108 protein-coding genes and 1 pseudogene (2 of these 109 running past the window's edge) are annotated in these 115,343 nt (G+C 65.9%); 25 read left to right on the forward strand and 84 right to left on the reverse strand.

Annotated elements, in window-relative coordinates:
- The 6 genes from ASF79_RS07680 to ASF79_RS07705 all read right to left on the reverse strand — a co-directional run.
- A protein-coding gene (locus tag ASF79_RS07680; RefSeq protein WP_055853541.1) for an aldo/keto reductase crosses the window boundary here: on the reverse strand, positions 1 to 834 show its 5' portion. It extends 99 nt beyond the left edge of the window; the window shows 834 of its 933 coding nt (coding positions 1–834); its start codon is at positions 832 to 834; the stop codon falls past the left edge of the window.
- Between the two features lie 80 nt (positions 835 to 914).
- A complete protein-coding gene (locus tag ASF79_RS07685) occupies positions 915 to 3,188 on the reverse strand; it encodes a polyribonucleotide nucleotidyltransferase (RefSeq protein ID WP_055853543.1) in 2,274 nt (757 codons plus the stop codon).
- A gap of 356 nt (positions 3,189 to 3,544) precedes the next feature.
- A complete protein-coding gene (locus tag ASF79_RS07690; protein WP_055853544.1) occupies positions 3,545 to 4,186 on the reverse strand; it encodes a hypothetical protein in 642 nt (213 codons plus the stop codon).
- Positions 4,187 to 4,225: 39 nt separating this feature from the next.
- Complete coding sequence (locus tag ASF79_RS07695) at positions 4,226 to 4,651, reverse strand: hypothetical protein (protein WP_055853546.1); 426 nt, start codon at positions 4,649 to 4,651, stop codon at positions 4,226 to 4,228.
- A gap of 54 nt (positions 4,652 to 4,705) precedes the next feature.
- On the reverse strand, positions 4,706 to 5,137 hold the full coding sequence (locus ASF79_RS07700) for a hypothetical protein (protein WP_055853548.1): 432 nt from the start codon (positions 5,135 to 5,137) through the stop codon (positions 4,706 to 4,708).
- 4 nt (positions 5,138 to 5,141) lie between these two features.
- Positions 5,142 to 5,609: a VanZ family protein gene (locus ASF79_RS07705; RefSeq protein ID WP_055853549.1), complete on the reverse strand. Its 468-nt coding sequence runs from the start codon at positions 5,607 to 5,609 to the stop codon at positions 5,142 to 5,144.
- A gap of 62 nt (positions 5,610 to 5,671) precedes the next feature.
- Between ASF79_RS07705 and ASF79_RS07710 the strand changes: the two genes are divergently transcribed.
- Positions 5,672 to 5,971, forward strand: coding sequence for a hypothetical protein (locus ASF79_RS07710; RefSeq protein WP_055780980.1), 300 nt, complete (start codon positions 5,672 to 5,674; stop codon positions 5,969 to 5,971).
- Positions 5,972 to 6,049: 78 nt separating this feature from the next.
- Here the strand turns inward: ASF79_RS07710 and rpsO are convergent, their stop codons facing one another.
- Both rpsO and ASF79_RS07720 read right to left on the reverse strand, forming a co-directional pair.
- Entirely contained in the window at positions 6,050 to 6,319 is a 270-nt protein-coding gene (rpsO, locus tag ASF79_RS07715) for a 30S ribosomal protein S15 (protein WP_055780977.1), read from the reverse strand.
- Between the two features lie 121 nt (positions 6,320 to 6,440).
- Positions 6,441 to 7,757, reverse strand: coding sequence for an MFS transporter (locus ASF79_RS07720; protein ID WP_235500685.1), 1,317 nt, complete (start codon positions 7,755 to 7,757; stop codon positions 6,441 to 6,443).
- Positions 7,758 to 7,901: 144 nt separating this feature from the next.
- Here ASF79_RS07720 and ASF79_RS07725 point away from each other — a divergent pair, with 144 nt between their 5' ends.
- The gene (locus ASF79_RS07725; protein ID WP_055780970.1) at positions 7,902 to 8,756 is read left to right on the forward strand and encodes a LysR substrate-binding domain-containing protein; all 855 of its coding nucleotides are present in this window, start codon (positions 7,902 to 7,904) and stop codon (positions 8,754 to 8,756) included.
- A 54-nt stretch (positions 8,757 to 8,810) separates the two neighbouring features.
- Positions 8,811 to 10,136, forward strand: a complete 1,326-nt coding sequence (locus ASF79_RS07730; RefSeq protein ID WP_082495754.1) for an MFS transporter — start codon at positions 8,811 to 8,813, stop codon at positions 10,134 to 10,136.
- Positions 10,137 to 10,246: 110 nt separating this feature from the next.
- Here ASF79_RS07730 and ASF79_RS07735 read toward each other — a convergent pair whose 3' ends face one another.
- The 4 genes from ASF79_RS07735 to ASF79_RS07750 form a co-directional block, all read right to left on the reverse strand.
- Complete coding sequence (locus ASF79_RS07735) at positions 10,247 to 10,618, reverse strand: FKBP-type peptidyl-prolyl cis-trans isomerase (RefSeq protein ID WP_200920223.1); 372 nt, start codon at positions 10,616 to 10,618, stop codon at positions 10,247 to 10,249.
- 66 nt (positions 10,619 to 10,684) lie between these two features.
- Positions 10,685 to 12,949: a HelD family protein gene (locus ASF79_RS07740; RefSeq protein WP_442853856.1), complete on the reverse strand. Its 2,265-nt coding sequence runs from the start codon at positions 12,947 to 12,949 to the stop codon at positions 10,685 to 10,687.
- A gap of 63 nt (positions 12,950 to 13,012) precedes the next feature.
- A complete protein-coding gene (locus tag ASF79_RS07745) occupies positions 13,013 to 14,350 on the reverse strand; it encodes a PrsW family intramembrane metalloprotease (RefSeq protein WP_235500686.1) in 1,338 nt (445 codons plus the stop codon).
- 67 nt (positions 14,351 to 14,417) lie between these two features.
- Positions 14,418 to 15,839, reverse strand: a complete 1,422-nt coding sequence (locus ASF79_RS07750; RefSeq protein ID WP_055853554.1) for an FAD-binding oxidoreductase — start codon at positions 15,837 to 15,839, stop codon at positions 14,418 to 14,420.
- A 56-nt stretch (positions 15,840 to 15,895) separates the two neighbouring features.
- Between ASF79_RS07750 and ASF79_RS07755 the strand changes: the two genes are divergently transcribed.
- On the forward strand, positions 15,896 to 16,942 hold the full coding sequence (locus tag ASF79_RS07755) for a YihY/virulence factor BrkB family protein (RefSeq protein WP_055853556.1): 1,047 nt from the start codon (positions 15,896 to 15,898) through the stop codon (positions 16,940 to 16,942).
- Here ASF79_RS07755 and ASF79_RS07760 read toward each other — a convergent pair.
- The 4 genes from ASF79_RS07760 to ASF79_RS07775 are packed head-to-tail and all read right to left on the reverse strand — an operon-like array spanning position 16,923 to position 21,434.
- Entirely contained in the window at positions 16,923 to 18,473 is a 1,551-nt protein-coding gene (locus tag ASF79_RS07760) for an aspartate ammonia-lyase (protein ID WP_082466261.1), read from the reverse strand. The two genes, ASF79_RS07755 and ASF79_RS07760, sit on opposite strands and share 20 nt — an antisense overlap.
- Before the next feature lie 54 nt (positions 18,474 to 18,527).
- Entirely contained in the window at positions 18,528 to 19,922 is a 1,395-nt protein-coding gene (locus ASF79_RS07765) for an aldehyde dehydrogenase family protein (RefSeq protein WP_055853558.1), read from the reverse strand.
- Positions 19,923 to 19,947: 25 nt separating this feature from the next.
- On the reverse strand, positions 19,948 to 20,244 hold the full coding sequence (locus ASF79_RS07770) for a hypothetical protein (protein WP_055780955.1): 297 nt from the start codon (positions 20,242 to 20,244) through the stop codon (positions 19,948 to 19,950).
- Entirely contained in the window at positions 20,241 to 21,434 is a 1,194-nt protein-coding gene (locus ASF79_RS07775) for an inorganic phosphate transporter (protein ID WP_055780952.1), read from the reverse strand. Before ASF79_RS07775 ends, ASF79_RS07770 begins: the two co-directional genes overlap by 4 nt.
- Before the next feature lie 187 nt (positions 21,435 to 21,621).
- Between ASF79_RS07775 and ASF79_RS07780 the strand changes: the two genes are divergently transcribed.
- Complete coding sequence (locus ASF79_RS07780; RefSeq protein ID WP_055853560.1) at positions 21,622 to 22,488, forward strand: alpha/beta hydrolase; 867 nt, start codon at positions 21,622 to 21,624, stop codon at positions 22,486 to 22,488.
- 37 nt (positions 22,489 to 22,525) lie between these two features.
- Here ASF79_RS07780 and ASF79_RS07785 read toward each other — a convergent pair whose 3' ends face one another.
- A complete protein-coding gene (locus ASF79_RS07785) occupies positions 22,526 to 23,365 on the reverse strand; it encodes an aldo/keto reductase (protein WP_055853562.1) in 840 nt (279 codons plus the stop codon).
- A gap of 68 nt (positions 23,366 to 23,433) precedes the next feature.
- Here ASF79_RS07785 and ASF79_RS07790 point away from each other — a divergent pair, with 68 nt between their 5' ends.
- The 3 genes from ASF79_RS07790 (at position 23,434) to ASF79_RS07800 (ending at position 28,047) form a co-directional block, all read left to right on the forward strand.
- A complete protein-coding gene (locus tag ASF79_RS07790; protein ID WP_082495810.1) occupies positions 23,434 to 24,858 on the forward strand; it encodes a maltokinase N-terminal cap-like domain-containing protein in 1,425 nt (474 codons plus the stop codon).
- Positions 24,807 to 26,990 (forward strand): S9 family peptidase, encoded by a 2,184-nt coding sequence (locus ASF79_RS07795; RefSeq protein ID WP_082495755.1) that lies wholly within the window; start codon positions 24,807 to 24,809, stop codon positions 26,988 to 26,990. The genes ASF79_RS07790 and ASF79_RS07795 overlap by 52 nt, the downstream gene beginning before the upstream one ends.
- A gap of 100 nt (positions 26,991 to 27,090) precedes the next feature.
- Entirely contained in the window at positions 27,091 to 28,047 is a 957-nt protein-coding gene (locus ASF79_RS07800) for a phosphodiesterase (protein ID WP_055853566.1), read from the forward strand.
- A gap of 76 nt (positions 28,048 to 28,123) precedes the next feature.
- Here ASF79_RS07800 and ASF79_RS07805 read toward each other — a convergent pair whose 3' ends face one another.
- Together ASF79_RS07805 and ASF79_RS07810 are read right to left on the reverse strand one after the other, a co-directional pair.
- Positions 28,124 to 29,746, reverse strand: coding sequence for a stealth family protein (locus ASF79_RS07805; protein WP_055853568.1), 1,623 nt, complete (start codon positions 29,744 to 29,746; stop codon positions 28,124 to 28,126).
- Positions 29,747 to 29,840: 94 nt separating this feature from the next.
- Positions 29,841 to 30,974 carry a magnesium and cobalt transport protein CorA gene (locus ASF79_RS07810; protein ID WP_055780932.1) on the reverse strand — a complete coding sequence of 378 codons (1,134 nt, stop codon included), beginning with the start codon at positions 30,972 to 30,974 and terminating at the stop codon, positions 29,841 to 29,843.
- Between the two features lie 66 nt (positions 30,975 to 31,040).
- On the opposite strand from ASF79_RS07810, the gene ASF79_RS07815 reads away from it, so the two are divergent.
- Complete coding sequence (locus ASF79_RS07815) at positions 31,041 to 32,087, forward strand: glutathione S-transferase family protein (protein ID WP_055853570.1); 1,047 nt, start codon at positions 31,041 to 31,043, stop codon at positions 32,085 to 32,087.
- Between the two features lie 42 nt (positions 32,088 to 32,129).
- Here ASF79_RS07815 and ASF79_RS07820 read toward each other — a convergent pair whose 3' ends face one another.
- The 3 genes from ASF79_RS07820 to ASF79_RS07830 form a co-directional block, all read right to left on the reverse strand.
- On the reverse strand, positions 32,130 to 34,250 hold the full coding sequence (locus ASF79_RS07820) for a DEAD/DEAH box helicase (RefSeq protein WP_055853572.1): 2,121 nt from the start codon (positions 34,248 to 34,250) through the stop codon (positions 32,130 to 32,132).
- A 210-nt stretch (positions 34,251 to 34,460) separates the two neighbouring features.
- Positions 34,461 to 34,817, reverse strand: coding sequence for a DUF6804 family protein (locus tag ASF79_RS07825; protein ID WP_055853573.1), 357 nt, complete (start codon positions 34,815 to 34,817; stop codon positions 34,461 to 34,463).
- A 12-nt stretch (positions 34,818 to 34,829) separates the two neighbouring features.
- Positions 34,830 to 35,840: an epimerase gene (locus ASF79_RS07830; protein WP_055853575.1), complete on the reverse strand. Its 1,011-nt coding sequence runs from the start codon at positions 35,838 to 35,840 to the stop codon at positions 34,830 to 34,832.
- Positions 35,841 to 35,919: 79 nt separating this feature from the next.
- On the opposite strand from ASF79_RS07830, the gene ASF79_RS07835 reads away from it, so the two are divergent.
- From ASF79_RS07835 to ASF79_RS07855, 5 genes are all read left to right on the forward strand, one after another.
- The gene (locus ASF79_RS07835; protein WP_055780923.1) at positions 35,920 to 36,327 is read left to right on the forward strand and encodes a hypothetical protein; all 408 of its coding nucleotides are present in this window, start codon (positions 35,920 to 35,922) and stop codon (positions 36,325 to 36,327) included.
- A gap of 8 nt (positions 36,328 to 36,335) precedes the next feature.
- Entirely contained in the window at positions 36,336 to 37,247 is a 912-nt protein-coding gene (locus ASF79_RS07840; protein ID WP_055853577.1) for a pseudouridine-5'-phosphate glycosidase, read from the forward strand.
- Entirely contained in the window at positions 37,240 to 38,193 is a 954-nt protein-coding gene (locus tag ASF79_RS07845; protein ID WP_162239073.1) for a carbohydrate kinase family protein, read from the forward strand. The genes ASF79_RS07840 and ASF79_RS07845 overlap by 8 nt, the downstream gene beginning before the upstream one ends.
- A gap of 9 nt (positions 38,194 to 38,202) precedes the next feature.
- Positions 38,203 to 39,561: a M20/M25/M40 family metallo-hydrolase gene (locus ASF79_RS07850; RefSeq protein ID WP_235500687.1), complete on the forward strand. Its 1,359-nt coding sequence runs from the start codon at positions 38,203 to 38,205 to the stop codon at positions 39,559 to 39,561.
- A gap of 62 nt (positions 39,562 to 39,623) precedes the next feature.
- Positions 39,624 to 40,241, forward strand: a complete 618-nt coding sequence (locus ASF79_RS07855) for a Pr6Pr family membrane protein (protein ID WP_055853580.1) — start codon at positions 39,624 to 39,626, stop codon at positions 40,239 to 40,241.
- Here ASF79_RS07855 and ASF79_RS07860 read toward each other — a convergent pair.
- The 4 genes from ASF79_RS07860 to ASF79_RS07875 all read right to left on the reverse strand — a co-directional run bounded on the left by ASF79_RS07860 (position 40,217) and on the right by ASF79_RS07875 (position 44,438).
- Positions 40,217 to 41,698: a flavin monoamine oxidase family protein gene (locus ASF79_RS07860; RefSeq protein ID WP_082495757.1), complete on the reverse strand. Its 1,482-nt coding sequence runs from the start codon at positions 41,696 to 41,698 to the stop codon at positions 40,217 to 40,219. The two genes, ASF79_RS07855 and ASF79_RS07860, sit on opposite strands and share 25 nt — an antisense overlap.
- 27 nt (positions 41,699 to 41,725) lie before the next feature.
- Positions 41,726 to 42,301 carry a GDSL-type esterase/lipase family protein gene (locus ASF79_RS07865; protein WP_055854594.1) on the reverse strand — a complete coding sequence of 192 codons (576 nt, stop codon included), beginning with the start codon at positions 42,299 to 42,301 and terminating at the stop codon, positions 41,726 to 41,728.
- 45 nt (positions 42,302 to 42,346) lie between these two features.
- The gene (locus ASF79_RS07870; RefSeq protein ID WP_055853584.1) at positions 42,347 to 43,858 is read right to left on the reverse strand and encodes an SDR family oxidoreductase; all 1,512 of its coding nucleotides are present in this window, start codon (positions 43,856 to 43,858) and stop codon (positions 42,347 to 42,349) included.
- A gap of 115 nt (positions 43,859 to 43,973) precedes the next feature.
- Entirely contained in the window at positions 43,974 to 44,438 is a 465-nt protein-coding gene (locus ASF79_RS07875) for an SRPBCC domain-containing protein (RefSeq protein WP_055853586.1), read from the reverse strand.
- 80 nt (positions 44,439 to 44,518) lie between these two features.
- Between ASF79_RS07875 and ASF79_RS07880 the strand changes: the two genes are divergently transcribed.
- The gene (locus tag ASF79_RS07880; protein ID WP_235500688.1) at positions 44,519 to 45,493 is read left to right on the forward strand and encodes an ROK family protein; all 975 of its coding nucleotides are present in this window, start codon (positions 44,519 to 44,521) and stop codon (positions 45,491 to 45,493) included.
- On the opposite strand, the gene ASF79_RS07885 is transcribed toward ASF79_RS07880, so the two are convergent.
- From ASF79_RS07885 to ASF79_RS07910, 6 genes are all read right to left on the reverse strand, one after another.
- The gene (locus ASF79_RS07885; protein WP_055853587.1) at positions 45,478 to 46,419 is read right to left on the reverse strand and encodes a bifunctional riboflavin kinase/FAD synthetase; all 942 of its coding nucleotides are present in this window, start codon (positions 46,417 to 46,419) and stop codon (positions 45,478 to 45,480) included. The genes ASF79_RS07880 and ASF79_RS07885 overlap by 16 nt on opposite strands.
- Entirely contained in the window at positions 46,416 to 46,880 is a 465-nt protein-coding gene (locus ASF79_RS07890) for a hypothetical protein (RefSeq protein ID WP_055853589.1), read from the reverse strand. The genes ASF79_RS07885 and ASF79_RS07890 overlap by 4 nt, the downstream gene beginning before the upstream one ends.
- Before the next feature lie 39 nt (positions 46,881 to 46,919).
- The gene (locus tag ASF79_RS07895) at positions 46,920 to 47,288 is read right to left on the reverse strand and encodes a hypothetical protein (RefSeq protein WP_055853590.1); all 369 of its coding nucleotides are present in this window, start codon (positions 47,286 to 47,288) and stop codon (positions 46,920 to 46,922) included.
- The gene (gene truB / locus ASF79_RS07900) at positions 47,285 to 48,259 is read right to left on the reverse strand and encodes a tRNA pseudouridine(55) synthase TruB (protein ID WP_055853592.1); all 975 of its coding nucleotides are present in this window, start codon (positions 48,257 to 48,259) and stop codon (positions 47,285 to 47,287) included. Before truB ends, ASF79_RS07895 begins: the two co-directional genes overlap by 4 nt.
- A 56-nt stretch (positions 48,260 to 48,315) precedes the next feature.
- Entirely contained in the window at positions 48,316 to 48,939 is a 624-nt protein-coding gene (locus tag ASF79_RS07905; RefSeq protein WP_156366184.1) for a uridine kinase, read from the reverse strand.
- Positions 48,940 to 49,022: 83 nt separating this feature from the next.
- Positions 49,023 to 49,670 carry a GNAT family N-acetyltransferase gene (locus ASF79_RS07910; RefSeq protein WP_055853596.1) on the reverse strand — a complete coding sequence of 216 codons (648 nt, stop codon included), beginning with the start codon at positions 49,668 to 49,670 and terminating at the stop codon, positions 49,023 to 49,025.
- 69 nt (positions 49,671 to 49,739) lie between these two features.
- On the opposite strand from ASF79_RS07910, the gene ASF79_RS07915 reads away from it, so the two are divergent.
- The 3 genes from ASF79_RS07915 to ASF79_RS07925 are packed head-to-tail and all read left to right on the forward strand — an operon-like array spanning position 49,740 to position 52,394.
- A complete protein-coding gene (locus ASF79_RS07915; RefSeq protein ID WP_442853857.1) occupies positions 49,740 to 50,660 on the forward strand; it encodes an A/G-specific adenine glycosylase in 921 nt (306 codons plus the stop codon).
- 47 nt (positions 50,661 to 50,707) lie between these two features.
- Entirely contained in the window at positions 50,708 to 51,370 is a 663-nt protein-coding gene (locus ASF79_RS07920) for a hypothetical protein (protein WP_055853598.1), read from the forward strand.
- Positions 51,371 to 51,401: 31 nt separating this feature from the next.
- Positions 51,402 to 52,394 carry a ketopantoate reductase family protein gene (locus tag ASF79_RS07925; protein ID WP_055853600.1) on the forward strand — a complete coding sequence of 331 codons (993 nt, stop codon included), beginning with the start codon at positions 51,402 to 51,404 and terminating at the stop codon, positions 52,392 to 52,394.
- A 13-nt stretch (positions 52,395 to 52,407) separates the two neighbouring features.
- On the opposite strand, the gene rbfA is transcribed toward ASF79_RS07925, so the two are convergent.
- The 20 genes from rbfA to ASF79_RS08030 form a co-directional block, all read right to left on the reverse strand.
- Positions 52,408 to 52,902 (reverse strand): 30S ribosome-binding factor RbfA, encoded by a 495-nt coding sequence (gene rbfA / locus ASF79_RS07930; protein WP_055853601.1) that lies wholly within the window; start codon positions 52,900 to 52,902, stop codon positions 52,408 to 52,410.
- A gap of 46 nt (positions 52,903 to 52,948) precedes the next feature.
- Entirely contained in the window at positions 52,949 to 55,762 is a 2,814-nt protein-coding gene (infB, locus tag ASF79_RS07935) for a translation initiation factor IF-2 (protein ID WP_055853603.1), read from the reverse strand.
- A gap of 90 nt (positions 55,763 to 55,852) precedes the next feature.
- The gene (locus tag ASF79_RS07940; RefSeq protein ID WP_055780870.1) at positions 55,853 to 56,170 is read right to left on the reverse strand and encodes a YlxR family protein; all 318 of its coding nucleotides are present in this window, start codon (positions 56,168 to 56,170) and stop codon (positions 55,853 to 55,855) included.
- A gap of 40 nt (positions 56,171 to 56,210) precedes the next feature.
- Positions 56,211 to 57,230, reverse strand: a complete 1,020-nt coding sequence (gene nusA / locus ASF79_RS07945; protein WP_055780868.1) for a transcription termination factor NusA — start codon at positions 57,228 to 57,230, stop codon at positions 56,211 to 56,213.
- A gap of 111 nt (positions 57,231 to 57,341) precedes the next feature.
- Entirely contained in the window at positions 57,342 to 59,105 is a 1,764-nt protein-coding gene (locus ASF79_RS07950; RefSeq protein WP_055854602.1) for a proline--tRNA ligase, read from the reverse strand.
- Positions 59,106 to 59,150: 45 nt separating this feature from the next.
- Positions 59,151 to 60,452 carry an LCP family protein gene (locus ASF79_RS07955; RefSeq protein ID WP_235500689.1) on the reverse strand — a complete coding sequence of 434 codons (1,302 nt, stop codon included), beginning with the start codon at positions 60,450 to 60,452 and terminating at the stop codon, positions 59,151 to 59,153.
- 70 nt (positions 60,453 to 60,522) lie between these two features.
- Positions 60,523 to 61,233, reverse strand: a complete 711-nt coding sequence (locus ASF79_RS07965) for a hypothetical protein (RefSeq protein ID WP_156366185.1) — start codon at positions 61,231 to 61,233, stop codon at positions 60,523 to 60,525.
- Positions 61,230 to 62,237, reverse strand: a complete 1,008-nt coding sequence (locus ASF79_RS07970; protein WP_055853611.1) for a vWA domain-containing protein — start codon at positions 62,235 to 62,237, stop codon at positions 61,230 to 61,232. The genes ASF79_RS07965 and ASF79_RS07970 overlap by 4 nt, the downstream gene beginning before the upstream one ends.
- Positions 62,234 to 63,214 (reverse strand): vWA domain-containing protein, encoded by a 981-nt coding sequence (locus tag ASF79_RS07975; protein WP_055853612.1) that lies wholly within the window; start codon positions 63,212 to 63,214, stop codon positions 62,234 to 62,236. Before ASF79_RS07975 ends, ASF79_RS07970 begins: the two co-directional genes overlap by 4 nt.
- Entirely contained in the window at positions 63,205 to 63,663 is a 459-nt protein-coding gene (locus ASF79_RS17470; protein ID WP_055853614.1) for a hypothetical protein, read from the reverse strand. Before ASF79_RS17470 ends, ASF79_RS07975 begins: the two co-directional genes overlap by 10 nt.
- Entirely contained in the window at positions 63,656 to 64,525 is an 870-nt protein-coding gene (locus ASF79_RS07985; protein ID WP_055853616.1) for a DUF58 domain-containing protein, read from the reverse strand. The genes ASF79_RS17470 and ASF79_RS07985 overlap by 8 nt, the downstream gene beginning before the upstream one ends.
- Before the next feature lie 5 nt (positions 64,526 to 64,530).
- Positions 64,531 to 65,526 carry an AAA family ATPase gene (locus tag ASF79_RS07990; RefSeq protein WP_055780843.1) on the reverse strand — a complete coding sequence of 332 codons (996 nt, stop codon included), beginning with the start codon at positions 65,524 to 65,526 and terminating at the stop codon, positions 64,531 to 64,533.
- The gene (gene ispG, locus ASF79_RS07995) at positions 65,526 to 66,683 is read right to left on the reverse strand and encodes a flavodoxin-dependent (E)-4-hydroxy-3-methylbut-2-enyl-diphosphate synthase (RefSeq protein WP_181035766.1); all 1,158 of its coding nucleotides are present in this window, start codon (positions 66,681 to 66,683) and stop codon (positions 65,526 to 65,528) included. Before ispG ends, ASF79_RS07990 begins: the two co-directional genes overlap by 1 nt.
- A 46-nt stretch (positions 66,684 to 66,729) precedes the next feature.
- Positions 66,730 to 67,398: a response regulator transcription factor gene (locus tag ASF79_RS08000; RefSeq protein ID WP_055780837.1), complete on the reverse strand. Its 669-nt coding sequence runs from the start codon at positions 67,396 to 67,398 to the stop codon at positions 66,730 to 66,732.
- A 1-nt stretch (position 67,399) separates the two neighbouring features.
- Positions 67,400 to 68,713 (reverse strand): sensor histidine kinase, encoded by a 1,314-nt coding sequence (locus ASF79_RS08005; protein WP_082495759.1) that lies wholly within the window; start codon positions 68,711 to 68,713, stop codon positions 67,400 to 67,402.
- Between the two features lie 92 nt (positions 68,714 to 68,805).
- Positions 68,806 to 70,128: a M50 family metallopeptidase gene (locus tag ASF79_RS08010; protein ID WP_055853620.1), complete on the reverse strand. Its 1,323-nt coding sequence runs from the start codon at positions 70,126 to 70,128 to the stop codon at positions 68,806 to 68,808.
- Between the two features lie 86 nt (positions 70,129 to 70,214).
- A complete protein-coding gene (dxr, locus tag ASF79_RS08015) occupies positions 70,215 to 71,294 on the reverse strand; it encodes a 1-deoxy-D-xylulose-5-phosphate reductoisomerase (protein ID WP_055853622.1) in 1,080 nt (359 codons plus the stop codon).
- Between the two features lie 55 nt (positions 71,295 to 71,349).
- The gene (locus ASF79_RS08020; RefSeq protein WP_055853624.1) at positions 71,350 to 72,357 is read right to left on the reverse strand and encodes an FKBP-type peptidyl-prolyl cis-trans isomerase; all 1,008 of its coding nucleotides are present in this window, start codon (positions 72,355 to 72,357) and stop codon (positions 71,350 to 71,352) included.
- Between the two features lie 110 nt (positions 72,358 to 72,467).
- Positions 72,468 to 73,004 (reverse strand): GNAT family N-acetyltransferase, encoded by a 537-nt coding sequence (locus tag ASF79_RS08025; RefSeq protein ID WP_156366186.1) that lies wholly within the window; start codon positions 73,002 to 73,004, stop codon positions 72,468 to 72,470.
- Positions 73,001 to 74,392 carry a DHA2 family efflux MFS transporter permease subunit gene (locus ASF79_RS08030; RefSeq protein WP_055853626.1) on the reverse strand — a complete coding sequence of 464 codons (1,392 nt, stop codon included), beginning with the start codon at positions 74,390 to 74,392 and terminating at the stop codon, positions 73,001 to 73,003. The genes ASF79_RS08025 and ASF79_RS08030 overlap by 4 nt, the downstream gene beginning before the upstream one ends.
- Positions 74,393 to 74,522: 130 nt before the next feature.
- Here ASF79_RS08030 and ASF79_RS08035 point away from each other — a divergent pair, with 130 nt between their 5' ends.
- Together ASF79_RS08035 and ASF79_RS08040 are read left to right on the forward strand one after the other, a co-directional pair.
- On the forward strand, positions 74,523 to 78,464 hold the full coding sequence (locus ASF79_RS08035) for a Pls/PosA family non-ribosomal peptide synthetase (RefSeq protein ID WP_055854610.1): 3,942 nt from the start codon (positions 74,523 to 74,525) through the stop codon (positions 78,462 to 78,464).
- A gap of 7 nt (positions 78,465 to 78,471) precedes the next feature.
- Entirely contained in the window at positions 78,472 to 79,806 is a 1,335-nt protein-coding gene (locus tag ASF79_RS08040; protein ID WP_055853628.1) for a M1 family metallopeptidase, read from the forward strand.
- A gap of 15 nt (positions 79,807 to 79,821) precedes the next feature.
- Here ASF79_RS08040 and ASF79_RS08045 read toward each other — a convergent pair whose 3' ends face one another.
- A complete protein-coding gene (locus tag ASF79_RS08045) occupies positions 79,822 to 80,415 on the reverse strand; it encodes a 4'-phosphopantetheinyl transferase family protein (protein WP_055853630.1) in 594 nt (197 codons plus the stop codon).
- Positions 80,412 to 80,876 carry an OsmC family protein gene (locus tag ASF79_RS08050; RefSeq protein WP_055780818.1) on the reverse strand — a complete coding sequence of 155 codons (465 nt, stop codon included), beginning with the start codon at positions 80,874 to 80,876 and terminating at the stop codon, positions 80,412 to 80,414. Before ASF79_RS08050 ends, ASF79_RS08045 begins: the two co-directional genes overlap by 4 nt.
- 52 nt (positions 80,877 to 80,928) lie before the next feature.
- Between ASF79_RS08050 and gabT the strand changes: the two genes are divergently transcribed.
- Positions 80,929 to 82,284 (forward strand): 4-aminobutyrate--2-oxoglutarate transaminase, encoded by a 1,356-nt coding sequence (gene gabT / locus ASF79_RS08055; protein WP_082495760.1) that lies wholly within the window; start codon positions 80,929 to 80,931, stop codon positions 82,282 to 82,284.
- A complete protein-coding gene (locus tag ASF79_RS08060; RefSeq protein WP_055853634.1) occupies positions 82,281 to 83,285 on the forward strand; it encodes an asparaginase in 1,005 nt (334 codons plus the stop codon). Before gabT ends, ASF79_RS08060 begins: the two co-directional genes overlap by 4 nt.
- An 18-nt stretch (positions 83,286 to 83,303) precedes the next feature.
- Here the strand turns inward: ASF79_RS08060 and ASF79_RS08065 are convergent, their stop codons facing one another.
- The 10 genes and pseudogenes from ASF79_RS08065 to ASF79_RS08105 form a co-directional block, all read right to left on the reverse strand.
- A complete protein-coding gene (locus tag ASF79_RS08065; protein WP_181035772.1) occupies positions 83,304 to 84,083 on the reverse strand; it encodes an ABC transporter permease in 780 nt (259 codons plus the stop codon).
- Positions 84,084 to 84,160: 77 nt separating this feature from the next.
- A complete protein-coding gene (locus ASF79_RS08070) occupies positions 84,161 to 85,075 on the reverse strand; it encodes an ABC transporter permease (RefSeq protein WP_055853636.1) in 915 nt (304 codons plus the stop codon).
- Between the two features lie 3 nt (positions 85,076 to 85,078).
- A complete protein-coding gene (locus tag ASF79_RS08075) occupies positions 85,079 to 86,281 on the reverse strand; it encodes an ABC transporter ATP-binding protein (protein WP_082466249.1) in 1,203 nt (400 codons plus the stop codon).
- The gene (locus ASF79_RS08080) at positions 86,281 to 87,447 is read right to left on the reverse strand and encodes an ABC transporter substrate-binding protein (RefSeq protein WP_235500690.1); all 1,167 of its coding nucleotides are present in this window, start codon (positions 87,445 to 87,447) and stop codon (positions 86,281 to 86,283) included. The genes ASF79_RS08075 and ASF79_RS08080 overlap by 1 nt, the downstream gene beginning before the upstream one ends.
- Before the next feature lie 169 nt (positions 87,448 to 87,616).
- On the reverse strand, positions 87,617 to 90,559 hold the full coding sequence (locus ASF79_RS08085) for an FtsK/SpoIIIE domain-containing protein (protein WP_082495761.1): 2,943 nt from the start codon (positions 90,557 to 90,559) through the stop codon (positions 87,617 to 87,619).
- Between the two features lie 107 nt (positions 90,560 to 90,666).
- The gene (locus tag ASF79_RS08090) at positions 90,667 to 91,089 is read right to left on the reverse strand and encodes an FHA domain-containing protein (RefSeq protein WP_162234570.1); all 423 of its coding nucleotides are present in this window, start codon (positions 91,087 to 91,089) and stop codon (positions 90,667 to 90,669) included.
- 21 nt (positions 91,090 to 91,110) lie between these two features.
- Positions 91,111 to 91,185 (reverse strand): annotated as a pseudogene (locus ASF79_RS17855) (zinc-ribbon domain-containing protein); the annotation flags it as partial.
- Positions 91,182 to 92,006 (reverse strand): PP2C family protein-serine/threonine phosphatase, encoded by an 825-nt coding sequence (locus ASF79_RS08095; RefSeq protein ID WP_055780804.1) that lies wholly within the window; start codon positions 92,004 to 92,006, stop codon positions 91,182 to 91,184. The gene ASF79_RS08095 and the pseudogene ASF79_RS17855, both read right to left, overlap by 4 nt.
- Before the next feature lie 75 nt (positions 92,007 to 92,081).
- On the reverse strand, positions 92,082 to 93,095 hold the full coding sequence (locus ASF79_RS08100) for an FHA domain-containing protein (protein ID WP_156366187.1): 1,014 nt from the start codon (positions 93,093 to 93,095) through the stop codon (positions 92,082 to 92,084).
- Positions 93,096 to 93,104: 9 nt separating this feature from the next.
- Positions 93,105 to 94,541 carry a gamma-aminobutyraldehyde dehydrogenase gene (locus tag ASF79_RS08105; protein ID WP_055853642.1) on the reverse strand — a complete coding sequence of 479 codons (1,437 nt, stop codon included), beginning with the start codon at positions 94,539 to 94,541 and terminating at the stop codon, positions 93,105 to 93,107.
- Positions 94,542 to 94,651: 110 nt separating this feature from the next.
- Here ASF79_RS08105 and ASF79_RS08110 point away from each other — a divergent pair, with 110 nt between their 5' ends.
- Both ASF79_RS08110 and ASF79_RS08115 read left to right on the forward strand, forming a co-directional pair.
- Positions 94,652 to 95,119, forward strand: coding sequence for an Lrp/AsnC family transcriptional regulator (locus ASF79_RS08110; protein WP_055780794.1), 468 nt, complete (start codon positions 94,652 to 94,654; stop codon positions 95,117 to 95,119).
- A gap of 5 nt (positions 95,120 to 95,124) precedes the next feature.
- Positions 95,125 to 96,507, forward strand: coding sequence for an aspartate aminotransferase family protein (locus ASF79_RS08115; RefSeq protein ID WP_055854616.1), 1,383 nt, complete (start codon positions 95,125 to 95,127; stop codon positions 96,505 to 96,507).
- Positions 96,508 to 96,514: 7 nt separating this feature from the next.
- Here the strand turns inward: ASF79_RS08115 and ASF79_RS08120 are convergent, their stop codons facing one another.
- On the reverse strand, positions 96,515 to 97,600 hold the full coding sequence (locus tag ASF79_RS08120; protein WP_162239074.1) for a DUF4192 domain-containing protein: 1,086 nt from the start codon (positions 97,598 to 97,600) through the stop codon (positions 96,515 to 96,517).
- Positions 97,601 to 97,790: 190 nt separating this feature from the next.
- Here ASF79_RS08120 and ASF79_RS08125 point away from each other — a divergent pair, with 190 nt between their 5' ends.
- Positions 97,791 to 98,408, forward strand: coding sequence for a DNA-3-methyladenine glycosylase I (locus tag ASF79_RS08125; protein ID WP_055853645.1), 618 nt, complete (start codon positions 97,791 to 97,793; stop codon positions 98,406 to 98,408).
- On the opposite strand, the gene ASF79_RS08130 is transcribed toward ASF79_RS08125, so the two are convergent.
- The 19 genes from ASF79_RS08130 to thrB all read right to left on the reverse strand — a co-directional run.
- A complete protein-coding gene (locus ASF79_RS08130; RefSeq protein WP_055853648.1) occupies positions 98,398 to 98,934 on the reverse strand; it encodes a DUF5684 domain-containing protein in 537 nt (178 codons plus the stop codon). The genes ASF79_RS08125 and ASF79_RS08130 overlap by 11 nt on opposite strands.
- Positions 98,935 to 99,003: 69 nt before the next feature.
- Positions 99,004 to 99,756, reverse strand: coding sequence for a YaaA family protein (locus tag ASF79_RS08135; RefSeq protein WP_055853650.1), 753 nt, complete (start codon positions 99,754 to 99,756; stop codon positions 99,004 to 99,006).
- Positions 99,757 to 99,777: 21 nt separating this feature from the next.
- The gene (locus ASF79_RS08140; RefSeq protein WP_055853652.1) at positions 99,778 to 100,041 is read right to left on the reverse strand and encodes a F0F1 ATP synthase subunit epsilon; all 264 of its coding nucleotides are present in this window, start codon (positions 100,039 to 100,041) and stop codon (positions 99,778 to 99,780) included.
- 2 nt (positions 100,042 to 100,043) lie between these two features.
- Complete coding sequence (gene atpD, locus ASF79_RS08145) at positions 100,044 to 101,507, reverse strand: F0F1 ATP synthase subunit beta (RefSeq protein ID WP_055780775.1); 1,464 nt, start codon at positions 101,505 to 101,507, stop codon at positions 100,044 to 100,046.
- A gap of 20 nt (positions 101,508 to 101,527) precedes the next feature.
- Positions 101,528 to 102,427, reverse strand: a complete 900-nt coding sequence (locus ASF79_RS08150; protein WP_055853653.1) for a F0F1 ATP synthase subunit gamma — start codon at positions 102,425 to 102,427, stop codon at positions 101,528 to 101,530.
- A gap of 3 nt (positions 102,428 to 102,430) precedes the next feature.
- The gene (gene atpA / locus ASF79_RS08155) at positions 102,431 to 104,068 is read right to left on the reverse strand and encodes a F0F1 ATP synthase subunit alpha (protein ID WP_055780769.1); all 1,638 of its coding nucleotides are present in this window, start codon (positions 104,066 to 104,068) and stop codon (positions 102,431 to 102,433) included.
- A gap of 60 nt (positions 104,069 to 104,128) precedes the next feature.
- Entirely contained in the window at positions 104,129 to 104,926 is a 798-nt protein-coding gene (locus tag ASF79_RS08160; RefSeq protein ID WP_055853655.1) for a F0F1 ATP synthase subunit delta, read from the reverse strand.
- A 4-nt stretch (positions 104,927 to 104,930) separates the two neighbouring features.
- Complete coding sequence (locus tag ASF79_RS08165) at positions 104,931 to 105,500, reverse strand: F0F1 ATP synthase subunit B (protein ID WP_055780763.1); 570 nt, start codon at positions 105,498 to 105,500, stop codon at positions 104,931 to 104,933.
- A gap of 31 nt (positions 105,501 to 105,531) precedes the next feature.
- A complete protein-coding gene (gene atpE / locus ASF79_RS08170; RefSeq protein ID WP_035837596.1) occupies positions 105,532 to 105,765 on the reverse strand; it encodes an ATP synthase F0 subunit C in 234 nt (77 codons plus the stop codon).
- A gap of 46 nt (positions 105,766 to 105,811) precedes the next feature.
- Complete coding sequence (atpB, locus tag ASF79_RS08175; RefSeq protein ID WP_055780761.1) at positions 105,812 to 106,609, reverse strand: F0F1 ATP synthase subunit A; 798 nt, start codon at positions 106,607 to 106,609, stop codon at positions 105,812 to 105,814.
- A gap of 201 nt (positions 106,610 to 106,810) precedes the next feature.
- Entirely contained in the window at positions 106,811 to 107,284 is a 474-nt protein-coding gene (locus ASF79_RS08180; protein ID WP_055780758.1) for a hypothetical protein, read from the reverse strand.
- Position 107,285: 1 nt separating this feature from the next.
- Positions 107,286 to 108,500 carry an MraY family glycosyltransferase gene (locus ASF79_RS08185; RefSeq protein ID WP_055780756.1) on the reverse strand — a complete coding sequence of 405 codons (1,215 nt, stop codon included), beginning with the start codon at positions 108,498 to 108,500 and terminating at the stop codon, positions 107,286 to 107,288.
- A gap of 3 nt (positions 108,501 to 108,503) precedes the next feature.
- Complete coding sequence (locus ASF79_RS08190) at positions 108,504 to 109,178, reverse strand: L-threonylcarbamoyladenylate synthase (RefSeq protein WP_055780753.1); 675 nt, start codon at positions 109,176 to 109,178, stop codon at positions 108,504 to 108,506.
- A 35-nt stretch (positions 109,179 to 109,213) separates the two neighbouring features.
- Positions 109,214 to 110,476 (reverse strand): acyltransferase family protein, encoded by a 1,263-nt coding sequence (locus ASF79_RS08195; RefSeq protein WP_055853657.1) that lies wholly within the window; start codon positions 110,474 to 110,476, stop codon positions 109,214 to 109,216.
- 22 nt (positions 110,477 to 110,498) lie between these two features.
- A complete protein-coding gene (locus tag ASF79_RS08200) occupies positions 110,499 to 110,690 on the reverse strand; it encodes a PLDc N-terminal domain-containing protein (protein ID WP_055781968.1) in 192 nt (63 codons plus the stop codon).
- A gap of 65 nt (positions 110,691 to 110,755) precedes the next feature.
- Entirely contained in the window at positions 110,756 to 111,667 is a 912-nt protein-coding gene (gene prmC / locus ASF79_RS08205) for a peptide chain release factor N(5)-glutamine methyltransferase (protein WP_055780747.1), read from the reverse strand.
- Complete coding sequence (gene prfA, locus ASF79_RS08210; protein ID WP_055780745.1) at positions 111,667 to 112,749, reverse strand: peptide chain release factor 1; 1,083 nt, start codon at positions 112,747 to 112,749, stop codon at positions 111,667 to 111,669. Before prfA ends, prmC begins: the two co-directional genes overlap by 1 nt.
- Before the next feature lie 3 nt (positions 112,750 to 112,752).
- Positions 112,753 to 114,999: a transcription termination factor Rho gene (gene rho, locus ASF79_RS08215; protein WP_055780742.1), complete on the reverse strand. Its 2,247-nt coding sequence runs from the start codon at positions 114,997 to 114,999 to the stop codon at positions 112,753 to 112,755.
- 167 nt (positions 115,000 to 115,166) lie between these two features.
- A protein-coding gene (gene thrB, locus ASF79_RS08220; protein ID WP_055780739.1) for a homoserine kinase crosses the window boundary here: on the reverse strand, positions 115,167 to 115,343 show its 3' portion. Its footprint extends 756 nt past the window's final position; only the last 177 of its 933 coding nucleotides appear in the window; its start codon lies beyond the right edge, outside the window — the gene reads right to left on this strand; its stop codon occupies positions 115,167 to 115,169.

The raw sequence follows: 115,343 nt of genomic DNA on the forward strand, positions 1-115,343 counted from the left end.
CACCACGGGAGCGATGACGTTTGGTTTCGATCGGACCCAGGCGAGAGCACACGCGGCGAGTGACGCGTTCTGTTCGGCGGCGACCCGCTCGAGCGCCTTCAGGACTCGGAATCCCTCGCGACCCACGTGAGCTGCCGCATCGGCGAACATGATCGACTCCGGAACGTCGCTCCGCACGCGGTAATCGCCGGTGAGGAAGCCGTTCGCCAGTGGCAGCCGGGCGAAGATACCGATGTTGAGTGACGTCACCGCGGGCAACAGGTCGTTCTCGACCGGCCGTCGGGTCATCAGGCTGTACGGGCTGAACACCGCTCGAAAACGGGGTAGTTCGTTCTCGTCTGCGAGTCTGCGCGCCTCGAGGAGACGGGCGCCGGAATACGACGACGCCGCCAATGCCCGGATCTTGCCGCTGTCGATGAGCGTGGCGGCGGCGGCCAGACTCTCCTCCAGCGGTGTGTGCGGGTGGTCGCTATCGAACGAGAGCAGATCGACGTGGTCGGTCTGGAGCCGCTCGAGGCTCGCCTCGGTCGCCGTCACGATGTCGCTGGCGGAGAGGCCGGGCGCATCCGGATGACGGCCGATCTTGGTGGCGAGGAACACCCGGGAGCGCGCCTTCCGGCTGCGCACCCAATTGCCGATCATGATCTCGCTGCGACCGCCCGCGTAGTGATCGGCCGTGGAGATGAGCCGGCCGCCGGCCCCATGAAACGCATCGAGGGCCTCGGCTGTCGCGGCGACGCCAGAAGCCCACCCGAAGACGTTTCCGTCGATGGCGAGTCGGAATCGGGCGGGTGGCAGGCCTTGGCTGGAGCTGGCGTCGTCGTTCGGCGTCATGAGGGCAGTGTAGTTGTGCGACCGGAGAAATGACGAAGGCCCGCCCCACCGGAGTGGGACGGGCCATCGATCAGAGGTGACTAGCCTTCGGCCGGGGCCTCGGGACCCTCGCTGGCTGCAGCGGATCCCTCGGTGTCGGATTCGTCGGCGACGACCGGAGCGAGCGACAGCTTTCCGCGGTCGTCGATCTTGGTGATCTCGACCAGGATCTTCTGGCCGACGCCGAGCACGTCTTCGACGTTCTCTACGCGCTTGCCACCGGCGAGCTTGCGCACCTCGGAGATGTGCAGCAGGCCGTCCTTGCCCGGAAGCAGCGACACGAACGCACCGAACGTCGCGATCTTGACGACGGTTCCGAGGAACTGCTCGCCGACCTCGGGGTTGGTCGGGTTGGCGATCGCGTTGACCTGGGCGCGAGCGGCCTCGGCGGAGGGACCGTCGACGGCGCCGATGTACACGGTTCCGTCTTCCTCGATCGAGATGTCGGCGCCGGTCTCGTCCTGGATGGAGTTGATCGTCTTGCCCTTCGGGCCGATCAGCTCGCCGATCTTGTCGACGGGGATCTGCACGCTGATCACGCGGGGCGCGGTCGGTGCCATCTCGTCGGGAGCGTCGATCGCGGAGTTGATGACGTTGAGGATCGCGGTGCGCGCGGCCTTCGCCTGCTTCAGGGCGCCGTCGAGCACGCTCGTGGGCAGACCGTCGAGCTTCGTGTCGAGCTGGATCGCGGTGATGAAATCACTCGTTCCGGCGACCTTGAAGTCCATGTCGCCGAGCGCGTCTTCTGCACCCAGGATGTCGGTGAGGGCCGCGTAACGGGTCTCTCCGTCGATGGTGTCGGAGACGAGGCCCATGGCGATACCGGCGACGGGTGCGCGCAGCGGCACACCGGCGTTCAGCAGCGACAGGGTCGAGGCGCAGACGGAACCCATCGACGTGGAGCCGTTGGAACCCAGAGCCTCGGAGACCTGGCGGATGGCGTAGGGGAACTCGTCGCGGCTGGGAAGCACGGGTGCGATGGCGCGCTCGGCCAGGAAGCCGTGCCCGATCTCGCGGCGCTTCGGCGAACCGACGCGACCCGTCTCACCGGTGGAGTAGGGCGGGAAGTTGTAGTGGTGCAGGTAGCGCTTCTTCTTGATCGGGCTCAGCGAGTCGATCTGCTGCTCCATCTTGAGCATGTTCAGCGTGGTGACGCCCAGGATCTGGGTCTCACCGCGCTGGAAGATGGCGGAACCGTGCACGCGCGGGATGACCTGGACCTCGGCATCGAGCGGACGGATGTCGGCGAGGCCACGACCATCGATGCGGACGCCCTCGGTGAGGATACGACCGCGGACGACGGTCTTGGTGACCGACTTGTATGCGGCCGAGACCATCGGCGGGATGTCGCCCGACAGTTCGCCTGCGGAGACCTTCTCGTTGATAGCGAGCTTGACGCGCTCTTTCAGTGCGTCGTCTGCATCCTGGCGCTCGGTCTTGTCGGCGATCTGGTAGATCGAGACGAGCTCGTCGTAGGCGAGTTCGGCGACCGCGTCGTATCCAGCCTGGCTGTAGGCGGGGAACACGGGGTATTCGCGGACGGGCTTGTTCACCTGCGCGGCGAGCGAGGCCTGGGCCTCGACGAGCTGCTTGAGGAACGGCTTGGCGGCCTCGAGGCCCTGGGCCACGATCTCCTCGTTCGGCTTCGTGGCGCCGGCCTGGATCAGGTTCCAGCTGTTCTCGGTGGCCTCGGCCTCGACCATCATGATCGCGACGTCCTGGTTGCCCTGGGCGTCGGTGACGACGCGGCCGGCGACGGTCAGGTCGAACACGGCCTCTTCGAGCTGCGAGTACTTGGGGAAGGCGACCCACTGGTCACCGATCAGTGCCAGGCGTACGCCGGCGATGGGGCCCGAGAACGGGATGCCCGAGATCTGGCTCGATGCGGAGGCCGCGTTGATCGCCAGGGTGTCGTAGAACTCATCGGGAGCGATGCTGAGCACCGTGATGACGACCTGGACCTCGTTGCGGAGACCGTTGACGAACGACGGGCGCAGGGGGCGGTCGATCAGGCGGCAGACCAGGATGGCCTCGGTCGACGGACGTCCCTCACGGCGGAAGAACGATCCGGGGATCTTTCCCGCGGCGTAGCTGCGCTCTTCGACGTCGATGGTGAGCGGGAAGAAGTCGAAGTTGTCCTTCGGGTGCTTTCCGATGCTGGTGGCACTCAGCAGCATGGTTTCATCGTCGAGGTAGGCCGCGACGGCGCCCTGTGCCTGCTGTGCCAGACGTCCCGCTTCGAAGCGGACCGTGCGGGTGCCGAACTTGCCGTTATCGATAACGGCTTCGGCGAATTTGATTTCTGGACCCTCCATATGGGGGTTTCTCCTTATGTGTTGTCTCCCGCCATGCAGGCGAAGAGAATTCGCGGCCCCGTGTGGGCTCTCGCGATGCGTACAGCGGAGTGGGGTGACAGAGCGACATGCGGGTGCTCGCCGATTGCGAGACCCGTGCACGTACGCGCCTTATCGAATCCGACGGATTCGTCAGATCCATCAGAGCATGGGGCGCATGTCTGGCCAACAGTAGAAAACCTCGGACCACTTCTCGCGTTCCGAAACCCACCACCGGTGACCAGCGTCCTGCCGGCCTGCTCCGCATTTGATGCTCGTGTATTTATTTGTTCGCATTGCCCGCGAGGGGCAACAGGCTGATCTTAGCAGGCGTGTGCTCAATGCAGCCGGATAGCGTCGATTACGCCCTCGGCGGGTCGGTCGACCTCGACCGTGAGCGGGCGAGACAGACGGGTGAACGGTCGAGACGGATCGGGCAGCTTGCCGTCGCCGAAGACTCGCGCGGGCACCGTCACGAGCACTCCCTCGTCTCGGAGAGCCTCGAGGGTCTCCCCGATGGATGCGCCGGTCCCCCGAGGAAGGAATCCCGCGCGAGCGGGCGTCGGCCCACCCGCGAAGTACGCCTCGACCCGGAGCTCGCGGCCGAGCCAGCGGGTCGCTCCGGGCCAGAGCACGACGGTCAAGGCGGGATCGGTCCAGCCGAGCGCGAGGTCGATGGAGTCCTGACGCCGGTTGCTCTCGTCGAGCATGAGCACGCCGTCGACAGCGATCTCCCGCAGGTCGAATCCGTCGAGCCTCACGAGTCGAGACGCGGAATTGCGATCTCGCCCGCTTCGAATCCCGAGGCGCACGATCTGCACGATGGCCGGCACGGCCACGACGACCGCGACGATTCCGATAACGGTGCCCACCACAGGCACACGCGACGTCATCGAAGCAGCCAGGGCGGCGACGACAACGATGCCCAGGAGAAACGGCTCCCACACGAGGAGGGAGAGCTTTCTGCGGGGGGCTGGCATTGCTCAATCCAAGCACGTCCGAGCACGCTGGCCCGACCGTCAGTAGGCGCGGCCCATCCGGAGTACGACACGGAGTCCGTGCCGAGTGACGACGATGTCACACGGGATGCGGGGCGCCTTGCCCCTGTCGGACAACCGCCCCAGGCAGGCGTCGACCGGTGCCTCGAGGCCACGAGGCACGAAGCCTACGACGCCGCTGAGGTCCGAGCCCGTCCAGAGGCGGACCGGCATCGGGGCGTCTACGCGATCCTCGGCCGGCGGACGGCGCTCGACGAATGCGTCCGTCGGAGAAACCAGCGCCTCCTGAAGCTCGGTCAACTCGTTCTGGAAGGGTGAGCTGCCGGCGACCCTCAGCGTGACGTTGGTGAACCGGGGGAAGAGATTGTAGGTGTAGTCGGCGAGGGAGCCCGCACCCGCATCGTGCTTGTCGGGCACGTCCGACTCTCTGCGATCGCCGATGACCATGGAGCCATTCAACTCCCCCGGCATTCGGGAAGGAAGAGCGAGATGCGGAATGGCTCAGCGAGTCAGGCCGATAGCCAGATCGACCCGCAGGCCGTTTTTGGTCTGTCGGATCGTGGCCTGCATGCGGGTCGACTTGCCCGAATCGACGAGCCGACCGAGTGCGGCTTCGACCGGAGCCTCGAGACCGCGGGGTATGAAGCCGACGACCGGGGTGGGCCGCTGGTTGACGAAGAGCCGCACGGGCGTCGGCGCATCCGTTCGTTCGTCGTCGACGCTGCGTCGCGAGATGAAGGCCTCGGTCTCGGTCACTCCCTGGTCGAGGACCGCGCGCAGCGCGTCCTGACAGGGATCGCTGTCGGCCAGCTGGATGCGCACCTTCTGATTGCGGGGTATCAGGTCGTAGAGGTAGTCGTCGAGCGATCCCGCACCCTGGTCGGTCTTCGCGAGCTCGGGGTTGTTGACACGGCCGAACGAAAGGAATCTCATTCGTCTATCCAAGCGCCTGCGCGGCTCGTGCGCGAACTCGTCCACGCCGGCCGCGCCGCGCGAGCGACACCGACATCAGCACGACGCCGAGCAGCACGCCGATGGTGCCGCCGGAGGTGTTCGCCAGCACATCGTCGAGATCGGCGACCCGTGTCGGGAGGAGTGCGCCCTGCCAGATCTCGATGGCGCACGAGATCGCCGCGCAGAGGAGGATCGCGAGCCACCAGCGCCGACGACCGAACAGCAGAACGAAGAAGACACCCAGGGGGATGAACATCGCGATATTCGCGACGAACTCGACCCTGTCGAAGGTGATCCAGTCGGTGGCCTCGTAGCGTTCGAAGAAGTCGAGGAAGCGCCAGAGAACGCTGCTCGTGCCCGCATCGTAGGGTTCCGGACCGAGTGTGACCCATGCGACGCCGGCCAGGTAGAGAACCGTGAGCAGAGAGAGCACGGGATGGCGTCGGAACATGACTCGATACTGCCGCACAAGTCTTGGTGGATCGTGTGCATGCTCTGTTCTAGAGTCGAGATATGACTGACAGAGAACTGGACGAGAGTAGCAACAACGACGGCAACGAGGACCTGCTCGAGGTATCGAGCGAACTCGACGACAGGGGCGACGCCGAATTCACGAACCCGGGCGATCCCTCGGTCGACGATGAGGAGTCCCTCGACGAGGATCTGCTCGACGGCACGGACACGGAGTTCAGTGTCGAGGAGAGTATCGACACCCTGCAGATCGACGATCCCGACGAGACGAACGACGATCTCGACGACGAGGACTACAAGGCCGAGAGTGCCGACGAGCTCGGCGACGACGACCGCGTCTGAGAACCAGACACCGCCACACATGCGAATGGGCCGTTCTCCCCTCGGGGAGAACGGCCCATCGTCAAGAAATGCGGCGAACTATCGACGCAGGCCCAGACGCTCGATCAGCGCGCGGTAGCGCCCGATCTCGACATCGGCCAGGTAACCCAGCAGGCGGCGACGCTGTCCGACCAGGAGCAGGAGTCCACGACGCGAGTGGTGGTCGTGCTTGTGCTCCTTGAGGTGCTCCGTGAGGTCCTTGATGCGACGCGTGAGCATCGCGACCTGGACCTCGGGGGATCCGGTGTCACCGGGGTGAGTTGCGTATTCTTCGATGATCGCCTTCTTGACATCAGCTTCAAGAGCCATAGTTGGTGATCCCCTTTCTCCTCATTGCGCGGTGCCCGTCACAGTATGTGCGGGCTCTCTTTATCCGCGGCCGTTAGACGGCAACCTGGTGATTCTAGCAGATCGATCGAGAGCCGGTCGGCTAGTGCTGAACGATCGCGAGGAGCGGCAGGCGACGGCGCAGCCGAAGGGTGAATCGACCGCTTCGAGCGAGCACGACGCCCACGACGAGCGCGGCGACAGCGGGCACCACCCCCGACACGAGCATGCCGAACGGGGCGCCGTAGCTCTCGACGAGCCACCCCATCAGCGGGCCACCTAGCGCCTGGCCACCGAGCAGCACCAGGACGTAGACCGACATGACGCGGCCGCGGATAGACACGTTGCTCGACAGCTGGATGAGCTGGTTCGCTCCCGTGAGGAACTGCAACGTGCAGAACCCCACCAGAACGAGAAGCACGCAGACCACGGGCTCGGTGGGAGCGCCGGAGACGATCGCCTGAACGGTTCCCCAGGCGAGGCCGGTGATGACCACGGCGCGAAGCCGGATGCTGGTCCGCCGGGTCGAGAGCACCGCGCCGGCCAGCGCACCGACGGCGACGAGCGAGTTGAACAGACCGTATCCCCCGGGTCCGCTGTCGAAGACATCCGAGGCGTAGGCCGCGAGCAGCACGGGCATGTTGAGGGCGAAGACCGCGACGAACGCCACCATGACGACAGTCCAGAGGATCGTGGGCTTGGCCAAGACGTACGACAGGCCCTCCTTGAGCTGACCCTTGGCCCGCGGGGCTACGGGAGCCGGGTACAGGGTGGCGGGATTCAGCATCAACACCGTGATCACCACACCCAGGCATGCAACGGCGTTGATCGCGAACGACCATCCGGCGCCGACCGAGACGAGCAGCACCCCGCCGATCGCCGGCCCGATCAATGCGCCGAGCTGGAAGACCGACGAGTTGAGGCTGATGGCGTTGCGCAGATACTTCGGCCCGACGAGTTCGTTCACGAAGACCTGGCGGGTGGGGTTGTCGATCACCGTGGCGAGACCCACGACGAGCGCGACGAGCATGATGTGCCATACCTCGACCACTCCGGTGAGCGCCAGCACCGCCAAGGCGACACTGGCGAGCAGCGAGACGCTCTGCGTGATCGCCAGCAGCATCCGCTTCGAGTAGCGGTCGACGAGCACGCCACCGTAGAGCCCGAGGAACAGCATCGGTGCGAACTGCAGAGCGACGGTCAGGCCGACGGCGGCGACGCTTCCGGAGAGTTCGAGAACCAGCCAGTCCTGGGCGATCCGCTGGATCCAGAGGGCCGTCATGGCGACGATATTGGCGGAGGTGAATAGTCGGAAGTTGGGGACTCTCAGTGAGGAGAAGGTGTCTTTCCATGGCGGTGCCGAGGTCAGCACGGGCATGGGGGCGGTTACGGGAAACGGGTCGGAGGGAGGGGGTGTCACGAATAATCCAAGTGCGAGATAACGAAAGCGGTTGCGTATGAAATGGGGATGCCGAGCATCCGATTCCTCAACGCTATTGCCACCCCCAGTCATTCCCCGAGTAAATTGACCCTATAACTCCCATTACTTTTCCGAATGAGACCCGTGTTCGACCCCACTCTCCTCCGCACCTTCCTCGCCGTCGCCGAGACCTCGAGCTTCACGGTTGCCGCCCAGCGTCTGGGCATCAGCCAACCCACCGTGAGCCAGCACGTCAGGCGACTCGAGCAGGCCTCTGGCCGCCTGCTCGTCGCCCGAGACACGCGCGACGTGTCGCTGACCGACAATGGGGATGCGATGGCCGGGTTCGCGCGCACGATCCTCGCGGCCCACAGCGCGGCCGATGACTACTTCAGCGGCTCGGCGATGAAGGGAAAGCTCCGGTTCGGTGCCGCCGACGACTTGGCGATCACGCAGCTCCCCCGCATACTCCGGCATTTCCGCCAGCTCTATCCGCAGATCAACCTCGAGCTCACCGTCGACCAGTCGGGGCCGCTCTTTCGCAAACTGCACGCCGGTTCGCTCGATCTCATCTTCATCAAACAGAAGCCCGAGACGACAGACGGGACGGTGGTGAGGCGGGACCAGCTCGTCTGGGTCGGACAAGAGAAGACGATCGTCGAGCTCGGTGCACCGGTGCCGCTCATCACCTACCAGGGAACGACTGTCAGCCGGACAAGTGCGATCGAGGCGCTGGAGCAGGCTGGTCGGCGCTGGCGCATCACCTGCAACACGCGGGAGGTGAACGGTCTTCTGGCCGCAGTGCGAGCGGGTCTCGGCGTCGCGGTCTTTCCCCGGTCGCTCATTCCCGACGATCTGGTCGTGGTCGGCAATCGCTTCGACCTGCCCGTGCTGGGCGAGGTCGATCTGACTCTCCTCCGCAACCCGGCGGCTCCGGCGGAGCCTGTCGATGCCCTCATCTCGGCGATCATGGGCCGCACACTCAACCGAACGGCGTAGCGAGAAATCGCCGTTCATCGACAATCAGCCCCCCACGATCGGATCCCCCGCGCAGTGAGCACGTCTCCGTCTGACACACCCACCCGGCGAACACACTTCGTCGATCTCGCCCCGTTCCGCCGCAGCCCGGCGTTCTTCCGTCTCTGGCTCGGCGGCCTCATCGCGGGAATCGGCGGCCAGATGACCGTCATCGCGGTCGGCCTGCACATCTACGACATCACCGGGTCGACGACGGCGGTCTCCCTCGTCGGCGTCTTCGCTCTCGTTCCGATGATCGTCGCTGGTGTGTACGGGGGCGTTCTCGCCGACAGTTTCGACCGTCGGACCGTGGTGCTCGTGGCCGAGTTCCTCGCCTGGGGGTCCACGGTCGGACTCGCTCTCCTGGCGTGGAACGGCATCGACGAACTATGGATGTTCTATGCGCTCACGACCATCACGGCGGTCGCGACGACCGTGATCGGTGCGACCCGCTCGGCGATCGTGCCCAGGCTGCTGTCGCCCGAGCTGCTTCCCGCCGCGTCAGCCCTCGGGGGCATCAGCTTCGGTGTGCAGGTGACCGTCGGCCCCGCTCTGGCGGGTGTGCTCGTGGCCACGGTGGGATTCCAGTGGACGTACACGGTCGATGTCATCCTCTTCGTCGCCGCATTCACCGGGGTCGTGACGCTTCCTCGCATCATTCCGGAGGGCGGAAGCCGCCGCGCCGGCTTCGCCGCCGTCTGGGAGGGCCTGGCGTTTCTGAAACGGGCGCCCAACATCCGCATGTCGTTCCTCATCGACATCGTGGCCATGACGTTCGGGATGCCGAGGGTCGTGTTCCCGGCCGTCGGCGCTCTGCTGATCGGCGGCGGCGCGATCACCGTGGGCATCCTCTCGGCCGCCTTCGCGGTCGGCGCCCTGCTCTCGTCGGTCTTCTCGGGAAGGTTGGGCCACGTACGCCTCCAGGGCCGAGCCATAGCTCGCGCTGTCGCCGTCTACGGTGCCTTCATCGGGGCATTCGGTCTGGTGCTTCTCGTGATGGATCACGGCCGCTCAGGCGGAATCACGTCGTCTTTCGACGACGCGAACCTGCCCGCGCTCGCCCTGGCGAGCCTGGCGCTGGCCGGTGCCGGTGCCTCGGACAACGTCAGCTCCATCTTCCGTCAGACCATGATGCAGTCCGCCGTTCCCGACGTCATGCGCGGTCGCATCCAGGGCGTCTTCACGGTGGTGGTCACCGGAGGGCCACGCCTCGGCGACGCTTATGTCGGTCTCGCCGCGGCGACCGCGCTGCTCTGGCTGCCCCCGCTTCTCGGCGGGGCCATCGTGGTGCTGTTCTCGCTCGCGGCGGTACGCCTTCACCGATCGCTGAGGGAATACGACTCACTCGCGCCCACACCCTGAGTCGGCCGCCGGCGAGGCGACCATCACTCACGCGGCCATCACCCACAACGACGGCGGGGCGTGGAGCCGAATGGCCCCACGCCCCGCCGTCGCGGTTGCCCGAGCGAACGCTACGGGACGCTGATCAGATCGATGACGAAGACGAGCGTCTTGCCGCCGAGGAAGTGCCCGCCCGCGGGACCGTATGCAAGGTGAGGAGGAATGGTGAGCTTGCGGCGCCCGCCCGCCTTCATTCCCGGAATGCCCTCCTGCCATCCGGCGATGAGGCCGTTGAGGGGGAAGCTGATGGTCTCGCCCCGACCCCACGACGAGTCGAACTCCTCGCCGGTCTCGTACTCGACACCCAGGTAGTGCACCTCGACGGTTGCTCCAGGCGTGGCTTCTGCGCCGTCACCGACGACGATGTCCTCGATGACCAGCTCGGTGGGAGCGGGCCCCTCGGGAAAGTCGATCTCGGGCTTGGTGTTCATGTTTTCGGTCATGGCACCATCCAACCGCTCTCGGGGTGCGCGGGTCAAAAGCGTTCTCTCAGGGGGTAATCGAGACGATCACACGGGTCGGACGAGATGAAGGCGCTGAGTCGGCCTGGTCATCGCCACGTAGAGCCCGGATGCCCCGCGGCTCGACTCGGCGAGAATGCCGTCGGGGTCGACGACGACGACCGAGTCGAACTCCAAGCCCTTCGCATCCTGTGCGGTCAGCACCGCGATCGCACGGTTGAGGCCCTGGGCTCCGAGCCCGATGTCACGGCCGAACGACTCGGACAGGGCCGGGTACAGCGCATCGACCGTGGCCTCGGGGGCGATGACCGCCACCGTTCCGCGGTCGTCGATGTCTCGATCGTCTTCGATCACCGTGATCACCGCGTCTCCGAGCGCATCGGGGTCGACGGACCGACCGGCGAGACGGAGTTCGACGGTCGTCGTCGTGACGGGCCACTCGCTCTCTCGAACGGCCGTGGCACGTGTTATCGGCAGACGGTTCTTCTCGGCCATCGCCTCGGCCTCGAGCGCGATCTGTGCGGGAGTGCGGTAGTTGACGGTGAGTTCCTCGAGCCGCCACCGCTCGCCGAGGGGCGACGATCCGACCAACGGCTGCACGGCATCCTGCCAGCTGCGCGCACTGGCCGCTGCGCTCGCCTGCGCCATGTCGCCGACGACGGTGAACGACCGCAGGGGGCAGCGACGCGCGAGGACGCGCCACTGCATGGGCGACAGCTCCTGTGCCTCGTCGACCACGATGTGACCGTAGGTCCACGTTCGGTCGGCGGCCGCCTGTTCGGCCGTGGTTCCCCGCACACTGCGCTCGGCGAAACCCGCGGCGAGGTCCTCCGCGTGCACCAGGCCCTCGACCTGCATGTTGCGGATCGCGTTCTCGGCGTTCTCGATATCTCGCTTCTTCTGCAGCTTCTCCTCGCGCTTCAGGGCGGCGTTCTGCGCGTTGTACTCGCCCAGGAGCTCAGCCGCCTCGTCGAGCAGGGGTACATCGGAGATGGTGAATGCCGCGTCACGGGCGCGGCGCAGGAGTGCACGCTTCTCGGCCGACCACGACGGAGTCAGCGATGCGAGCCACTGCGGCCGCGCGTAGAGATCCTGCAACAGCTTTTCCGGCGTGAGCGGCAACCAGGCTGTGTTCAGCGCCACCACCACATCGTGCGAGGTGCGGAGGTCTTCGCGCAGCACCGCCTGGTCGGCGTCGTCGACCGTGTTGCCATGGGAACGCAGCTGGTCGGCCAGCAGCCGACTCAACTGGTTGAGCGCGCTCTTGACGAAGACGACGCGCGCTTCGTTGTGCGGCTTGCGAGTCTCCCACGCGCGGTTCATGGCGGCGGAGATGAGCCCGGGCTCGAGCGTGAGTCGCTCGCCGTTGACGTCGAGGTCGATCGCCTCGAGTGGCACGCGCTGCCGGGAGCGCACGGCCCGTTTGATGACACCGGCCATCTCGGCGGCGCCCTTCACCCGCGCGGTCTCCGGCGCGTCGTCGTGGACGGCCTCGAGACCCGGATACAGGCCGCCGACACTCGAGACGACCACGCCGGTCTCGCCGAGGCTCGGCAGAACCGCCTCGATGTATTGCAAAAAGGCCCGCGACGGCCCGACGACGAGAACACCGGATGACGCGAGTCGCTCACGATGCGAGTAGAGCAGGTAGGCGGCCCGGTGCAGAGCGACGGCGGTCTTGCCCGTGCCCGGCCCGCCCTGGACGACGAGCACTCCCCCGAGCTCCGACCTGATGATCCTGTCCTGCTCGGCCTGGATCGTGGCCACGATGTCGCTCATGCGGCCGGTCCGCTGACTGGTGAGGGCGGCGAGGAGGGCAGCCTCGCCCTGCAGCGAGTCAGCCTGCTCGACGAGGAGTTCGGCATCGAAGATCTCGTCATCGATGCGCGTGACCGTGCGTCCCTCGGTGATGAGGTGACGCCTCGCCCGTGCGCCGAGAGGCGTCGCCGCAGTGGCCTGGTAGAACGCGGCAGCCTGGGGCACGCGCCAGTCGAGGAGGATGGGTTTCAGCTGTTCGTCGCGCAGCCCGATGCGACCGATGTACCGGAACGGAGAGCCATCGTCTGAGTCGGCGCCGTCGGTCAGCTCGAGCCTGCCGAACGCGAGCCGGTCGTCGACCTCGTCGAGCTGAGCGATGCGGTCCTCGTAGAGGCGCGCATAGGCGTCGCGCTCGGAACGGCTCTGGTGATTTCCGCCCACGTCGTCGCGTCGTACCCGCGCGAGAGCAGAGCGGGCTTCCACCCTCAGCGCGTCGAGACGCGCGTACAGCTCCTCGACATAGTGACGTTCCTGGGCGAGCTCGGTTGAAACCACGAATAGACACTCCTTGACAGCGGCCATCTAGTTTACTCGGGTCTCGGTCCCCGGTCCGTGCGCTCAGATGACGGGCGGCCCCTGCCGCGGCTCGTGGGGAGCGCCGTACTGCTCCGAGGGCTGCTGCTGCTGCTGGTAGGGCTGCTGTTGGGCGAGGGCACTAGACGATGGGCCCGACGCAAGCAGCGATGCCCTGTCCGCAGTCACAGCCTGCAGCAGATCTGCTTCGTCTCGCTGGCCGCCGATGCCATCGCGCCCGGTGACGACGCGCTGCCGCGCGAAGGCCAGGCGCGTCGCATCCTGCGTGAAGCGCCGCATCACGCGGCCCTTGTCGCCGCCCTGGGCCGCGGCCCACGCACGAGCCTGTCGCCTGCCCGCACCCGTCGAGAGCATCGAGACCTCTTCCGGCGTGAACCACCCGGCGGATGCATACTCCTCGAGACGAACCCGGGTGAGCGCCGCCTCGCGCTTGCGCAGGAAGACGACCGCGACGATGGCGAGGGCGAACAGCGGGACCTGCACGATCGCGTAGACGAGGAAGAAGCCGCCGAGTCCCTCGACGATGAAGGAGGAGCCGTTCCACAGCGCGTGCAACAAGACGGCCGGAACCAGGCCGATGAAGAAGAACCCGATGCCGGGCAGCCAGCCCTTCTTCTGCGACGCGAAGCCCAGGGCGACGCCGGTGCACGCCGTGAACATCACGTGGGCGAAGGGCGACATGATGCCGCGCAGGAAGAAGGTGAAGCCGAGGCCGATACCGCCGGACTCGATCAGCGACGAGCCGAAGTAGAGGATGTTCTCGGTGAAGGCGAACCCCGCGGCGACGGTGGCGCCGTAGACGAGCCCATCGATCGGGCCATCGAAGTGACGACGAAGCACGAAGAAAAGGATCAGCACGCCGAGGCCCTTCGCGCTCTCCTCGACCAGGGGTGCCTGGATGACGGCGGAGAAGAAGTCGCCCACGCCTCCCTGACCCTGCGTCGCGTAGTAGACAGCGAGCTGGATGCCGAGACCCACGAGCAGGGCGATGGCGACCGAGGCTGCCGCTCCCCAGAGGAAGGCGAACCACAGGGCGCCGCGCGGTTCCGGCTCCCAGCGGTCGATCCACGTGATCGTGAGGATCACCACGGCAAGAGGAATCAGCGCGACGAGTCCGCAGACGACGAGCGCGAACGGTCCGAGCCCGATCGCGACGTACGCGAGCACGGCCAGGAAGACGAATCCGAGCACGCTGATGCCGATGATCGAGAGCACCAGTCCGGTGGACTTCTGGGCGGGAGGGGTCGGCGCAGACCACACCGCGTGCTCGGCGTAGACCGGGTTCTCGGCCTGCTGGAGCTGAGGGGCGAATGCAGGCTCGGCCTGCTGGGGATAGTAGCCGGGCTGATAATGCTGGGACACAATGCTCCTCATCGGTGACAGGCCACCGATCCTAGCGGCACGGCACCTCTTCGGGGAGAACCGCGCGTCAGAAGACCGCTCCGGGATTCATGATCGACAGGGGGTCGAAGACGGCCTTGATGCCCCGCTGCAACTCCAGGCTCTGCGGCCCGAGCTCGTTCTCGAGCCACCGCTTCTTCAGCACGCCCACTCCGTGCTCTCCCGTGAGCGTTCCTCCGAGCTCCATCGCCGCGACGAAAAGCTCGTCGGCGGCGGCCCAGACGGATGCCGGCACCTCCTGCTCGCTCTGGCCTTCGGATCCCGAGATCGACGATGGGGCCCGTGGCGGCACGACGAAGTTGGGATGCAGATTGCCGTCACCCGCGTGAGCGATCGTGGGGATCGCGATACCGTGCCGACGCGAGATCTCGTCGATCGCGGCGAACATCTCGGCGAGGTGCGATCGGGGAACGCAGATGTCTTCGATGAGCACCTCGCCGACGGATGCCAGCGCGGGGTGGAAGTTCCGGCGAACGGCGAGGAGCGCCTCCCCCTCCTCGGCATCGCGCGCCAGGCGCACGTCGGCGCCCAGGCCCGTCAGGATGGTCGAGATCGCCGACGCCTCGTCTGCCGCGCCCCGCGCATCTGTCTGCACGAGCAGGTACGCGCCGCCCCCCTCTGAGAGGCGTGTGCCTGTGTACGCGTCGATGGCGACGAGCGACGCGTGGTCCATGAGCTCCATCACGGCGGGTCTGATGAGGGCGGCCGTGATGGCCGCGGCCGCGGCCGCGCCGGCACGGACGTCGGTGAAGAACGCCCCGAGGGTGACGATGTCGCCGGCCGGTATCGGTCTGAGTCGCACCGTCGCCTCGACGATGACACCGAGCGTGCCCTCCGATCCGGTGAGCAGGGCCGTGAGATCGAGGCCGGTGACACCCTTCACGCTGCGCCGCCCCGTCCGAAGCAACGACCCGTCGGCGAGGACGACGACGAGGCCCAGTATCGCTTCTCGGGTGACGCCGTACTTCGCACAGAGGAGCCCGCCGGCGTTCGTGGCGATATTGCCCCCGATCGTCGAGATGGCCTTGGACGCCGGATCGGGCGAGAACACCAGGCCGTGCGGAGCGGTGGCGTCGCTCAGGCGCTGGTTGATGACGCCCGCCTGCACCACGGCGAGCTCATCGGCCGGGTTGATCTCGAGGATCTCGTTCATGCGCTCGGTCGAGATGACGAGGGCGCCGTCGGTGCCGACTCCTCCCCCCGCCAGCCCGGTGCCCGCACCCCGCGGCACGACGGGAATCCGGAATCGGCTGGCGATCCGCATCGCCGATTGAACATCTTGCGTCGAGCGCGCGAGGACCACCGCAAGAGGGCTGCCCGGCGCAACCCATCCCGACTTGTCGGTGCGCACGGACTGGAGAAGCACGGGGTCGAGCGAGACAGCCTCGCCCAATTCTGATCGGAGGTGCTCGAGAGCGAGCTGAGACGACGTTGGCTCGGTGGTGAACATACGGCCATGCTAGGCGGTGCCGAAGCGGCTCACCGGCCAGCCTCTACTATCGAAGCATGACGAGCGCGGGTGATCCCCTTCCCACCCGCAGGCAGCTCGACCGCCGCGCAACGCGCTACGCGATTCGTCGAACGTGGCACGGGTTCATCCTGCATCGCGACATCGACGCCGCCGCGTCGATCACCTTCTTCTCCGCCCTGTCGCTCTTTCCGGCAGCGCTCGCCATCGTCTCGGGACTCGCCCTGTTCGACAGCCGTGGCGCCACCATCGAGCTCATCCTCGACGTGGTCGGGCGCCTCTCGCAGTCCGAGACCTCGACGGCCGTGCGTGCGATCTTCGACCAGCTTTCGCTCCTGCCGAACTCGGGCTGGGCCCTCCTCGTCGGCACCGTGCTCACGCTCTGGACGGTGTCGGGATTCGCCACCGCGTTCGGCCGGGCCATGAACAACGTGTACGGGGTCGAAGAAGGACGCCGACTGACGAAGAACCGCGTGCTGATGCTGGGCGTCGCCGCGGGGCTCATCGCGTGCTACCTCGTCATCGGCCTTATCGTGGCCATCACCCCGTCGGTGGCGGATGCTCTCGCCGCGTCCCTCGGCTGGCCGGAGATCATCGCCGAGCTCTGGTCGGTGCTCAAATGGATTCCCCTCGCCCTGGTCGCGATCTTCACCGTCGGATTCCTCTACTACGGAACGCCGAACCTCCATCGACCGCGCCTGCGCTGGCTCTCGGTGGGTGCCACGTTCACCGTGGCCATCTGGACCCTCGCAGCCGTCGCCTTCAGTCTCTATCTCGCGACGTTTGCGAACTACGACCGCCTGTACGGGTGGCTCGGCGTTCCGATCGCCGCGCTCATCTGGCTGTACATCTCGTCGGCGGTGCTGATGCTCGGCGTCGAAGTAGACGCCGAGTTGACCCGCGCGCGCCAGCTCCTGGCCGGGCTGCCGGCCGAGGAGGCCATCCAGATCCCATTGCGCGATACGGCACGCAACGGCATCCTGGCCCGCCGTCTGTCGGCCGATCTCGCAGAGGGACGCGAGCTGCGCCGCCTCTCGCAGATGCTGCGCGAGGCGGCGCTGAAGGCTACCGAGGCTCCTTCGTAGCCGCTTCGGCCTCGGCCTGCGCGATCACCTGGATCACATCCGTCACCGGTTCCAGCCCGCTGAGTCGGGCGGGAGAGAGCAGCTTCTGCACGCGCTCCCTGTCCATCAGCCCGGCTTCGACCACGAGGTCGGCGATGTTGCGTTTCGTGAGAAGGGCCGCATGCGCTAACGAGGATGCCGCGGAGTAGCCGATGTACGGCGTCAGCGCGGTGACGACGCCGACACTCGACGCGACCATGGCGTCGAGGCGCTCGTGATTGGCGGTGATGCCGTCTATGCAGTTGATGCGGAGGGTGCGGCACCCCTGTCTCATCCACGCCAGGCTCTGCAAGAGCGAGTGGGCGATGACCGGCTCGAAGGCGTTCAGCTGCAGCTGGCCGCCCTCCGCCGCCATGGTGACGGTCAGATCCGCGCCCGCGACAGAGAAGGCGATCTGATTGACCACCTCGGGAATGACGGGGTTCACCTTGCCGGGCATGATGCTCGAACCCGCCTGCCTCGGCGGCAGGTTGATCTCGCCGAAACCGGCCTGGGGCCCGCTGGAGAGGAGCCGGAGGTCGTTGCAGATCTTCGACAGCTTGATGGCGCTGCGCTTCAGAATGCCCGAGAGCTGCATGAAGACGCCCGCATCGCTGGTCGCTTCGATGAGATCGGCGGCGGTGATGTGCTCGTAGCCGGTGAGGGCGCTGAGGTGTGCGCGCACGGACTCGACGTACCGCGGGTCGGCGGTGATCCCCGTGCCGATGGCCGTCGCGCCGAGGTTGATCTCCCAGAGCAGCGGTACGGTCTCTTCCAGGCGATCGAGGTCTTCGGTGAGGGTCGTCGCGAAGCCGTGGAACTCCTGTCCGAGGGTCATCGGCACGGCGTCCTGCAGTTGGGTTCGCCCGACCTTGAGCACGCCGGCGAACTCTCTGCCCTTGGCAGCGAAGGAGTCGCGCATGAGTGCGTGCTCGACCAGCAACCGCTTCAGCGAGAAGCACAGGGCGAGTTTGACGGCGGTCGGGTAGGTGTCGTTCGTGCTCTGGCTGCGGTTGACATCGTCGAGTGGATGCAGCAGCTCGTAACTGCCCTTCTCCTCGCCCGCGAGCTGGAGGGCGACGTTGGCTATCACCTCGTTGGTGTTCATGTTCGTCGAGGTTCCGGCGCCGCCCTGGATCACGCCGACGACGAACTGATCGTGGTATTCGCCCTGGCGGATCGCCTCGCAGGCAGCCTCGATCATGGCGCCCTTTTCCGGGGCGAGTACTCCGATCTCGACGTTGGCTCTGGCGGCGGCCTGCTTGACGATGACGAGGGCGTCGATCAGGTCGGGATAGACGGAGATGGGCCGACGGCTGATCGGGAAGTTCTCGAGCGCTCGCGCCGTGTGCACACCCCAGAAGGCATCGAAGGGTATCTCGACGCTGCCGAGCGAATCGGTCTCGGTGCGAAAACGAGTGGCCGTCGAGGGCTTGGCCGCCGTCTCGGCCGAGGTCTGCGCGGCGAGTCTCTCGGCAGCCGTCGTGGGCGCGGTCGTCGGGGCATTCTCCATGTGAATATCAGCTCCATTGCTTGTCAAAGGGGTTCGTGGCCCCAGCAAGCCAGCCTAGCTCAGCCGGCGCAGCAGACCCCGGATGAAGGAGGCTCGCTTGGGCGTGTACGGCGGGTAGACGAGGCCCAGGGTGTCGGGTCTCAGCGGTTTCGACAGCACGGCCTTCTCGTGGCTGAACGTCTCGACGCTCCGCCTGCCGTGGTAGCTGCCCGATCCGCTCTCGCCGACTCCCCCGAATGGCAGTCCGGGAACGCTCAGGTGAGCAACGGTCACGCCGAAGCCGACCGCTCCCGACGACGTCTCGGTCAAGAGTCTGCGCCGTGCGGTCTTGTCGTTCGTGAAGGCATACAGCGCGAGCGGTTTGTCTCCCGAGCGGATGTAGGCGATGGCATCGTCGAGACCGGTGACGGTCACGATCGGGAGGATCGGACCGAAGATCTCCTGTGCCATGACGTCGTCGGTCCGATCGACGTCGGTCAGGACGGTCGGCTCGATGTAGCGCTCCGCCTCATCGGATCCCCCTCCGATGGCGGCCGTGCGCCCACTCACGAGGGCGCTCAGACGGTCGAACTGGGCGTCGGTCGCGATGCGACCGAAATCTGTCGTGCGGCGTGGATCCTCTCCGTAGAGCGAGGCGATCGCCCCTCGCAGAGCCTCGACCAGCCGACCCGCCACATCCGGCGTTGCCAGCACATAGTCGGGCGCGACGCACGTCTGACCGGCGTTCAGGAATTTTCCCCAGGCGATGCGCTTCGCCGCCGCGACGATGTCGACTGTGTCGTCGACGTACACGGGCGACTTTCCGCCGAGCTCCAGCGTGACGGGCGTGAGGTTCTTCGCAGCGGCGGCGGACACGATGCGCGCAACCCTGGCGTTGCCCGTGTAGAAGATGTGGTCGAAGCGCTCAGCCAGCAGCTCGGTCGTCTCGGCTACCCCGCCCTCGATGACGACGACCGAACGATCGTCGAGATAGCGCGGCAGAAAACGTGCGATCACGGCCGATGTGGCGGGAGCTAGTTCGCTCGGTTTGAGCACGACCGCGTTGCCGGCGGCGAGAGCGCCGACGAGCGGTGACAGGAGTAACTGGAGCGGGTAGTTCCACGGCGAGATGATGAGCACGACACCGAGAGGCTCGAGGATCACGGATGCTGACGCGGGCGCGAGCGCGAGCGGAACCGCCACGGGGCGAGGGCGAAGCCAGGACCTCAGCCTCGAGATGGTGTGCGATACCTCGGCGAGGACGACGCCGATCTCTGTCAGCTGCGACTCGGTGGGATTCTTCGCCAGGTCGTCACGAAGCGCGCGCTCCAGCTCGGGTCCGCGCTCGACGAGGAAGGCTCGGAGCCCGTCGAGCTGCTGCAGCCTCCACCGAAGCGACCGCGTGCGCCCCGAATCGAAGCCGTCTCGCACAGCCTTGACGAGCTCGGATATAGCCGGAGTTGCATCCATGGCCATGACCTTAGCCCCACCTGTCTCAGGACGCGTGGAAGAACGGCACGATCAGGTAGATGCCGAAGAGCACGGCGCCACTGCACAGCACGAAGCAGGCGATGGCCGCGACGCTCGCCCATCGAGGTCGTCCGCCCGCTCGAGCGTTCACGACGGAGACGGAGCCCGACGGTGTGGTCTCGATCGTGCCGGGCGAATCGTCGGCGTCGAGGCCGCGACCCACATTCAGCAGCCTCAGTCCGAAGGCGAAGAGGCTGACCACGACGGATGCCGACACGAGTGCCGCCGCTGCAACGATGGCGAATGCCGCCCAGTCGATCATTCCGCTGCCTGCCTCTTCTTCTTGCGGTTCTTGCGGGTGGCCTTCGGCGTGCGCACGGCACCGACGGCCGCGTCGACCTCGCTGACGACGGTTCCGCTCGTGACCTTGTCGCGCGACGAGATGACGAAGATGGCGACGATCACCGCGAGACCGAGCACCGCGTCGATCACGATGCCGACCGGGCCGATGGTGGCGAGGAGCGCCGCCGCCGCACCAACGGCAGCGGCGGCCGGAAGGGTCAGGAGCCATCCGACTCCGATTCGACCGGCGGTACGCCAGCGCACGGATGCGCCCTTGCGCCCGAGGCCCGACCCGATCACAGACCCCGATGCGACCTGAGTCGTCGACAGCGCGAAACCCAGGTGGCTCGACGCGAGGATCGTCGCCGCCGTACTCGTCTCTGCTGCGAAGCCCTGGGCCGGCTTGATGTCCGTGAGACCCGTTCCCATCGTCTTGATGATGCGCCAGCCGCCGGTGTAGGTTCCCAGCGCGATGGCGAGGGCGCACGCCGCGATGACCCAGAATTCCGGCCCGGTGCCCACGGCCTGGGCGCCCGTCGCGATCAGCGTCAGGGTGATCACTCCCATGGTCTTCTGGGCGTCGTTCGTGCCGTGCGCGAGGGCCACGAGCGACGACGAGAAGATCTGCGCATACCTGAAGTTGCCGCGGCCCAGTCCGCGACCCGTCGCAGGATCGCGGGTGATGGCGTAGGCGAGGCGCGTGGCGACGAAGGCCACGAGTCCGGCGACGATAGGCGCGACGAGGGCGGGAAGCACGACTTTCGAGACGAGGACGGTGAAGTCCACGCTTCCGATGCCGGCACCGACGATCGCCGCGCCGATCAGTCCGCCGAAGAGTGCGTGAGACGAGCTCGACGGTAGGCCGAAGAGCCACGTCACCATGTTCCAGCAGACGGCTCCGATCAGGCCGGCGAAGATCATCTCCGGCGTGATCTGGATTCCTCCGTCGCCCTCTCTGATCAGACCGCCCGAGATCGTACGCGCCACCTCGGTGCTGAGGAAAGCGCCGACCAGGTTGAGAACAGCCGCGAGTCCCACGGCCATCCGAGGCTTCAGAGCGCCCGTCGCGATCGGTGTCGCCATCGCGTTGGCGGTGTCGTGAAAACCGTTCGTGAAGTCGAAGAAGAGGGCCAGAACGATGACCAGGACAACGATGAGGGTGAGATCCACCAGCGACTCTCTCTAGAGGTGCACACACGTTCGCGCAGGGGAATTTCACCGCTTCACTTCGCGATGAGTTCACACACTATTAGGGTGTCTAGGGTTGCCCTGTTCACGGGCACCTCGATGATCGCATTCTTCGCTCCGCACGGTCAACTTCTCCGGCGGGTCCCGAGCAGATGGACTTCACCCGCCCATGCGCCGCCCGCCCGCCCTTGTCTGCGGAATTCTGCTCGCATCGCTCGCGCTCTTCGGCTGTCAGCAGTCGTCCGACCCCGCCGTCCCCGACCGCGTCGCCGCCGCATCCGGTGCGGAACCCGCTGCGCAGGCTCTCGTCGGCGGTGTGACATCGGAGATCTTCTCCAGTGCATCCGCGTCGACCGACACGCAGGTGCTGTTCATCCACGGCGGGTCGTACGTGCACGAGGCCTCGGCTCTTCACGCGCCCTTCTTCGACAAGATTCTCCGAAACGCCGACGCCACGATCACGATGCCGATCTATGCCCTCGCGCCCGAACACGGCTACCAGGTGGCGTACGCGCAGATGCTGGATGTCTACCTCGAGCTGCGTGCATCGCATCCCGATTCGCCGATCGTCCTGATGGGCGGCTCCGCCGGAGGCGGGTTTGCTCTCGGGTTCGCCCAGAGCCTCGTCGAGCAGGGCCTCCCCCAGCCCGACCGCATCGTGCTGCTCTCGCCCTGGTTGGATCTGACCCTGACGAATCCCGACATCCCCGCCGTCGACCGCAGAGATGTGCTGCTCGACCGCAAGGCGCTCATCCCGAACGGCCTGGCCTGGGCGCACGGCGACGACCCGGAAGGCTACCGGCTCAGCCCCGTCAACGGATCATTGGCCGGACTGGCCCCGACGACGGTCCTGGTCGGCACCGATGACATCCTGTATCCGGACACGCTCAGGCTCGAGGCCGAGGCGACGACCGCGGGGCTCGACTTCGAGCTCGTCACCTTCCCCGGAGCGAATCACGTCTTCGCCATGTCGTCGGGCAGCTCAGGCGACGAGGCGCGCCGCATCGTCGAGAAGCTCATCAGGCCGCGCGACTGACGGTGACTGGTCGTCGGTAGTCAGCGTTCGTCGATCGTCACTGTTCGTTGTGCGTGACGGGATCCGCTCCGAACAGTCGGCCATCGGGCCGGCCCAGGAGGGTGATGGCCTCCATTTCAGCGGAGGAGAGCTCGAAGCCGAACAGATCGAGGTTCTGCGCCTGACGCACAGGATCGGCAGACTTCGGAAGCGGCACACTGCCCAGTTGAACGTGCCAGCGAAGCACGACCTGGGCCTCTGTCACCTCGTGTGCACGCGCGGCTTCGACGATCACGGGCGACGTCAGAACGTCTGACCCCTTGCCCAGGGGACTCCACGACTCGGTGCGGATGTTGTGCACCTCGTGGAACTCGCGGAGGGCGAGCTGAGGGAAGTAGGGGTGGAGTTCGACCTGGTTCACCGTGGGCAGTACTCCTGTCTCGGACTGCAGGCGGGTGAGGTACTCCTCGGTGAAGTTCGACACGCCGATCGACCGCGCCAGTCCCTGTTCGTGCAGCTGCACCATGGCTCGCCAGCTGTCGACGTAGCGGTCGTCGCCCGGGTTCGGCCAGTGGATCAGGTACAGGTCGATTCGATCGAGTCCCAGTCTGTCGAGAGACTCCTGAAATGACGTGAGGGTGCTCTCGTAGCCGTGGGCGCGCCCGGGGAGCTTCGTCGTGACCACGATCTCGTCGCGTGGCACGTCGGAGTTTCGCACCGCTTCGCCCACCGCGTCTTCATTGCCGTAGTTCACAGCGCTGTCGATCAGTCTGTATCCCGTGGTCAGGGCCGAACTCACGGCAGACACCGCGTCAGCGCCCTTCAACGGGTAGGTTCCCAGCCCCACGGCGGGGACGGTGTTGCCATCGGCGAGGAGGTGAGTCGGTGCGTTCGTCATGCAACGAGCCTAAACCTGCGTGCGGCAACCCCCTCGGTGAGTTCATGCGCCCGGGGTAGGGTCAAAGAATGACCGCTGGTGTAGTCCGTCCTGATCTCCGTCCGAACGCTCTCCCCGGCTGGGTCGCCCGCCAGCGGTGGTATCAAAGCTCGGCAGAGAGCGCAGAGCTCGTGCTCGTCGGAGAGTGGGTCCTTGCGCCTGCACTCGATGGCACCGCCTTCGTCACCCACCTGCTTCGCGACGGCTCGGGCGCGGCATCCACGCTCTACCAGGTTCCGCTCGCCTACCGTTCGGCGCCCAGAGCAGAGGCCGCGGAGTCGACCCTCGTCGGCACGGTCGAGGGCGACGTCGACGGGTCTCCGGCGACGCTCTGGGTCTACGACGCGCCGCACGATCCGGACTACTGCGCAGCCCTCCTCGCATTCATGCTCGATGGCGGGGTGAGCGGCGAGACCCAGCGGTCGTCGGGCGCCACGGCGGCCGGCCATCGGCATCCGACGGCGTCGCATTCGACGTTCGCCCGGGCGCACGTCCTCCGCGGCGAGCAGTCGAACACGTCGATCATCTTCGACACGGTCGATGCATCGGGCGAGCCGTCGCTGCCCGTCATCTGCAAGGTGTTCCGTACGCTTCACCACGGCGAGAACCCGGACATCATCGTCCAGTCCGCGCTCGCCGAGGCCGGCTGCACGCTGGTTCCGCCGTCCGTCGGCTACGTGTCGGGTGTCTGGCGGGCTGACGCTTCGCCTGGATCGCCCGTCGACAGCGGACATCTCGCCTTCGCCCAGCGGTTCCTGCCTGGCGTGCGAGACGCGTGGCGTGTCGCCCTCGACGCGGTCGAACAGGGCGAGGATTTCAGCGACCGCGCGCGGAGCCTCGGGGCTGCAACCGCCGAGGTGCACGCAGTCCTGGCAGACATCCTGCCCACGGTGGCCGCAACAGCAGACGAGAGGGCACAGGTGGCGGCGAGCATGCGCCGACGACTCGGCGCCGCGGTCGCCGAGGTGCCGGAACTCGGGGTCTACGAATCGGCCGTCGACTCCATCATCGCGGGAGCAGAATCCGCCGAGTGGCCGAGGCTCCAGCGCATCCACGGCGACTATCACCTCGGTCAGGTCGTCGCCGTTCCCGACCGCGGGTGGGTCCTCCTCGACTTCGAGGGCGAGCCGCTCCGACCTCTGGCCGAGAGATCTCAACCGGATCTCACGCTGCGCGATGTGGCGGGCATGCTCAGGTCGTTCGACTATGTCTCGGGATCATACGAGCAGGCTCACCCGGGCGAGTCGGCTCAGAGCTGGGCATCGGCGTCACGCACCGCATTCCTCGAGGGCTACTCCGAGCGCGCCGGGGTCGACATCGAGCACTTCCGTGTTCTTCTCGACGCCTTCGAGATCGACAAGGCGCTCTATGAATCGATCTACGAGGCGCGCAACCGGCCCGCATGGCTTCCCATCCCTGTGACCGCTATCTCCCGACTGGTCGCTCTGTCGTGACGCAGCTGCCCGATGCTCCGCGGGCGGAGCGCCGTCCTACGACGCGAACGCACCACGGCGACACCGTCGTCGACGACTTCGAGTGGCTGCGAGACAAGGACGACCCCGCCGTTCGTGCCTACCTCGACGAGGAGAACGCGTTCACCCGGTCGTCGACAGAACACCTCGCAGGCCTGAGGCAGTCGATCTTCGACGAGATCAAATCCCGCACACTGGAGACCGACCTATCCGTGCCTGTGCGCCACGGACGGTACTGGTATTACTCCCGAACGGTCGAGGGTCAGCAATACGGGATCCACTGCAGGATCCCCATCGCAGACGACGAGGACTGGACCCCTCCCGACATCGCCTCGGGCGACGTCAGAGAAGAGGTCCTGCTCGATGACAACGTCGAGGCCGAGGGCACCGACTTCTACTCGCTCGGCAGCTTCGACGTCTCGACGGATGGGCGACTTCTGGCGTACTCGATCGATACCACCGGCGATGAGCGGTACACCCTCTACATCAGGGACCTCGAGACCGGACTCAATCGAGCAGACGTGGTGCCGAACACCTTCCCCGGTGCGACCTTCTCGCCCGACGCGAGCGTCGTCTTCTACCCGACCGTCGACGACGCCTGGCGCCCCGATACGATCTGGCGTCACGCGGTCGGCACCGACGCATCCGACGACCTCGTCGTCTTCACCGAACCCGACGAACGTTTCTGGGTCGGCGTGGGACTCACCCGGAGCGGACGATTCCTCGTGCTCGATATCGGTTCGAAGATCACGAGCGAGGTCCGCATTCTCGATACCCGTGATCTCGAGGGCGAGTTCATCGTCGTCTGGCCGCGGAGAGAGGGAGTGGAGTATCAGGTCGAACACGCCGTCGTAGCGGGTGAAGACCGGCTGCTCATCGTGAACAACCATGGCGCCGAAGACTTCCAGGTCATCGATGTGCCGGCCGATCGGCCCCTCGATGAGACCGCCTGGCGCACGCTCGTGCCGGCCAGCCCGGGGCGTCGCATCGAGGAGGTCGACGCATTCGCCGACCATCTCACTCTCGAATACCGCCGCGACGGCCTCACCCGGATCGCCGTGATCAGGCTCAGCGACGGATCCGAGCCGTACGGCCCCATCGAGGAGATCCCGTTCGACGAGCCCCTCTTCCAGGTCGGCACAGGCGGCAACCCCGAATGGACCCAGCAGACGGTGCGGCTGGGCTACACGTCGTTCATCACGCCCTCGACTGTCTACGACTTCTCGGTCGCAGACGGAACGATGACACTCCTGAAGCGGCAGGTCGTACAAGGCGACTACGATCCCGACGACTATAAGCAGGAGCGAATCTGGGCGACGGTAGACGACGGCGCGCGCATTCCCCTCTCCCTCGTCAGTCGCACAACCTCCGATCCGTCGGTTCCCCGTCCGACACTCCTGTATGGATACGGCTCGTATGAGGCGAGCATCGATCCGGGCTTCTCGGTTCCCCGGATCTCGCTCCTCGACCGCGGCGTCGTCTTCGCCATCGCCCATGTACGTGGCGGTGGAGAGCTGGGCCGGGCCTGGTACGAGCAGGGAAAGACGCTGACGAAGAAGAACACCTTCACCGACTTCGTCGCCGCTGCCGACGAGCTCATCGGTTCCGGCAGAACGACGCCGGGCCTCATGGTCGCCCAGGGCGGAAGCGCGGGCGGACTGCTCATGGGTGCGGTCGCGAACATCGCGCCCGATCGTTTCGCCGGCATCCTCGCGCAGGTTCCGTTCGTCGACGCTCTCACCTCGATCCTCGACCCGGATCTGCCGCTCACGGTGATCGAATGGGATGAATGGGGCGACCCGCTGCACGACGCGGAGGTGTATTCGTACATGAAGTCGTACTCACCGTACGAGAACGTGCGTGACGACATCAGCTATCCGCCGATACTCGCGGTGACCAGCCTCAACGACACACGCGTGCTGTACGTCGAGCCCGCCAAGTGGACGGCCCGGCTGAGACAGGTCGGCGCCCCGGTGCTGCTGCTGACCGAGATGACGGCCGGACACGGCGGTGTGAGCGGCCGCTATGAACGGTGGAAGGAGATAGCCCAGGAGTACGCCTGGGTGCTCGACCGCCTCGGCCTCGCGGCCGCCCCGCTCATCAAAAATACCTAGGAATCTGCGCGCCGTTTACCCGTCATTCAACGAGACATGGTTAATTAGGGGCACACGCACGGAGGTCGCCCGAGCCTCCGGCATCACACCCGAGGTTGACATGCCTGTCAGAACCGCCGAGTACCCACGCCCAGATCACTTCATCCTGCATCTGAGTGACACCCACTTCATCGGTGATGACGGTCTTCTCTACGGGGCCGTCGATGCGGAGGCCCATCTTGCGCAGCTGCTCGCCGAGCTCGAGAGCTCGAAGGCGAGGCCAGAGGCGATCGTCTTCACGGGAGATCTCGCCGACAAGGGCGATCCCCGGGCCTACGAGAAGTTGCGTGCCATGGTCGAACCCGTCGCCGCACGCCTCGGTGCCCAACTCATCTGGGTGATGGGAAACCACGACAACAGGGCGTCGTTCCGCGCGGGACTGCTCGGCCAGCTTCCCTCGATGAAGCCCGTCGACCGGGTCCACGATGTCAACGGGCTACGCGTCATCGCGCTCGACTCGAGTGTGCCCGGCTCGCACCACGGCGAGATCACGCCCGAGCAGCTCGACTGGCTCGCCGAGGAGCTCTCCTCCCCCGCTCCGCACGGCACGATCCTGGCGCTGCACCATCCGCCCGTTCCGAGCGTTCTCGACCTCGCGGTGCTCGTCGAGCTCAGAGACCAGTCGGCGTTGGCTGAAGTGCTCGAGGGCACCGACGTGCGTTCCATCCTCGCCGGGCACCTGCATTACTCCAGCACGGCCACCTTCGCCGGAATCCCCGTGTCTGTCGCCTCGGCCACGTGCTACACGCAAGACCTCAACGTGCCCGTGGGCGGAACGCGAGCACGGGACGGCGCCCAGGGATTCAACCTCGTGCATGTCTACGAGAACACGATCCTGCATACCGTCGTTCCGATCGGCACGTACAGCACGACGTCGTACACCTCCGCCGACGAGACGGCGCGCATCCTCGAACGAGAGAACGTCGTCATCCGCCCGGCCGAACCGAGAGCGATTCCTATCGACCCCGTCTTGACCGTGCCCCAGCTCCTGCCTCAGGAAGCCACGATCTCGTCCTGACCGGTCAGCCGTCAGCTCCGGTGTCGGTGCCTCCGGTTCGGGTGCGCGAGGTGCCGGTGCGTCAGGCGTCGGCGCCTCAGCTAGACGTCTTCTCCCACGGCGCTGGGATCGGGAAGTACTTCTCGAGGAAGTCGACCATCAGCTCGGCACGCTCATCGGCGGGCACCTCGGGAAAACTGCCGTCGTTGAGACAGAACAGGTCGAACTGGCGCCGACGAAGCAGAGCCGGAAGGCGGCCGAGGCCACTCTTGAGCGTGGTGTCCACATAGAGCACCTTCGCGTCTTCCTGCGTGACGGCACGGCCCTCGAGCAGAGCGTAGTAGTGGTACAGCGAGTTGGTGACCGAGATGTCCGACTTAGAACGGAATCGGCTGGCCGCTGTGCGCCGGAACTCCTCGGGAAAGTCCGACTCGAGGAGTTCGATGACGCTTTTTCGCAGCGGAGCTGGCGTGTGCTCGAGGTGGCGCGTGATGACGTGACCGAACTTCTTCAGAAGCAGGTCGCGGTTCACCCTGGCCGAGTTCTCGAATCCGCTGCGGCTGGGATCGCTAAAGCCCAGACCGATGCGCGTCGTGGCCTCGATGAACTTGGTCACGCCGCCGGAGGAGAAGAACATCGACGGCGGAACGGGGCGACCGAAGAACATGTCGTCGTTCGAGTAGAGGAAGTGCTCGCTGAGGCCCGGGATGTTGTGCAATTGGCTCTCGACGGCCTGCGAGTTGTGCGTGGGCAGCACCGACGAGTCGGCGAAGAACTGTTCGCTTCGCATCAGCTGCACTCGGGGGTGCTCGTCGAGCCAGGCGGGACGCGGCGAATCGGTAGCGATGAAGATGTTTCGCACCCATGGTGCGAAGAGGTACACCGACCTGAGGGCGTACTTCAACTCGTCGACCTGGCGGTAGCGGGCGTCGGCCTCGTCTCCCTCGCCGACGACGACGCCCTCCATGCGAGCGGCTCGGGCCTTCTGGTATTCGATGTCGTTGCCGTCGACCCACGAGAAGACCAGGTCGATATCGAAAGTGACATCGGTGGCATGCGGTTCGAACATGCCCTGGAAGGTGTCCCAGCTGCGGCCGTACAGCTCGACCGTCGCAGGAATGGCCTCGACCAGTGGTAGCTCGCGTCGGGTGAGCGAGTTCTCGACCGGACACACGTAGTGGTCGCCCTCGATACTCCAGAACTGCAATTCGATACCGGTCGAAGACCCGTAGCTGAGACCGCCCAGGGGCTCGAGCCTCGGCCGGAACAACCGGAAGATCATCGCTGAGCGCTTCTCTGACAGCAGGCCGTCGCCGAGCAGGACGGGGGGTCGTCGTCGACCACCGACCGTACGCGAATAGAACGGCTCGTCGGCGCAGCCGACGGCGAGAGCTTTCTCGACCCGTCGGCGCAAGGGTGCGTCGACCACGAGCACAGGGCGTTCGTCGTTGCCGCGCACGAGAACGAAATCGATGCCACCCGCGATGAACGCGTCGCGAATGAAGAGCAGATCCTCGACGAGGGCCTGGTGCGGCGTCAGCGAGGTGTTGATGAGGGTCGCGAGACCCTTCTTGACGATGACGTCGGGCCGACCATGTACCTCGGGCCACGAGCGAGGTGCGCCATGAACACCCGTAGCTGCTGTGAAGAGCTCTTCGGGGGTGAAAGCCTCGACACCTTCGTCGATGTCGATGTTGTGAGTGGCAGAGCTTCCGGACAAGTAGATATCAAGCCTTTCCGAGCAGTACGGGGAGGCCCCAGTTTTCGCTTCAGTTATTATATCGCGCGACCGCGACTTCGGACGCTCTGCGTTGCTAGAGCCAGCCCCGGCGCCGGAACATGACGTAGAGGCCTGTCATGGCGACCAGCATCACGCCGATGGCGACGGGGTACCCGTATTGCCAGTGCAGTTCGGGCATGGCATCGAAGTTCATACCGTAGATGCCCGCGATCACCGTCGGCGCGAAGAAGATAGCGGCCCAGGCGGAGATCTTCTTCACCTCCTCGTTCTGGCGGTTGCTCGCCTCGGCGAGCACTTTCATGTCTTCGTTCTGGCGCTGGGCAACGAGGGTCGCGTTGACGGCGAGGATCTCTCGGAGCGTGCCGCGGAATCCCTCGATGCGGTCGTTCACGACCGCGGTGTGGTCGGCCACGTCACGCAGCGCGCGGCGCAGCTCGAGGTTGGTCTCGAACGCGTCGAAGCCTGCACGGAGGGTCTCGAGCATGCCGACCAGCGGCAGGGTGGCACGCTGGAAATCGAGCACCTCCTGCGAGAGCTCGTAGATGCGCCTCGATACTTCGGCGTCACCGGCGAAGACCTGTGCCTCGATCTCGTCGATATCGTTCTCGAGGCCGGACACGACGGGCAGGTACTGGTCGACGACAGCGTCGAGGATGCCGTAGAGCACCGCCACGGGCCCGAGCGCGAGGAGCTCGGGTTCGGCCTCCATGCGCTGGCGCACGACCGCGAGGTCGGGCGACTCGCTGTGTCGCACCGACACGACGAAGTTGGGCCCGACGAAGAGATGCAGTTCGCCGAAGTCGACCTCTTCTCGCTCATCGGAGTAGTTGGCCGCTCTGAGCACCACGAAGAGGGTGTCGCCGTAGCGCTCGAGCTTGGGGCGCTGATGCGCGCCGATCGCGTCCTCGACGGCGAGGGGGTGCAGGTCGAATTCCTTCTGGATCGCGGCCAGCTCCGCCTCGTTCGGTCGGTAGAGGCCGATCCACGCCATCGAGTCGGTGAAACGGGCGCAGCCCGACAGCGTGTCCTCGAGGCTGGTCGGAGAGAGAACCCGACGACCGTCGGCGTAGACGGCGTTGTCGACCGTGCTGCTGTGCCGGGCCGAGGGAGCGATCTCGACCGTAGCGACCGACGGTGTGTGAGGGTGCGCGCCAGGACGCAGCGACGACATCGCCCGGAGGGCCTGGGACACGCTGGGCTTCTTCATCGTCACCTCTTCTGGACGCGCCCGGGATTTGGGCGGTTAACCTTGACACATGGATGTGAACGAGACATGAACGACGACCTGAGCACCGCCGGCTCCTACGTGACAGCCGGCTCCGAATTCACCCGAGACACCAATTACATCGATGATCGCATCACGGCGTTCACGACGGAATCGGGCCGCGACGCCGAGGGCCGTCTGCTGTGGCCGGTCGAGTCCGACCGCTACAGGCTGATCGTGGCCCGCGGCTGCCCCTGGGCCAATCGCGCCGTCATCTCGCGCAGACTCCTCGGTCTCGAGAACGCCATCTCTCTCGGCATCGCGGGCCCCGTGCACGACAAGCGCAGCTGGAGTTTCGATCTCGATCCCGACGGTCTCGACCCCGTGCTGCGGATCCCCCGTCTGCAGGATGCGTTCCTGGCTCGTTTTCCCGACTACCCGCGCGGCATCACCGTTCCCGCGCTCGTCGAGGTCTCGAGCGGCCAGGTCGTCACGAACGACTACCCGCAGATCACCATCGATTTCGCCCTGGAGTGGACTGCCTTTCATCGTGAGGGCGCACCGCAGCTCTACCCGGAGCACCTCAGAGCCGAGATCGACGAGATCAACTCGGTGGTCTTCTCCGACGTGAACAACGGCGTCTACCGCTGCGGTTTCGCCGGGTCGCAGAAATCGTACGAGCGCGCGTATCGCACGCTCTTCGACCGGCTCGACTGGCTCACCGAGCGACTGAGCACGAGACGGTACCTCGTGGGCGACACGATCACCGAGGCCGACATCCGGCTGTTCACCACGCTCGTGCGCTTCGACGCCGTGTACCACGGGCACTTCAAGACGAACCGGCAGAAGCTCACCGAGATGCCCGTCCTCTGGGCTTACGCGCGCGACCTGTTCCAGACGCCCGGGTTCGGCGACACCATCGATTTCGAGCAGATCAAACAGCACTACTACATCGTGCACACCGATCTGAATCCCACCCAGATCGTGCCGGTGGGTCCGGATGCGACGGGCTGGCTCGAACCGTCAGGTCGCGAGATCCTGGGCGGGCGTCCATTCGGTGACGGTACGCCGCCGCCTCCCCCGCCAGCGGCAGAGAGAGTGCCCGAGCTGGTCTGATCCGCACGTACCCAGAGAATCGAGCAGGCGCGGACCGTCGACCTAGGCGTCCAGCGCCTGCTCGAGAAGGTGCACGAGAGCATCCAACTGAACGCTGTCCCCCGACGACACCTCTTCGTCGCTGCCGTCGAGTGCACGGGCCGCGAGGCCCTGTTTGCTGTCGATGAGCTCGGCGATCTTCGCGTCGATCGTCTGCGCGGCCACGATCCGCCAGGCCGTCACCGGTTCCTCCTGGCCGATGCGGTGCACGCGGTCGATCGCCTGCGTCTGCTCGGCAGCCGTCCATGACAATTCGGCGAGCACCACGTTTGATGCGGCCTGGAGATTGAGCCCGACTCCGGCGGCGGTCAGCGAACAGACAGCGACGGACACCGCAGGATCGTTGTTGAACGCATCGATCTCCTTCTGCCGGTGCAGCGCAGACTGATCGCCGCGGATGGAGACCGTCTGCAACCCGGCCTTCGCGAAGGCCTCCTCCGCCTGGTCCATGACGTCGATGTGCTTGGCGAAGAACACGACCTTGCCCACCGATCGGGCGAGCTGGGCCGTGTAGTCGGCTGCGAGCGACGCTTTGGCCTGACCGATGAGGCGAACCATGGTGAAGACGTTGTCTCCGCTTCCGCCCTGTGCCTTCGACTCCTCGACCTCCTGACGTGCGACCGCGCGCATCAGGTTCTCTGTCGAGACCTCGGCATCCGGATCGGACTTCGTGCGGGCGGCGAGCAGCCGCGTGTAGCGCGTGACGAGCCGGCGACCCAACTCGGCCTCCGCCTCGCGGATCGAGCGCCCCAGATCGTCGTCGAGCTCGACGGGAAGGTCGACGATCCTCTTGGCCGGCAGGTCGGCGGCCACGTCGAGTTTGCGGCGACGCACGATTCCCATGTCGATGACCGCCTCGCGTGCCTCGGAGAAGAATCCGAAGTCGGCGGGAGTGAGCCCGGTCTCCTCGAGCTTCTCCATGAGCTCCGGCGTGGGCTTGGTTCCGTCGATCCACCCCAGGAGCTGCCAGATGGCACGGAAGTCGTCGATGTCATTGATCAGCGGCGTTCCCGTGAGAGCCATCATCAGAGGGCTTCCTCCCGGCGCCTGCGACCGGATGCGCTCGGCCAGGGCGAGCACGTGCTTCGACCGCTGCGACGACAGGTTCTTGATGAAGTGCGCCTCGTCGACCACCATGCCGCGGAACCCGAGTGTGCTCAGCCAGGCCAGGTGCCTGTCGAGCACCTCGTAGTTCACGATCACGACATCGGCGAAGGCGTCGAGACCCGCTCCGTCGCCGTGGATGACCGTTGCACGACGGTGGGGAGTCCACAGTTCTACCTCACGTGCCCAGTTCATCTTCACGACGTTCGGCACGACCGCGAGCAGCGGGTAGGCGTCCGCGACGGATGCGGCGAGCAGAGATTGGGCCGTCTTTCCGAGACCGGGTTCGTCGGCGAGGAGGAAGGAACGGTGGCCCTGGGCCACGCTCGCCACGAATCGGGCCTGGTGACGCATGAGTTCTTGCCCGGGGGGCGAGAGCCTGTCGATCCGGGGTGCCTCGGGAAGGTCCATGCTCGCGACCTGTCCGCCCGCACCGTATTCGAAGGCGCGGAAGAGGGGTCCGAGCAGCTCCCAGTTCGAGAGCCTGCCGTGCGACGAGTGCTTCTGTGTCGAGGCGGAAGAGAAATCGGGGGCGAGGAACGGGTTGGCCAGCTGGCGTGCCTTGACCGACTGCGGAATGACCTGCCGCTCAGCGAGCTCGGGAGGAAGCATGGTGGTCTGCTTGGGAGCTTCGACGACCTCCTCGGGTACGTCGATACCGGCTTCTTCGAGGTACTGGCGCCGCAGCTTCTGTGCGACGGGCGAGATGGGCGCGTCGTTCTCGAGGAGCGTGATCAGCGACGTGTCGCGCGCCGCCGTCTTGGCGAGAATCGATCCGATACCGTCGAGGCGTTTGATCTGCTCCGCGCGGTCGGCGTCGGAGAGTTCGGGGTTGTTGCGAACCGAGATGCGTTCCTCCCTCGCCAGTAGGGCCACGACGAGGAACTTGGTGCGGTTCGACGGCGCCACCTTTCCGCGCTGCGCAGCCGCTTCGACCTCGCGCACCTTGCGCGCGAGGATCGGGATGAGGCCGGTGTTGTCGACGCTCTTGGATGATCGGCGTCCGCCGGATCGAGACATGCTCCTCCTGTGGAGTGTGGGCCCCGCCGTCCGTGCTCCCTCTGTGGACGACGATGCCGAATAACGATCCCTGGCCGGGATCGGTGCGGTCGTGCGGACCGGGAGTAGGCGTCGAGCAACATGACATTGTCACGGTCGACGGGGAGAGCGAAGCGGCCCGGCCTGCAGACAGTCTACGTCACCGCGCGCCGCGCACGCGCCGAGGTCGACTCAACGGCGGGTGGTCGGCCTCTCGGGCGTCTGGGGCACTTTGATCAAGAGACCGGCGGCAACAAAAACCACCGCAGCCGCGAGGTGCAGGATCTGCCAGACGAACAGCTCGAGCTCGAGCGGCACGATCGGGTTCCAGAGAACGACGATGGCGGCCAGGGCAGGCAGCCACCACCACTGCTTGGCCTGGAAGGCGAAGACACCGATGATGGCGGCGAGAATGCTGATCGCGTATCGGAAGATCGTGAACCATTCGCTGTCTATCAGGGCGACTCCTGCGAGCAGCAGGATGGCCGCGAGGAGTCCGGGCGCGAGCGCGAGACGGGCGAAAGAGGGGTTCGGATAGCGCTGCGACATCGTGCCGACAGCTTAACGTGTCGCCGTGGGCGCCGGTCGCGCGAGGTCGTCCAACGCGTGCTCCAGAGTGCTGTGTTGAAAGACGTAACCGGCGTTCTGTAGCCGCTCGGGCACGACCCATCTGCTCTTCAGGACGAGCTCGGTCTCTGTCCGCAGCACTGACATGGCGACCTCGAGCATCCATCTGTAGGCCGGCAGCCCGACCGGCGCACCGACGTTGCGCCGAAGCAGAGCCATCAGCTGCCTGTTGTCGCTCGGCTCCGGGGCAGAGACATTGACGACGCCGTCGATATTCGGTCGGTCACGGATGAACCGCACGATCGCGACGACGTCGTCGACGTGCACCCAGCTGAATTTCTGGAGGCCCTTGGTGCCCCGTTTCTCGTGCCAGACGCCAGCGCGGCGCCGGGCGGCCGAACCGAAGAGAGAGCGGAACCACCACCCGTCGTGCTGAGTTCCGCCCAGTCCGAGCCGGGCGACGCGGATGAGTGGTGTCAGTGCGCCGCCGCGGCCAAGCACGATCGCCATCCTCAGGGCCACCCGCCTCGTCTGGGGAAGCTCGCCAGCGAAGAACTCGTCCTCCCAGTCTGTGGCGATCGATACGGAGAAGCCCGTGCCGATCTCGCCGTCGGACTCGGTCTGCGGCCGATCCTCAGCGTGCCGGTAGATGGTGGCCGTGCTCGAATTGAGCCACAGCGGCGGAGGCGACGCGACGCGTGAGATGGAGTCGCGCAGAATGCGGGTGGTATCGACACGGGATCGCCGGATCTCATGCCTGTTCTTCTCTGTGTACCGGCAGTTCACGCTCTTTCCGGCGAGGTTGATGACCAGCGCCGCGCCGTCGATGGCAGTATCGATCGCCGCCGTGTCGTGCCAGGAGACGGCCGGCGCCGACCGGCCGACGAGTGTGACCTCGTATCCCTCCGCCAGGAGCTCTTGTCGCAGCACTCCCCCGATGAAACCGCTGGCACCGGCAAGAACGGCGCGACGGGTGGAGAGCGGGTGTGGCGAAGCGGGAGTCATACATCCAGTCTGGTCGACGTGCCCGACATTCATGGCCATGTCGATTGTTCGAGACCGGCCGCGGCGCTAAGTTTTCCTTATGACCTCACCTGTGCCCTTCGGCGCCCCCTCGCCCGCCCTCTTCTCCGGCCCCGAAGGCGTTTGGAACGCCGACCCCGTCGAACTCGCGGCCCGTCTCTTCGTCGCCGTCTTCCAGCCTCAGGCGTCGGCTCCGTTGCCGCAGCGAGAGGTGTCCGATATCTACGATTCCCTCGCGGCCTTGGGCGGCTACTCGCTGCCGGCTCAGCGTGTGGGCAACACGCAACCGCTCGCCCTGACGGTTCAGTTGGCGCAGGAGGCCATCCTCATCTGGGAGCGGGCGACGATCGCGACCCGTCTCTCCGCGGGCGCCGGCCCTGTCTCCCACACGGTCACCGTGCTCCGATTCGGGCCCGGTGTCCTCCAGGCCGCCGACCCCGTCGCCGCCCTCCGCGAGCGACTCGGCTGACTCTGGGCATGACGACGCCCTTCCGGGTCTCTCCCGCGGTCGCCGATGCGCTGGCCGACGGACGCCCTGTCGTCGCGCTCGAATCGACGATCATCTCGCACGGCCTGCCGCGTCCGCGCAACCTCGAGGCTGCTCGTGAGTTCGAGGAGATCCTCCTCGCGCAGGGCGTCACGCCGGCAACGATCGCCGTCCTCGATGGCATCCCTCGCATCGGCCTCGACGCCGAGGGTGTAGAACGGATCGCATCGGAGGACATGGCGAAAGCGAGCGTGCGCGACCTGCCCATCCTCGCTGCCAAGCGGATCAGTGGCGCCACCACGGTGGCTGCGACGGCCTATCTCGCGGGCAAGGCCGGCGTTCGGGTCTTCGCCACGGGCGGGCTCGGCGGAGTACACCGCGGCGCAGGGCAGACCTTCGACGAATCGGCTGATCTCTCCGCTCTGGCCATCTCGCCCGTCGCCGTCGTCTCCGCCGGGGTGAAGAGCGTCCTCGACATCGCGGCAACGCTCGAGCGACTCGAGACGCTCTCGGTTCCCGTCATCGGATATCGGATGACGAACTTTCCGAGCTTCTGGTTGCGCGAGTCGGGCCACACCATCGACTGGTCGGTCGACTCCGCGACCGAGATCGCGCAGGTCATGCGCAGCCAGGATGCGCTGGGGCATGGTCAGGGAATCGTGGTCGCGAATCCCATTCCCGCGCATCAGCAGTGGGATCCCGAGGAGCACGACCGTATTCTCGAACAGGCCTTCGCGGCCGCCGAGGCAGCGGGAGTGCATGGCAAGGCAGTCACGCCGTTCCTTCTCGGCTACATCGTCGATGCTTCGGGTGGCAAGAGCCTCGAGGTGAACCTCGACATCGCACGCAACAACGTGCGTCTCGCTGCCGAGATCGCGACAGCGTGGAGCGTGCGTGCGTGAAGTGGTGAGTGAGCTCGGCGCAACGCCCGTCTCGGCTGGCTCGCCCCGCGTCGTCGTGTTCGGCGACGTGATCGACGACATCATCGTCACGCCTTCGGGTGATATCCGGCCCGACACAGACACCCCTGCCCGCATCGTCCGCACGGCTGGCGGATCTGCCGCGAATTCCGCGGCGTGGCTTGCGTGGGCGGGCTGTCATGTCGACTTCGTCGGCCGGGTGCACGTCACAGACCTCGAGCGTCATCGCGCTCTCCTCGTCGAGGCCCGGGTCAGTCCTCACCTTCTCGGCGAACCAGATCTGCCGACCGGTGCAATCGTCGTGATCGTCTCCGCCGACGGAGCCCGGACCATGCTGACCCAAAGGGGAGCGAATGCCGCCCTCTCGCCGCGCGACATCGGTCCCGAACGTCTGGCGCGGGCTCACCACCTGCACTTCACCGGGTATTCGATCTTCCGGCACGCACGAACGGCAGACTTTCCCGACCTCATCCGTCGTGCACACGACGCGGATGTCACGGTGAGCGTCGATCCGGGATCGGCCGGATTCATCGCCGACTTCGGCCGTGATCGCTTTCTCGAGGCCATCGGCGAGGCGGACATCGTCGTTCCGAATCTCGACGAGGGTCGGGCGCTCACCGGTCGGTCCGATCCGAGCTCCATCGTCGAGTCCCTGGTCGAGCGTTTTCCGCTCGTCGCCCTCACCCTCGGCCGTGACGGCGTCGTTCTGGGAACGAACGACGGCATCCGTCTCTCGGCTCCCAGCAAGGCCACGCGTGCTGTCGACACCACCGGTGCCGGAGACGCGTTCTGCACCTCCTTCCTCTCTGTCGTGCTGCACGAACCCGTCCGAGATCGCGACGTGCTCGAGCGAGCCGTGTCACGCGGTCTCGACACGGCAGCCCGCGCCGTCGCCGTCGTTGGGGCCAGGCCAAGCCCCACCGCGTAAAGTCGTGGTGTGGAAGAAGAGGCGGCCGCACGGCACAGCGATGCGCTGGCACTCGACCACCTGCAGATGTTGATCCGGATCCCCACTGTCTCTCGCCTCGACGAGTCGCTGATCGAGTGGTCGCGGTTCGACGAATTCACCTCGACGCTCGCTCTCCTCTACCCGCGGGTTCATGCCGCCCTCTCGCTCGACATCGTCGACGGGTATGCGCTCCTGTTCCGCTGGCGCGGCCGATCGCCCGGCGACGAGACCGTTCTGATGGCTCACTACGACGTCGTCGCGGCCGACGATGCGACCGGCTGGACGCATCCACCGTTCGACGCGGTCGTGACCGGCAGCGGGGCCGACCGGATCATCTGGGGGCGGGGAACCCTCGACGACAAGGGGGCGGTTGCCGCGATCCTCGAAGCCGTAGAAGGCCTTCTGGGGGTCGGTTTCGTTCCCGAGCACGATGTCTACCTCAGCTTCGGCCACAACGAGGAGACGGCCGGATCAGGGGCAGCGGCCCTCGTGCGCGAACTCGAGCATCGAGGCGTGCACCCGCGACTCGTGCTCGACGAGGGCGGTGCCGTCGTCGAGAAGGTGTTCCCCGGCGTGAGCCGACCGACCGCTGTGGTGGGCGTGAGCGAGAAGGGCATGGCCAACATCACTCTGACGGTCGAGCAGTCGGGCGGCCATGCCTCGACTCCCCCGCGTCTGACGGCCACGGCGAGACTCGCCAGGGCGCTTGTCCGCCTCGAAAAACGGCCCTTCCCCGCGTCGATCCCGGCTCCCACCATCGAGATGATCCGAACCATCGGTGCCCACTCGACTCCCCTTCTCCGTTTTGTCTTCACCCGGGCCGACACGCTTCGGCTTCCCCTCATCGCGCTCTTTGCACGTCTCAGCGATGAGACGAACGCCATGATCAGAACCACTGCCGCGGTCACCCAGCTTCGTGCGAGTGACTCGGCCAATGCTCTGGCCGAACGTGCCGTCGCGGTGGTCAACACCCGCATCGCGATCGGTTCCTCGGTCACCGCGACGCTGAGACACATCAGACGTGTCGTCCGAGATCCTCTCGTGGTGATCGAGGCGAGCACCCCGAGCGAACCGTCCCCGGTGTCGCCGTCGACAGGAGCGATGTGGCAACTCCTCTCGGAGACGATCTCGGCCGTCTATCCTCGCGCCATCGTCTCGCCCTACGTCATGCTCGGCGCGAGCGACGCCCGCCACTTCACCAGCATCAGCTCGCACGTCTATCGCTTCACACCGTTCGAGATGTCCTCCGCAGAACGCGCCACTCTGCACGCCATCGATGAACGCATGCATGTGAGCACGTTCTTGTCGGGAATACGGTTCTACAGAACCCTGATCGAGCGACTCTAGTCGGCGTGCGGTTGCGTACGAGGCCGGTCAGCGGCCAGACGAAAACACGCACGGCCTTCGGGGTGGCGCGTGCCTTGGTGGCGATCGTCGGCGTCGTCGCCCTGGTCGGCGACTTCCAGTACATCCTCGGCTTCAGCAGCTTCTCGACGGTCAACTACTTCACCTACTTCACGAATCAGAGCAACGCCGCCGGCGTCGTGGTGCTGGGTATAGGAGCGTGGCTCTCGTTCAGACGCTCGACCGACCCGGGCTGGCTCATGACGGCACGGATGCTCACGGCCACCTTCACGATCATCTCCGGAATCGTCTTCGGGCTCATCGTCAGCCAGGCGGGAGACTACAACTACCGCATCGTGGTTCCGTGGTCGAGCCAGCTCCTGCACTTCTGGATCCCGTCGTACGTGATCATCGACTGGATCTTCGCCCCGGGCCGCACGAAGATCCCGTGGCGCCGTGTGTGGCTGGTGCTCATCTATCCCCTCGTATGGGGCGGTTTCACGATGATCCGCGGCTCGATCGTGGGCTGGTATCCCTACTTCTTCCTCGATCCCGGTCAGGTGTCCGGACCGCTCGAGTTCGCCGCCTACTCGGGAGCGATCCTCCTCGTCATCGTCGGGCTAGCAGCGGGGCTGATAGCGCTGACGCGACGTCGTGGTCACGTCGTCGGCACGAAGGGCTGAAGACTGGCCAGGGCGATGTCCCGCACTTCGTCGTCGCCGAGATCGGCGAAAGCCCGGGCGGCGCTGCCACCGACCAGGCCGATCAGTACCGCGTCGCCCGTGAGGGGCATGAGGTTGATCCACTGGGTGATCATCGGGGCGGCCGTGGCCGACGGCGTGGCCAAAGGGGTCGGAGTCGAATCCGACGGCACCGGAGCGTCGACGACGAGACTCCAGAAAGCTGCCTCCTGCGTCCAGAACGGTGTGTCATAGCGCAGCCACACCTTCTCGACAGCGCCTGACCCGAGGGCGGCGATGGCCGTCCTGTGGCTGAACGGAAGCGGCGGATCGAACGTGATCGAATCTGACTGCAGAACGCCGATCGGCACGGTCACGATCACCCGATCGACCCGGATGGACTCCCCCGTGGCCATCTTCAGGCGCACGGCGTCGTCACCAAGCGATACCTCCCGCACCGGCGTCGAGAGAGCGACATCAGCACCGTCGAGCGCATCGACGATCACCTGCTGCGCCGAACCGACCACGAAGGCATCGCCTCCCTGGCCCTTGCCCACATCGTCGAGTCCGTACCAGGTCGAGAGCTCGTCAGCATCCGCGCCGAGCGTCGTCACGACTGTTCTGGCCACATACTCCGCGACGCGAGCCGCCGGGCTGACGCCGATCTCGTCCACCGACACGTCGACGGACGTTCCGTTCGCCCCGGCAAGCGATTCTCGAAGATTCGGGTCGCGCGACTGAGCCGCTCCCCAGGTGACAGCGGCGTCGACCGCATCGCGGCCCACCGCGTTGTCGGGGACAGTTTCGGATGCGGGAGTGAGCTGGACCCGCGATGTGGCGTCGACGGGCACCGTGACGACGTCGACGTCACCGAGCTGATCCACGAGGGTCGACGAGTCGACGCCGCGAACGAAGCTCGGACCGAGATCGACGGCCAACGGCCAGTCTCCGGGGCCATGAGCATCCACCCGACCGCCGACGCGATCGCGCCCCTCGAAGACGACGACCTCGTAACCCGCGGCGACGAGCGCCTTGGCCGCGGCCGCCCCTGCGAGTCCCGCTCCGATGATGCCGATTCGCTCACCCTCGGATGCCTGGCGCAGCACGTCTGTGGCCGCTCGCTCACCCGAGGTCTGGGCACCGTTCATGGTGCCGGGGAAATCGCTGCTCGTCGCCTCTCCGGCGAAGAAGATGCGGTCGGAGACGCTCTCGGCCAGGGTCTCCCGCGAATCCGGCGACGAGCCCGCGGGGATATAGCTGGTGCTTCCCAGGGAGAAGGGGTCGGATGCCCAGTTCGACCGGATGAACCCATTCGGCGTCGGTGTCGTGCCCGGAGTCGGCCGCGGCGTGGGCGTCGCCGAAGTCGGCGCGGGACGCGGCGGACCGACGCACGCCGAGAGGGCGAGCACGGCCGCACCGGTAGCCGCGCCTACAAGAAAGGTACGACGATCAACGCTCATGTCTGGTGCTCCGGCGCTGGCGGCGCGTCACTGCGCAGAGAGGTCGGGCAGCCTGATCGGGCGTGACATGGGGGGAAGGTCATTGACTCTCTCGAGTGCAGGACGAAGCTCGGACAGCCAGACGTCGTACCCGGCCGCGTTCAGATGGAGTCGGTCCTCGCTGAAGTCCGAGTTCAACGCGCCATCGGCATCGGCAAGCGCCGGCCACAGGTCGAGGTAGTGCACCCGCTGGGTCGCCGCGAACTGCCAGATGTGGCGATTGATCGCCCTCACGTTCTCGGCGAACTCCCGCCCACGAGGCAGAACGGACTGCAGGAGGATCCGAGAATCCGGCAGTTCCTGGTGCAGACGCACGAGCGCGCTCTCGATGTTGCGTACGATGCGCTCGATGCTTCGGCGCTCGGCCAGATCGTTCGTGCCGATGAGCAGCACGATCGTCTGGGGGTCGGCCTCGATGACGGCGTCCAGCCGCTCGAGCAATCCGTCAGTAGTGTCTCCGTCGACTCCGAAATTGCGCGCATCGACCTCTGAGAACCAGTCCTGCCAGGCTCCTGCGGCGGTAATGCTGTCTCCGACGAATGCGGTCACGGGCTTATCAGTCATCATGCCTCCGTTAGTGCTCACGTGCCATGATACGCGGCGACCGATTCACGACGAGGGTGTCGGCTCCGGCTTGGCCGCCGTGGCCTTCTCCGCCGCGGCCGTGATGCGGTTCGCCATTCCCGTGAAGATGACGCCGTGGAAGGGGAGGATCGAGAACCAATAGAGGCGGCCACCAAGGCCGCGGGGAAAGAAGACGGCCCTCTGATCGTAGATCGAGCCCGCTCCGTCTTTCGCGGGGGTCGCCCGCATCTCGAGCCAGGCGAGGCCGGGAACCTTCATCTCCGCCCGAAGTCTGAGAAGCGAACCTCGTTCGATGCTCTCTACCCGCCAGAAGTCGAGCGCGTCGCCGTTGTGTAGCTCTGTCGCGCTTCTGCGCCCGCGACGCAGGCCGACCCCTCCGACGAGCTTGTCCATCCATCCACGCGCCGCCCAAGCGAGAGGGAAGGAGTACCAGCCGTTCTCGCCGCCGATGCCCTCGATCACCTTCCACAGCTCAGAAGGGGCCGCGCTGCTCGTACGCTGCTTGATGTCGAGAAAGACGGTGTGCCCTGCCCAGTCCGGGTCCGACGGCAGCGGATCGCTGGCCGCGCCCAGCACGACCGCGTTCTGCCAGCTGGTCTCGACCGCTCCCGTCTTGACCTTCTCGAGAGCAAGCCGCACGGCGCGTCTATAGGAGGTGAGCCCACCATCGGGATCGGGAATGAGGGTGCGGATGTCGTCTTCGTGAGCGACGCAGTCGAATTGCAATGAGGCGATGATGGGCACGGCGAGAGCGCGCGGGATCGGTGTGACGAGGTTCACCCACTGCGACGCCAGCCACGGTGTCATCACAGGCAGCGCGGCGATCGGGCGCTGTTTCAATCCGGCCTCGAGCGCGTAACCGTTCATCATCTGCCCGTAGCGCAAGACATCGGGCCCGCCGATGTCGAAGGTGCGATTGACATCGGATGGCACTGTCGCCGAGTGGACCAGATAGTAGAGCACGTCGCGGATCGCGATGGGCTGGATGCGATTGCGGACCCACCGCGGAGCGGGCATGTATGGAAGGACGTCGGTGAGGTGGCGCACCATCTCGAACGATGTCGAACCCGATCCGATGATGACCCCTGCTTGCAGCGCGACCGTGGGTACGCCGGAGGCGAGGAGGATGTCTCCGACGCGCTTCCGGCTCTCCAGATGCTCGGAGAGGCGACCGTTCTCGGGGTGCAGGCCCCCGAGGTACACGATGCGCTTCACGCCCGCGTCCTTCGCCGCCTTCGCGACATTGCCGGCAGCCGCTTCCTCCTGTTCCCGGAAATGACCGGGCTTGCCCATCGAGTGCACGAGATAGTAGAGAACCTCGACGCCTTCCATGGCGGCGGGCAGCGTGCTCGCATCGTCGAGATCGCCCGTGACGATCTCGACCTCCGACGCCCAGGGCACGTCTGTGAGCTTGACCGGATCGCGCACCAGAACGCGCACCAGGAATCCGGCGTCGATCAGACGGGGAACGAGGCGACCGCCGACGTATCCTGTCGCACCGGTGACGAGAACACGAGACTGCGCAGCTTTTTCCATTCCCTCACGCTACGGGGCCGATCCGGCGATCTGGCAGGCATTGACACGCTGGAGAGCAGTCTCGGCACACTGCCAGCGCAGCATCAGTGCTTCGTCAGTGCTTGGTGGTTCTTCGTCAGTGCTTGGTGGTGCGGTTCCAATCGACCGGTCGACCTCGCAGGAGCTCGGACAGGTCGTCTAGTCGCTCGGCCCAGAACGCCCCTACGGCGCGTGCCTCTGACGCCGAGAGAGACGCGTCGTGCACGACGCTCACCGTGCACGATCGGGGATCTACGGAGGAAGCGGGGGCAAGGTCGAACGAGAGCCTGACGTATGGATCGAAGTCGACGCTGAGCCTTTGCAGCGGTTCGCTCTCGTCGATGGTGCCGAACCAGTCTGCCTCGTGCGGCTCGCCGAGGGGCCACACGATGGCGAAGCGGCCACCGACGCTGCCATCGGTCAGGACGTGGCCGAGCCAACCGTCGAGAAGCACGGGGTCGACGAGACACGGCCACACGACGGATGCAGAGAACGGAACCAGGAGCTGCGACTCGACGGCGCGGCGGGGTCGCATGGGAGCTGCGTTCGCGTCGAAGACCATATGCTCACGATATCCGGCCCGACCGACAGGCGAGACTCGTGCGCTCGGGGTGTGCGAGCCCCGTGGCCTAGGCTGGCTGGGTGTCAACAGAGACCCTCACGACAAGCGCGTCGACCCCTGACCAGATCCACGGACCGGGAGTCGTGCTCGCGGTCGATTTCGGTGGAACCAAAGTCGAATCGGGCCTCGTCGACGAGACCGGAGCTCTCCTTATCGGCAGCCGCTTCCGTCAACCGACGGGTCGAGACCGCTCCTCGGACGAGCTCCGTGACGCCGTGGTGTCCGTGGTCACGTCGACGCTCCAGCAGCTCCCCGAAGGCACCGCACTCCTCGGCATCGGTATCGGAGCGGCCGGACCGATCGACCGCGAGAGGGGCCGTGTCTCCCCCGTCAATCTGCCGGCGTGGCGCGACTTCGCCCTGCGCGACACCGTGGCCGCCACCGCACGCGACCTCGGGCACGACGCGCCCGTCAAGCTGCGGCTCGACGGGCTCTGCATCACGCTCGCAGAACACTGGGTGGGCGCCGGCCGAGGTGCCGACAACTTGATGGGCATGATCGTCTCGACCGGTGTCGGCGGCGGCGTCGTCTCCGGCGGAGCCGTCGTCGACGGATTCTCCGGCAACGCGGGGCACATCGGGCAGCTCGAGGTGCCCGGTTTCACCGACGTGGATGCCCCGTGCACGCTCGAGGAGATCGCGTCGGGCCCGCACACGGTCGCGTGGGCACAGGCGCGAGGCTTCGAGGGCGAGACCGGCGAGGACCTCGCCGCAGCCTATGCAGAGAAGGATCGCATCGCCGTGGCCGCCGTGACTCGCAGCGGAACGGCGATCGGTCGTGCGATCGCTTCGGTCTCGACGCTGCTCGATCTCGAGGTTGTCGTCATCGGAGGCGGCTTCTCGCTCGTCACGCCCGACCTCTTCGACATCATCCGCACCGCGATCGACCGCTACTCGCGGTTCGACTATGCCCGTCGCGTCGAGGTTCGTCCTACCGGTCTCGATACCGACGGACCACTCATCGGCGCCGCGGCCCTCGTCTACCGATCGGTCTGAGCCAGCAGCTCTCGAACGCGCACGACGTCGTCGTTCATCTGTTCGATGAGCGGCCCGACGCCCGTGTACTTCACCATGCCCCGGATGCGATGGGTGAACTCCACGTCGACGACGTGGTCGTAGAGGTCGATGTCCTCGTCGAGCACGAACGCTTCGACCTGTTTCTGAGGCACCCCGGTGAAGGTCGGATTGTTGCCGACGGAGATGGCCGCTGGGTAGCGCACGCCATCATCGGTGAGCCATCCGGCGTACACGCCATCGGCGGGAATGAGACCCTGCGACTCCGGAGACAGATTGGCAGTCGGGAACCCGAGCTCTCGCCCCCTCTTCGCGCCGTGCACGACCATTCCGCGGACGGTGGGGATGTGACCGAGCAGCTCCGCCGCCCCTTCGACATCTCCGTCTCTCAGAAGCTCGCGGATCCAGGTCGATGACACCCTCCGGTCACCATCGAGCCGCACGTCGTCGATGAGTTGCACCTCGAACCCGTGCTGTCGACCGAGTTCGCGAAGCAGTCCTACGTCGCCCGCGCCGCGCGCCCCGAAGCGGAAGTCGCTGCCGACCAGAACGATCTTGGCGTGCAGGGCATCGACGAGCATCCGCGAGACGAATTCCTCGGGGGTCTGATCTGCGAAGGCCCTGTCGAAGGTGAGCACGAGTGCTGCATCGACACCCGTCGACGACAGCAGCTCGATCTTGCGCTCTGTGCCCACGAGGGTCGCGGGACAGTTGCCCGGTGAAAGCAGCGCGAGCGGATGCCTGTCGAAGGTCACGACGACACTCGCGAGCGACTGCGCGTCAGCGACGCCGAGAAGCTGACGGATGACCGCCCTGTGCCCGGCATGCACGCCGTCGAACTTGCCGATGGTTACGGCAGTGCGGCCGATATCCGCGGGTACGGAGTCGAGGTCTGTGAACACTCTCATGCGGCGTCCGGCGGGGTGTCTCGTTCGATCACAACGACCCACGCACGGCGCGATCGAAGCCAGATCATGCCCAGGATGGGGAGGAACAAGGGGATGAACAGATAGCCGTTGCCGTACCACGACCACACGCTCGGCCTGGCGAAGAGCTCGGGGTGAGTGAGGCTGAGGGTGCCGACCACGAGTACCCCTACGAGCTCGAACGTGATCGTGATCCAGGCCACGCGGTACCAGACCCGCCCCGGCGCGATCAGCGCGATGGTCGCGACGATGTAGACCACGCTGGCGAGGGCCGACAGCCAGAAAGCGAGCGGTACCTGTTGCGAGTCTTCGACCGAATGGGCGATCTGCACGAACGAGCGACCGGTCGCTCCGAGGGCGAGAATGCCGTAGACGACGATGAGTACCCTGCCGACACCCTTCGAGCGTGTCGAGCGGGGCGCGGAAGCTGTGAGTTGTGGCATGGCTAATCGAGTTTACAACCCGCGTGAGGCCGCTCTCCGTCAGGCTCCCTGCACGAACCAGATCACGTTCATCCGATAGACCATCACGGCGATGGCCAAGCACACGACTCCCAGGATCACCGTGCTCCAGCGCGTTCTCTCCACAAGGGCCCAGAACACCCCCGCCGCCGGCAGCAGGAGTGCAGAGATCAGGTAGGTGTAGAACTCGAGAGGGTCGCCGCTCGGGCTGTTGCCCGCGAACGGAGACACGATGGCCGAGACCAGCTGCGCTATGAGCAGCACCTCCACGAGTGCCACGACTCCGAGTGTGTAGTCGTTCGGCTTCCGCCCCGCGAAACCGAGGACGAGGCACAGGATGCCTCCTGCGACGGCGACGACCACCTGCGCGATGGTGAACCACTCGATCATGCCGACGCACCGCTCGGGGTCTGCTGCGGGTCAGGAGGAAAATTCACCAGCGTCTTCGCTCGACCAGCCGAGATGGACACGAGGCCGACCAACCGGCCGTCTGGAGCGATCGCGGCGACCGGACCCGCGGCATCCGGAACGTCGTCGCCGAGCTCGAGTTTCTTGCCATGCCCCAGATCGACGCTCTGCGGGGCTGTGAGGTCGAGGGTCTCGAAGAGTCGCGAGGCCGTCGCGGCGGGCCCCTCGAGCGCCTCGGCCACGACGACGGTCTCGAGATCGAAGGCCTCGGACACGGCGAACGGGCCGATACGCGTGCGCCGCAGGGCGGTGAGATGTCCACCGACTCCGAGAGACGAACCGAGGTCACGGGCCAAGGCGCGAATGTAGGTTCCCGACGAGCACACGACCCGCACATCGAGGTCGATCACCGCGGCGCCGTCGGGCGTGCTGGCAGAGCGCTGTTCGAGGACCTCGAACTCCGACACGGTGACCGGTCTCGCGGTGAGCTTCACCTCGACGCCCTCGCGTACGAGAGCGTACGCGCGCTTGCCGTCGACCTTGATGGCGCTCACCGAACTCGGGATCTGCTCGATGTCGCCCGTCAGGTCGGTGATCCCAGACCGGATGTCCGCCGCCGTGATGACGCCGATCGCGCCCGACGGCGCAACGGAGACGAGTTCTCCCTCGCGGTCGTCCGTCGTCGTCGCCACGCCGAGTCTGATCGTCGCCAGGTACTCCTTGTCGAGACCGACGACGTAGGTGAGCAGGCGTGTCGATGTGTTCACGCCGAGCACCAGCAGGCCAGTTGCCATGGGGTCGAGTGTTCCGGCGTGCCCGACCTTGCGCGTTCCTGCTATGCGGCGGGTTCTGGCGACCACGTCGTGGCTCGTGAGGCCCGCCGGCTTGTCGATGAGGAGGACGCCGCTTCGGGCCGACGGCTCGGCTTTGTCACGCGTGAACTGGTCTGGCACCCCTCAACTGTAAACGCGCCCCGCCCACTGTTCGGGCCGCCCATGGGGCCATCGCGTCAGCAGCTGTCCGCGAACACCCTCCGAGGACGGTCGGGATCGGTGGTGTCGACGATGGCCGTCGCGCTGAAGCGCGGACCAGCCTCGGCTGTGTAGCGGTCGAGTGCCTCGTCGAGCGAGGCGTTCTTCGGCCTGGCCGGCGTCTCGAGGAAGATCGTGTAGTTGAAGGTGCCGCGCAGTTCTGCCCGCGCGAGGAATGGTCCGGCGACGACGAGGATGGCGTCGGCCGGCGCCGTTCGCCAGACCGGCTCGACGGCACGAGAAGCACTCTCGTCGAAGGCCGCCACCACGAAACCGGCGCTGCCGCCCAGGCGGAAAGGATCCACGAGCACGCGCCTGAACGTGGCGTAGTCGTAACGACGTTCGTAGTAGTCGCCCGAGCTCTGCCTGGCCGCCTCGCCCGGAGCCGTCGGCTGCACGAAGTCGTCGATCGATGCCAACACGGCCGTGTGACGCGCCCGTTCGAGGGCGGAGACCAGTTCACGGCCGAATTCGAGGGCACCGACCGCACCGTCGATGGCGACGATCGCTCGCCCCCGACCGTAGTTGTGCACGATTTCGGCGGCCTGCGCATCGAAGAAGCGGCGGCTGTCTATGCGGTCTGGGGAGAGGTCTGATGACACCTGTCAAGTCTAGGCACGCGGGTCGGCCCGCGGGTCAGTACGTCGAGCGATCATTGCTGTTCCGGGGACGCGGCCGCTCTCAATCACCCTGAGACGCCGAAGAGCGGCAGACATGGAGCCACGCCCGACGCTGCGACGCTCAGTCGAGCCGAGCTCGCCCACTCGGTCCTGTCGAGGCGAAGGCGATCAGAGACCACCACATCGTCGTCTCGGACATCTCGGGAGATGCCGTCTCTTCGATATCCCAGGCGTCGAGACACGCCCTGGGAGGCCGCATTGTCCTGGAAGACCTCGCTCACCGCGCTCTGCGCGTCGAGCTCGGCGAATGCCAGGTGCAGCAGTGCGGCGCGGGCCTCGGTTCCGAGCCCGCGTCTCTGGTAGTCGATTCCGAGCCACGATTCCGTCTTCACCTCCCGGCGCACTCGGAAGTCCCGGGCTCGCACGGCCACCATTCCCACGGGCAGTCCATCGAGGAAAACCGCGAGTTCGAGCTCCCACGACTCCGGAGTCCACTCGCCGCGCCGCCTCCAATGCTGCTGCACCACGTAAACGGCGCGCTCTCCCGGCGTCCCTTCTGTCCAGGGCACCAGGTACGGCCGCTCCCCGGGCGCGTGGACGCCCTCCGCAGCAATGCCGGCGAGCGTGGCGAGTTCATCGTCGTTCGGAGAACGGAGGACGACGCGCTCGGTCGTCAACCGCAGGTTCAGGAGGGGCCACAGGTCAGCGATCACGCCACGAGCATCTCACGACCTCACGGGTGCCGTCACGATCCGGCCGCGAAGTGAGCCTAGGCTGACACGGTGACGACGAACGCCCCGCCCATCGGCCCCTCAGGAGCGTCCGGCACGAGCGACTACGCCCGCTCACTGATCGAATGGTTCGAGGATTCGGCGCGCGATCTGCCCTGGCGCGCTCCAGGCTTCGGCGCCTGGGGCATCCTCGTGAGCGAGTTCATGCTGCAGCAGACGCCTGTCGCGCGCGTCATACCCCGACTCGAGGAGTGGCTCGCTCGGTGGCCCACCCCCGAGGCGCTCGCCGCCGACTCCCCCGGCGAGGCCGTGCGTGCATGGCAGTCGCTCGGATATCCGAGACGGGCGCTGTGGCTGCACGCCTGCGCCGTCGCGATCACCGAAAGACACGCGGGCATCGTGCCGTCCGACGTCGCGGCGCTCAGGGCGCTTCCGGGCATCGGCGACTACACCTCGAGGGCCGTGGCCGTCTTCGCTTACGGCCACAGGCATCCGGTCGTCGACACGAATACCCGCCGCGTCATCGCCCGCTCGGTCGAAGGACGCGACGACGCGGGACCTCCCAGCGCTCGACGCGATCTCGAGGCCATGGAGCGTCTCCTGCCCCACGACGAGCACGACGGCCGTCGGTTCAACGCGGCCATCATGGAACTCGGCGCCGTGGTGTGCACGGCGCGCCGACCGGACTGCGATATCTGCCCCGTGCGCTCGCTGTGCGCCTGGCGTCGAGCAGGCTTCCCTGACACGGGTGGGCCGAAGAAGAAAGTGCAGAAGAGGTTCGAGGGCTCCGACCGTCAGGTGCGTGGTCTGGTCCTCGCTCTCCTTCGCACGAGCGAGGCCACCCAGGGCGTGTCCACGGGTGCCGTCGATGCGGTCTGGCACGACAGCGTGCAGCTCGAGCGGGCCGTCGACGGTCTCGTCCGAGACGGCCTCCTCGCCCGAACACCGGATGGCTTCGCCCTTCCCTCGTGAGCGACCCTATGCTGGCCAGCAGGTCGACAGAAGAAGGCGGTAACACGATGAGAGCTCACCTCGGGGTAGCAGTCACCCTTCTCGCGGTCGTGCTGACCGGATGCGCGGGGGCTCCGTCCGACGGCCAGCCCACGACCGCGCCAGCCACCACAGCCACGCCCACGGCCACCCCCGAAGCGGGCGCGGCCGAGACCACGCCCCCGGCACCCGAGCCCGCCGCACACGCGATCCCGACCGACTGCGCGTCCCTCATCGCTTCGACGCCTTTCGCTGCCACGTTCGGCAGTTGGCCGTTGAACGATCCGTCGGTGGTCGGAAGCCCGGACGGGCCCTACTACACGCCGACCGGATCCATCGCGCCGACCCCCGCACCGAGCGGCGCGACTCTGCTCGAGTCGATGCTCGCCGCAACCGAACTCCGGTGCGTGTGGAGAGACCCGCAGGCCGACATCACGAACCTGTCCGTCGAGATCGGCCAGGCCGATCCTGGCGTCTCGGCCCCGTACCTGCAGTCGCTGCCCGCCGATGGATTCAGCTGCACCCAGGAGGCCGCCGGCCAGACGTGCGTGAAGTCCGAGACAGAGACGAAGTACAACGTCGAGATCGGTGAAACCGTGCTCGTGCGCGACGACGTGTTCATCCGGGTGAGCCAGGCCAACGTCTCGACTCCAGGTCTGTTGGACACGCTCGTCAGCGACGTCTGGAATTAGATCGGCGCACCCCGCCGCCTAGGCTGGGCCTATGCGAATCGCCGTGATCGGAGCAGGAGCGATCGGGGGTACCATCGCGGCGCTCCTCGATCGCGTGGGACATGACGTGGCCATCACGGCTCGCGGCGAACAACTGCAGACGATCCGCACATCCGGTCTGCGCATCTCGGGTGGCTGGGGTGAGCACACGGCCCGGCCCCGGGCATCCGCCGTGCTCGAGACGACGCCCGAGCTCGTGTTCGTGTGCACCAAGGCACAGGATGCGGCGGGCGCGATCACGGTCAATGCCGAAAGGCTGGTGGGGATCCCCGTCGTCATCGTGCAGAACGGACTCGACGGGGTTCGCCTCGCGGAAGAACTCCTGCCCGACTCCCCTGTCATCGGGGCGATCGCGATCTATGCCGCGAGCTATCTGAAGCCGGGCCTCATCGACGTGACCGCTGCGGGACCCACCGTCATCGGCACAGACGATCCTGCCCGGCGGGATATCGCCGCCCACGTCGCATCCGTGCTCGGTGCGGCGATGCCGACGTTGTTGGTAGCCGACTTCCGCGGCGCGCAATGGTCGAAGCTCATTGTGAACCAGGTCAATGCCATGCCCGCCATCACCGGTCTGTCTGCCCAGGAGACGCTCGTGCATCCGGTGCTCGGACGCATCGTCACGGCCAGCATGCGCGAGGCCGTGCGGATCGGTTTGTCTACCGGAGTCCGATTCGCATCGCTGCAAGGCCTCAGCCAGCCCGTGCTGCGGGCCTTCGCGCTCGCGCCGATCTCCATCGGGCGAGCGCTCCCGAGGCTGATGGCCGCGCGAATGGGCGACACGCCGAATCCGGGATCGACCCTGCAGAGCATCCGGAGGGGCCAGCCCACCGAGATCGACTTCCTGCACGGAGCCGTGGTCAGGGCGGCATCCGAGGCAGGACTGACGGCACCGATCAACGAGCGACTCACCGAACTGGTGCACAGAGTAGAGAAAAGCGGCGACTTCCTCGGTGTGGAGGAAGTCGCCGCTGAATTCGCTTGACCAGCTAGCGCGGTCAGTGACGAGGAGCCGACACCGGTTCGTCGTCGTCGTCTTCGTCGTCGAGCTCGTCGAGTTCGTCGTCGCCCAGTTCGCGCGGCTTGATGTACGGATCGGCGTCGCCGGCGTACTGAGCCTCGCGAGCGAGCCGCAGGGTCTCGGCGTCTCGCTGCTGCGCTTCGGCCAGGAGACCGTCGATCAGCTGGGCGTTCTCGGGAATGCCGTCTGGAATGAACTCCAGGCTCGGAGTGAGGCGGGCCGTGATGTTCTTGCCCACCTCGCTCCGCAGCATTCCCGTGGCACTCTTCAGAGCAGCCGCGCTGTCTGCGCGCTCCTCGTCTGAGCCGTACACCGTGTAGAAGACCGATGCGTGCTGCAGGTCGCCCGTCACCCTCACATCCGTGATGGTGACGAAGCCCAGGCGGGGGTCTTTCAACCCCCGCTCGAGCGTCTTCGCGACGATGACCTGGATTCGCTCTGCCATTTTTCTGGCGCGTGCGGGATCAGCCATGGTGCTTTCCGTTCTCTTTCGAAGCTGCGATCGAAGTCCGTGAGGACTAGACGCGCGGCTTCTCCTTCATCTCGATGGTCTCGATCTCGTCGCCGATCTGGATGTCGTTGAACTTGCCGAGGCCGATACCGGCCTCGAAGTCCGTACGAACCTCGGTGACGTCGTCCTTGAAACGACGCAGCGACTCAATGGCCAGGTTGTCGCCGACCACGACGCCGTCGCGGATGACCCGCGCCTTGGCGTTTCTCGTGATGGTTCCCGAGCGCACGATGACACCGGCGATGTTTCCGAACTTGGAGGAACGGAAGACCTCGCGGATCTCCGCCACACCCGACTGCACCTCTTCGAACTCGGGCTTAAGCATGCCCTTGAGCGAGTTCTCGATGTCTTCGAGCGCGGAGTAGATGACCGAGTAGAAGCGCACGTCGACACCTTCACGAGCGGCACGCTCGCGCGCCTTCGTGTCGGGGCGCACGTTGAACCCGATGATGATCGCGTTGTCGACCGTGGCCAGGTTGACGTCGGACTCCGTGACAGCACCCACACCGCGGTGGATGATGCGCAGCTGAACCGAATCGTCGACCTCGATCTTGAGCAGCGACTCTTCCAGTGCCTCGACGGCACCGGACACGTCACCCTTGATGATGAGGTTGAGCGACTCGACCTTGCCCTCTTCGAGTGCACGGGTGAAGTCCTCGAGCGAGATGCGCTTGCGGCTCTTGGCCAGCAGCGCGTTGCGCTCGACGGCTTCGCGCTTCTCGGCGATCTGCCGGGCGGTGCGGTCGTCTTCGGTGACCAGGAACGTGTCGCCGGCGCGGGGCACCGTCGAGAGTCCCTGCACCTGCACGGGGCGGGCGGGCGTCGCTTCGGTGACGATGTTTCCATCCTCATCGTGCATAGCCCGCACCTTGCCGTAGGCGGTTCCGGCGACGATCGGATCTCCGACGCGCAGCGTTCCCGACTGGATGAGCACGGTTGCAACCGCACCACGGCCCTTGTCGAGCTTCGCCTCGATGGCGACGCCACGGGCATCCTTGTTGGGGTTGGCGCGCATGTCGAGACCCGCGTCCGCGGTCAGCAGCACGGCGTCGAGGAGTTCCTTGATACCGATGTTGTTGAGAGCAGACACGTCGACGAACATGACGTCTCCGCCGTACTCCTCGGCGACGAGGCCGAACTCGGTGAGCTGCTGGCGCACCTTCGCCGGGTTCGCACCGACCTTGTCGACCTTGTTCACCGCGACCACGATCGGCACGTTGGCAGCCTGGGCGTGGTTGAGTGCCTCTACCGTCTGCGGCATGATGCCGTCGTCGGCAGCGACAACCAGGATGGCGATGTCGGTGACCTGCGCACCACGGGCGCGCATGGCGGTGAACGCCTCGTGGCCCGGGGTGTCGATGAAGGTGATCTTGCGCTCGATGCCCTCGTGCTCGGCCGAGACCTGGTAGGCACCGATGTGCTGGGTGATGCCACCTGCTTCGCCCGCGACGACGTTCGCGCTGCGGATCGCGTCGAGGAGCCTCGTCTTACCGTGGTCGACGTGACCCATGACCGTCACGACGGGCGGACGGATCTCGAGAACGTCGTCGGTTTCGTCTTCGAGCTCCTGATCGATGTCGATGTCGAAGCCACTCAGCAGCTCGCGATCCTCGTCCTCCGGAGAGACCATCTGGATCTTGTAGCCGAGCTCTTCACCCAGGATGTCGAAGGTCGCCTCGTCGAGAGACTCCGTCGCCGTCGCCATCTCACCGAGGTGGAACAGCACGGTGACGAGGTTTCCGGGGCTCGCGTCGATCTTGTCGGCGAAGTCGGTGATGGATGCTCCGCGGCGCAGTCGCACCACGGTCGAGCCGTCACCACGGGGAACGCTGACGCCTCCGAGCGACGGGGCTTCCCGCAGCTCGAATTCGGCCCGCTTCGTACGCTTCGACTTACGTGCCTTGGCACGACCGCCTCCACGACCGAAAGCTCCGGCCGTTCCTCCGCCGGGGCCACGACCGCGGCCGCCACCACCCGCGGGGCGAGGCGCACCGAAACCGGGCGTCGCTCCAGGAGCGCCGCCGGGGCGCTGGAAACCGCCGCCCGCGGGGCGAGCGCCGCCCGCACCACCGGGGCGGAATCCGCCGCCGGCACCCGCGGGACGCTGGCCGAAGCCGCCGGGGCGTGCGCCCTGGCCTGCGCCGCCGGGACGCGGAGCGCCCGGACGAGGTGCGCCGGGACGAGGCGCTGCCGGACGCGGGATCGCGCCGGTCGAGCCTCCACCGGTGCCCGCGCGGGGTGCCGGTGTGGTGCCCATGCCCTGCTGGCTGGCGAAGGGGTTGTTGCCGGGGCGCGGGGCGCCGGGGCGCTGCATGCCCTGCTGGCTGGCGAACGGGTTGTTGCCCGGGCGGGGTGCACCGGGGCGCGGCGCTCCACCGGCGGGAGCGGTGTCGCCCGTAGCCACAGGGGCGGCGGGCTGACTCGTCTCGACGGCGGGAGCCGGGGTCGGGGTCGCAGCGGGAGTCTCCGCCGGTGCAGCAGGTGCGGCAGAGGGAGTCGGAGTCTCCACGGCCGGAGCCGCGGGAGCCGCAGGGGTGGGTGCGGCGGGTGCCGCGGGACGTGCCGGTCCGGGGGTCGCCGTCGTCCGCGCTCCACCGGGGCGGGCGGGTGAGGGGGCGGCCTTCGCCGGGGCGGGCGTCGAGGCGGCCGCGCCGGCACCGTCAGCGAGAAGGGCTTCCTTCAGGCGACGGGCGACGGGCGGCTCGATGCTCGATGACGGGCCCTTGACGAACTGACCCATTTCTTTCAGCTTCGCGAGGGCGATCTTGCTGTCGACGCCGAGTTCGGCGGCGACTTCGTGTACGCGTGGTTTTGCAGCCACAATTCTCCTGTCTGGGATCCGCTCCCAAACAGGGGCAGACCATTAGTTGTGCGCGGGGCTCATTTGGAGCCGCTCATTAGTTGTCACTCATTAGTTGGTCACGATGTACGTTTCAGCCTGTTCTTTAGAAACTGAATGTCTGCGGATTGATGGATGAGTCGCCTGCCGCTCGAGAAAATCGAGAACGGAGGACGTGTCGAGTGCGGTCTTGATGCGTAACGCGCGGCCGAAAGCCTTGCGTGTCTGCGCCTTTTCGACGCACTCGATGCGGGGATGCACCCACGCGCCCCGGCCGGGCAGAACGGCCGTCTCATCGACGACCACGACTGGATTCCGGGCGACGACCCTCAGAAGAGAGGATCGATCGGCGCGCGCGCGGCAACCGACGCACGTTCTTACGGGTTCCATACTACACCTCCCCCGAATCGATCCCCGTGGTGACGCGGCGTCAGGCTTCGTCCATCACCGAATCGGGCTGGATGTCGATCTTCGCACCGGTGAGCTTCGCGGCGAGGCGGGCGTTCTGCCCTTCCTTGCCGATGGCCAGCGAGAGCTGGTAGTCGGGGACGAGCGCGCGGACGGCCTTCAGCGATTCGTCGATCACGAACGCGCTCGACACTTTCGCCGGTGACAGCGCGTTGGCGACGAACGTGGGCAGGTCGGTCGAGAAGTCGACGATGTCGATCTTCTCGTTACCGAGCTCGCTCGTCACGGCACGAACCCGCTGGCCCAGCTCGCCGATGCAGGCGCCCTTGGCATTGATTCCCGGCTCGGTGGCGCGAACGGCGATCTTGGTGCGGTGGCCGGCCTCACGTGCGAGCGACACGATCTCTACGGCGCCCGATGCGATCTCGGGAACCTCGAGCGCGAACAGCTTGCGCACGAGCGAGGGGTGCGTGCGGGAGACCGTGATCGAAGGACCCTTGGTTCCCTTCGACACGCTCGTCACGTAGACGCGGATACGCGAGCCGTGAGAGTAGTCCTCGCCCGGCACCTGCTCCTCTGGAGGGAGGATGGCCTCGATCGTTCCGAGGTCGACGTGGATCATGCGGGGGTTGGGGCCCTGCTGGATGATTCCGGCGACGATGTCGCCCTCGCGTCCCTTGAACTCTCCCAGAACGGCGTCGTCTGCGATGTCGCGAAGACGCTGGTTGATGACCTGCTTCGCCGCGAAGGCTCCGATACGACCGAAGTCGCTCGGGCTGTCTTCGCTCTCGCCGATCACGGCACCGTCGTCATCGAGTTCGGGCACGTAGATGCTCACGTGTCCGCTCTTGCGGTCGAGGTGCACGCGCGCATTCGGAGCCACGGGCGCCGGCGTGTCTTTCGGTGCGTCGACCGGCAGAACCGGCGTCGTGTGCTTGATGTAGGCGGTCAGGATCGCCTGTTCGATGATCTCTACCAGTTCGTCGAACGGGATCTCCCGCTCGCGCTCCAAGAGCCTGAGCACGCTGAGGTCGATGTCCATAACCCGGCCTCCTTCTTCTGTATTAAATTCGTGGTCCCCCGACGCGGATGGCGTCAGGTCCAACAGATCAATTTACCCGACGAAGCGACTCCGCGGTACCGCGCACGCAAATCAGCGAAGGCGCGGCACCAGTTCCGTGATGGGCACCTCGACGCGTTCGCCGGATGCGCGATCCCAGAGCTCGACGACCCCGTCGACGGCGCCACGGCCGACGATCACGATCGTCGGTACACCCAGCAGTTCGGCGTCGCCGAACTTGACGCCGGGCGACACTTTCGGGCGGTCGTCGTAGAGCACCTCGAGTCCGGATGCCTCGATGGCCTCGACGATCGTCTCGGCTGTCTCGTAGACGGCTGCGTCTCGTCCCGTGGCCACGACGTGCACATCGAACGGAGCAACAGCCTTCGGCCAGATGAGACCCTTGTCGTCGTTGTTCAGCTCGGCGATGATCGCGAGGATGCGGGTCACACCGATGCCGTACGACCCCATCGTGACAGTGGCGAGCTTGCCGTTCTCGTCCTGCACCTTCAGTCCGAGGGCCTCCGCGTACTTGCGGCCGAGTTGGAACACGTGGCCGATCTCCATGCCTCGGGCGAGCTCGACGGGGCCGGAGCCGTCGGGGGCCTCATCGCCGGCGAGCACCTGAGCGACCTCGACGACTCCGTCGGAGCCGAAATCACGGCCCGCGACCAGGCCGAACACGTGACGTCCATGCTGGTTCGAGCCCGTGATCCAGCCGCTGCCGTCGGAGACACGCGGGTCGAGCAGATAGCGGATGCCGGTCGAGCCGGTCGTTCCGAGAACGGGACCTTCCGCCGACCACGGGCCGATGTAGCCCTTGACCAGGCCGGGATTGGCCACGAAATCCTTCTCGATGGCGGCCTCGACCTCGGCCGGCGCGAAGGCGACCTCGGCGCGCTTGAGATCGACCTCTCGATCGCCCGGGAGGCCGATGACGACGAGCTCGCGGGTGCCGTCGAGGTTGCGGAGCGCCAAGACGACGTTCTTCAGCGTGTCGGCCGCGGTCCACGAACGGCCGTCCGGCCGGGGATGGCTGGCGTTGGCGAGGTCGACCAGAGTCTGGATCGTGGGGGTATCGGGGGTGTCGTGCACATCGGGCGGGGTGAGCCCGTCGTAGGAGCGCGGCGCGGGCGGCGTCGTCGTGAAGGCCTCGACGTTCGCCGCGTATCCCCCGGCACTGCGCACGAAGGTGTCCTCGCCGATCGGAGTCGGGTGGAGGAACTCCTCGCTCTTCGAGCCGCCCATCGCGCCGGCATCCGCCTTGACGATGACGTATTCGAGTCCGAGGCGCGTGAAGATGCGCTCGTACGCCGCACGCTGCGCTTGGTAGGAGGCCTCGAGACCCTCGTCGGTGACGTCGAACGAGTACGCGTCCTTCATCGTGAATTCTCGGCCTCGCAGCAGACCGGCGCGGGGCCGAGCCTCATCGCGGTACTTGTCCTGGATCTGATAGATCGACAGGGGCAGATCCTTGTAGCTGTTCACGAGGTCTTTGACGAGAAGGGTGAAGACCTCCTCGTGGGTCGGTGCCAGGACGTAGTCGGCCTCGTGGCGATCGCTGAGCCTGAACATCCCGTCGCCGTACTCGGTGTAGCGCCCCGTGACCTCGTAGGGCTCCTTGGGCAGAAGGGCGGGAAAGTGCACCTCGTGTGCGCCTGCAGCCGTCATCTCCTCGCGGATGATGTTCTCGATCCGGGCCTTGACGCGCAGGCCGATCGGCAGCCACGCGAAGATGCCCGGGGCCTGCCGACGGATGTAGCCGCCGCGCACGAGGAGGCGATGGCTCGCCACCTCTGCATCGGAGGGATCTTCGCGGAGGGTACGGAGGAAATAGTTGCTGAGGCGAACTGACACGCTCACCAGTCTATTGATCGAAGCGGTGTCGACCCGACAGTGGGATCAGTTGCCGACGGAGCAGGTGACCTTCGCCGCCGTCTGGCCGGTGAAGGAATCCGGCAGAACGGTGGCACCACCCGCATCCGGAGCGGTCGTCGCGGCAGGGTCTGGAGCGGGAGCGGGAGCCGCGTCTGTAGCCGGCGCATCGCCCGTTCCGTCTGCCGACGTCGCCGAGTCGGCCGTGCCCACCTGGCTGAGGTCGAGGGGGGTGTCGGATGCCAGCGCCGCGTTGAGAATGTCCGAGTCTGCCTCGTTCACGACCACGCGGTTCGGATCGTCTGGATCGCCGCTGACCGGATACCGCAGGAACGCGACCTTATCGAGCTGCACGCCCTGCAGAGCCTTTGCGATCGAGACCATCGAATCGACTTTGCCGAGCTCCGTCGACAGGAACATGTTGCTGAGTGCCGCGTTGGCGAGACCGTAGAGCGTGACCGGGTTCGTGAGGGTGCCGTCCGAGAGAATCTTGCGGACGAGGGCGGACAGATAGACCTGCTGAGAACTGATGCGCGCGAGGTCGCTGCCGTCGCCGACGCCCTCACGCGTGCGGAGGAACGCAAGCGCGTCTTCGCCGGACAGAGTCTGGTTGCCCGCACCCAGATGCAGATTGCTGTAGGGATCGTCGATCGGCTTGGAGATGCAGACATCGACGCCACCGATCACCGACGTCATCGCGGCCACACCGTCGAACGAGATGACACCCGCGTAGGGAATCTTCAGGCCGGTGATCTGCTCGACGGTCGCGACGACGCAACCGAGACCACCTCGCTGCCCGCCACGCCCGAGAGCCGTGTTGAGTTGCTGGTACGACGTCGCGCCATACACCTCGCCCGTGTCGGGATCGGTGCACTTCGCCATGTCGACCATTGTGTCGCGCGGAAAACTGATGACGCTGACGTTCTGATGATCCTGACTGATGTGCAGAAGCATGGTGACGTCGTTACGCGCCCCCTCGGTGTCGTCGCCCTCTGTCGAGAGCTGATTGATGCGCGTGTCGCTGCCCACGACGAGGACGTTGACGCCGCCCTCGATGGCCCCGACATCCACGAGCTGCGGCACGTCGGCTTCGTTGCTCAGAGCGACGGTGTTCGCCTGCACGGTGGATGCGAGTCCGTTGACGGCGATCGCGACGATCGATACCGAGCTCACCACCGCGACCGCGGCCGTGATCGCAACAACCCGCATGACGGCCCAGAAGCTGGAGCGGTTGCCGAGGCGACCGTGGCGGGGTGCGATGGACGAAGAGGTGCGTAGCGAGCTGATGAGAATCGAATTCCTTTGTCTGACCCGGACGGGTTTCGGCAAGGCTCACGAAACTAGCGAGAGAACTTCGGAATTTGCTGTGTTCTCGCGCGGATTCTGCTGAGCGCCGGCATCACCAGGGCTTGTCGACGTAGTCCGGGTCGGTCGGTGTGCGCTCAGACGTCTGCTGGTCGCTGCGATCCTGACCCGCATCGCGGAGTTTCTCCTCGAGCTGCTCGACCGTGGCGTCGCTCGGTGAGCCATCCGGCTTGGGCTGATCGTCGCTCGTGTCGCCCTCGTCCTCGGGCGGCTGCTCGGCAAGCGCCTCCTTCTTCTCGGTCACGCGCTTCTCCGAGTCGGACAGGTCGTCGTCCGTGCCTTCTTCTCCGTTCTGCGGAGGCTGTCGACACGACTCGTCGGCCTTGTCGATCACGTCGAGCGCCTCGTCGTAGAACGCGGATGCCTCGTCGCGCTTGTTCGGATCGGCTGCGACCACCGCATCCCCCTGCCGCTCGAGCACGAGCGACAGATTCACCCGCACGGGGCACTGATCTTCGGTGGACGCCAAGCCGAGCGCACGCTCGAACTCGCCCTGCGCATCCGCATCGAGCCCCTGAGCGGCGAGACCATCGCCTACGGCGAAGTGCGCCTTCCACGGGTCGATCACGTTCACGACGGTGAGCCATCGGGCCATCGACGTGGCCGACTCGAAGTCCTCCCTCTCGTACGCGGCGGAGACCTGGCCGGACACGATCGTGAGTCCGATCAGTTTCACCGCGACGACGATCGCGAGCACTGTCGGCGGCAGAGCGATGAGACCGGCTTTGGTACGGCGGCGCATCATTCGTCTCTCCCCTTCCGCCCGGCGGCAGCTCCGAGCTCGCGGAGTCGCCGAACAACGATGATGGCTTCGAAGGCGAGCAGCAGCACGAGGGCACCGGCCGGAATCCAGTAGAGCTCCGTCGTACCAGCCGAGGACTCGTCCGACAGGGAACTGCCCGCGGACGCGTCTACGGTGGCTGCCGGCGGGTCGCCGGGAGCGGTGCGGTGAAGGTATTCGGCTCCCAGCTGGTCTGCGATCGTGCGCAGATTCTGCTCGTCGATCACCGAGCGGGCGGGTGAGCCCGTGTCGTCGGTGACGAATCCGTCGTCCGTCTTGTCGTCGTCGTAGTATCCCGTCTGCACCCGCATCTGGCCGCCTGCCTCTGTGCCGTAGCCGAAGACATAGGCCGCGCTGACGAACGGAGCGGAGTCGGCGAAGCTCCCGACGGGTGCCGCGGCAGTCTGTTCGCCGTCGCCGAAGTAGTACACGACGCGCGCGCGATCCGGCTCCGCGTCCTCTGCTCGCTGCAGAGTCGATGCGAGCAGGTCTTTCGCCTCGGTGATGCTGCTTCCGCTCGAGTAGATCGTGATCTCGGAGGCCAGCACGTCAGCAGCATTAGCGACTGCGGTGGCGTCGGAGGTGAGCGGCACTCGCAGCACAGCCGAACTGTCGAACGACATCAGAGCGAACTTCGCCCCGGGATACGCGTCGACCAGGTCGACGATGTCGCTCTTCACGCCGTCGAGTCTCGGATCGGAGCCGTCGAAGTCTTCGGCAACGATGCTCGTCGTCGTGTCCACCACGAAGAACACGTCGACATCGGAGGTCGCCTTCTCACCTGCAGGTCCGGGTATGCCGGGTCGGAGGGCGATGAGCAACAGCGCGACGACCATGGCCGCGCGGATCGACCAAGACAACCGACGCGATCGGTTCTCTCGCAACACCAGCTGCCAGACGACGAATGCGGCGAACACGACGAACACGGCGATCAGCGCCGGCAACGGGAGAACGGGAGAGAACCTCACAGCCTGGCCCTCCAAGCGAGAACGAGCAGACTTGCGAGGAGAACGATGGAGAGCGCGACGAAAAGGGTGGGCTGGTCGGAGACGATCAGCTTAGGTTCGTCGTCGACAAGGGCGGCCTCCGTCGCCTCGATGCCGTCGACGATGGTCGGGACGGTGTCGGCGGACTCGAGCACGAAGTACTGGCCACCGGTCGAATCGGCGACGCGTTGGAATTCGGCCGAATCCTCGGAGTCGCCGGGCTTCGTCACACTCGGGTCGATGCCGTAGACGCGGACATCGCGAGACGTGGCGAATGCGCCGGCCTCATCGAGGGTCATGATGGGCGTTCCATTGATGTCGTTGTCGGTCGCCAGCACGACGGAGCGGGATCTCTTCTCGTCTGTCCTGTCGAAGGTGAGCACGCACGATGCGAGGCCGTCGCCGATGAGCGAGGCGCCCTCCCCCGTGAGAGTTCCGCCGAACGCGTCTCCGAACTCTCCCGTGCCATCGAGACTCGAGCGCACGGCCTCGAGTTGATCCGCGATGTAGTCGTAGTCGTCAGTGAGCGGGAAGACCTGGGCCGCGGATGAGTTGAAGATGACCAGGGCCAGGCGCTCGCCCTCGAATCCCTCTGAGAGCTCCTTGAATCGTTCGAGCACGTCGATGTCGACATCCGTCATCGAGCCCGAGACGTCGAGACACAGCACCACGTCGCGGGTGAACTTCGCGGGCTTCTCGGTGGAGGTGATGACGGGTCTAGCGGCGAGCAGAGCGGCCGTCGCTATGAAAAGAGACACCACCAGGAGCGCGGCGATGCTGAGACCGCGCATTCTGGCGACCGCCGCGATATAGCCCGGGAGTCTGGTGAGGCGCCCAGTGTGCGCCACCGGCACCCCGGCATCCGACGATCGTCGACGACGCGCCAACCGTGGCACCACGATCACGGCGACGACGACCGGCACGAGGCCGAGCAGGATCCACGCGTTGGCTAGCCCCATGACTCGATCACCTGCCTCGCCTTCGCCACGGCCGACGAGATCTCGTTGCGGTCGGCGGACTCGAACGATGCCGGGTAGTACTCGGCGATCGCCGCGGTCACCGTGGGCAGAGGCGACGACTGCAGCTCGGTGAGCGTCATCACCGGGGCGTCTACCCCGCTGACGGCACGTCCATACTGACGCACGACCGCGCTGAGGCGGTGATGCGCCGCTCTGGCGGAGAGCCGCCCCTCGGCGAACTCGGCCTCGATCGCGGTGATCCGCGCGTGATACTCGGCACGAAGTCCCGCGAGTCCGCCGAGCGGCAGCTCGACCGACGCGGACCGCTTGCGTGCGCGCACGAGAAGAATGAGCAGGATCGTGGCGATGACGAGCACGATGAGCACGACACCGATCACGAGCCATGCGCTGCCGAAGCCGATGGGAGGGATGAGTTCGGTGTCAGGCACGCGTCCTGGCTTTCAGCAGGTGCAGGAGCGACGGCACGACATCGTCGATCCGCCCTATGCGTCGGTGCGAGACTTTCAGGTCATCGAACGTCGTCTGGCGTTCTGCGACGTCCTCCTCGATCGAACGCGTCAGCTCGGCGGTGAGCCGACGGTCCATGCGCAGGGTCTCGGGGATCCGCCATCCATCGTCGACCGCCGTCGCTCCTGCTAGACGCAGAGGATCGATGTCGCCCACCGTCACCCAGACGAGTTCGTGCTGTGCGCGAAGTCGGCGCACCAGCCTCGTCTGATCGGGGCCGAGGGGCGCATCATCGGTGATCACGACGACGATGGCACGCCGGCGCACCGTGCGGGCGACGAGCCGGAGCGTGCGGTCGAGATCGCTCAGAGGAGAGTTCAGGCTGTGCGCCGAGTCGATCGAGCGCAGAACCCGTTCGAGGTGATCCTCGCTCGAGCGGGCCGGGAGCCGGATCGTGCGCTCCGCGTCGCCGGAGAGCAGCGCGACCTCATCGCCGTGACGCACAGCGAGGTAACCGAGAACTCCGACGACGAAAAGGGCGACCTCGCTCTTGCGTTCGCCATCGGCTGCACGTGCCGCCATATTGCGACCCGTATCGAGAACGAAGTACACCGTCTGTCTGCGCAGGGCGGTGTAGCGCCTGACCAGAGTCGCCCCGTGACGAGCGGTAGCCTTCCAATCGATATCGCGCACCTCGTCGCCGGCGACGTAGCTGCGCAGATCTTCGAAGTCCATGCTTCGCCCCGTGACGAGCGATCCGTACTCACCGTCGAGCAGGTGGAGCGCCTTGCGATGCGCGTGGATGAACATCCGCGACTTGATCCGCACGAGAAGGCTGTCCATAGCGCTCAGGGCGTATGGACAGACGCGAAGATCGCGTCGATGACGGTCTCGGGCCGCACACCCTCGGCGTCGGCATCGAAGTTCAAGATCACGCGGTGCCGCAGAACGGCGTGCCGGATGGCCTTGACGTCGTCGGGCACGACGTGCGAGCGACCGGACAGGAGGGCGAGAGCGCGTGCGGCCTGCATGAAGGCGATGGTGCCGCGGGGACTAGCTCCGTACTCGACGTAGCCGGCGAGCTCTTCACCGATGTAGTTCAGCGGATTGCGGGTCACATACACAATCGACACGATGTAGTTGCGGATGGCGTCGTCGACGTAGACGCGAGACGCGGCCTTCTGCAGAAAGCGGATGTCGTCGAGCGAGACCGAGCCCTCGTGCTGACTCGACGCCTCGAAGACCCCGGCGTCGAGGCGGCGCAGCACCTCGAGCTCCTCCTCCATCGTCGGATAGTCGATGATCTCCTTCAACAAGAACCGGTCCATCTGCGCCTCGGGCAGCTGATACGTGCCCTCCTGCTCGATGGGGTTCTGCGTCGCCATCACCAGGAACGGCTCCGGCAGTGGGTAGACGGTTCCGCCGATGGTCGTCTGCCGCTCCTGCATGGCCTCGAGCATCGCGCTCTGGGTCTTCGCGCTCGAGCGATTGACCTCGTCGAGCAGAACGAAGTTCGAGTGGACCGGACCCAGCTGAGTCTCGAAAGTGCTGGTCCTGGCGTCATACACCTGGGTGCCCGTGATGTCGCTCGGCAGCAGATCGGGCGTGCACTGGATGCGCGTGAACTGCGCGTGGATGGCTCGGGCGAGCGTCGTCGCCGCTGTCGTCTTGGCAAGGCCGGGGACGCTCTCGAGAAGCACATGGCCCCCGGCGACGAGAGCCACCAGGAGGGCGCGACGCAGGGTCACCTGCCCCACCACCGTCGCCGAGTACGACGACTCGACGGCGTGCACGATCGTGCCCGCCCGTTCCATGTCGTCGGAGGTCAGAGGCTCCAGCCTCATCAGGCCCCGACCGTCACGACAGGGCTGCCGGTCGAGGTGTCGGCGGCCGGCATCTCGGCCGCGAGGCGGTTGGCCTCGGCGATCAGCGTCGCCACGATCTCGGACTCCGGAACGGTCTTGACGACCTCGCCCTTGACGAAGATCTGACCCTTGCCGTTGCCGGAGGCGACGCCCAGGTCGGCGTCGCGGGCCTCGCCCGGACCGTTCACGACGCATCCCATCACGGCGACGCGGAGGGGCACGGTCATGCCCTCGAGGCCGTCTGTCACATCATTCGCGAGCTTGTAGACATCGACCTGAGCACGCCCGCAGCTGGGGCACGACACGATCTCGAGCTTGCGCTCGCGCAGGTTGAGCGACTGCAGGATCTGCAGGCCCACCTTGATCTCCTGTGCGGGCGGGGCCGAGAGCGACACTCTAATCGTGTCGCCGATGCCCTCGCCGAGCAGGATGCCGAATGCGGTGGCGCTCTTGATGGTGCCCTGGAATTCGGGGCCGGCCTCGGTGACGCCGAGGTGCAGCGGCCAATCGCCGCGTTCCGCAAGCAGGCGGTAGGCCTTCACCATAACGACGGGGTCGTTGTGCTTGACGGAGATCTTGAACTCGTGGAAGTCGTGCTCCTCGAAGAGGCTTGCCTCCCACACGGCGCTCTCCACGAGCGCCTCGGGTGTCGCCTTGCCGTACTTCTGAAGCAGCGATGGCTCGAGCGAGCCCGCGTTGACGCCGATGCGGATGGAGACGCCTGCGGCCTTGGCTGCTGCGGCGATCTTTCCGACCTGGTCGTCGAATTTGCGGATGTTGCCGGGATTGACCCGTACCGCCGCGCAGCCCGCGTCGATGGCCGCGTACACGTAGTTCGGCTGGAAGTGGATATCGGCGATCACCGGGATCTGGCTCTTCTTCGCGATGATCGGAAGGGCCTCGGCGTCGTCTCGGCTCGGCACGGCGACGCGAACGATGTCGCACCCGCTGGCGGTGAGCTCGGCGATCTGCTGGAGAGTCGCGTTGATGTTCGTGGTGGGCGTCGTCGTCATGGACTGCACGCTCACACGGGCGTCGCCTCCGACGAGAACTTTTCCGACCTTGATCTGACGGGACTTGCGCCGAGGTGCGAGGGTGTCAGGCACTTTCGGCATTCCCAAATTAATAGCAGCCACGTCCTCCAGTGTAGGCGTCGACCGGAGGGGCGCGGCCGGTGCCGCGCTATCCGCCGTTCCAACCCGTTCGAACCAAATGGGTCTCGTAGGCCGTGACCACGAGTTGCACGCGATCCCTGGCACCGAGTTTCTGCATGATCCGTGACACGTGCGTCTTCGCTGTCAGGGGGCTGAGAAACAGCTTCGACGCGATCTCCTCGTTGGTCAGGCCGTGGCCGACGAGGGCCAGCACTTCGCGTTCCCGGTCTGTCAGCACCGACAGCCTGTCTGTGTCGACGACTGCCGATAGTCCTCCCGATACGCGTCCGAGAAGCCTCCTGGTAACCCCTGGAGACAGCAGCGCATCGCCCGCGGCGACGACACGCACCGCCCTGATGAGCTCGACCGGCTCGGTGTCTTTCACGAGGAACCCGGACGCCCCGGCGCGAATGGCGTCGATCACATAGTCGTCGAGTTCGAAAGTGGTGACGATCACGATGTGAGTCGCAGCGTTCGCCGGCTCGGCGACGATCCGTTCCGTCGCCCAGATTCCGTCTCCGTCAGGCATCCGGATGTCCATCAGCACGACGTCGGGGTGCAGCCGCCCCACCAGTTCCACGGCCTCTGCGCCGGTCGCGGCCTGGCCGACGACGTCGATGTCGGACTCGCTCGCGAGGAGCGCCGTGAAGCCGGCGCGGATGAGCTGCTGATCGTCGGCGATCACCACTCGGATCATCTCAGGATGCCCCGTTTCTCGTTGGCCGCGTCGAGCGGGGAATCGTGGCGGAGATCTCGAAGCCGTGAGGCTCGAGATTGACCGCCTCGAGGCGCCCGCCCAGCAGTTCCGCCCGTTCGCCCATGCCCAGCAGACCCCTGCCCGCGACGGATTCGACATCGACCGGTACACCCCGGCCGTCATCGATCACTCTGAGAACGATATCGTCGCCGCTCTCGCGGAGTTCGATCCGGGCCTTGCTCGCCGACGCGTGCCGCACGATGTTCGTCAGACTCTCCTGCGCGATGCGGTACAGGGCGAGTTGCACCGCCGCCGACGGGGCTCGATCGACGTGCGAGTCGAGCTCGACGTCGAGGCCGCTCGATCGGGCGTTCTCGACGAGACGGGGAAGGCTCTCGAGGTCCGCCTCGGGAACGAGCGGCGCCTCGGTGGAATCGCCCGCATCGCCGCGAAGGATGCCGAGCACGTCGCGGACCTCGTCGAGGGCCTGCTTGCTCGTGGCCTTGATGCTGGCGAGCGCCTCGCCGGCCATCTCGGGCTGTGATTCGAGAAGATGAAGTCCGACACCCGCCTGCACATTGATCGACGACAGGGAGTGTGCCAGCACATCGTGCAACTCGCGGGCGATACGCACCCGCTCCTGCTGGGCGGCATCCACCCGTCGTCTGCTCTGCATGCTGCGCAGCTGCGCGAATCGCTCGCGTCGGGTTCTGATCGACGAACCGAAGCCGAGCGCGACGACGATTCCCGCGGTGAGCAGCACCGCTGGCACGGGCTGCCACGCGACTCCCGCGAGAGCGCTCCAGACGAACGCGGCGATCCAGCCCGCACCGACGGATGCTACGGCCCAGACTCCCGCGCCCCGCACGACGGCGAGGCAGGCGGCGAACAGCACCGACGCGTACGCCGCGAAGATCGACGGGTCGACGACGACATCGGCGACGGAGACTGCGGTGACGACCACGACGGCGGGCCCGGGAAACCGCCGTGCCGCGATCAGGATGGCCGGGCCGAGGACGGCGAACAGATACGCCAGGCCTACCGTCTCGGGCGAGACGGAGGCGCCCGCGAGTTGGGCCGTGACAGCGGCCACCTGTTCGACGAGCGAGATGATCACCGGCAGCCAGAGCCGAGCCTGCGGCGGAACGAACGGGCCCCGAGGACCGATTCCGTACGCGCCCCGCCATCCGGAGCGAGGCCCATGTCGATGCTCACGCCCGCCGACCCGGCCACCGCCCTCGGGGTGCTCTATCGGAGCGCCCCAACCCTCGCGGCGCCGGTCGTCATGGTGCCCGTGCTCCAGCGACCGTCTCATGGTCTCGATGCTAGCGAGCGACGCGTCCGGTGCGCGTCGGCCCGCCGCCGCATCATCGCGTACTCCGAGGGGAATACGCCGGCCGCGACCGGTCAGCCGAAGAGGTTGATCGGCTTGACGATGTCGGCGTATGTCAGCAACACGCTCATCGCACCGAGGACGATGACCACGGCGAAGGTCAGGGGCATGAGCTTGGCGGTGTCGACCGGTCCCGGATCGCGCCTCTTGAAGAGCTTCGCGAAGAATCGACGGATGCCCTCCCACAGAGCGCCGGCGATGTGTCCGCCGTCGAGCGGCATGAGCGGCACGAGATTGATGACGCCGAGCGCGATGTTGAGCGAACCGATCAGGCCGAGGAGGGTCGCGACCTTCGACTGCACGGTGAACTCGTCCATGCTCGCGATCTCACCGGCGGCACGACCGACGCCGACGACGCTGATGGGGCCGTTCGGGTCACGCTGCCCGGGCCCGAACGCGGCATTGGCCACGTCGACCATGCGCTGTGGAAGGTTCACGATGATGTGCACGACACCGGCGATGTTCTCGCCCACGAAGGGAAGCACGGCACCGGCGTTCTGCGGAACGAGTTCCTGTTTCGGGCCGATTCCGACGAAGCCGACCTCCTGGGTTACGGGCTGTCCCGAGTCGTCGAGCACCTTGTTGCCCGCGGCATCCTGCTCGTAGCGCTCCGCGAGAAGCGGCACCACGGTGAGCGTCTTCGTCTGACCGTCTCGCTGCACCTCGACGCTCAGCGTCTTGTTCGGAGACTTCTGGATGATCGCCGTCGACTCGTCCCAATTGGAGACCTGCTTGCCGTCGATGGCTGTGATGATGTCGCCCTCTTCGAAACCGGCGGTGACTCCCGGCCCCGGCTTGTCGGTGGCCTCACAGGTCTGTCGCTCGCTCGTCGCAGGCAGAACACACTGGCTGATCGAGCCAATCGAGGTCTTCGCCACGCCGAAACCGCAGAGGACTATCGCGAACACCACGATGGCGATGACGAAGTTCATCGCTGGTCCGCTGGCCATGATGATGATGCGCTTCCAGACCGGCAGACGGTAGAACGCCCGATCGTCGTCATCACCGATGGTCTCGGCGCTCACCTCACGTGCGTCCTGCACGAGCGTGTTGAAGAACCCGGTGCTCGCTGTCCGCACGGCGCCGCCCGACTTCGCGGGCGGGAACATGCCGATCATCGAGATATAGCCGCCCAGAGGGATCGCCTTGAGGCCGTACTCGGTCTCTCCGCGACGTCGCGACCACAGCGTCGGACCGAAGCCGATCATGTACTGCGTGACCTTCACCCCGAAGAGCTTCGCCGGAACGAGGTGGCCTACCTCGTGGAGGCCGATCGAGACGATGAGGCCGACGAGAACGACGAGCACGCCGAGAATGAACTGAAGGACCGTTTCCACGTGCACACGTTACAGCGCTCCCCCAGGTCGCCGCTGTCCGTTCGCTGGACGAACGCCGCACGGCGGCCGTCAGTCGCCTCGGCGGATCAGCCCGCGATGAGCGTGTCGGCGGTGCGGCGTGCCCACAGCTCCGCGTCGGCCAGGGAGTCGAGTGAGATCTCGGCCGGCGCCTCGTGCTGCTCGACCACCCGGCGGATCGTGTCGATGATGTCGAGGAATCCGATCGTTCCCGCGTGGAACGCCGCGACCGCCTGCTCGTTCGCCGCGTTGAAGACGGCCGGGTAGCTGCCTCCCGCGCGGCCGACCTCCTTGGCGAGCTCCACCGCGGGAAACGCCTCGGAATCGAGCGGCTCGAACGTCCAGGTCTGCGACGAGGTCCAATCGAGCGGTCGACCGACTCCGCGCACCCGGTTCGGCCAGTCGAGTCCGAGCGAGATGGGCAGCTTCATGTCGGGCGGCGAAGCCTGAGCGATGGTGGAGCCGTCGATGAATTCCACCATCGAGTGGATGATCGACTGCGGGTGCACGGTCACGTCGATGCGGCCGTAGGCCACGTCGAACAGCAGATGCGCCTCGATGACCTCGAGGCCTTTGTTCACGAGGGTCGCCGAGTTCGTCGTGATGACGAGCCCCATGTCCCAGGTCGGATGCGCGAGCGCCTCGCGCGGCGTGACATCGGCGAGCGACTCGCGGCTGCGACCCCTGAAGGGCCCGCCCGAGGCCGTCAGTACCAGGCGCTCGACCTCCTCCGGCGCACCCGAGCGGAGGGCCTGAGCGATCGCGGAGTGCTCGGAATCGACGGGGACGATCTGGCCCGGACGCGCCAGGGCTTTGAGCAGGTCGCCGCCCACGATGAGGCTCTCTTTATTGGCGAGGGCGAGAACTCGCCCCGCCTTCAACGCGGCGACGCTGGGCCCGAGTCCTACGGAGCCCGTGATTCCGTTGAGCACGACGTCGGCATCGACGTCTCGCACGAGGTGCGACGCCTCGTCGGCACCGAGCGCCGTGTCGGCGACTCCGAACTCAGCGGCCTGCTCGTCGAGCAGATCGCGATTGCGCCCGGCGCCCAGACCGACCACCTCGAACCTCTCGGGATTCGAGCGAACGACATCGAGCGCTTGCACGCCGATCGAGCCGGTTGAACCAAGGATGACTACGCGTTTCACATCGCTATCCTTGCACCTGCCGCTGGGTCAGCCCCGGCGGCAGGCGTTCCGACGGTCAGCCGGCCAGGATGTCGATGACGAAGACGAGGGTGTCGGTTCCAGAGATGCCTGCCTGCGGCTGGCCCTTGTCTCCGTATCCCTGCGCGGGCGGAATCGAGACGATGACCTGCGATCCCACGGTCTGGCCTGTGATGGCTGCTTCGAAGCCCTGCACCGTGCTGCCCGGCTGCACGGCGAACGGCTGCTTGCCCCAGCTCTGGTCGAACACCGCCTTGGTTCCCCAGATGCTGCCCTGGTACTGAACGACCGACGGCTGTCCGGATTCGATGACCTTGCCGGTGCCCTTCTTCAGGACGGTGACCGTGAGATCGGCGGGCGGAGCCGAGTCGGGGATGGTGACGGTCGGGGTGCCGTCTTCGGCGTCGACGACGGTGGGAACACCGTCGACGGCGGGCTGAGCCTCGCCATTCGCCTTGAGCTGCGAGGGGTCGTTCGCCGGAAGCACCTGGCCGAGGTCGACGACGAAGACGAGGGGGTCGGTCGCGGTGATTCCGAGCGCCGAGTTGCCCTTGTCGCCGAAGCCTTCGGAGGCGGGAGCGGCTACGGCGATGCGCGAGCCACCATTGAGGCACTCGACACCCTTGACCAGGCCGGGCAGGAACTGGGTGGCGTCGACGACCATGCTCAGCGAGGCGGAACCCTGGTCGTAGGTCGAGAAGACCTTGTCGCCGGACGTTCCGTTGAACATCGTGAAGTTCAGAATGCCGAAGTCGCCGACGTTCGCCTTCGGGCCGTCTCCCTCCGAGAGCACCGTCCGCTGGGTCGCATCGATGTCGACGGGCGAGTCGAATGTCGCGGACGCCACCGAACCGGCGTCACCGGTCACCTTCACCGAGTCCGAGGCCGAACCGCTCGGGGTGTCGGTGCACGATCCGGCCGCGGCCTGGGGCGCCGCCGTCGCGCCCGCCGTCGACGTCGGGCTGGGAGCGGGAGAACCCGCGCAGCCCGCGAGGGTCAAGGCGAGCGCCGCCGAGGCGGCGAAGATGACGGGAAGTTTGCGCACGGAATGGCCTCACAGAATGACGGGAGATGACGTGGACGCGCAACGTGGAGCGCGCGAAGACGGTGGATGATTCCCAACCAGTCTGGACTACGTTCGCCGCACCTTCCTGTTCAGGGGCTGGGAGGGAGAACGCTCGGCGGGGCGGGGCCGCGCTCGTAGATCAGTTCCACCCCGTCTTCATCGTCGATCTGCTCCCCCACCTGCACGAAGCCGAGGCCGCGCACGACGGCGAGAGACGCGGCGTTGTCGGGACTGACGCTCGCCCGCACGACGGAGGCGCCCAGGGTGGCGGCTTCGCTCAACAGCAAGGACACGGTTGCGGTGGCGTAGCCCCGCCTCCGGTGCTCCTCGAGAACCGTGTATCCGACCTCGATCATGCCGCGGGAATCCGGGGGCGCATGGAATCCGGCGTGTCCCACGACGACATGTGTCTCGGCGTCGACGATCGCGCGCACGACCACGGCCTCCGCCTCGGGGTCTGCGGCGATCTTCGCTCGGAAGACGGGCCACAGCCACGACTCGCTCGTGACGAAAGCCCGCGGCAGGTCGAGCTGTGAGCGAAGCGATGCCTCGGCGAGATCTCCCCTCTGCAGCAGCTCGAAGACCTCGTCGCCCAGAAATATCAGCCCGACGGTCGGCAGCGTCATGGTCTGGCCGCCTTCTCTGGTGCGTCGATCCTCCGAGGGTTGACGATGCCGATGCCCGAGATGACACCGCCGACGATCAGCAGCACACCCGTGACGATCGCCGCGCGGTGGAATCCGTCGACATCGAGACTCGAACCCACGATGAGCCCGGCGGCAGCGACAGAGATGAGACCCGCGACCCGCGACACGGCGTTGTTGACAGCCGAGGCGATACCGGCTCGTGACTGCTCGATCGACCCGAGGATGGCCGAGGTCAGGGGCGCGACGGTGATCGTCATACCCAGACCGAAGACGACGATGCCGGGAAACACCTCCAGCCAGTAGTCGGCCGAGTCGGTGACGCGCAGTAGCAAGAGGAATCCGATACCCGCCACGATCGGCCCGACGAACATGAACAGTCGGGAACCGAAGGTGCCCGCCAATCGACCGATCTGCGTCGACAGGGCGATGCTGATGATCGTCGTCGGCAGTGTGCTCAACCCGGCCAGGGTGGCGGAATAGCCGGCGACCTGTTGGAGGAAGACGGCGAGCAGGAAGGTGCCGAGCGACAGAGCGCCGTAGACGAAGAACGTCGACACGTTGCCCACCGAGAAGTTGCGCACTCGAAAGAGCGACAGCGGCATCATCGGCTGCGCGGTTCGACGCTCGTGCAGGATGAAGAGCACGAACGACACGGCTCCGACGATCGCGGGGACGAGGATCACGGGACTCGTCCATCCGAAATTGGACTGCTCGATGAGCGCGAACACGGGCAGACCGAGCCCCACGATGCCGAGCATCGCCCCGGTGACGTCGACCCGCGATCCCGCAGCGGCAGGCTTGTCATGCGGAAGCCGGGCCAGAAGCACGAGCGTCACGGCGATCGGAACCACGTTGATGGCGAAGACGAGCCGCCACGAGACCAGGTCGACGAGGAGCCCACCGATGAGAGGTCCGGCCAGGAAGGCCGTGCTGGTCCACGCGGTCCACGATCCGATCGCCTTCGCCTGCGCGGGGCCGGAGAACGTCGAGAGGATCAGAGCGAGCGAACTCGGGACCAGCAGCGCCCCGGCGACGCCCTGAAGCGCTCGGGCTCCGATGAGAACACCCGCTGTCGGCGCGATCGCACAGATCAACGACGAGACGCCGAAGCCGAGCAGTCCCCAGAACAACACCTTCTTGCGCCCGAAGACATCGGAGAGGGAACCGGCGAGAAGAATGATCGAGCCGAGGGTGATGAGGTACGCGTCCATGACCCACTGCTGCGTGACGAGGCCGCCGCCCAGTTCACGGGTGATGGCGGGCAGGGCGACGGTGATCACGGTACCGTCGAGGAACGCGACGAAGGCGGAGAGCACGGCGACGATCAGAACCAGTCGCTGCAGAACGGGGGTGGGCGGTGTGGACACAGTCCTAGCTAACTGCACCTCAGGCGAATCCGTTCCCCTTCGGCCGCGTTAACCTCTCGTCCACCTGCGAACCCTATGGTTCGAGCGCCGCGTGGGCGCGCGGCGATCGAACCTCCAGGAGACTGACGACGTGACCGACTCCCCCGCTGCACCCGGGCTCCTCCTGGGCAGCGAGCGCACCCCGGCCCCGCGCACGCTCGTAGACATCCTGCGAGACTCGGCCGATAGGCATCCGGAATCGGCCGCCCTCGCCGATGCGAACGGATCTGTCAGCTATCGAGAACTGATGCGATTGGTGTCGCAGTCGGCGGTCTCTCTCTCGGTCGCCGGCGTGCGCCGCGGCGATCGGGTCGGCATCCGCATCCCCTCGGGTGGCCGCACCCTCTACGTCTCGATCCTGGCCGTGCTGGTGCTCGGTGCCGCGTACGTCCCGGTCGATGCCGACGATCCAGACGAGAGGGCCGAGCTCGTCTTCGGCGAGGCGGATGTCGTGGGCTACATCGGCGCAGACGGCACCATCGTGCCGCGCGTCTCTGCCGACGGAAGCCGTCGTCTGGATGCTCGAGAGAGCGTTGGACTCGAGCCTGTGCGCACGGGTACCGGCACCATCAGCACGCTCGGAGCGCCCACGCCGGACGACGACGCCTGGATCATCTTCACCTCGGGCTCGACCGGCGTGCCCAAGGGCGTCGCCGTCACCCACCGATCGGCGGCAGCCTTCGTCGACGCCGAAGCACGGATGTTCCTGCAATCGGAGCCGCTCGACCAGACCGACAGGGTGCTCGCCGGGCTCTCTGTCGCTTTCGACGCCTCGTGCGAAGAGATGTGGCTGGCCTGGAGGCACGGCGCCTGCCTCGTTCCTGCGCCCCGATCGCTCGTGCGCTCGGGTGCTGATCTCGGGCCGTGGCTCATCGCTCACGGCATCACGGTCGTCTCCACGGTTCCGACGCTCGCGGGTCTGTGGCCGGCAGAGTCACTCGAGAACGTGCGTCTGCTGATCTTCGGTGGCGAGGCATGCCCGCCCGAACTCGCGGCGCGGCTGGCGACGCCCGCCCGAGAGCTGTGGAACACCTACGGCCCGACGGAAGCCACCGTGGTGGCGTGCGGCGCCCTTCTCGATGGATCGGCGCCCATTCGCATCGGACTCCCGCTCGACGGGTGGGATCTCGCCGTGGTCGACGCGGCGGGAACACCCGTGGGCGAGGGCGAGATCGGCGAACTGATCATCGGCGGAGTCGGGCTGGCACGCTATCTCGATCCGGCGAAAGACGCCGAGAAATACGCACCGATGCCCACTCTCGGGTGGGAACGCGCGTATCGCAGCGGCGACCTCGTGCGCTTCGAGCGCGAGGGACTCGTGTTTCAAGGCAGAGCCGACGACCAGATCAAGCTCGGCGGACGTCGAATCGAACTGGGCGAGATCGAGGCTGCCCTGCAAGCTCTGACGGGCGTGGCGGGCGCCGCCGCAGTCGTGCAGACCACGGCGGCGGGCAATCAGGTGCTCGTGGGCTACCTCGCTCTCGATGCGGCGATCGCCGAGGCCGACTTCGATCGGAACGCCGCCGTGGCCAGGCTCCGCGAAGAACTGCCTGCCGCCCTGGTTCCCGTGCTCGCCATCGTCGAGTCGATACCGACCCGGATCTCCGGAAAAGTCGACCGGGCCGCGCTCCCCTGGCCCCTCGCATCCGCTGCCGGCGCAACCTCGGGCGGGGCGGCCGCGCTCAGTGGAACCGCGGGCTGGCTGGCCGAACTCTGGACCGAGGTGCTCGGCGCCCGGGTCTCCGACGAGTCCGACGACTTCTTCGCCGTCGGCGGCGGCAGTCTCGCCGCCGCCCAACTCACGAGCATGATCCGCACGCGGTTTCCCGAAGCCCGCGTCTCAGACCTCTACGATCATCCACGCATCGGGGCACTGGCGACCGAGCTCGACTCGAGGGCGCCGAGCGTGGCCACGGAGCCACGCACGGTCGCGCCCACTCCACGAGCGACGCAATGGGCCCAGACGCTGCTCGGAATCCCGATGCACATCATCGTGGGCGCGCGGTGGAGCGTCTACCTCCTCGCCGCCAATGCCCTGCTGATCGGGTTCGCCGGCATCGGCTGGCTCCCGACGCCCGCGTGGTGGTGGCTGCTCGTGGGATTCCTGATTCTGGTGACCCCGTTCGGACGCATGGGTGTCTCGGTGGTCGCCGCGCGCCTGCTCCTCCGAGGTGTACGGCCGGGTGCCTACCCGCGTGGGGGCCAGGTTCACATAAGGCTGTGGATGGCGGAGCAGGTCGCGGCCCTGGTGGGAGCGGCGAGCCTCGCCGGTGCGCCCTGGATCGCCTACTACGCGCGAGCGCTCGGAGCGACGATCGGCGAGGGCGTCGATCTGCACTCCCTTCCGCCGGTGACCGGCATGCTCAAACTCGGTGCGCGTGTCGCCATCGAGCCCGAGGTCGATCTCTCCGGGTACTGGATCGACGGCGATATCCTGCGTATCGGCGCCGTCACGGTGGGGGCCGACGCCACGATCGGCTCGCGGAGCACGCTGCTTCCCGGGGCGCGAGTCGGCCGTGGGGCGGAGATCGCCGCGGGGTCGTCGGTGTCTGGTCGGGTCCCTGGCGGCGAGCGGTGGGCCGGCTCGCCGGCCGAACGGATGGGCAAGGCCCGCCCTGGCTGGCCGGCGGAACGGCCGCCGCGGGCATCCGTGTGGGTCGCCGCGTACGGCGCCGGGTCCGTCCTGCTGTCCCTCCTGCCTCTTGCCGCGCTCGCGGTCGGCGCCCTGGTGACCGGAGCCATGGTGCGCGGCTCCGATTCGCTCGGGGAGCTCTCGCTGAGGGCCCTGGCGTCTGTGCCCCTCGCGACGATCGCGGCGGGCGTCGTCTTCGCCGTGCTCGTCGTGCTGAGCGTTCGACTTCTGGGGATCGGTCTCTCTCCCGGGCACTACCCGGTGCGCTCGCGCGTCGGATGGCAGGTCTGGGCCACGGAACGCCTGCTCGACCTGTCGCGCACGATGCTTTTTCCCCTCTATGCGAGCCTTTTCACCCCGGTCTGGCTGCGGCTTCTCGGTGCCAAAGTCGGGGCGAATGTCGAGGCCTCGACCGTTCTGCTTCTGCCCGCGATGACAACGATCGGCGACCACGCCTTTCTCGCCGACGACACGATGGTCGCATCGTACGAGCTCGGCGGCGGCTGGATGCGCATCGACGAGGCCAAGATCGGCCGTCGGGCGTTCCTCGGGAACAGCGGGATGACGGGTCCCGGAAGGACCGTTCCGAAGAACGGACTCGTCGCGGTGCTGTCGGCGACACCACGTAAGGCGAAGTCGGGGTCGTCGTGGCTCGGCAACCCGCCGGTGCGGCTGCGCCGTGCCGTGGCCGAGTTCGACGAGAGCCGCACGTATCAGCCTCCCGTCTCGTTGCGAGTGGCGCGCGCGCTGTGGGAACTCGGCCGCATCGTGCCCGTGATGATCACCGTCGGCATCGGCCTCGGGGTCATGCTCGCTCTCGAGTTCCTCCTGATCGAATGCGGGATCGGCTGGATGATCGTGCTCTCCGGGCCTGTCATGCTGGCCGCCGGCGCCGTGGCGGCTGCCGTTACGACTGTCGCGAAGTGGACGATCGTGGGCAGAATCCGAGCCACCGAGCATCCGCTCTGGTCATCGTTCATCTGGCGTAACGAGGTCTCCGACACGTTCGTCGAGATGGTCGCGGCCCCCTGGTTCGCGAGGGCCGCGACGGGAACGCCCGCACTCGCCCTGTGGCTGGCATCGCTCGGCGCCCGCGTCGGCCGAGGCGCCTGGATCGAGACCTACTGGCTGCCCGAGGCCGACCTGGTCGAACTCGGAGACGGATCGAGCGTGAACCGCGGATGCGTGGTTCAGACGCATCTCTTTCACGACCGCGTGATGTCGCTCGACACCGTCGTGATCGCATCCGGAGCAACCCTCGGACCGCACAGCGTGATCCTGCCCGCGGCCCGCATCGACGACGGCGCGACAGTCGGTCCCGCCTCTCTCGTCATGCGCGGCGAGGTCGTTCCGGCCTCCAGCCGCTGGACCGGCAACCCCATCGCGCCGTGGAATACTTGAGCGACAGATGCCGCACACTCCCTCACACCCCAGTCACGGTTCCCTGACCATTGGTGACAGCTACGTTCCCACCAGCGGCAATGGCGGCTACACCGTCTCGTCGTACGACCTCGATCTCGATTACAGGGTCGCCAACAACCGTCTCGCCGCGACCGCCATCATCACGGCGACCGCGACGCACGAGCTGACCCGCTTCAGCGTCGACTTCTGCGGGCTCGTGGCGACGCGCGTCACCATCGACGGCGCCGCACCCTCGAAGCTCGTCGAGTCGGCCAGAAAACTCACCATCACGCCGGCGCGTCCCATCGAGGCCGGCAAAGAATTCGTACTGAGCGTTCGCTACGGCGGTCTCCCGCGGCCCGTGCGCAGCCCGTGGGGCGAACTCGGCTGGGAAGAACTGAGCGAGGGCGTGCTCGTCGCGTCTCAGCCCAGCGGGGCACCGAGCTGGTTCCCGTGCAACGACCATCCCAGCGACAAGGCCTCGTTCCGCATCCGCATCGCGGCCGAGTCGTCTTACTCGGTGCTCGCGAACGGCCGCCTCGTCTCGAAGGTCCGGCGAGCGAGCCGCACGACGTGGACATACGAGACCGTCGAACCCATGGCGACCTACCTGGCCAGCATCCAGATCGGTGTGTATAGGGAGCTCGTGCTCTCGAAGGTGCCTGTTCCGCAGACAGTGCTGGCACCGGCCTCCATCGTCGATCGCGCCCAGAAGGACTTCGCCGACCAGGAACGGATGATCGCTCTCTTCGAGCGTTTGTTCGGACCCTATCCCTTCGGCGAGTACTCGGTCGTCGTCGCCGACGACGACCTCGAGATCCCCGTGGAGGCTCACGGCTTCGCCGTCTTCGGCAGGAACCACATCGACGGCCTGGGCGGCTCGGAGCGGCTCATCGCGCACGAGTTGGCGCACTCCTGGTTCGGCAACAGCGTCACCGCTACGACGTGGAAGGACATCTGGCTGCACGAGGGCTTCGCCTGCTACGCCGAGTGGCTCTGGTCGGAGGAATCGGGCGGCCCCACGGCCGACCGCCTCGCGCATCAGCACTGGGCACGGCTCTCGCACCTCCCCCAAGACCTGACGATCGGCGATCCCGGGCCGGAGAAGATGTTCGACGACAGGGTCTACAAGCGCGGCGCCCTTACGCTCCACGCTCTGCGCATCATCCTCGGCGATGACGCGTTCTTCGAGCTTCTGAGTTCGTGGGCGACGGAGAACCGCTACGGCAACGTGACCACCGAGGCGTTCTATCTGCACGCTCGCGAACGCAGCGCCGTCGACCTGGATGAGCTGTTCGAGAGCTGGCTCTTCGCCGAGCGACTGCCGGTGCTTCCCCGCTGAGCGTGCCGGCTCGAGTCAGTCGAGCAGCTCCACGACGACCGGCTCCACGACGACCGGCTCAGGGCCGAGCATCGCGACCGTGAGAACGAGAGTCGGGTCTCCGAACGGCACGTCGACGATCACAGCCCCGTCTCCAAGGCCGGATGCGAGGTCGATCGTCGTGAGGTCGAGGCGAAGACCGCGCCCGGTCGCTTTCAGGTACGCCTCTTTGCGTGACCACAGCCGGGTACGCAGCTCGTCACGGCTCCCGGCGTCTTCGTCGTCGATGAGATCTCGCTCGGCCTCGGAGAACGCGGCTTCATCGACCCGCGCCCTCGACATCTGCACCGACGACTCGATGTCGACGCCCAGATCGCCTCCTCCAGCATCGAGCGACACCGCCGTCGCGACCCACCCCGCCGCCGAGCTCTTGCTGACCATGATCTCGGAGCCGTCGTCGGCACGCGGGAAGAGCACCCGCGGCTTGCCGTGTGGCCTCTCGCAGTCATCGCAGTGCGACTCGATGATCACCTGCGACGCCACGACACCGGCGACGGATGCGACGGTCCGCTCGATCGCGTCGGACGCGGGCGCCGCACGCAGCGTCACGCGCACGTTCCTGGCGGTCATCCGGCCAGGGGTTCGTGCAGCACGGGAAAGCTGACCGAGTTCGCGATGAAGCACTTCTCACTCGCCTCGCCGTGCAGCGACTGGGCCAGCTCGGCTTGCGAGGGGTCGGCCAACTCGACCCTGGGATGCAGCGTCGCCGACGTGAACCGTCCGCCACCCGTGCGGTCGAGGGCGAGTGTCCCCGTCGCCTCGTCCCGATACCCCGTGACCACGACGCCGTGCAGAACTGCGACGTGCAGGTACGAGAGCATGTGGCACTGGCTCAGTGCGGCCAGCAGCATCTCTTCGGGGTTCCACCGGTCGGTGTCTCCGTGGAATGTGCGGTCGGCGCTTCCCTCGACGGGGTGTTTCCCCTCCGCCGTCACGAGGTGGCCGCGCCCGTAGTCTCGGTACCCGCTGGTACCCGTGCCCCTATTTCCAAGCCACTCTACGGTCACGGTGTAGGAATGCTGCGCTTTCACGCGATCAGCCTAACCGGGCACGTGTCGGCGCGGCGGTAAACTCGATGGCATCATGACAGACACCCTGAATTCCTCGTACACAGTCGCCCAGGAGCGGAAGGTCGTCACGGCCATCCCCGGCCCCCAGAGCATCGCACTGCACGAGCGACGACTGGCCGTTGTGCCGGTGGGTGTCGGCACCGCACTCCCTATCTACATCGAGAAGGCCAACGGAGCGATCCTCGTCGACGCCGACGGCAATCAGTTCATCGATCTCGGCGCCGGTATCGGAGTCACGACCGTCGGTCACACCTCTGCTCGGGTCATCGAGGCCGCCGCAGCTCAGCTCGGCAAGGTGACGCACACGCTGTTCACGGTCACCCCCTACGAGGAGTACGTGCGGGTCGCCGAACTGCTCGCCCAGCACACCCCCGGCGACTTCGCGAAGAAGACGGTGCTCGTGAACTCCGGCGCCGAGGCCGTCGAGAACGCCGTGAAGATCGCCCGCAAGTACACGCGCCGCACCGGTGTTGCGGTGCTCGAGCACGCGTACCACGGTCGCACCAACCTGACCATGGCGATGAACTTCAAGGCGGCTCCGTACTCCACGGGCTTCGGCCCCTTCGCCGGCGACGTCTACCGCGCACCCAACTCGTACCCCTACCACGACGGACTCACCGGAGCCGAGGCGGCGGCCCGCACGATCGGCTACCTCGAGAAGACCGTCGGCGCGTACGACCTCGCGTGCCTCGTCGTCGAGCCGATCCAGGGCGAGGGCGGCTTCGTCGTCCCGGCCGAGGGCTACCTGCCCGCCCTGCAGCAGTGGTGCACCGACAACGGCATCGTCTTCATCGCCGACGAGATCCAGAGCGGCATGGCGCGCACCGGCGCCTATTTCGCCAGCGAGCACTTCGGCCTCGTTCCCGACCTCGTGCTGAGCGCCAAGGGCATCGCGGGCGGGCTTCCTCTCGCGGGAGTCACGGGCCGCGCCGAGATCATGGACTCGGCCCTCCCCGGCGGATTGGGCGGCACCTTCGGCGGCAATCCCGTGGCAGCGGCAGCGGCCGTGGCCGTCTTCGAGCAGATCGAGAGCGACAACCTGCTCGCCGAGGCGACCCGCATCGAGCAGACACTCGTCACGGGTCTCGAGGAACTGGGGTCGAAGTACGACATCATCGGCGACATCCGCGGTATCGGAGCCATGATCGCGATCGAGCTGGTGCAGCCCGGAACGGGAGCCACCACGAAGGAACCCAACCCCAAGGCCGTCGACGCGATCGTGGCCTACGCGGCGTCGCAGGGTGTTCTCGTCCTGAATGCGGGAACGTACGGCAACATCGTGCGTTTCCTGCCGAGCCTCGCGATCTCCGATGCACTCCTGACCGACGCGCTGAGCGTCATCGACGATGCGATGGCGACCCTGCGATGAGCTCTCTCGCGACGGCTGCCTCAGACGCTGCATCGCGGGGCACCTTCTCTCTCGAGGGAGCCGTCGAGCTCGCCGTGCTCGAGCGCAGCGGATTCATCGAGTCGCGTCACCTGGGCGCGGCCGTCGTACTCGACCCGACGGGCGCGGTTCTCGACGAGCTCGGCGACGCATCTGCACCCGTCTTCCCTCGTTCAAGTCTCAAGCCCTTCCAGGCGCTCGCCATCCGTCAGGCGGGTGTCGACCTCGATCCGCTGCAGACCGCCCTCTCGATGGCGAGCCACGGGGGAACGCCCGAGCATATCGACGTCGTGCGCGACATCCTTCGGCTGGCCTCGCTCGACGAGTCCGACCTCGGATGCCCCGAGGACTGGCCGGGAGACCGGGCCGCGCGCGATGCTGTTGTCCGCGCCGGCGGCTCCGCACAGCGGGTCTATATGAACTGCTCCGGAAAGCACGCCGCCATGCTGCTTGCCTGCGTCAAGCAGGGCTGGAGCACCGCCGACTATCTCGACCCCGCTCATCCTCTTCAGCGCCGGATCCGCGACCTCATCGAAGAGCAGACCGGCGAGGCGATCGCCGCATCCGGAGTAGACGGCTGCGGTGCTCCCGTGCATGCCATCTCCCTTCGTGCCCTCGCCCGGGGCGTGTCGCGCATAGCCCAGAGCGAGACTCCGGATGCCGAATGGCTGGTCGACTCGGTGCTCTCCAACGGCTGGGCCGTCGACTCCCCCAATGAGCAGAACACCCTCGTGATTGACAAGCTCCAGCTCTTTGCGAAGCTCGGTGCCGAGGGTGTCATGGTCATGTCCACCAGATCCGGTGTGGCCGTCGCCCTCAAGATCCTCGATGGCAGTCTGCGGGCGGCCGCGATCGTGGCGCTCGATCTCCTCGTGCGCGCGGGCGCCGTCAGCCGCGACGACGTCGATGCCCTGGTGCGCACGTTCGATCTCGCGGTTCTCGGTGGCGGCAAGCCCGTCGGAACGATCAGAGTCACCGCCTGATCGGGCTCGGGCGCTGGATCAGGTGAGCTTCGCCAGCCTCTTCTGCCTGGCCGAGCGGCTGACCTGACTCACCACCACGATGAGGATCGCCAGGATGAACACGGCCGAGGCGATCACATTCGCCTCGGCGGGGATGCCTCGTGCCGCCGCGATGTAGATGAATTTGGGGAAGGTGTCGACGGCGCCCGAGTTGAAGTTCGTGATGATGAAGTCATCGAAGCTCAGCGCGAACGACAACAGCGCCGCCGCCAGAATGCCCGGCAGAAGCAGAGGAAACGTGATGCGCCAGAAGACCTGGGCCGGCGAGCCGTAGAGATCTCGTCCCGCCTCTTCGAGCGCCGGGTCGAGGCCTGCTACGCGTGCTTTCACGGTGACCACCACGAAGCTGATGCAGAACATCGTGTGGGCCAGAATCACCGTCACGATGCCCTTCTGCGTACCGAGGGCCAGGAATTGTGCAGCAAGCCCCGCGCCCAGCACGACCTCGGGGGTCGCCATGGGCAAGAACAGCAGCAGGCTGATACTCGAGCGAAACCGGAATCGATAGCGCACGAGCGCAATCGCGATGGCCGTGCCGAGCGCGGTCGCGAGAACGGTGGCGACGACTCCCACGAGAATGCTGTTGCCGAAAGCCTCGCAGAGACCGGGTTCGTTGCAGACCGTGAGCCACTTCTCGAACGTGAACCCCCTCCAGGCGAGGTTGGACTTGCCCGAGTCGTTGAACGAGAAGACGAAGGTGTAGACGATCGGGATGAGCAGGAACGCGAGGGCCAGCGCGACATAGATGGGAAGTCCGATACCCGCGAACCTTCCGCGGGGGCGTGAGGGCTCTCCGCGCCTGGTCGCCGGGTTCTTCGGATCGAGAGGTAGCGCGGTCACAGCAGGTCCTCCGTTCCACTGCGGCGCACGTACACGCCGACGAGTACCAAGATGACGGCCATCAGGATGATGGAGAGCGCCGCCGCGACAGGATAGTTCTGCAGCGTGAGGAAGTTGGCCTCGATCGCATTTCCGAGCATGGCCGTCTTACTCGATCCCAGAAAGTCGCGGCTCGCGTTGATGTAGTCACCGGCCGCCGGGATGAACGTCAGCAGTGTGCCCGAGATGATGCCCGGCATCGAGAGCGGAACCGTGACCTTCAGGAACGTCGTGGCCGGATTCGCGTAGAGGTCGCTTCCCGCCTCGAGGAAGCGAGTGTCGAGGCGCTCGAGAGTCGTATAGAGCGGAAGGGTCATGAACGGGATGAAGTTGTAGGTGAGCCCGAAGATCACGGCGAACGGTGTACCCGTGAGATGTCCGTCTGCGGGCAGGATCGCCACCGCTTTGAGCGCCAGGACCACGGGCGACTCGTCGGAGAGGATCTGCTTCCACGCGAGCGTGCGGAGGAGGAAACTGATGAAGAACGGAGCGATGACGAGGGTGAGCATCGTGCTCTGCAGAAGGGGCCAGCGTCGTGCTTTGACACCGATGAAGTACGCGATCGGGTAGCTGATGATCAGGGCGAAGACGGTGGCGACGAGTGCGTAGCCGAACGCGCGCAGGATGTGCGGCAGATACTCGCTCGCACTCGCTACGTAGTTCTGCCACTGCACTCCCGGAATGTATTCGCCGATATCTCCCCCGGGAAGCTCGGCCTGGAACGAGGTGATGACGAGCGATATGAGCGGGGTGAGAAAGAACAGCACCATGTAGAGGATGCCGGGAAGAAGCAGAACCAGCGCGATCGTGGACTTTCGTCTCGGCGGCTTCGTCACGGCCGCGTCGCTCGAAGCGAATGCCGCGAAGGCCACGGGTTACGCCCCTTCCAGTTCGGTCTCGAGCGCGGCCCTGCGCTGGATCGCGATGGCGCTCGTCGACGCGTCGGCGGGGAAGCGGGAGCCCGGGCTCGGCTCGTCTTCAAGACCGAAGCCGTGATCCACCGTCCAGCTGACCCAGACCTCGGCACCCTCGTTCACAACCGGTCCGAAGACCATGTTCTGAGCGAAGACGGTCACGGCGCCCAGACCCGGGATCTGGACGATGTACGAGGTGCTGACCCCGGAGAACGAGACGTCGGTGACGCGGCCCGGTCCGAGGATGTTGAGTCCGGCCTTGGTCTCGGGCGCTTCCGTGTGCAGCAGCAGCTTCTCGGGCCTCACGCCGATCGTCACCTCGCCCGCGTGGCGCTGAGCCCGGGTGCGAGGCACCACGATGCCTCTGCCCGCGATGTCGACGGTGATGAAGTCGGCGGTCGACTCGGTGACCCGGCCCGTGAAGAGATTCGATTGACCGAGGAAGTTGGCGACGAACGCTGTTCGCGGCAATTCGTAGAGCTGCTCGGGCGCCCCCATCTGCTCGATCTGGCCCTTGTTCATGACCGCCACGATGTCGGCCATGGTCATGGCCTCCTCCTGGTCGTGCGTGACATGAAGAAAGGTCAGGCCGATCTCGGTCTGGATGCTCTTCAGCTCGAGTTGCATCTGGCGACGCAGCTTGAGATCGAGCGCCCCCAGCGGTTCGTCGAGCAGGAGAAGAGCGGGTCGATTCACGATCGCTCGTGCAAGCGCGACGCGCTGCTGCTGACCGCCCGACAACTGAGCGGGGCGCCGCGTCGCGAGGTGGTCCAGTTCGACGAGTTTCAAGGCCTCGTGAGCCTTGCCGAGCGGATCGTCGATCTTGCGTCGACGAAGACCGAAGGCGACGTTCTCGAGGATCGTCATATGCGGAAAGAGAGCGTACGACTGGAAGACCGTGTTCACCGGACGTTGAAAGGACTTCGTGTTCGTGACGTCCTTTCCTCCGATGAGAATGCGTCCCGCCGACGGCTCCTCGAGCCCCGCGACAAGTCGGAGCGTGGTCGTCTTGCCGCAGCCTGACGGCCCGAGAAGCGCGAAGAACGAGCCGGCCGGAATGGTGAGATTGAGATCCTCGATGGCCGTGAAGCCGGGGAACCTCTTGCTGATATCGACGAACTCGAGGTCGGCGCCCGCCTCGGCGAAGGTGCTCATCGTCTTCATCAGATACCCAACAACACTTTCTGGAATTCGGTGCCCAAGGTCTTCTCTTCCTCTGCCGTCAATGTCCGGAACACATGTGCTTGTTCGAGGGTCTTCTCATCGGGAAAGATCAACTGGTTGTTCGCGAGTTCAGGATCGATGGACTCCATCGCCTCCCGTGCGCCGACGACGGGCGTGATGTAGTTGACCCAGGCCGCGACCTCTGCGGCGACCTCCGGTTCGTAGTAGTAGTTCATGAGCGCCTCGGCGTTCGCCTTTCGAGTAGATCCCATCGGCACCACGAAGGTGTCGTTCCAGAGGGTTCCGCCGGAGTCGGGAAGGATGAACTCCCATTTGTCACCCGCCTCCGCGTTGATCAGAGTGATGTCGCCAGACCAGCAGATGGCCGCCAGCGTGTCCTCGTTCTGCAGATCGTTCAGATAGGCGTTGCCTTTGATGTTGCGCACCTGCCCGTCGTCGACCTGCTTGCGGAACAGATCCACGGCATCCATGAACTGAGCCTCACCCCAGTTGCTCGAGACGTCGGTTCCGAGCGACTGCATGATCACTCCGATCGTGTCCCGCATCTCGCTCAGCACGCCGACGCGGCCCTTGAGCTCCGGATTCCACAGGTCGTCGACAGACCTGAGTCCCTTCGGCAGCCGCTCCTTGTTCCAGCAGATTCCCGCGAACCCACCCTGCCAGGGAAGCGAGCGCTCGCGACCGGGATCGAAGTCGGGGTTCGCGAGCGACGGAAGCATGTTCGCCTTGTTGGGGATATTCGCAGCGTCGAGCTCCTGCACGTAGCCCTTGCGAACGAGACGGGAGACCATCCATTCGGTCAGACATACGGCGTCTGCGCCGATGTCCTGACCCAGGGCGAGCTGATCCTTGACCTTGCCGTAGTAGGTGTTGTTGTCATCGACCGCGACGTTATAGGTCACGCTGATGCCGGTCTGTTCCTCGAAGCCGATCACCGTGGGGTAGTTTCCGTCGTCGTCTTCGTCGATGTACGCCGGCCAGTTGTCCCAGACGAGCGATCTGTCGGATGCCGACGAGTCTATGGCTGCCAGTGGCGCGGGTCGTGGACCGGTCGAGCACGCGGCCAATGCCAGAGCCCCGAGGCCCAAGCCCGCCCCGGCGAGCAGGGAGCGCCGCGACAACGCGAGCTGCTTCGCTCGTTGCATGGATCGTGTGTAGGCGATCGCCTGCCGAATCATCGGGTCACGGGGCGGTGGCGCGTTCATGTCGGGCGGATCTCCGAACTGTGCGGTCATCAGGGTGGTCTGATAGTGGCACAGCACGTGGCCTCATGGGGTGAAAGAGGGCGAAAGCGGCAATAACGAAACATAGATTTCACGAAATCCTCTGCGATTCCCACGATTCCCGGCGGGAATCCTCTGCGGGCTCGAATCTGACGATGGTGTCGTCGGGAGTGAGCATCCAGCGGGCCTGCCTGCCGTGATCGACCGGTGGCGGCAGATCGCGGCGCCGCGTCAGGGCTCGGAAATCACCGAGTGAGCACCCATCGAAGTACACCGGGACGCGGCTCCGGAGGCTCGAGAACGTACTCCAAGCGGTCATCCATGTGTCCGGCGTTCCGACTAGCCACGCCGAGACCTCGGGTGCGGGTGTGAATGCCGACACCGCCGCACGATCGCTGGCATCGATCAGGGTGACGGCGCCGCCCGGTCGATCGAGAAATGCAGACGGGCGAGCCGTGACGACGACGAGGAGCGACGGCAGGGAGCGCCCTGGGGCGCGAGCGTGCCGTGGCAACAATGCCTCTCGGGGCGACTCGCTACCGGCGGCGAGTGCGACCTGCAGCCGTGACCCCCGCCAATGCCCGGCACCTGGTGGAAGCCGGGGGTCGTGGTCGGAGGCGGCGCCCTCCGAGACGATGTATTCCTGACGACTGGCGAACCTCAGATGGATCCGCTCGGGAAAGAGCGGCGCGAGGGTCGTGAGCGGAGCGGCCAGACGCTGAGCCGTGGCGATGACGGTGATGCCGCAGGGCGGACCATCCCGGAGGATCGTCGCGAGCTCTGAGACGATCGCGCCCTGGTACTCAGCGTCGAAGCGACGCAACACCGAATCGACGTCGTCGATGAGCACGATCATCTGTGAGCGAGGAACCGCCCCGGCCTGCCTCCGTCGACACAAGGCGACGAGCTCGTGCACCGTGTCCCACGCCTGTTCTGTGTCTCGTCCGACGACCACCGCGAACGACGACTGTCGAGCAAGCGTCGCGAGAAGCGTCGATTTTCCTGCGCGCGAGGAACCGAGCACGAGTAACGGTCCGTGCTCTACCGGGTCGTAGCGGGCCGGCGGTTGGCGCTGCTCGTCGGGCATATCGAGGAGGCCGAGGACGAAGCCGGACGATGGTCGTGGGATGTCGTCGAGTTCGACGCGGTGCGGCAGGGCGGGGAGCCACGGTGCTCGGATCCTCGGACGCGTGTCGGTCTGATGCTCCGAGAGCGCCTCGGCGTCGGTGAAAGCGATCTGCACGGCCGAGGGTGGTCTACCGCCCAGAGAGACGAAGCAGCGACCGCGTTGCTCGGCGGTCAGCATGGACGCCGCAGGGCTGCCGATGATGGAGGTCGAATCGGCTGCGTTGTTCACCCGTAGCGACAATCTCAGTTCGCAGTTCGCGAGCAGGGAATCCTTCACCACGCCGGACGGGCGTTGGGTGCAGAGCACCAGATGCATTCCGAGCGATCGCCCGCGCGCAGCGATGTCGGCGAACACGTCATGGAGTTGCGGGAACTCCGTCAGCATGGCCGCGAACTCGTCGACGACGATCATCAGACGAGGCAGGACACCCCCGAGCCGTGGATCGGAGATATCACGGGCGGATGCCTCTCGGAGAATTCCTTCGCGCCATCGAATCTCCGCTCTGAGGCTCGACAGGGCACGCGCGGCCCCGCCGGGATCGAGATCGGTTATCAAGCCGACGCACTGCTCGAGGCGCGTCAGCGGGTCGAACGCGGCTCCGCCCTTGAAGTCCACGAGCAGCACGGTGAACGAGGTGGTGTCGTAAGCGCGGGCGAGAGCAGCCACCCATGTCACGAGGAGTTCGCTCTTGCCGCTTCCCGTGGTTCCGGCCACGACCGCGTGAGGTCCCTGTTCGACGAGGTCGAGCTGGAAGACCTCACCGCGCTCTCCGATCCCGATTGCAGCGCGGAGGCCCTTCCGCGCCGCCGACCGCTCTCCCCCGTCTCCTGCGCGTGCCAGCGCCTCGACCTCGGAACTCGTCACGCGCTCGGGAAGTGCGAAGAGAGCACGATCGGCTGCAGCAGACTGCCGGCCGAGTCGCGCGCAGAACTCCTCGGCCTCGACGATCGACACGAACTCCCCCTCGATCTGAAACGGAGTCGGGAGTCGGGGGTGCCTGAGCACGGAGACCAGGCCGACCGAGTCCGCAGCGACGACGATGTCTGCATCTGCCGGTACGGCGCCGGCGGATTCCGCGACCACGACGAACGTCGCGGAGAGGGGGCGGGAAACCGCCTCGAGCGAGCCGAGGCACACACGGTCTGCACCACGATGGGGCAGTAAGTGCGCCCATTCCCACTCACCGGAACACGTGTCGTTCGTCGTCGAACCCCAAGAGAAAGCGGCCGCATCCGGCGAGACGGCGGCGGCGAGCTGCACGGCGTAGCCCCGCGCCAGGGCGTGCGCGAGCAGCGGCGCTCCGACGACGGCGATGCGCGCGGGAGCTACTGCCAGGACGGGGGCGTGATCCAATCGAAGAGCCTCAGAGCGCAATCTCCGAGAGTCCTCATCGTCGTCAGAGCCACCCTCCACCCTGATCGCGCTTTTGACCGGCCCCCTGCCCAGGCAGATCACCACCTGCGCGGCTGCTGTCGCGGTGAACGGATTGGATGCTCTCTCGAGGATCACCCGCGCAGACGGTGCGCGCTGCCGGAGACTCGCGAGCTCGCTCTCGTGAAATGCGACGATCCTGGCGTCGAAGATGTTGCGCCGCCGCTCGAGATCGACCTCGTTGCGGCGTCGGGAGCGGCGCCCGCTGAACCGCCCGTCGATGAGCGTCGCGACAGCCATCACCGGTGACAGCAGGGCGAAGACCAGCGCGAGAGGCGAGTGCAGGACGAACCATACGACGACGGCGACGCCCAACGGTGCGAGTGAGCCGATGAGGGGGAACGGCGCCCTGGGAGCCGGATCCGCTCGCCGCGGGACCACGATGACGTCGTCGACATCCGATGCGATGTCCGCTCGGTTCCGTGCCGGGTCGGGCGGGGGCTCGTCCGGGGGCAACGGATGACGTCGGCGCATCGAACGAGTACACCTCAGGCTCGGCCTCGCACGAGCGCACCCGCCTCAGTCCGTGGAGAACACCGGCCGAAAGCGACGTGTGGACGGACCCGAGGACGCGGCCTCCGCTAGAGGACGTCGAAGTACTGCTCACCGATGCGGATGCGCGTTCCTCGCGCCACTCCGTACCGCTCACCGGGCAGGGCGTCCAGAGACTCCTCGCCGGCCACGGAGATCGAGGTGCCATTGCCCGAATGACGGTCGCTGACCCAGAACATCCCGTTCTCGATTCCGAACTCGAGGTGGGTCTTCGACACGCTCAGCTGCGGATCCACGATGCGCACGATCTCGAAGGGCCGATCGACGTCGGCGGCAACTGGGTTCCGACCGATGAGTCCCGGCCCGGCGACGACGACGTTCTCACCGGTGCTGAACACAAGCCGGAAGACGGGGCGCGCGGGCGAGGTCTTCGGTGCGGGCCGTTCGGGAGCGGTCAACGATTCGTGTCGCCTCGTGATCGGCAGCGGCTGCACGTGCTGCGTGTCGCTCATCGCAGATGCTGCGAGCACCGAACTGCCGCATTCGCCGCAGAACATCGCCCCGCTGGGGAGGACCGTGCCGCAGGTCTTGCACCGCACGGCGCTCATCGACTGTGCGCGCTCGGTCGTGTCGACTCGATCTCATCGACAGCCAGGGCGACATCGACGACGAGCACCGTGACGTTGTCTCTGCCTCCGTTCGCGAGCGACGCGGCCACGAGTTCGCTCACGGCCCGTTCGGCGGAATCGGTCGTCGCCAGATAGTGCCGGATCCCGTGATCGGTGAGTTCCTTGGTCAGGCCGTCAGAACAGATGAGCATGCGCTGACCGGGCACCACAGGAATGAGCGAGTAGTCGGGAACCGGCCTGTCATGGAACCCGACGGCCCGCGTGATCACGTTGCTGTCCGGATGCACGTCGGCCTGCTCCCGGGTGATGAGACCCGCGGCGACCATCTCCTGCACGACCGAGTGGTCGATGGTCACCTGTTCGAGCACGTCGTCGGCGAAGACGTAGACCCGCGAATCGCCGATGTTGAACACTGCCCATTGCGCTTCGTCGTCGACCACCGTGAGCGCGATACCGGTGACGGTCGTCCCCGTTCCCAGAACACTCTCGTCGCCCACCCGGTCGATGTCCGCGCGGGCCGACTCGAGAGCTCGATCGATAGTGTCGGCGTCGACGAATGCCCTCCCCGTGATGTCGCCGAGGCGCGTCACGACCGCTGCGCTGGCGATATCGCCGGCGGAGTGTCCGCCCATGCCGTCTGCCACGGCGAAGAGGGGTGGATTCGCGACGACGCTGTCTTCGTTGACGGCTCGCTTGTTGCCGCGGTCCGACAGAAATGACCAGGTGAGGGTCAAGGTGGTGTCGACGGCGCCGGGAAGGACAACGCTCACGTGGGCGTCACTGTCACCGATCTGGGTCACGGGACTCTTCTCCTCGGCATGCTGTTCTAACGCGGGCGAGCACACGCGGGTGGGTGTGCGCACCGTTCTGCACTGTCAATCTGCTGCGGGAAGTATCTCGATGACATTGCCGTCGCCGATCTCGACCCTGCTGTACGGGGGAAGAACGATCGAGTCCCCCTGCTTCAACTTTATCCGAGGCGAGCCGGGCAGAGTGACGGCGGTGCCATTCGTCGACTGCAGATCGGTCGCGACGACCTCCCGACCTCGCTGCACGATGAACAGATGCGATGCCGACACCTCGCGCGTGGGCGAGGGCACCTCGGCCAGAATCACTTGGTCGCCCGAAAGTTGACGCGGGCCGCGCGGCCTGCGGCCGATGCACACGGGAACGTGCAGCTCGAACGGCGTCTGCGTGCCGATCCGCACGCGACTGGGACGGCCACGATTCGCCGCCGGCGCCTCTGACTCGGGCGCGCCACCGTGTCGTCCCGTGCGCCGGCCAGGAGCCCGCTCCAGGGTGATCTCGCCGTCGTCGACCGCGGCGGGCGCCGTCTGGGGGCGCGAGCGTTCCCGCGGGACGACGCTCGTCTGACGCTCGTCGAGAATCCACATCACCGAATCGACGGATGCCACGCCGAGCACGAGCGGAAGCTCGTCGCCCGAGATGGCGAGCTCGCCAGTAGTACCTTCCGCGTCGGGGGCTCCTGCAAAACGGAGCCCCGTGACGTTCGAGAACGACGCGAGATGCCACGGCCGAAGCCCCTGCGAGGAGAAGCGACGAGGCTCGGCATCCGCCGTGTGCACATCGACGACGGCGGCGCCCCGCGTGACGACCGAGAAGACGGCGGACGAGGGGCCGTCTGCCTCCCATGCCGCCACCGCGAACGATGTCACGGCGTCGGCGCCGAGCAGAGGAATGGTCTGGACGACGCCCTCGAACGACGTCGACTCTTCCGACATCTCCAGCCAGACCCGGGAGAGAACAGCCGGCGAGCATCCACCGTCGAGCACGACGACAAGGCCCGGCGCGACCAATGCCAGCTGCGACCCCGACGACGAAGCCGACCTGTAGACCACCCGGCCTGGTGTGTCTTGGGGCACGCTCACCCGTCGAGCCTAATCGCCGATGAACGACATGACGTGCTTGACCCGGGTGTAGTCCTCGAAGCCGTACATCGAGAGGTCTTTTCCGTAGCCCGAATGCTTGAAGCCGCCGTGGGGCATCTCTGCGACGATGGGGATGTGGGTGTTGATCCACACGCATCCGAAATCGAGTCGCCGTGCCATCCGCATCGCCCGCGAGTGATTGCGGGTCCACACGCTGGAGGCCAGGGCGTAGTCGACGCCATTGGCGTGACGGATGGCTTCGGCCTCGTCGGCGAAGGACTGCACCGTGATCACCGGTCCGAAGACCTCGTTCTGAACGATCTCGTCGCTCTGGGTCAGACCGGAGACGATGGTGGCCTCGTGGAAGTACCCGGTGTCACCCTGTCGTCGACCCCCGAGTTCGATCGTCGCGTGATCGGGAAGACGCTCGATGAAGCCCGATACCTGAGCCAGCTGCGCGGCATTGTTGACGGGGCCGAACAGCACGTCGGTGCGATCCGGAGTACCGGTCACCGCGCTGGTTCTCGCATGCTCGGTGAGCGCCGCCACGAACTCGTCATGGATGCCGTCCTGCACGAGCAGACGTGTCGCCGCCGTGCAGTCCTGTCCCGCATTGAAGTAGCCCGCGGCGACGATGCCCTCGACGGCCTTGGCGATGTCGGCATCGTCGAAGACGACGACGGGTGCCTTGCCGCCGAGTTCGAGGTGGACCCGCTTCAGATCGACCGCGGCAGCTCTCGCCACCTCCATTCCCGCACGCACGGAGCCGGTGATCGACACCAGCTGCGGGATCCGATTCGCCACCATCGCGGCCCCCGTCGATCTGTCGCCCAACACCACGTTCATAACGCCGGGCGGCAGGAATTCGGCTGCGACTTCGGCCAGGAGAAGGGTGGACAGCGGCGTCGTATCCGACGGCTTGAGCACGGTGGTGTTGCCGGCTGCGATTGCGGGCGCCACCTTCCAGACGGCCATATTCAGCGGGTAGTTCCACGGCGTGACCTGCCCGACGACGCCGATGGGCTCCCGGCGCACGAACGACGTGTGGTCGGCCATGTACTCCCCCGCGCTTCTGCCCTCGAGGTTCCGAGCCGCGCCGGCGAAGAACCGGATCTGGTCGACGCTCAGAAGGATCTCGTCTGCGACGAGAGTCGCTCGCGGCTTGCCGGTATCGAGCGACTCCCTGTCTGCGAATTCCTCGGCGCGGCTCTCCATGGCGTCAGCGATGCGGAAGAGCGCGACTTGGCGCTGCGACGGTGTGGTGTCTCGCCATCCCTCGAAGGCGTCGGATGCCGCACGGTAGGCCGCGTCGATCTCTCGTTCCGATGAGATCGGCGAGACGCCATAGACCCTCTCCGTCGAAGGATCGACCAGATCGAGACCTGCGCCGAACTCCGAGTCCGTGTAGTGGCCGTTCACGAAGTTCTTCAGCGTGTGACTCTGCATGGCCCCATCGTCGCACGGTCGCGTACGCGATTCAACTGATTTCGTCGCTCAAACCCGATATAGCGACGAAATCACTTGCCCGGAATCAGACTCGCTGACAGAATCGAGGCATGAGCCTGAAACCACGACAAACCCATCTCGATGACACGTCGAAGGCGATCATCGAACAGCTCCAAGTCGATGGTCGACGGTCCTACGCCGAGATCGGCAAGGCCGTGGGGCTGAGCGAGGCGGCGGTTCGGCAGCGTGTGCAGAAGCTCACGGACTCGGGGGTGATGCAGATCGTCGCCGTGACCGATCCCCTGCAACTCGGCTTCTACCGACAGGCGATGATCGGCCTGAAGGTGTCGGGCGACACGCGCGTCGTCGCCGACGCTCTGGCCGCGATACCCGCGGTCGACTACGTCGTGCTCACGGCCGGAACGTTCGACATCATGGCCGAGGTCGTCTGCGAGAGCGATGACGATCTCATCGCTCTGCTCAACTCGCAGATCCGGCATCTTGAGGGCGTCATCTCGACCGAGACGTTCGTCTATCTGAAACTGCACAAGCAGCTCTACAACTGGGGTACCCGATGACCGACATGACTTATTCCGACGTCGCCGAGAGCGAGCTGCAGCGCAAGGCGAAAGACCATCTCTGGATGCATTTCAGCCGGCAATCAGTGATGGAATCGGGCGCGGGCGTTCCGATCATCACTCGCGGCGAGGGTCATCACATCTGGGACAGTCGGGGAAAGAGGTACATCGACGGTCTTTCAGGGCTCTTCGTGGTGAACGCCGGTCATGGCCGACGACGCCTGGCCGAGACCGCGGCACGGCAGGCTGAGGAATTGGCCTTCTTTCCCGTGTGGTCCTACGCACATCCGAACGCGATCGAGCTCGCGGACCGGCTCGCGCACTATGCGCCGGGCGACCTCAACCGCGTGTTCTTCTCGACCGGTGGCGGTGAGGCCGTGGAGACCGCTTTCAAGCTGGCCAAGTACTACTGGAAGCTCCAGGGGCAGCCGACGAAGCACAAGGTCATCTCGCGCGCCGTCGCGTATCACGGCACCACCCAGGGAGCGTTGGCGGTGACCGGCATACCGGGTATGAAGGCGATGTTCGAACCTGTCACGCCGGGCGGCTTCCGCGTGCCGAACACGAACATCTATCGCGCGCCCGAGCACGGCGACGACCCGGTGGCGTTCGGAATCTGGGCTGCCGATCGGATCGAGGAGATGATTCAATTCGAGGGTCCCGACACGGTGGCGGCCGTCTTTCTCGAGCCGGTGCAGAACTCCGGCGGTTGCTTCCCTCCACCGCCCGGGTACTTCCAGCGGGTGCGTGAGATCTGCGACCGCTACGACGTGCTGCTGGTCAGCGATGAAGTGATCTGTGCTTTCGGCCGAATCGGTCATATGTTCGCGTGCGACGAGTACGGCTACGTTCCCGACATGATCACCTGCGCCAAGGGCATGACCAGCGGGTATTCTCCCATCGGTGCCACGATCGTGAGCGACAAAGTCTACGAGCCGTTCAAGCACGGTCAGACGTCCTTTGCACACGGATACACGTTTGGCGGTCACCCCGTGTCGGCTGCCGTCGCGCTGGCGAACCTCGACATCTTCGAAGAGGAGAAGCTCAACGAGAATGTCAGGGCCAACTCTCCCCTCTTCCGCTCGACGCTCGAGAAGTTGAACGATCTGCCGATCGTCGGCGATGTGCGCGGAGACGGATACTTCTTCGGCATCGAGCTGGTGAAAGACAAGGCGACCAAGGAGACGTTCGATGATGAGGAGTCGGAGAGCCTGCTCCGGGGTTTTCTCTCGAAGGCTCTCTTCGACGCAGGGCTCTACTGCCGTGCTGACGACCGGGGAGATCCGGTGATTCAATTGGCCCCTCCTCTCACCATCGGCGCGCCTGAGTTCGACGAGATCGAGCAGATCCTTCGTAGCGTCCTCACGGAAGCCTGGAGCAGGCTCTGATCACCGGTCACACGGCCTGCCTTCCCACCCAGTCGGGCACGCGGCCCGTGCTGATCAGCTGCTCGAAGAGCCGAGCCAACTCGTACCCCGGCCCGATCGAGAGCGCCTGTTCGAGGTAGTCCCCCGCGGCAGAGCCTTGGCCCCGTGCCCATTCGAGCCAGGCGAGCATGGTGAGGGGCGCGAGCTGCCACGGCCTGGGTGCCAGGGAGACGAGGTGACGGAGCAGACGAATCGCTCCCTCTATGCGCAGCCCGTCGGGGCACTGTCTGCCCTCGCCGACAAACGTTTCGAGAATCGACCCGTCCGGAACCGATTTTCCTCGGCGTAGCGCGGCCGTGTCTCCGGCAGCCCGATCACCGGCGGCATCACCCCAGGCCAGGAGCATCAGCACGCAGTCTCTGACGCCCTTGTCTCTGACGCTCCAGAGCAGGGCCGCCAGCGCATTCGGCGGGATCTCGATCGGTGCAGACTCGATGGCGTCGGTCCAGAGAACCTTGGCCGGCGTCCACTCCCACAATCGTTCTCTCTCACGAGGATGGTTCATGATCGCCGTGGATGCCGCGGCCACCCCTTCCCGTTGCTCCGTCGGACCATCAAGTATCGGCGTCGCCCCCTGGGCGACCCCCTCGACATCGCGCGACGCGCCAACCCCGTCGAGCTCCCCGTCGATTCGTGCAGTGTCGCTGTCTGTGAAGCGTCCACGTTCGTCATCGAGATATGAACCCCACACACGACCAGAGCAGCACAGTGCATCGACTATAACGAGCCCCGCCGACGCCATCCTGGTGACGATGGCCTCGACGAGTTGCGGCCTCGGCGGCCGATCCTCCGCCGACCACGCCTCGTCTGTGTAGATGGCGATGAGCACGGCATCCACCCCCGGTACCCGACTGATCAGGCGGATGATGGCATCGGCTACCAGCCGGGGGTTCGTGCGCGGAGTATCCGCGGGCAGGTCAACTCGCAGCGATGCCGCCGTCTGCCGATTCTGGAAGGTCTGGACGACGATGCTGTTCGTGGGTGTGTAGCCCAGGACGCGTGGCAGGGCGATCAAGAAGTCTGCGGGCCTTTTCGCTTTCACCGAGTGAGTCATGACGAGAGCCTGCGGCACTCGCAGCACCGGAATCCCGGCTCGCCTCGAAGGTGTGGAGAGATGCGAGGAATGCTGCGCTGTGAGGGGACACCTGTTCGCAATGTCCTCCCCAGCCCGTCCTGACGGGCGCGAATGACACCGACGCACCAGATCACGGTCGGCGACGACCCACGGCGATACTCTCGACCTCATGACACGAGAACTTCTCTCAACAGGAGACGACGGTATTGCTCGGTGCGGTTGGGTCTCCGACGACTCCGAGTACCAGCGCTATCACGACGAGGAGTGGGGAAGCCCGCTGCACGGCGACGACGCACTCTTCGAGACGATCGCGTTGGAGGGATTCCAGGCTGGCCTCTCATGGATCACCATTCTGAGGCGACGGCCCGCCTTCCGCCGTGCGTTCGACGGCTTCGCGATTCGGCGGGTCTCCGCCTTCGATGACGCCAAGGTCGACGAACTGGCCAGCGATTCCTCGATCATCCGCAATCGACAGAAGATCGTCGCGACGGTCAAGAACGCTCGAACCATTCTCGACCTGGTGAGCGCGAACCCGGGGGAACTCGATCGTCTGATCTGGAGTCACGCGCCATCATCGCATCGGCGGCCTCGCACCGTAGAAGAGGTACTGACCGTTACCGATCGCTCGAGGGCGCTCAGCACCCGGTTGCGGAGCATAGGCCTGGGGTTCGTAGGACCGACGACCATGCACGCCTTGATGCAGGCAGCAGGGCTGATCAACGACCATGCGCAGGGCTGTGTCCGAGGCGATCAGCTCGAGAAGGCGACTGAACGTCTCAGTACGTAGGGTTCTGCGGTCCGCCCATCGGTGGAGCGGCATAGACGGGCCGAGCCTGTGGCACGTAACGGAGAACGGCGCTCGTGGGCCTCGCCCACTCCGGGGCGATGAATATGCCCGCGATCGGCTGGGGGTTCCATACCGATCGGTTGAAAGCGAAGATGCCCCACCACACGTACGGAACAAGGATGTACAGAACGACCCAGGCCGCGGTCTTTCCGAAGCGCAGTCCGATGTTGTAGGCCGCGAGACAGATGAACACACTCGATGCAATGCCGACGAAGGGCACGAAGGCTACGAGGGCCCACCAACCCGCCTGTCCCCCGAGCTCGAGGAAGACCCAGGAGTTGTAGACGGGCACCCATCCCTTCCACGCGGGCTCACCGGCCTTCACGAAGATCTTGCTCAGGAACCAGGAACTGATCACGTAGATGGCGATGATCAGAACCACATAGAGCGCGGTGAAGACCAACGTGATAATCAGGCCGGCCGCGGCTCCGGTCGCTGAGCCGTCCGAGTCATATGTCGAGATCATGCAGCAAGACTAGCGGCAGCCTGGGAACAACCGTGGGTGGCGTTAGAGGCAGCGTCGCGGCTGGAGCGATCACCCCTTCGGCGCGTACAGCCTCACTTCTTTCTGGTCGCCGAGTTCCATACGGTAACCCGCTTCGTCCGCCACGGCGATCACCTCCTCGATCGACTCGAGATCGCGCGCATTCAAGAGCAACGCTCGTGTCAGAAGCCCCTTGGCCTTCTTGTTGAAGTGATTCAATGCTCGTACCGTTCCGTCATCGGACTCGGTGACCACCCGGAGGAACCAGGAGTTCACCCCCGGCGCTAGGGGCGACAGAGCGACGTACCCTTCAGACCTGAAGTCGAGAACGAGTTCGCCGTCTGCGCCGATTTCCGTCGGCACAACGGGAGCCCACGTCTTGGCGAGATGAATACCCGGCAATTTGGAATCGTGCGACAACCGGTATGCAGGAATGGGGTCCATGCCACCGATCGGCCCGAGGAGCGCCGACTGAATCACGACGTGCGTCGCGGCGAATGAGCGGGCCTCGACGGGCAGACTCCGCGAATCGAGAGCGTCGAAGATCACGCCCGTGTACCTGTCGAGAGCCGGCATCGTCGGCGACGTGGTCACGGAGCGATTGCGCACGACCTCTGAGCGAAGCCGGGCACTGATCTTGAGCGCCTTCAGACTCGCTTCCTCGTCTTGAGACAGAGCACGAAGCTCGCGAATCACCCGCCGACGAGTCGCCGTCAACGACGAAAAACGCAAGCGGGTCATATCCAACTTCGTGGCATCACCCCCCTCCCGCTTCGTCTCGGACGGCGGAAGGAGGATGATCACGAGGTGGTCGACCCGCTTGCGTTAGACGAGCGCCGCGTTGCGCGCGACGATCGTGATGGTGTTGTTCTCTACCGACAGGAATCCGTCGTCGGCCTGAGCCGTGATGCGTGAACCGGAGGCCTGCGTGACGCGGACCTCTCCCTCAGCCAGAATCGCGAGGAGCGGCTCGTGGCCAGCGAGGATACCGATCTCGCCTTCGACAGTCTTAGCGATGACCATGGTGGCCTCGCCCGACCAGACTTCCTGATCGGCCGAGACGACGCTCACGGAAAGAGCCGAAGCCATGACTAGCCGTTCTCTTTCTGGATCTGAGCCCACTTCTCTTCGACGTCGTTGATACCACCGACGTTGAAGAAGGCCTGCTCCGCCACGTGATCGAAGTCACCGTTGGCGATAGCCGAGAACGACTCGATCGTGTCCTTCAGAGGAACCGTCGAACCTTCCACGCCCGTGAACTTCTTGGCCATGTAGGTGTTCTGCGACAGGAACTGCTGAATGCGACGGGCGCGCGAAACGGTGATCTTGTCTTCTTCAGAGAGCTCGTCGACACCGAGGATCGCGATGATCTCCTGGAGTTCCTTGTTCTTCTGGAGGATCGCCTTGATGCGCACGGCCGTGTTGTAGTGATCCTCACCCAGGTACCGCGGGTCGAGGATGCGGCTCGTCGACGTCAGCGGGTCGACGGCCGGGTACAGGCCCTTCGACGCGATTTCACGCGAGAGCTCCGTGGTGGCGTCGAGGTGGGCGAACGTGGTGGCCGGCGCGGGGTCGGTGTAGTCGTCAGCCGGAACGTAGATCGCCTGCAGCGACGTGATCGAGTGACCACGCGTCGACGTGATGCGCTCCTGCAGGATTCCCATCTCGTCGGCCAGGTTGGGCTGGTAACCCACGGCGGACGGCATGCGTCCGAGAAGGGTGGAGACCTCGGAACCCGCCTGCGTGAAGCGGAAGATGTTGTCGATGAAGAGCAGAACGTCCTGCTTCTGCACATCGCGGAAGTACTCCGCCATGGTCAGGGCCGACAGGGCTACGCGAAGACGCGTTCCCGGCGGCTCGTCCATCTGGCCGAACACGAGGGCGGTCTTGTCAAAGACTCCGGCCTCTTCCATCTCGGCGATGAGGTCGTTTCCCTCACGGGTGCGCTCGCCGACACCGGCGAACACGGACACTCCACCGTGGTCCTGCGCGACGCGCTGGATCATTTCCTGGATGAGGACCGTCTTGCCGACTCCGGCGCCTCCGAAGAGTCCGATCTTTCCACCCTGCACATAGGGGGTCAGGAGGTCGATGACCTTGATGCCGGTCTCGAAGAGCTCCGTCTTCGATTCCAGCTGGTCGAAGGCCGGGGGCTTGCGGTGGATGGGCCAGCGCTCGGTGATCTCGATCTTCTCGCCCGGCTCAGCGTTGAGCACCTCGCCGATGACGTTGAAGACCTTGCCCTTAGTGATGTCGCCGACGGGAACCGTGATCGGCTCTCCGGTGTCGGTGACCTCCTGGCCGCGGACGAGTCCGTCGGTCGGCTTGAGGGCGATGGCGCGAACCAGGTCGTCTCCGAGGTGCTGGGCGACCTCGAGGGTCAGCACGGTCTCGGGGGCGCCGGGAATGGCGATCGTGGTCTTGAGTGCGTTGTAGATGCCCGGGATCGAGTCGTGGGGGAACTCGATGTCCACGACAGGGCCGGTGACGCGGGCGATACGGCCGACTGCGCCGGGCGCAGTCGTCGTCGCAGCTTCAGGTGCGGTCAGTGTCATTGCTTCTCTCTTCTTTCGAGCTACTTTGCCGAGCTCAGCGCGTCGGCGCCGCCGACGATCTCGGAAATCTGTTGTGTGATCTCGGACTGGCGAGCGTTGTTCGCCAATCGCGTGTAGTCGCGGATGAGTCCATCCGCGTTGTCGCTGGCCGCCTTCATGGCCTTCTGCGTCGCCGCGTGCTTCGCAGCCGCGGACTGGAGCATGGCATTGAAGAGACGCGACTCGATGTAGACGGGAAGCAGTGAATCAAGAACGGACGACGCGTCGGGCTCGAATTCGTAAAGCGGCAGAACCGCCTTGGAATCGGGCTCTTCGACACCTTCGACGACCTCGAGGGGAAGAAGACGAACGACCTCCGGCACCTGCACCAGCATCGACACGAAGCGGTTGTAGACGATGTGGATCTCGTCGACCCCGCCCTCGGCAGCAGGCCTCAGGAACGACTCGAGAATGGCATCGCCGATCTCCTTCGCCGTCTCGAACTCGGGGTTGTCGGTACCGCCCTGCCACGTCTTCTCTGAGGCCCGACGACGGAACGCGAAGTACGCGTTCGCCTTGCGGCCCACCAGGAAGTACACGACATCCTTACCCTGGCTGCGGAGGAGCTCCGCGAGCTGCTCCGACTCCTTGAGCACGTTGCTGTTGAAGGCACCTGCCAGGCCACGGTCGCTCGAGAAGATGACGATCGCAGCACGCTCGACCTTCTCCGGTTCCGTGGTGAGGATGTGCTCGACATTCGAGTACGACGCCACCGCGGAGACGGCACGAGTGATCGCCCGAGAATACGGGGTGGAGGCGGCAACCCGCGCCTGCGCTTTTTGAATGCGCGAGGCGGAGATGAGCTCCATGGCCCTGGTGATCTTCTTGGTCGTCTGGGCAGACTTGATCTTCTGCCGGTAGACGCGGAGTTGCGCTCCCATAAGTTAGCGGCGACCCTTCACGATCTTTTCCTGGTTGACGTCTTCAACCTTGGTCGCAGTGAACTCCTCGCGGCCCACCGACGCGAGGGGCTTGCCTTCGCCCGTCTGGAACTCGAGTTTGAACTTGTCGACCTCGGAGTCGAGCAACGAAGCGGTCTCATCGGACAGCACGTTGGATTCGCGAAGGGTGGTCAACACCTGCGTGTTGCGGGCGAGGTAGTCGAGAAGCTCGCGCTCGAAACGGAGGATGTCCTCGACGGGAACCTCGTCGAGCTTGCCGTTCGTTCCAGCCCAGATCGCGACGACCTGGTCTTCGACCGGGTACGGCGAGTACTGCGGCTGCTTGAGCAGCTCGGTGAGGCGCGCTCCACGAGCAAGCTGGCGACGCGACGCCGGGTCGAGGTCCGACGCGAACATCGCGAACGCCTCGAGCGAGCGGTACTGCGCAAGCTCCAACTTCAGCGTTCCGGAGACCTTCTTGATCGACTTCACCTGAGCGTCACCACCGACTCGCGACACCGAGATACCCACGTCGACCGCGGGGCGCTGGTTAGCGTTGAACAGGTCGGACTGGAGGAAGATCTGGCCGTCGGTGATCGAGATCACGTTGGTCGGGATGTAGGCCGAGACGTCATTGGCCTTGGTCTCGATGATCGGGAGCCCCGTCATCGAGCCAGCGCCGAGCTCGTCGGAGAGCTTGGCACAACGCTCCAGCAGACGCGAGTGCAGGTAGAACACGTCACCCGGGTACGCCTCGCGTCCCGGCGGACGGCGCAGGAGGAGGGAGACGGCGCGGTAGGCCTCTGCCTGCTTCGACAGGTCATCGAAGATGATCAGAACGTGCTTGCCGCCGTACATCCAGTGCTGACCGATGGCCGAGCCCGTGTACGGGGCGAGGTACTTGAAGCCTGCGGGGTCGGAAGCGGGAGACGCGACGATGGTCGTGTACTCGAGCGCTCCGGCGTCTTCCAGCGCGCCCTTCACCGAGGCGATGGTCGAGCCCTTCTGGCCGATGGCGACGTAGATGCAGCGAACCTGCTTGTTGACGTCGCCCGACTCCCAGTTGGCCTTCTGGTTGATGATCGTGTCGATCGCGATGGCGGTCTTACCCGTCTGGCGGTCACCGATGATCAGCTGACGCTGGCCACGGCCCACGGGGATCATGGCGTCGATCGCCTTGATACCCGTCTGCATGGGCTCGTGAACGCTCTTTCGCTGCATCACACCGGGTGCCTGCAACTCGAGTGCGCGGCGGCCCTCCGAAGCGATGTCGCCGAGACCATCGATCGGGTTGCCCAGCGGGTCTACGACGCGGCCGAGGTAGGCGTCGCCGACGGGAACCGAGAGGACCTCGCCCGTGCGCTGCACCTCCATGCCCTCGACGATGCCCGAGAACTCACCCAGGATGATGACACCGACCTCGTCTTCGTCGAGGTTCTGGGCGAGGCCCAGGGTTCCGTCGGCGAAGCGAATCAGTTCGTTTGCCATGACGCCGGGGAGACCCTCGACGTGGGCGATGCCGTCGCCGGCGTCGGTGACGTATCCGACCTCGGTCTTGGTCGCCTTGCCGGGCTCATAGGACTTCACGAAGTCCTGAAGAGCACCACGGATCTCGTCGGGGCTGATCGATAGTTCTGCCATCGTTTTTCCTTTTTCTGCCGAAGGATTCGCTCCGGCGTGTAGCAAGCGAGCCGCGAGGGGCTAGCCAGCGAGCTGAAGTCTCAAATCATTGATGCGGGCGGAGACGCTGCCATCAATGACATCATCTCCCACCTGGATGCGAAGACCGCCGATGAGGGCGGGATCGATCTGCTGGTTCACGGAGAGAGAGCGTCCGTACAGTGACGAAAGCCCCTTTTCGAGACGCTCCAGCTGTGCGGGAGCGATGGGAGTCGCGCTCGTGACGGTGGCGATCGACTTGCCCGCCTGATCGGCCACGATGTTCGCAGCGACGCGGAGCAATTCTCCGATGCGCCGACCGCGAGGCTGGGCAACGAGCTGCTGCACGATCGCGAGCGTCTGGGCCGACGCCTTGCCCTGAAGCAGCGCGTCGACAAGAGTCAACTTCGCGTCGACCGCACCGAGCTTCGAACCGAGCGCGAGCTCGAGTTCGTCGCTCGTCGAAACGGCTTCACCGAAGCGAGCCAGCTCGGCCTCGATCGATTCGGCGTTCGTTGCCGAATCAGCGAGGACTCGGAAGCCAAGCTCCTCGACGGCCTCGAGGAGGTCGTCGTGGCTGGACCAGCGGCTCGCCGCGACGTCGCTGAGGATGCGAACGGCCTCGGCGTCGAGCTTCGAGCCGAAGAGCTCGGAAACCACTCCAGCCTTCGAGGCCTGATCCGCAGACGGATCGGCCAAGAGGGACAGGAGCGAAGACGACTCACCGATGACACGTCCGGCGAGGAGCAGCTGCTCCCCTGTGGCGAGCGTGGCTGCACCACCCTGCCCGGCCAGTCTGGCTCGAACTCCGGCGATCGCTTCTCTGGTCGCTGATCCCATGTGCTTACTTGTTTCCTGCGGACGAGGCGGATGCCTCGGACGCCTCGAGGTCAGCGAGGAAGCGATCGACGATACCGGCAGCCTTGGCGTCGTCCTTGACGGACTCACCGATGACGCCCGACGCGAGGTCGAGAGCAAGGCTTCCCACTTCGGCGCGCAGCGACACGACAGCGGCCTGACGCTCGGCTTCGATCTGGCTCGTCGCCTGTGCCTGAATGCGGGCAGCGTCGAGCTGAGCCTGCTCCTTGAGCTCGGCAGCGATCTTGAGAGCGTCGGCGCGAGCCTGCTCCCGGATCTTGCCGGCCTCGGCGCGACCCTCGGCGAGCTGAGCCGTGTACTGCTCGAGCGCTGCTTCGGCCTGGGCCTGGGCGGCGTCTGCCTTGGCGATGTTTCCCTCGATCGCAGCCGAACGCTCGTCGAGCATCGTCTTGACGCGAGGAAGCACCATTCTCCAGAAGAAGAACAGGATGACGACGAAGCAGAGCAGTGACCAGACGATGTCGTAGATCTCTGGGATGAGCGGATTCGTCGTCTCGGCCGTTTCCTCTGCGGCAGCTAGAACTGCGTGAAGCATTCCAGCCTCCTATCTCTTGAGCGAAGCGGGATCAGACGAAGATGAAGTAGGTCGCGATACCGATGAAGGCCAGGGCCTCGGTGAAAGCGATACCGATGTACATCAGAACCTGCAGGCGACCTGCGAGCTCAGGCTGGCGGGCGACACCCTCGATGGTCTTTCCAACGACGATACCGACGCCGATGGCCGGGCCGATGGCTGCGAGACCATAACCGACCGTCGCGATGTTTCCGTTGATCTCGGCGAGAACGGTTGTTGCGTCCACGTGTGTTTCCTTCCGTGATGTCGAACGAGGCGGGCGCCTAATTCGTTTAGTGTTCCTCAGCCAGCGCGAGCTGGGTGTAGACAGCGGTGAGCAGGGTGAAGACGTAGGCCTGGAGCACGGCGACGAGGATCTCGAACAGCGTGAACACGAAGCCGAATGCCAGCGTGCCGACGCCGAACAGGGTGAACCACCCGCTCGCCGTGAAGAAGAAGAACCAGGTGGCGCCGAAGAACAGCACCAACAGCAGGTGGCCGACGACCATGTTCATGAGAAGTCGAAGAGTCAGAGTGACGGGACGCAGGATGAAGGTCGAGAGAAGCTCGATCGGCGTCACGATGATGTAGAGGCCCTTGGGCACTCCGGGCGGGAACAGCGCGTTCTTGAAGAACGCTCCCGGGTGCTTCTTGATGCCCGCATAGATGAACGTCACGTAGGCGACCACGGCGAGTACCAGAGGTACACCGATGACGGACGTTCCCGCGAGGTTGAGGAACGGCACGATGCCCGTGAGGTTCATGGCGAGGACCATGAAGAAGATCGTGGTCAGGATCGGCAGGAATCGCCTGCCGTCTTTCTTGCCCAGGAGGTCTTCGGCGATGTTCACTCGGACGAAGTCGAGAGCCATCTCGGCGATGCTCTGGCCCCGGGTGGGTACCAGCTTCATCTTTCGCGTTCCCAGCCAGAAGAGGATGAGGATGGCGGCGACCGCGATGAAGCGGATCAGAATGACCCGGTTGATCTCGAAGGGGGTACCGGGGAAGAAGATGACTTCTGGGAAGAATTCCTCGATGGACGGACCGTGGAATTGACCATCATCGGCAGCCAACGGCACAAGCAAGTTCAGAGCGTTAGCTAACAGCGCTATCTCCTGGTTCGGGGCGTGGAGCGAGGCTCTCGCGACGACGAATGATGGGGGGTGCTGCTTCTGGGCGAAAACCCGAGTGACGCAGCGGAACGATCTTTATGAACCCTATCAAGAGTTAGGGGCCCCTGACCAATCGAGAAGGGCTATTGACGACCCGAATGTGCCGGATCGGACATATTCCTACTCGCCCGGCAACTTCACGTCGCTTGCATAGCTCATGCGGGATGTAGCGACCACGACGACGTCCACGATGAGTGAGCCGAGTACGCCCGCGATGATGCAGAGGAACATCACGACCGGGTTGATCCAGGGCTGATCGCGCAGCAAGAAGACGAGGACCAGGAAGATCGCGAACTTCACGATCCAGGCGCCCATCACCACGGCGAAGAAGATGGCGGTGAAGAAGTCCGTTCCCGAGAACCGGTTGGCGACCAGGATAGACGCGGCGGTGAGACCGGTGAAGAGGATGGCCATCGCCGTACCCACCAGGGCGCTCACCAGGCCCCGCTCCGCGTCGACGAGGTAACCCGCCACTCCCCCGATCACGGCGATGGCGAGGGCCAGCAGCCCGCCCCATTTGAGGATGCGCACGAAGACGGGCCGCGCGGATGATCCGGTGGCGGCTGAGGTGACACGGGGGCTGGGGGTCGACACGCTAGGCGCCTTTCGTTTCGGCAGGAGGTGAGACTGATTCGGATGCGGCGTCGAGCGGATCGAGCGACGCGGCCATCGACGCCTCGGGACTCTCTGCCTCGGTCGACTGAGCGGTCGCCTCGACGACCTTGCGCCGGCTCAGGGGCGCCAGGGTCAGAACGGTGCAGACCACGAGGCCGACCAGGAGGAAAACGACCGCGTAGCCGGTCGGCACGAGGAAGAACAGCAGACAGCCGATGGACACGACGGCCGTCCACGCATAGAAGATGAGAACCGCGTGAAAGTGCGAGTGACCCATGTCGAGCAGTCTGTGGTGGAGGTGCTTTCGATCCGCACTGAACGGGCTCTTGCCCGCTCGGAGACGACGGAAGACCGCGAGCCCGAAATCGAGGAGGGGAAGCACGAGGATGGCGAACGGAAGCAGGATCGGGATGAACGCGGGAAGCAGCTCGCGTCGTCCGAGGGTGGCCGGGTCGATCACTCCCGTGACCGCGATGGCACTCGTCGCCATCAGCAGACCGACGAGCATCGCGCCGGCGTCGCCCATGAACAGCTTCGCCGGGTGCCAGTTCAGCGGAAGGAAGCCTGCGCACGCGCCGATGAGAATGGCGGAGATGAGCGCCGCGAGGTTGAAGTAGTCGGTCGCCGACCCTTCTTGGATGAGCAGGAACGTGTAGAGGAAGAAGACACCGTTCGCGATGAGGCAGACACCCGCCACGAGCCCGTCGAGCCCGTCGATGAAGTTGATGGCGTTCATCACGAGCACGACCGCGAACAGACTGATGATCAGCGACATGACGCCGGAGCCGACGGCGAGCGTGCCCGCGATCGGTAGTGACACGATGGCGACGCCCTGCCATACGAGCAGCCACGCCGCAATGATCTGCCCTGCGAGCTTGATGGTCCAGTCGAGGTCGATGAGGTCGTCGATGACCCCGATCACCACGATGATCAGGGCCGCGCCCAGAATGGCGAAGACCGGCCCCGGATTGACGAATACCAAACGGAAACCGTCGACCTGTGAGGCCACGGCGAACGCGACGACCATGCCGATGAACATGGCGACACCGCCCAACCGTGGTGTCGGCCGGGTGTGCACGTCTCGTTCGCGGATCTTCGGATAGAGCCTGAACCGGTGACTCAGCTTGTACACGACGAGCGCCAGCCCGAACGTGACGACGGCCGAGATGGCGGCGACGAGCAGATAGATCCGCACCGATCAGCCGTTCGGTTGCTCGTCTGGAACCACGAGCACGTCTCCCAGAATCGACCGTAGCTGTTCTTCGGACACCGCCCCGTGACGCACGATCCGGATCGCACCGTCGACGCCGAACGTGCTCGCATCGACGATGGTCGACGTGACGGTTTCGGTAGCGCCGCCGTCGAGATAGACGTCGACGCTGTCGCCGAGGCTCTCGAGAGCGAGGGACGCGGTGGTCGCCGCCGGCTCGCCGGTGAGGTTGGCCGACGACACGGCCAACGGGCCCACTTCGGTGAGCAACTCGAGGGCGATCGGATCGGAAGGCTGTCGCAGAGCCACGGTTCCTCGGGTCTCGCCGAGATCCCAGGCGAGCGAGGACCGCGCAGGAACGATGATCGTGAGCCCGCCGGGCCAGAACGCATCGACGAGGTCGCGCACGGGCTGGCTCACCGTCTCGGCCAGGGCGTCGAGCGTGGCGACACCGGGTACGAGAACCGGCGGCGGCGAGCTACGCGTGCGGCCCTTGGCGTCGAGGAGAGCCTGCACGGCCGTCGGATTGAAGGCGTCCGCGGCGATGCCGTACACCGTGTCCGTCGGAATGACGACGAGGGCACCGCGGCCGATAGCGGCGCGGGCCAGTCGCATTCCCGTCAGGAGCTCGGACGGAACCGAGCAGTCATAGAGGGCAGCCATATCGACCCCAATGATAGTGCGTGGGCCCTGAGCATTCAGACAATGACGCTCGGAGGGAGCATCCGGCGCAGCAGTTTGCGAGACGGCTCCTCGATGAACCTCCAGAGGACCCAGGCGCAGAGCCACGCCGCGGCGGCCGTCGCCACTCCGACTGCCACAAGCGCTGGCCCCGAATCGGCGTGCAACTTCGCCGCAGCCAGAAGTCCCGCACCGATGACGAGAGGGTGCACCAGATAGAAGGCGAACGACGCCCGGCCGGCGAGGAGGAACGGCCTCGTCGAGAGCAGTCTGGAGAGAGGGTCCCGAGGGCAGATCGCCAGAGAAGCGATCAGGAGGACGAGGAACGGGAGCACGATGATCGACTCAGACGGGGCGATCATGTCGATGCCCTGGTGGAACTCCTGCTGACCCGCGCGCATGTTGTGAAGCGGGTCGTTGTAGGCCACAACGAGGAGAACGGCGACAGCGGCCACGGCCGACACCGTGGCGAGCGGAAGGCTCCGAAAGCGGTTGGATCTCGGCGCGTCGGACACCTCTCCGAGGTAGCGGCGCAGGAGCAGCGAGAGAACGGCCCCGATCCAGAACTCGCCGAGGACTCGGATCGGCAGGACGCCTGCCGCCGTCACGTAGCTGTCGTTCGCGAATAAGAAGATGGTGTCGTCCTGCATGCTGATCCCGACGACGAGGACGGGCAGCATGAGAAGCACGATCACGGTGATCATCACGCGTCGGGACGCGACGGCGGCGAACCGAGCCAGTACGACGACCCCCACTGCGAACGTGAGATAGGCCATCCACTCTGCACTCACGGACCAATCGACCCCGTTCCAGTCGAGCGTCGACGGGAACCAGCCGTTCAGCAGTGTCAGGTGCATCAGGAGCCGGCCGGGATCCGCCTGGGCGAGGAACGATGGATCTCCGGACGTTAGAGCTTGGAAGATGAAATATGCCCCGAACAGCATGAGTACGAATGCCGTCAGCGGCCACACACGTGCCAGCCGCAGCCAGATGAAACCGACGGCGGTGCGCCAGCTGTATCGACGCATCATGGTCGACAGGTGCGTGTAGGTGAGAATGAATCCGCTGAGGATGAAGAACAGGTCCACGCCGAGGTATCCGGCCGAAGACAGGTGGATGACGAACTGGGTGAAGGGTCCTGGTCCGAGGGCGTCGACGATCTCCGTGCGGAAGTGCCTGAGGAAGACCCAGAACGCCGCCAGGGCGCGGATCCCCGTCAACGCTCCGATGAGAGGAGCACGGCGGGCCGTCGTCTCGATTGCGGCGTCGGCTCTCGACATCGTGTTCGGTCTCGCCGGGTCTTTACCGACTGACCTTGCCGCGACCGAACAGCAGCCAGAGAATCGATCCGATCACAGACGTGAGCAGGACGACGATGAACCAGACCAGTTTGCCGATGAATCCGTGATTCGGATTCCGCACGATGGAGATGACGGTCGCCACGAAGATGACGAACAGCACGATGCTTCCGAGAGTTGCGCTGATCGGTTCCATGATCACTCCTGATAATCGAGGGACGGCGTCCGGTGGAATGCCGCCGACCAAGCATAGCTGCGCTATCAGCGCAGGGCGGTCGTCGCCCGGTCTCGCCCCGTGAGGTCGCGGTGGGTGGCGGTGGCGTGCCAGCCGTCGGCATCCAGCAGTCGCCTGATCTCGGCGCCCTGCAGTTCGCCGTGTTCGATCACCAGCACGCCGCCCGAGTGCAGCAGGCGGAGACCCGTGCGCGAGACGTTCCTGACCACATCGAGACCGTCTTCTCCGCCGTAGAGCGCGTGCTCAGGGTCGAAGAGACGCACTTCGGGATCTCGGGGAATCGCCTGTGCCGGGATGTACGGCGGATTGGACACGACGACCGAGACCCGGCCGTCGAGCTCCGGCACCGCGTCGACGAGATCGATGAAGACCAGTCGAGCGTTCGGCGCGTCGACGCGACGGAAGTTCTGTTTGGTCCATACGAACGCGGCCGAGCTGTTCTCTACGGCCACGACTTGCGCGTGAGGGACCTCCGTTGCGAGCGACAGCGCGATCGCACCGCTTCCCGTTCCGAGGTCGACCGCTATGGGACCGTCCTCACGACGAGGGTCTATGACGATCGAACGGAGGGAATCGATGGCCAGGCCGGCCACGAACTCGGTCTCTGGACGCGGGACGAACACTCCGGGGCCGACCTCGAGCTCGAGATTGCGGAACCACGCCACGCCAGTGATGTGCTGCAACGGTTCTCTGGCCGCGCGACGCTCGATCGCCTCGCTGATGGCGACCGCATCTTCGACGGCGAGCGTCTTGTCGGTGATCGTCATGGCCTGTACCTGGCCACGGCTCGCTCCGAGAACGAAACCCACGAGGAGTTCGGCATCGACCTGCGCATCCGCGATACCACTGCGGGAGAGCACGGCGACACCGTGCTCCAACAGGCTTCTGACCGTGGGAGGCCTGAGCGTTCCTGTCGGTTCGAGGACGACCGCGCTCATCAGTCGGCCGCTCCCCCGAGCTCCTGCAGACGAGCTTCTTCGTCGGCGGCGATACACGACTCGATGACGGGCTCGAGGGCTCCGTTCATGACACCGTCAAGGTTGTACGCCTTATATCCCGTGCGGTGATCCGCGATGCGGTTCTCGGGAAAGTTGTACGTTCGGATTCGTTCGGACCGATCCATCGTGCGGATCTGGCTCTTGCGAACGACGGACGCCGCGGCGTCGATCTCCTCCTGCTGGCGGGCGAGAACGCGCGCTCTCAGAACCCGCATACCGGCCTCGCGGTTCTGCAGCTGGCTCTTCTCGTTCTGCATCGCCACCACGATTCCAGTGGGAAGGTGGGTGATGCGCACGGCAGAGTCGGTGGTGTTGACCGACTGCCCGCCTGGGCCGGAGGAACGATAGACATCGATCTTCAGGTCGTTCGGGCTGATCTCGACCTCTTCGGGTTCGTCGACCTCGGGGAAGACGAGCACCCCGGCTGCCGACGTGTGGATGCGTCCCTGCGACTCGGTCGCGGGAACCCGCTGCACGCGGTGAACGCCTCCCTCGTACTTGAGATGCGCCCACACTCCCTGCGCGGGATCCGACGAAGAGCCCTTGATGGCGAGTTGCACGTCTTTGATGCCGCCGAGGTCGCTCGAGGTCTGCTCGATGATCTCGGTCTTCCACTTCTTGCTCTCTGCATAGTGCAGGTACATGCGCAGGAGGTCGGCCGCGAACAGCGCCGATTCGGCGCCGCCCTCGCCCATCTTGATCTCCATGATGACGTCACGACCGTCGTTGGGGTCGCGCGGAATCAGAAGTCGACGAAGTCTCTCCTCGGCCACCGCGAGGTCAGCCGTGATCCCGGGCACCTCTTCTGCGAAAGAAGCGTCCTCTTCCGCCATCTCCTGAGCGGCCGCGAGATCGCTCTCGAGCTGCTGCCACTGGCGATACGCGGCGATGATGCGGCTGAGCTCCGCGTAGCGGCGGTTGACCTTCTTCGACCGAGCGGGATCCGAGTGCAACGCGGGATCGGCGAGCTGCTCCTGCAACTCGTCATGCTCGGTCAGCAGTGTTTCGACTGACTCGAACATGTCCTACTTCTCCAGGTCGCGTCCGTTGTGACCTGTCGGAGCCGGCATCGTCTTCTGCACCTGCATGAGGAATTCGACGTTCGACGTCGTCTCCTTGAGCCGGCCCAGCACGATCTCGAGCGCCTGTTGCTGGTCGACACCGGCGAGGGCGCGACGCAGCTTCCAGGTGATCTTGGTCTCGTCGACGCCCATCAACAGCTCTTCGCGACGCGTCGAGGATGCGTTGACATCGACGGCCGGGAAGATGCGCTTGTCGGCGAGCTGCCGCGACAGACGCAGCTCACTGTTGCCGGTGCCCTTGAACTCCTCGAAGATCACCTCGTCCATCTTCGACCCGGTCTCGACGAGAGCGGTTGCGAGGATGGTCAGCGATCCGCCGTTCTCGATATTGCGTGCCGCACCGAAGAAGCGCTTGGGCGGGTAGAGCGCCGACGCGTCGACGCCGCCGGACAGGATGCGGCCGGATGCGGGCGAGGCCAGGTTGTACGCGCGGCCCAGTCGAGTGATCGAATCGAGCAGCACGACGACGTCGTGACCCAGTTCGACCAGGCGCTTGGCGCGCTCGATGGCGAGCTCGGCAACCGTGGTGTGGTCTTCGGCAGGGCGATCGAAGGTGGAGGCGATGACCTCACCCTTGACCGTGCGCTGCATGTCGGTGACCTCTTCGGGGCGCTCGTCGACGAGAACGACCATGAGGTGGACCTCGGGGTTGTTCGTCGAGATGGCGTTCGCGATCTGCTGCAGAACGATCGTCTTGCCGGCCTTCGGGGGCGCCACGATCAGGCCTCGCTGGCCCTTTCCGATCGGGGCCACGAGGTCGATGATGCGCTGCGTCAGCTTGCCAGGCTCGGTCTCGAGGCGCAGACGCTCCTGCGGGTAGAGCGGGGTGAGCTTGTTGAACTCGACCCGGTTCGCGGCCTCGTCGACGGGCAGTCCGTTGATGGACTCGATCTTGACGATCGCGTTGTACTTCTGGCGCCCGTTGCCGTCGCCCTCGCGCGGCTGGCGGATCGACCCCACGACCGCGTCGCCCTTGCGCAGGTTGTACTTCTTGACCTGACCGAGAGAGACGTAGACATCGTTGTTGCCGGGCAGATAGCCGCTGGTGCGAACGAAGGCGTAGTTGTCGAGGATGTCGAGGATTCCGGCCACCGGAATCAGGACGTCGTCTTCGCTGATCTCGGGCTCGAGCTCGTCGTTGCCCGTCTGTCCGCGACGCTTGCGGTCGCGGTAGCGGTTGCGCGCACTGCGATCGCCGCGACCCTCGTCGTCGAGCGCGGGCCCGTTCGAGTCACCGCGATCGTTCTGCGGGCGCTCGTTCTGGGCGCGATCGTTCTGGGTGCGCTCACCCTGGTTTCGGCCGTTCTGACCGCGACCGTTCTGGGTGTTGTCGTCTTGTGCTCGAGAATTGCGGCCGTTCTCGCCGCGGCCGCTCTGGGCGTTCTCGCCCTGACCTCGGTCGCCCTGACCGCGTGCGGCCCGGTCGGACGAGGCGCGGTCCGTGTTCTGCGGAGCCTCGGCGGGCTGTTCGGCGGCGTTCTGCTTGTCTTGGTTGCCACCGCGATCGCGATTGCGGTTGCGGTTGCGGCCCTGACGACCGCCCTGCTCGCGAGGCTGCTCCGAGCGGGACTCGTCGGCCTCGTTCGGCTGAGCGTCGTCGGCCGTGCGCGATTCGGAGGCACGGGCGTCTTTGTCAGCTGCGCGGCCGCGGGTGACGGGTGGGAGCAGCGCGGAGAGCTCTTCGCTCTTCGCGTTCACGTGGGAGACGGCCGAGACACGAGACTCGGACTCGACCGCGCCGGCGCCGTCGACGGACTTGGCACGTCGGGGAGCACGCTTACGCGGTGCAGAGGTGTCGATCTGCGGGCGCTCGGCCTCGGCGACCTCGTCAGTGGGAATGGTGTCGTTCAGCGGCGCTGCGACGAAGGCGTCGAGCAGAGCGGCGTCGGTGCCGTTGTCGACCGGGGCCTCGCGCGCCTCGTCGGCGTCGTTCGAGACCTCGTCGAGCATCGGCTGCTCCGCCGACGATTCGACAGGGGTGGAGACGGCGAGGTCTTCTGCGGTCGTCGCCGGTGCGGCGGAGTCGGATGCCTGGCGGTCGGCGATCGCCTGCACCAGTTCTCCCTTGCGGAGTCTGGCGGCACCGTTGATGCCGAGGGACTGGGCGAGGGCCTGAAGCTCCGCGACCTTGAGGCCGGCGAGAGCTGTGGGGGTATCCGCGCCCGGGGCGCGGAGATTGACGTCAGTCACGTGTGTGGGGTTTCCTTCCACTGCTGTCCGCTCCGAGCTTTGAGCCGGGGCGGTACTACGCAGAGAGCTGTCCGTGTACGAGGCGTATGGGCGAGAGGTGCTGAGCCAGTACGCGTAAGTCGCGGGGCAGCGATGAGTGTGAGAGTGCTACCGGGTACGAGCTTGGATCAAGCCGCTTCAACCGGATGCGTGACCACTGTAGCACCTTTGAAGTCGACGGCCAGAACAAGGGACTTCCACGGCGTGGCCGACTCAGACTCGACGAGCTCTACGGCCGCGAGACGCTGGGCCGGATCGCTGCACAGTACAAGGATGCTCGGACCCGCGCCGGAGACGACGGCCGG

This window comes from Agreia sp. Leaf335, assembly GCF_001423605.1.
Classification (GTDB): Bacteria; Actinomycetota; Actinomycetes; order Actinomycetales; family Microbacteriaceae; genus Agreia.

Coding starts and splice junctions, on each gene's coding strand:
- ASF79_RS07685 (WP_055853543.1), bottom strand. CDS start 3,188: ATGGAGGGTCCAGAAATCAAATTCGCCGAAGCCGTTATCGATAACGGC.
- ASF79_RS07690 (WP_055853544.1), bottom strand. CDS start 4,186: ATGCCAGCCCCCCGCAGAAAGCTCTCCCTCCTCGTGTGGGAGCCGTTT.
- ASF79_RS07695 (WP_055853546.1), bottom strand. CDS start 4,651: ATGGTCATCGGCGATCGCAGAGAGTCGGACGTGCCCGACAAGCACGAT.
- ASF79_RS07700 (WP_055853548.1), bottom strand. CDS start 5,137: ATGAGATTCCTTTCGTTCGGCCGTGTCAACAACCCCGAGCTCGCGAAG.
- ASF79_RS07705 (WP_055853549.1), bottom strand. CDS start 5,609: ATGTTCCGACGCCATCCCGTGCTCTCTCTGCTCACGGTTCTCTACCTG.
- ASF79_RS07710 (WP_055780980.1), top strand. CDS start 5,672: ATGACTGACAGAGAACTGGACGAGAGTAGCAACAACGACGGCAACGAG.
- rpsO (WP_055780977.1), bottom strand. CDS start 6,319: ATGGCTCTTGAAGCTGATGTCAAGAAGGCGATCATCGAAGAATACGCA.
- ASF79_RS07735 (WP_200920223.1), bottom strand. CDS start 10,618: ATGACCGAAAACATGAACACCAAGCCCGAGATCGACTTTCCCGAGGGG.
- ASF79_RS07750 (WP_055853554.1), bottom strand. CDS start 15,839: ATGTTCACCACCGAGCCAACGTCGTCTCAGCTCGCTCTCGAGCACCTC.
- ASF79_RS07755 (WP_055853556.1), top strand. CDS start 15,896: ATGACGAGCGCGGGTGATCCCCTTCCCACCCGCAGGCAGCTCGACCGC.
- ASF79_RS07760 (WP_082466261.1), bottom strand. CDS start 18,473: ATGGAGAATGCCCCGACGACCGCGCCCACGACGGCTGCCGAGAGACTC.
- ASF79_RS07765 (WP_055853558.1), bottom strand. CDS start 19,922: ATGGATGCAACTCCGGCTATATCCGAGCTCGTCAAGGCTGTGCGAGAC.
- ASF79_RS07770 (WP_055780955.1), bottom strand. CDS start 20,244: ATGATCGACTGGGCGGCATTCGCCATCGTTGCAGCGGCGGCACTCGTG.
- ASF79_RS07780 (WP_055853560.1), top strand. CDS start 21,622: ATGCGCCGCCCGCCCGCCCTTGTCTGCGGAATTCTGCTCGCATCGCTC.
- ASF79_RS07785 (WP_055853562.1), bottom strand. CDS start 23,365: ATGACGAACGCACCGACTCACCTCCTCGCCGATGGCAACACCGTCCCC.
- ASF79_RS07790 (WP_082495810.1), top strand. CDS start 23,434: ATGACCGCTGGTGTAGTCCGTCCTGATCTCCGTCCGAACGCTCTCCCC.
- ASF79_RS07795 (WP_082495755.1), top strand. CDS start 24,807: ATGGCTTCCCATCCCTGTGACCGCTATCTCCCGACTGGTCGCTCTGTC.
- ASF79_RS07800 (WP_055853566.1), top strand. CDS start 27,091: ATGCCTGTCAGAACCGCCGAGTACCCACGCCCAGATCACTTCATCCTG.
- ASF79_RS07810 (WP_055780932.1), bottom strand. CDS start 30,974: ATGAAGAAGCCCAGCGTGTCCCAGGCCCTCCGGGCGATGTCGTCGCTG.
- ASF79_RS07815 (WP_055853570.1), top strand. CDS start 31,041: ATGAACGACGACCTGAGCACCGCCGGCTCCTACGTGACAGCCGGCTCC.
- ASF79_RS07820 (WP_055853572.1), bottom strand. CDS start 34,250: ATGTCTCGATCCGGCGGACGCCGATCATCCAAGAGCGTCGACAACACC.
- ASF79_RS07825 (WP_055853573.1), bottom strand. CDS start 34,817: ATGTCGCAGCGCTATCCGAACCCCTCTTTCGCCCGTCTCGCGCTCGCG.
- ASF79_RS07830 (WP_055853575.1), bottom strand. CDS start 35,840: ATGACTCCCGCTTCGCCACACCCGCTCTCCACCCGTCGCGCCGTTCTT.
- ASF79_RS07835 (WP_055780923.1), top strand. CDS start 35,920: ATGACCTCACCTGTGCCCTTCGGCGCCCCCTCGCCCGCCCTCTTCTCC.
- ASF79_RS07840 (WP_055853577.1), top strand. CDS start 36,336: ATGACGACGCCCTTCCGGGTCTCTCCCGCGGTCGCCGATGCGCTGGCC.
- ASF79_RS07860 (WP_082495757.1), bottom strand. CDS start 41,698: ATGAGCGTTGATCGTCGTACCTTTCTTGTAGGCGCGGCTACCGGTGCG.
- ASF79_RS07865 (WP_055854594.1), bottom strand. CDS start 42,301: ATGACTGATAAGCCCGTGACCGCATTCGTCGGAGACAGCATTACCGCC.
- ASF79_RS07870 (WP_055853584.1), bottom strand. CDS start 43,858: ATGGAAAAAGCTGCGCAGTCTCGTGTTCTCGTCACCGGTGCGACAGGA.
- ASF79_RS07875 (WP_055853586.1), bottom strand. CDS start 44,438: ATGGTCTTCGACGCGAACGCAGCTCCCATGCGACCCCGCCGCGCCGTC.
- ASF79_RS07885 (WP_055853587.1), bottom strand. CDS start 46,419: ATGAGAGTGTTCACAGACCTCGACTCCGTACCCGCGGATATCGGCCGC.
- ASF79_RS07890 (WP_055853589.1), bottom strand. CDS start 46,880: ATGCCACAACTCACAGCTTCCGCGCCCCGCTCGACACGCTCGAAGGGT.
- ASF79_RS07895 (WP_055853590.1), bottom strand. CDS start 47,288: ATGATCGAGTGGTTCACCATCGCGCAGGTGGTCGTCGCCGTCGCAGGA.
- ASF79_RS07920 (WP_055853598.1), top strand. CDS start 50,708: ATGAGAGCTCACCTCGGGGTAGCAGTCACCCTTCTCGCGGTCGTGCTG.
- ASF79_RS07925 (WP_055853600.1), top strand. CDS start 51,402: ATGCGAATCGCCGTGATCGGAGCAGGAGCGATCGGGGGTACCATCGCG.
- rbfA (WP_055853601.1), bottom strand. CDS start 52,902: ATGGCTGATCCCGCACGCGCCAGAAAAATGGCAGAGCGAATCCAGGTC.
- ASF79_RS07940 (WP_055780870.1), bottom strand. CDS start 56,170: ATGGAACCCGTAAGAACGTGCGTCGGTTGCCGCGCGCGCGCCGATCGA.
- nusA (WP_055780868.1), bottom strand. CDS start 57,230: ATGGACATCGACCTCAGCGTGCTCAGGCTCTTGGAGCGCGAGCGGGAG.
- ASF79_RS07965 (WP_156366185.1), bottom strand. CDS start 61,233: ATGATGCGCCGCCGTACCAAAGCCGGTCTCATCGCTCTGCCGCCGACA.
- ASF79_RS07975 (WP_055853612.1), bottom strand. CDS start 63,214: ATGGGGCTAGCCAACGCGTGGATCCTGCTCGGCCTCGTGCCGGTCGTC.
- ASF79_RS07985 (WP_055853616.1), bottom strand. CDS start 64,525: ATGGACAGCCTTCTCGTGCGGATCAAGTCGCGGATGTTCATCCACGCG.
- ASF79_RS07990 (WP_055780843.1), bottom strand. CDS start 65,526: ATGAGGCTGGAGCCTCTGACCTCCGACGACATGGAACGGGCGGGCACG.
- ASF79_RS08000 (WP_055780837.1), bottom strand. CDS start 67,398: ATGATCCGAGTGGTGATCGCCGACGATCAGCAGCTCATCCGCGCCGGC.
- ASF79_RS08005 (WP_082495759.1), bottom strand. CDS start 68,713: ATGAGACGGTCGCTGGAGCACGGGCACCATGACGACCGGCGCCGCGAG.
- ASF79_RS08025 (WP_156366186.1), bottom strand. CDS start 73,004: ATGACGCTGCCGACCGTCGGGCTGATATTTCTGGGCGACGAGGTCTTC.
- ASF79_RS08040 (WP_055853628.1), top strand. CDS start 78,472: ATGCCGCACACTCCCTCACACCCCAGTCACGGTTCCCTGACCATTGGT.
- ASF79_RS08045 (WP_055853630.1), bottom strand. CDS start 80,415: ATGACCGCCAGGAACGTGCGCGTGACGCTGCGTGCGGCGCCCGCGTCC.
- gabT (WP_082495760.1), top strand. CDS start 80,929: ATGACAGACACCCTGAATTCCTCGTACACAGTCGCCCAGGAGCGGAAG.
- ASF79_RS08060 (WP_055853634.1), top strand. CDS start 82,281: ATGAGCTCTCTCGCGACGGCTGCCTCAGACGCTGCATCGCGGGGCACC.
- ASF79_RS08075 (WP_082466249.1), bottom strand. CDS start 86,281: ATGAAGACGATGAGCACCTTCGCCGAGGCGGGCGCCGACCTCGAGTTC.
- ASF79_RS08080 (WP_235500690.1), bottom strand. CDS start 87,447: ATGCAACGAGCGAAGCAGCTCGCGTTGTCGCGGCGCTCCCTGCTCGCC.
- ASF79_RS08085 (WP_082495761.1), bottom strand. CDS start 90,559: ATGCGCCGACGTCATCCGTTGCCCCCGGACGAGCCCCCGCCCGACCCG.
- ASF79_RS08090 (WP_162234570.1), bottom strand. CDS start 91,089: ATGAGCGACACGCAGCACGTGCAGCCGCTGCCGATCACGAGGCGACAC.
- ASF79_RS08105 (WP_055853642.1), bottom strand. CDS start 94,541: ATGCAGAGTCACACGCTGAAGAACTTCGTGAACGGCCACTACACGGAC.
- ASF79_RS08110 (WP_055780794.1), top strand. CDS start 94,652: ATGAGCCTGAAACCACGACAAACCCATCTCGATGACACGTCGAAGGCG.
- ASF79_RS08115 (WP_055854616.1), top strand. CDS start 95,125: ATGACTTATTCCGACGTCGCCGAGAGCGAGCTGCAGCGCAAGGCGAAA.
- ASF79_RS08120 (WP_162239074.1), bottom strand. CDS start 97,600: ATGACTCACTCGGTGAAAGCGAAAAGGCCCGCAGACTTCTTGATCGCC.
- ASF79_RS08125 (WP_055853645.1), top strand. CDS start 97,791: ATGACACGAGAACTTCTCTCAACAGGAGACGACGGTATTGCTCGGTGC.
- ASF79_RS08130 (WP_055853648.1), bottom strand. CDS start 98,934: ATGATCTCGACATATGACTCGGACGGCTCAGCGACCGGAGCCGCGGCC.
- ASF79_RS08140 (WP_055853652.1), bottom strand. CDS start 100,041: ATGGCTTCGGCTCTTTCCGTGAGCGTCGTCTCGGCCGATCAGGAAGTC.
- atpD (WP_055780775.1), bottom strand. CDS start 101,507: ATGACACTGACCGCACCTGAAGCTGCGACGACGACTGCGCCCGGCGCA.
- ASF79_RS08150 (WP_055853653.1), bottom strand. CDS start 102,427: ATGGGAGCGCAACTCCGCGTCTACCGGCAGAAGATCAAGTCTGCCCAG.
- atpA (WP_055780769.1), bottom strand. CDS start 104,068: ATGGCAGAACTATCGATCAGCCCCGACGAGATCCGTGGTGCTCTTCAG.
- ASF79_RS08160 (WP_055853655.1), bottom strand. CDS start 104,926: ATGGGATCAGCGACCAGAGAAGCGATCGCCGGAGTTCGAGCCAGACTG.
- ASF79_RS08165 (WP_055780763.1), bottom strand. CDS start 105,500: ATGCTTCACGCAGTTCTAGCTGCCGCAGAGGAAACGGCCGAGACGACG.
- ASF79_RS08190 (WP_055780753.1), bottom strand. CDS start 109,178: ATGGCTGCCCTCTATGACTGCTCGGTTCCGTCCGAGCTCCTGACGGGA.
- ASF79_RS08195 (WP_055853657.1), bottom strand. CDS start 110,476: ATGTCGAGAGCCGACGCCGCAATCGAGACGACGGCCCGCCGTGCTCCT.
- ASF79_RS08200 (WP_055781968.1), bottom strand. CDS start 110,690: ATGGAACCGATCAGCGCAACTCTCGGAAGCATCGTGCTGTTCGTCATC.
- prmC (WP_055780747.1), bottom strand. CDS start 111,667: ATGAGCGCGGTCGTCCTCGAACCGACAGGAACGCTCAGGCCTCCCACG.
- prfA (WP_055780745.1), bottom strand. CDS start 112,749: ATGTTCGAGTCAGTCGAAACACTGCTGACCGAGCATGACGAGTTGCAG.